This is a genomic window from Georgenia sp. SYP-B2076 (assembly GCF_003991205.1).
GTDB lineage: Bacteria > Actinomycetota > Actinomycetes > Actinomycetales > Actinomycetaceae > Georgenia.
On the sequence record NZ_RXOZ01000034.1, the window covers coordinates 57390 to 169982 of the forward strand.

Annotated in this window: 101 protein-coding genes, 1 tRNA gene and 1 riboswitch (2 of these 103 running past the window's edge); of the genes, 48 read left to right on the forward strand and 54 right to left on the reverse strand. The window is 73.9% G+C overall.

Annotation, left to right across the window (positions count from 1 at the left end; translation table 11 throughout):
• Positions 1 to 1690, reverse strand: the 5' portion of a protein-coding gene (locus tag EJK16_RS15680; protein ID WP_127131263.1) for a penicillin acylase family protein. The gene continues 1100 nt to the left of window position 1, outside the view; 1690 of the gene's 2790 nt are visible here — the first part of the coding sequence; its start codon is at positions 1688 to 1690; the stop codon falls past the left edge of the window.
• 125 nt (positions 1691 to 1815) lie between these two features.
• Between EJK16_RS15680 and EJK16_RS15685 the strand changes: the two genes are divergently transcribed.
• The 3 genes from EJK16_RS15685 to mscL all read left to right on the forward strand — a co-directional run bounded on the left by EJK16_RS15685 (position 1816) and on the right by mscL (position 3464).
• Complete coding sequence (locus EJK16_RS15685; RefSeq protein ID WP_127131002.1) at positions 1816 to 2136, forward strand: FmdB family zinc ribbon protein; 321 nt, start codon at positions 1816 to 1818, stop codon at positions 2134 to 2136.
• Positions 2137 to 2306: 170 nt separating this feature from the next.
• Positions 2307 to 2975 (forward strand): SAF domain-containing protein, encoded by a 669-nt coding sequence (locus tag EJK16_RS15690; RefSeq protein ID WP_127131004.1) that lies wholly within the window; start codon positions 2307 to 2309, stop codon positions 2973 to 2975.
• A gap of 66 nt (positions 2976 to 3041) precedes the next feature.
• A complete protein-coding gene (gene mscL / locus EJK16_RS15695) occupies positions 3042 to 3464 on the forward strand; it encodes a large conductance mechanosensitive channel protein MscL (protein WP_127131006.1) in 423 nt (140 codons plus the stop codon).
• A gap of 127 nt (positions 3465 to 3591) precedes the next feature.
• On the opposite strand, the gene EJK16_RS19920 is transcribed toward mscL, so the two are convergent.
• The 5 genes from EJK16_RS19920 to EJK16_RS15720 form a co-directional block, all read right to left on the reverse strand.
• Positions 3592 to 3957 carry a hypothetical protein gene (locus EJK16_RS19920; RefSeq protein WP_205739799.1) on the reverse strand — a complete coding sequence of 122 codons (366 nt, stop codon included), beginning with the start codon at positions 3955 to 3957 and terminating at the stop codon, positions 3592 to 3594.
• Positions 3954 to 8693 carry a hypothetical protein gene (locus tag EJK16_RS19925; RefSeq protein WP_205739800.1) on the reverse strand — a complete coding sequence of 1580 codons (4740 nt, stop codon included), beginning with the start codon at positions 8691 to 8693 and terminating at the stop codon, positions 3954 to 3956. Before EJK16_RS19925 ends, EJK16_RS19920 begins: the two co-directional genes overlap by 4 nt.
• Before the next feature lie 358 nt (positions 8694 to 9051).
• Positions 9052 to 9978 carry a CHAD domain-containing protein gene (locus tag EJK16_RS15710; RefSeq protein ID WP_164737373.1) on the reverse strand — a complete coding sequence of 309 codons (927 nt, stop codon included), beginning with the start codon at positions 9976 to 9978 and terminating at the stop codon, positions 9052 to 9054.
• A complete protein-coding gene (locus tag EJK16_RS15715) occupies positions 9975 to 11207 on the reverse strand; it encodes a dipeptidase (protein WP_127131009.1) in 1233 nt (410 codons plus the stop codon). The genes EJK16_RS15710 and EJK16_RS15715 overlap by 4 nt, the downstream gene beginning before the upstream one ends.
• A gap of 100 nt (positions 11208 to 11307) precedes the next feature.
• Complete coding sequence (locus tag EJK16_RS15720) at positions 11308 to 11652, reverse strand: helix-turn-helix transcriptional regulator (protein WP_127131011.1); 345 nt, start codon at positions 11650 to 11652, stop codon at positions 11308 to 11310.
• 123 nt (positions 11653 to 11775) lie between these two features.
• Here EJK16_RS15720 and EJK16_RS19930 point away from each other — a divergent pair, with 123 nt between their 5' ends.
• The 6 genes from EJK16_RS19930 (at position 11776) to EJK16_RS15750 (ending at position 17769) form a co-directional block, all read left to right on the forward strand.
• Positions 11776 to 12657, forward strand: coding sequence for a J domain-containing protein (locus EJK16_RS19930; protein WP_205739801.1), 882 nt, complete (start codon positions 11776 to 11778; stop codon positions 12655 to 12657).
• A gap of 21 nt (positions 12658 to 12678) precedes the next feature.
• The gene (locus EJK16_RS15730) at positions 12679 to 13050 is read left to right on the forward strand and encodes a hypothetical protein (RefSeq protein WP_127131013.1); all 372 of its coding nucleotides are present in this window, start codon (positions 12679 to 12681) and stop codon (positions 13048 to 13050) included.
• 71 nt (positions 13051 to 13121) lie between these two features.
• A complete protein-coding gene (locus EJK16_RS15735; RefSeq protein WP_127131015.1) occupies positions 13122 to 13724 on the forward strand; it encodes a TMEM175 family protein in 603 nt (200 codons plus the stop codon).
• 345 nt (positions 13725 to 14069) lie between these two features.
• Positions 14070 to 14489, forward strand: a complete 420-nt coding sequence (locus EJK16_RS15740) for a hypothetical protein (protein WP_127131017.1) — start codon at positions 14070 to 14072, stop codon at positions 14487 to 14489.
• 110 nt (positions 14490 to 14599) lie between these two features.
• On the forward strand, positions 14600 to 15610 hold the full coding sequence (locus tag EJK16_RS15745) for a hypothetical protein (RefSeq protein WP_127131019.1): 1011 nt from the start codon (positions 14600 to 14602) through the stop codon (positions 15608 to 15610).
• Positions 15611 to 16323: 713 nt separating this feature from the next.
• Positions 16324 to 17769, forward strand: a complete 1446-nt coding sequence (locus EJK16_RS15750) for a glycoside-pentoside-hexuronide (GPH):cation symporter (RefSeq protein ID WP_127131021.1) — start codon at positions 16324 to 16326, stop codon at positions 17767 to 17769.
• Positions 17770 to 17772: 3 nt separating this feature from the next.
• Here EJK16_RS15750 and EJK16_RS15755 read toward each other — a convergent pair whose 3' ends face one another.
• From EJK16_RS15755 to EJK16_RS15785, 7 genes are all read right to left on the reverse strand, one after another.
• Positions 17773 to 18405, reverse strand: coding sequence for an AAA family ATPase (locus EJK16_RS15755; protein WP_127131023.1), 633 nt, complete (start codon positions 18403 to 18405; stop codon positions 17773 to 17775).
• 279 nt (positions 18406 to 18684) lie between these two features.
• Positions 18685 to 18760 (reverse strand) — tRNA-Arg (locus EJK16_RS15760).
• Positions 18761 to 18921: 161 nt separating this feature from the next.
• Positions 18922 to 20787, reverse strand: a complete 1866-nt coding sequence (locus tag EJK16_RS15765) for a methyl-accepting chemotaxis protein (RefSeq protein ID WP_370276069.1) — start codon at positions 20785 to 20787, stop codon at positions 18922 to 18924.
• The gene (locus tag EJK16_RS15770; protein WP_127131027.1) at positions 20750 to 21442 is read right to left on the reverse strand and encodes a hypothetical protein; all 693 of its coding nucleotides are present in this window, start codon (positions 21440 to 21442) and stop codon (positions 20750 to 20752) included. Before EJK16_RS15770 ends, EJK16_RS15765 begins: the two co-directional genes overlap by 38 nt.
• Positions 21439 to 24072 carry a MinD/ParA family protein gene (locus EJK16_RS15775; RefSeq protein ID WP_127131029.1) on the reverse strand — a complete coding sequence of 878 codons (2634 nt, stop codon included), beginning with the start codon at positions 24070 to 24072 and terminating at the stop codon, positions 21439 to 21441. Before EJK16_RS15775 ends, EJK16_RS15770 begins: the two co-directional genes overlap by 4 nt.
• An 83-nt stretch (positions 24073 to 24155) precedes the next feature.
• Complete coding sequence (locus EJK16_RS15780; protein ID WP_127131031.1) at positions 24156 to 24362, reverse strand: hypothetical protein; 207 nt, start codon at positions 24360 to 24362, stop codon at positions 24156 to 24158.
• A 47-nt stretch (positions 24363 to 24409) separates the two neighbouring features.
• Positions 24410 to 24595: a hypothetical protein gene (locus EJK16_RS15785; protein WP_127131033.1), complete on the reverse strand. Its 186-nt coding sequence runs from the start codon at positions 24593 to 24595 to the stop codon at positions 24410 to 24412.
• A gap of 297 nt (positions 24596 to 24892) precedes the next feature.
• Between EJK16_RS15785 and EJK16_RS15790 the strand changes: the two genes are divergently transcribed.
• The 3 genes from EJK16_RS15790 (at position 24893) to EJK16_RS15800 (ending at position 28161) form a co-directional block, all read left to right on the forward strand.
• The gene (locus EJK16_RS15790; RefSeq protein ID WP_127131035.1) at positions 24893 to 25666 is read left to right on the forward strand and encodes a BTAD domain-containing putative transcriptional regulator; all 774 of its coding nucleotides are present in this window, start codon (positions 24893 to 24895) and stop codon (positions 25664 to 25666) included.
• Between the two features lie 105 nt (positions 25667 to 25771).
• Positions 25772 to 27562: an ATP-dependent DNA helicase RecQ gene (locus EJK16_RS15795; protein ID WP_240646112.1), complete on the forward strand. Its 1791-nt coding sequence runs from the start codon at positions 25772 to 25774 to the stop codon at positions 27560 to 27562.
• 116 nt (positions 27563 to 27678) lie between these two features.
• Positions 27679 to 28161 (forward strand): DUF4383 domain-containing protein, encoded by a 483-nt coding sequence (locus EJK16_RS15800; RefSeq protein ID WP_127131037.1) that lies wholly within the window; start codon positions 27679 to 27681, stop codon positions 28159 to 28161.
• A gap of 58 nt (positions 28162 to 28219) precedes the next feature.
• Here the strand turns inward: EJK16_RS15800 and EJK16_RS15805 are convergent, their stop codons facing one another.
• The gene (locus tag EJK16_RS15805; RefSeq protein WP_127131039.1) at positions 28220 to 28702 is read right to left on the reverse strand and encodes a pyridoxamine 5'-phosphate oxidase family protein; all 483 of its coding nucleotides are present in this window, start codon (positions 28700 to 28702) and stop codon (positions 28220 to 28222) included.
• Positions 28703 to 28839: 137 nt separating this feature from the next.
• Between EJK16_RS15805 and EJK16_RS15810 the strand changes: the two genes are divergently transcribed.
• A complete protein-coding gene (locus EJK16_RS15810) occupies positions 28840 to 29667 on the forward strand; it encodes an alpha/beta fold hydrolase (RefSeq protein ID WP_127131040.1) in 828 nt (275 codons plus the stop codon).
• A gap of 89 nt (positions 29668 to 29756) precedes the next feature.
• Here EJK16_RS15810 and EJK16_RS15815 read toward each other — a convergent pair whose 3' ends face one another.
• The 6 genes from EJK16_RS15815 to EJK16_RS20345 form a co-directional block, all read right to left on the reverse strand.
• Entirely contained in the window at positions 29757 to 31187 is a 1431-nt protein-coding gene (locus EJK16_RS15815) for a dicarboxylate/amino acid:cation symporter (protein WP_127131041.1), read from the reverse strand.
• 180 nt (positions 31188 to 31367) lie between these two features.
• Entirely contained in the window at positions 31368 to 31520 is a 153-nt protein-coding gene (locus EJK16_RS20665) for a putative leader peptide (protein ID WP_370276076.1), read from the reverse strand.
• Between the two features lie 87 nt (positions 31521 to 31607).
• Positions 31608 to 32837 (reverse strand): ornithine--oxo-acid transaminase, encoded by a 1230-nt coding sequence (gene rocD, locus EJK16_RS15820; RefSeq protein WP_127131042.1) that lies wholly within the window; start codon positions 32835 to 32837, stop codon positions 31608 to 31610.
• Between the two features lie 89 nt (positions 32838 to 32926).
• Complete coding sequence (locus EJK16_RS15825; RefSeq protein WP_127131044.1) at positions 32927 to 33853, reverse strand: universal stress protein; 927 nt, start codon at positions 33851 to 33853, stop codon at positions 32927 to 32929.
• Between the two features lie 209 nt (positions 33854 to 34062).
• Complete coding sequence (locus EJK16_RS20475) at positions 34063 to 34878, reverse strand: C40 family peptidase (protein WP_255411513.1); 816 nt, start codon at positions 34876 to 34878, stop codon at positions 34063 to 34065.
• A gap of 2 nt (positions 34879 to 34880) precedes the next feature.
• Positions 34881 to 35040, reverse strand: a riboswitch (cyclic di-AMP (ydaO/yuaA leader).
• 558 nt (positions 35041 to 35598) lie between these two features.
• Complete coding sequence (locus EJK16_RS20345; protein WP_240646113.1) at positions 35599 to 36441, reverse strand: metal-dependent transcriptional regulator; 843 nt, start codon at positions 36439 to 36441, stop codon at positions 35599 to 35601.
• A 182-nt stretch (positions 36442 to 36623) separates the two neighbouring features.
• On the opposite strand from EJK16_RS20345, the gene EJK16_RS15840 reads away from it, so the two are divergent.
• Together EJK16_RS15840 and serC are read left to right on the forward strand one after the other, a co-directional pair.
• Positions 36624 to 37727 (forward strand): citrate/2-methylcitrate synthase, encoded by a 1104-nt coding sequence (locus EJK16_RS15840; protein WP_127131046.1) that lies wholly within the window; start codon positions 36624 to 36626, stop codon positions 37725 to 37727.
• 87 nt (positions 37728 to 37814) lie between these two features.
• Entirely contained in the window at positions 37815 to 38927 is a 1113-nt protein-coding gene (gene serC, locus EJK16_RS15845) for a phosphoserine transaminase (protein ID WP_127131048.1), read from the forward strand.
• Between the two features lie 52 nt (positions 38928 to 38979).
• Here the strand turns inward: serC and EJK16_RS15850 are convergent, their stop codons facing one another.
• Positions 38980 to 39666, reverse strand: a complete 687-nt coding sequence (locus EJK16_RS15850) for a sugar isomerase domain-containing protein (protein WP_164737374.1) — start codon at positions 39664 to 39666, stop codon at positions 38980 to 38982.
• A 625-nt stretch (positions 39667 to 40291) separates the two neighbouring features.
• On the opposite strand from EJK16_RS15850, the gene EJK16_RS15855 reads away from it, so the two are divergent.
• The 4 genes from EJK16_RS15855 (at position 40292) to EJK16_RS15870 (ending at position 45851) form a co-directional block, all read left to right on the forward strand.
• Complete coding sequence (locus EJK16_RS15855) at positions 40292 to 41230, forward strand: ribonuclease Z (RefSeq protein WP_127131052.1); 939 nt, start codon at positions 40292 to 40294, stop codon at positions 41228 to 41230.
• A complete protein-coding gene (locus tag EJK16_RS15860; protein ID WP_205739802.1) occupies positions 41227 to 41919 on the forward strand; it encodes a GNAT family N-acetyltransferase in 693 nt (230 codons plus the stop codon). Before EJK16_RS15855 ends, EJK16_RS15860 begins: the two co-directional genes overlap by 4 nt.
• A complete protein-coding gene (locus EJK16_RS15865; protein ID WP_127131054.1) occupies positions 41882 to 42067 on the forward strand; it encodes a tautomerase family protein in 186 nt (61 codons plus the stop codon). Before EJK16_RS15860 ends, EJK16_RS15865 begins: the two co-directional genes overlap by 38 nt.
• Before the next feature lie 166 nt (positions 42068 to 42233).
• Positions 42234 to 45851 carry a bifunctional RecB family nuclease/DEAD/DEAH box helicase gene (locus EJK16_RS15870; RefSeq protein ID WP_127131056.1) on the forward strand — a complete coding sequence of 1206 codons (3618 nt, stop codon included), beginning with the start codon at positions 42234 to 42236 and terminating at the stop codon, positions 45849 to 45851.
• Here the strand turns inward: EJK16_RS15870 and EJK16_RS15875 are convergent.
• From EJK16_RS15875 to EJK16_RS15890, 4 genes are all read right to left on the reverse strand, one after another.
• Positions 45806 to 46030, reverse strand: coding sequence for a hypothetical protein (locus EJK16_RS15875; protein ID WP_127131058.1), 225 nt, complete (start codon positions 46028 to 46030; stop codon positions 45806 to 45808). The genes EJK16_RS15870 and EJK16_RS15875 overlap by 46 nt on opposite strands.
• Before the next feature lie 74 nt (positions 46031 to 46104).
• Positions 46105 to 46332: a hypothetical protein gene (locus EJK16_RS15880; protein WP_127131059.1), complete on the reverse strand. Its 228-nt coding sequence runs from the start codon at positions 46330 to 46332 to the stop codon at positions 46105 to 46107.
• Positions 46333 to 46449: 117 nt separating this feature from the next.
• Positions 46450 to 47802: an MFS transporter gene (locus tag EJK16_RS15885; RefSeq protein WP_127131061.1), complete on the reverse strand. Its 1353-nt coding sequence runs from the start codon at positions 47800 to 47802 to the stop codon at positions 46450 to 46452.
• On the reverse strand, positions 47799 to 48260 hold the full coding sequence (locus EJK16_RS15890; protein ID WP_127131063.1) for a MarR family winged helix-turn-helix transcriptional regulator: 462 nt from the start codon (positions 48258 to 48260) through the stop codon (positions 47799 to 47801). Before EJK16_RS15890 ends, EJK16_RS15885 begins: the two co-directional genes overlap by 4 nt.
• 267 nt (positions 48261 to 48527) lie before the next feature.
• Here EJK16_RS15890 and gntP point away from each other — a divergent pair, with 267 nt between their 5' ends.
• Both gntP and EJK16_RS15900 read left to right on the forward strand, forming a co-directional pair.
• Entirely contained in the window at positions 48528 to 49871 is a 1344-nt protein-coding gene (gene gntP / locus EJK16_RS15895) for a gluconate permease GntP (protein ID WP_127131065.1), read from the forward strand.
• 1 nt (position 49872) lies between these two features.
• Positions 49873 to 50823: an NAD(P)-dependent oxidoreductase gene (locus tag EJK16_RS15900; RefSeq protein ID WP_127131067.1), complete on the forward strand. Its 951-nt coding sequence runs from the start codon at positions 49873 to 49875 to the stop codon at positions 50821 to 50823.
• 87 nt (positions 50824 to 50910) lie between these two features.
• On the opposite strand, the gene EJK16_RS15905 is transcribed toward EJK16_RS15900, so the two are convergent.
• Together EJK16_RS15905 and EJK16_RS15910 are read right to left on the reverse strand one after the other, a co-directional pair.
• On the reverse strand, positions 50911 to 51405 hold the full coding sequence (locus tag EJK16_RS15905; RefSeq protein ID WP_127131069.1) for a heme-degrading domain-containing protein: 495 nt from the start codon (positions 51403 to 51405) through the stop codon (positions 50911 to 50913).
• Positions 51406 to 51445: 40 nt separating this feature from the next.
• Positions 51446 to 52891, reverse strand: coding sequence for an NCS2 family permease (locus EJK16_RS15910; protein WP_127131071.1), 1446 nt, complete (start codon positions 52889 to 52891; stop codon positions 51446 to 51448).
• A gap of 142 nt (positions 52892 to 53033) precedes the next feature.
• Between EJK16_RS15910 and EJK16_RS19685 the strand changes: the two genes are divergently transcribed.
• The 3 genes from EJK16_RS19685 (at position 53034) to EJK16_RS15925 (ending at position 55007) form a co-directional block, all read left to right on the forward strand.
• On the forward strand, positions 53034 to 53333 hold the full coding sequence (locus EJK16_RS19685) for a DUF2530 domain-containing protein (protein ID WP_164737375.1): 300 nt from the start codon (positions 53034 to 53036) through the stop codon (positions 53331 to 53333).
• Positions 53330 to 54271, forward strand: a complete 942-nt coding sequence (locus EJK16_RS15920; RefSeq protein ID WP_127131075.1) for a phosphoglycerate dehydrogenase — start codon at positions 53330 to 53332, stop codon at positions 54269 to 54271. The genes EJK16_RS19685 and EJK16_RS15920 overlap by 4 nt, the downstream gene beginning before the upstream one ends.
• A 130-nt stretch (positions 54272 to 54401) precedes the next feature.
• Positions 54402 to 55007 carry a low molecular weight phosphatase family protein gene (locus tag EJK16_RS15925; RefSeq protein WP_240646114.1) on the forward strand — a complete coding sequence of 202 codons (606 nt, stop codon included), beginning with the start codon at positions 54402 to 54404 and terminating at the stop codon, positions 55005 to 55007.
• A gap of 43 nt (positions 55008 to 55050) precedes the next feature.
• Here the strand turns inward: EJK16_RS15925 and EJK16_RS15930 are convergent, their stop codons facing one another.
• The 4 genes from EJK16_RS15930 to EJK16_RS15950 form a co-directional block, all read right to left on the reverse strand.
• Positions 55051 to 55455: a hypothetical protein gene (locus EJK16_RS15930; RefSeq protein ID WP_164737376.1), complete on the reverse strand. Its 405-nt coding sequence runs from the start codon at positions 55453 to 55455 to the stop codon at positions 55051 to 55053.
• A gap of 502 nt (positions 55456 to 55957) precedes the next feature.
• Positions 55958 to 56491 (reverse strand): hypothetical protein, encoded by a 534-nt coding sequence (locus EJK16_RS15940; RefSeq protein ID WP_127131083.1) that lies wholly within the window; start codon positions 56489 to 56491, stop codon positions 55958 to 55960.
• A 126-nt stretch (positions 56492 to 56617) separates the two neighbouring features.
• Positions 56618 to 56908, reverse strand: coding sequence for a hypothetical protein (locus EJK16_RS15945; RefSeq protein WP_127131085.1), 291 nt, complete (start codon positions 56906 to 56908; stop codon positions 56618 to 56620).
• Positions 56909 to 56918: 10 nt separating this feature from the next.
• Positions 56919 to 58241 carry an MFS transporter gene (locus EJK16_RS15950; protein WP_127131087.1) on the reverse strand — a complete coding sequence of 441 codons (1323 nt, stop codon included), beginning with the start codon at positions 58239 to 58241 and terminating at the stop codon, positions 56919 to 56921.
• 178 nt (positions 58242 to 58419) lie between these two features.
• On the opposite strand from EJK16_RS15950, the gene EJK16_RS15955 reads away from it, so the two are divergent.
• Positions 58420 to 59205, forward strand: a complete 786-nt coding sequence (locus EJK16_RS15955) for a response regulator transcription factor (protein WP_127131089.1) — start codon at positions 58420 to 58422, stop codon at positions 59203 to 59205.
• On the opposite strand, the gene EJK16_RS15960 is transcribed toward EJK16_RS15955, so the two are convergent.
• The 8 genes from EJK16_RS15960 to EJK16_RS15995 all read right to left on the reverse strand — a co-directional run bounded on the left by EJK16_RS15960 (position 59189) and on the right by EJK16_RS15995 (position 66226).
• Complete coding sequence (locus EJK16_RS15960; RefSeq protein ID WP_127131091.1) at positions 59189 to 59533, reverse strand: hypothetical protein; 345 nt, start codon at positions 59531 to 59533, stop codon at positions 59189 to 59191. The two genes, EJK16_RS15955 and EJK16_RS15960, sit on opposite strands and share 17 nt — an antisense overlap.
• Positions 59534 to 59715: 182 nt before the next feature.
• Entirely contained in the window at positions 59716 to 60054 is a 339-nt protein-coding gene (locus EJK16_RS15965; RefSeq protein ID WP_127131093.1) for an Hpt domain-containing protein, read from the reverse strand.
• Positions 60051 to 60881: a signal peptidase I gene (locus EJK16_RS15970; protein ID WP_127131095.1), complete on the reverse strand. Its 831-nt coding sequence runs from the start codon at positions 60879 to 60881 to the stop codon at positions 60051 to 60053. The genes EJK16_RS15965 and EJK16_RS15970 overlap by 4 nt, the downstream gene beginning before the upstream one ends.
• Positions 60878 to 61942, reverse strand: a complete 1065-nt coding sequence (locus EJK16_RS15975) for a hypothetical protein (RefSeq protein ID WP_127131097.1) — start codon at positions 61940 to 61942, stop codon at positions 60878 to 60880. Before EJK16_RS15975 ends, EJK16_RS15970 begins: the two co-directional genes overlap by 4 nt.
• The gene (locus EJK16_RS15980) at positions 61939 to 62517 is read right to left on the reverse strand and encodes an alternate-type signal peptide domain-containing protein (protein ID WP_164737377.1); all 579 of its coding nucleotides are present in this window, start codon (positions 62515 to 62517) and stop codon (positions 61939 to 61941) included. The genes EJK16_RS15975 and EJK16_RS15980 overlap by 4 nt, the downstream gene beginning before the upstream one ends.
• An 82-nt stretch (positions 62518 to 62599) precedes the next feature.
• Positions 62600 to 63184 carry an alternate-type signal peptide domain-containing protein gene (locus tag EJK16_RS15985; RefSeq protein WP_127131101.1) on the reverse strand — a complete coding sequence of 195 codons (585 nt, stop codon included), beginning with the start codon at positions 63182 to 63184 and terminating at the stop codon, positions 62600 to 62602.
• 122 nt (positions 63185 to 63306) lie between these two features.
• On the reverse strand, positions 63307 to 64518 hold the full coding sequence (locus tag EJK16_RS15990; protein WP_127131103.1) for a diguanylate cyclase domain-containing protein: 1212 nt from the start codon (positions 64516 to 64518) through the stop codon (positions 63307 to 63309).
• Positions 64508 to 66226: a cell wall metabolism sensor histidine kinase WalK gene (locus EJK16_RS15995; RefSeq protein ID WP_127131105.1), complete on the reverse strand. Its 1719-nt coding sequence runs from the start codon at positions 66224 to 66226 to the stop codon at positions 64508 to 64510. Before EJK16_RS15995 ends, EJK16_RS15990 begins: the two co-directional genes overlap by 11 nt.
• 86 nt (positions 66227 to 66312) lie before the next feature.
• On the opposite strand from EJK16_RS15995, the gene EJK16_RS16000 reads away from it, so the two are divergent.
• Entirely contained in the window at positions 66313 to 67614 is a 1302-nt protein-coding gene (locus tag EJK16_RS16000; RefSeq protein WP_240646115.1) for a DUF1524 domain-containing protein, read from the forward strand.
• A 168-nt stretch (positions 67615 to 67782) separates the two neighbouring features.
• Positions 67783 to 68427, forward strand: coding sequence for a TMEM175 family protein (locus tag EJK16_RS16005; RefSeq protein ID WP_127131107.1), 645 nt, complete (start codon positions 67783 to 67785; stop codon positions 68425 to 68427).
• 91 nt (positions 68428 to 68518) lie between these two features.
• Here EJK16_RS16005 and EJK16_RS16010 read toward each other — a convergent pair whose 3' ends face one another.
• Genes EJK16_RS16010 through EJK16_RS16020 form a run of 3 tightly spaced genes read right to left on the reverse strand, consistent with a single transcriptional unit; the run spans position 68519 to position 73764 of the window.
• Positions 68519 to 71941, reverse strand: coding sequence for a sacsin N-terminal ATP-binding-like domain-containing protein (locus EJK16_RS16010; RefSeq protein WP_127131109.1), 3423 nt, complete (start codon positions 71939 to 71941; stop codon positions 68519 to 68521).
• On the reverse strand, positions 71938 to 73332 hold the full coding sequence (locus EJK16_RS20670) for a DUF3027 domain-containing protein (RefSeq protein WP_205739803.1): 1395 nt from the start codon (positions 73330 to 73332) through the stop codon (positions 71938 to 71940). The genes EJK16_RS16010 and EJK16_RS20670 overlap by 4 nt, the downstream gene beginning before the upstream one ends.
• 54 nt (positions 73333 to 73386) lie before the next feature.
• Entirely contained in the window at positions 73387 to 73764 is a 378-nt protein-coding gene (locus EJK16_RS16020; protein ID WP_127131111.1) for a cold-shock protein, read from the reverse strand.
• Between the two features lie 209 nt (positions 73765 to 73973).
• On the opposite strand from EJK16_RS16020, the gene EJK16_RS16025 reads away from it, so the two are divergent.
• On the forward strand, positions 73974 to 75248 hold the full coding sequence (locus tag EJK16_RS16025; protein WP_164737378.1) for an SseB family protein: 1275 nt from the start codon (positions 73974 to 73976) through the stop codon (positions 75246 to 75248).
• Here the strand turns inward: EJK16_RS16025 and EJK16_RS16030 are convergent.
• A complete protein-coding gene (locus EJK16_RS16030) occupies positions 75163 to 75924 on the reverse strand; it encodes a hypothetical protein (protein WP_127131115.1) in 762 nt (253 codons plus the stop codon). The two genes, EJK16_RS16025 and EJK16_RS16030, sit on opposite strands and share 86 nt — an antisense overlap.
• A 147-nt stretch (positions 75925 to 76071) precedes the next feature.
• On the opposite strand from EJK16_RS16030, the gene EJK16_RS16035 reads away from it, so the two are divergent.
• Positions 76072 to 78567 (forward strand): helicase-associated domain-containing protein, encoded by a 2496-nt coding sequence (locus tag EJK16_RS16035; protein WP_127131117.1) that lies wholly within the window; start codon positions 76072 to 76074, stop codon positions 78565 to 78567.
• A gap of 113 nt (positions 78568 to 78680) precedes the next feature.
• Positions 78681 to 79163, forward strand: a complete 483-nt coding sequence (locus EJK16_RS16040; protein WP_127131119.1) for a DUF4262 domain-containing protein — start codon at positions 78681 to 78683, stop codon at positions 79161 to 79163.
• 33 nt (positions 79164 to 79196) lie between these two features.
• On the opposite strand, the gene EJK16_RS16045 is transcribed toward EJK16_RS16040, so the two are convergent.
• Entirely contained in the window at positions 79197 to 80405 is a 1209-nt protein-coding gene (locus tag EJK16_RS16045) for a pyridoxal phosphate-dependent aminotransferase (RefSeq protein ID WP_127131121.1), read from the reverse strand.
• Between the two features lie 99 nt (positions 80406 to 80504).
• Between EJK16_RS16045 and EJK16_RS16050 the strand changes: the two genes are divergently transcribed.
• The 3 genes from EJK16_RS16050 to EJK16_RS16060 all read left to right on the forward strand — a co-directional run bounded on the left by EJK16_RS16050 (position 80505) and on the right by EJK16_RS16060 (position 83134).
• Positions 80505 to 80894, forward strand: coding sequence for a DUF2237 family protein (locus EJK16_RS16050; protein ID WP_127131123.1), 390 nt, complete (start codon positions 80505 to 80507; stop codon positions 80892 to 80894).
• Positions 80891 to 81325, forward strand: a complete 435-nt coding sequence (locus EJK16_RS16055; protein ID WP_127131125.1) for an HIT family protein — start codon at positions 80891 to 80893, stop codon at positions 81323 to 81325. Before EJK16_RS16050 ends, EJK16_RS16055 begins: the two co-directional genes overlap by 4 nt.
• Positions 81326 to 81490: 165 nt before the next feature.
• Entirely contained in the window at positions 81491 to 83134 is a 1644-nt protein-coding gene (locus EJK16_RS16060) for a DNA repair helicase XPB (protein ID WP_127131127.1), read from the forward strand.
• 405 nt (positions 83135 to 83539) lie between these two features.
• On the opposite strand, the gene EJK16_RS16065 is transcribed toward EJK16_RS16060, so the two are convergent.
• The 3 genes from EJK16_RS16065 to EJK16_RS16075 form a co-directional block, all read right to left on the reverse strand.
• Positions 83540 to 84085: a DUF559 domain-containing protein gene (locus EJK16_RS16065; protein WP_164737379.1), complete on the reverse strand. Its 546-nt coding sequence runs from the start codon at positions 84083 to 84085 to the stop codon at positions 83540 to 83542.
• Positions 84086 to 84098: 13 nt separating this feature from the next.
• Positions 84099 to 84401 (reverse strand): hypothetical protein, encoded by a 303-nt coding sequence (locus EJK16_RS16070; RefSeq protein WP_127131131.1) that lies wholly within the window; start codon positions 84399 to 84401, stop codon positions 84099 to 84101.
• A gap of 248 nt (positions 84402 to 84649) precedes the next feature.
• The gene (locus EJK16_RS16075; protein ID WP_127131133.1) at positions 84650 to 85438 is read right to left on the reverse strand and encodes a type 1 glutamine amidotransferase; all 789 of its coding nucleotides are present in this window, start codon (positions 85436 to 85438) and stop codon (positions 84650 to 84652) included.
• Between the two features lie 203 nt (positions 85439 to 85641).
• Here EJK16_RS16075 and EJK16_RS19690 point away from each other — a divergent pair, with 203 nt between their 5' ends.
• Together EJK16_RS19690 and EJK16_RS16090 are read left to right on the forward strand one after the other, a co-directional pair.
• Positions 85642 to 87657, forward strand: coding sequence for a TPM domain-containing protein (locus EJK16_RS19690; RefSeq protein ID WP_164737380.1), 2016 nt, complete (start codon positions 85642 to 85644; stop codon positions 87655 to 87657).
• Positions 87658 to 87757: 100 nt separating this feature from the next.
• Positions 87758 to 88579 carry a PspA/IM30 family protein gene (locus tag EJK16_RS16090; RefSeq protein ID WP_127131135.1) on the forward strand — a complete coding sequence of 274 codons (822 nt, stop codon included), beginning with the start codon at positions 87758 to 87760 and terminating at the stop codon, positions 88577 to 88579.
• Between the two features lie 300 nt (positions 88580 to 88879).
• On the opposite strand, the gene EJK16_RS16095 is transcribed toward EJK16_RS16090, so the two are convergent.
• Positions 88880 to 90169, reverse strand: a complete 1290-nt coding sequence (locus EJK16_RS16095) for an ROK family protein (protein ID WP_127131137.1) — start codon at positions 90167 to 90169, stop codon at positions 88880 to 88882.
• A 395-nt stretch (positions 90170 to 90564) separates the two neighbouring features.
• On the opposite strand from EJK16_RS16095, the gene EJK16_RS16100 reads away from it, so the two are divergent.
• From EJK16_RS16100 to EJK16_RS16125, 6 genes are read left to right on the forward strand one after another with little or no spacing between them, the layout of a single operon-like run.
• Positions 90565 to 91623: a zinc-dependent alcohol dehydrogenase family protein gene (locus EJK16_RS16100; RefSeq protein ID WP_127131139.1), complete on the forward strand. Its 1059-nt coding sequence runs from the start codon at positions 90565 to 90567 to the stop codon at positions 91621 to 91623.
• Positions 91620 to 92993, forward strand: coding sequence for an extracellular solute-binding protein (locus tag EJK16_RS16105; RefSeq protein WP_127131141.1), 1374 nt, complete (start codon positions 91620 to 91622; stop codon positions 92991 to 92993). The genes EJK16_RS16100 and EJK16_RS16105 overlap by 4 nt, the downstream gene beginning before the upstream one ends.
• Positions 92994 to 93010: 17 nt before the next feature.
• A complete protein-coding gene (locus tag EJK16_RS16110) occupies positions 93011 to 93949 on the forward strand; it encodes a carbohydrate ABC transporter permease (RefSeq protein ID WP_127131143.1) in 939 nt (312 codons plus the stop codon).
• 3 nt (positions 93950 to 93952) lie between these two features.
• Positions 93953 to 94831, forward strand: a complete 879-nt coding sequence (locus EJK16_RS16115; RefSeq protein WP_127131145.1) for a carbohydrate ABC transporter permease — start codon at positions 93953 to 93955, stop codon at positions 94829 to 94831.
• A 53-nt stretch (positions 94832 to 94884) separates the two neighbouring features.
• Positions 94885 to 95748 (forward strand): sugar phosphate isomerase/epimerase family protein, encoded by an 864-nt coding sequence (locus EJK16_RS16120; protein ID WP_127131147.1) that lies wholly within the window; start codon positions 94885 to 94887, stop codon positions 95746 to 95748.
• A gap of 1 nt (position 95749) precedes the next feature.
• A complete protein-coding gene (locus EJK16_RS16125; RefSeq protein WP_127131149.1) occupies positions 95750 to 96625 on the forward strand; it encodes a sugar phosphate isomerase/epimerase in 876 nt (291 codons plus the stop codon).
• Positions 96626 to 96807: 182 nt separating this feature from the next.
• On the opposite strand, the gene EJK16_RS16130 is transcribed toward EJK16_RS16125, so the two are convergent.
• The 5 genes from EJK16_RS16130 to EJK16_RS16150 all read right to left on the reverse strand — a co-directional run bounded on the left by EJK16_RS16130 (position 96808) and on the right by EJK16_RS16150 (position 103027).
• The gene (locus EJK16_RS16130) at positions 96808 to 97812 is read right to left on the reverse strand and encodes a sugar phosphate isomerase/epimerase (protein WP_127131151.1); all 1005 of its coding nucleotides are present in this window, start codon (positions 97810 to 97812) and stop codon (positions 96808 to 96810) included.
• Between the two features lie 10 nt (positions 97813 to 97822).
• Entirely contained in the window at positions 97823 to 99130 is a 1308-nt protein-coding gene (locus EJK16_RS16135; RefSeq protein WP_205739804.1) for a Gfo/Idh/MocA family protein, read from the reverse strand.
• A gap of 87 nt (positions 99131 to 99217) precedes the next feature.
• Positions 99218 to 100276 carry a substrate-binding domain-containing protein gene (locus EJK16_RS16140; protein ID WP_127131153.1) on the reverse strand — a complete coding sequence of 353 codons (1059 nt, stop codon included), beginning with the start codon at positions 100274 to 100276 and terminating at the stop codon, positions 99218 to 99220.
• A gap of 163 nt (positions 100277 to 100439) precedes the next feature.
• A complete protein-coding gene (locus tag EJK16_RS16145) occupies positions 100440 to 101546 on the reverse strand; it encodes an ABC transporter permease (protein ID WP_127131155.1) in 1107 nt (368 codons plus the stop codon).
• Positions 101543 to 103027 carry a sugar ABC transporter ATP-binding protein gene (locus EJK16_RS16150; RefSeq protein WP_205739812.1) on the reverse strand — a complete coding sequence of 495 codons (1485 nt, stop codon included), beginning with the start codon at positions 103025 to 103027 and terminating at the stop codon, positions 101543 to 101545. Before EJK16_RS16150 ends, EJK16_RS16145 begins: the two co-directional genes overlap by 4 nt.
• A 304-nt stretch (positions 103028 to 103331) precedes the next feature.
• On the opposite strand from EJK16_RS16150, the gene EJK16_RS16155 reads away from it, so the two are divergent.
• The 7 genes from EJK16_RS16155 (at position 103332) to EJK16_RS16185 (ending at position 111209) form a co-directional block, all read left to right on the forward strand.
• Positions 103332 to 104519 carry an ROK family protein gene (locus EJK16_RS16155; RefSeq protein ID WP_127131157.1) on the forward strand — a complete coding sequence of 396 codons (1188 nt, stop codon included), beginning with the start codon at positions 103332 to 103334 and terminating at the stop codon, positions 104517 to 104519.
• Between the two features lie 83 nt (positions 104520 to 104602).
• A complete protein-coding gene (locus EJK16_RS16160; protein WP_127131159.1) occupies positions 104603 to 105175 on the forward strand; it encodes an NYN domain-containing protein in 573 nt (190 codons plus the stop codon).
• Between the two features lie 473 nt (positions 105176 to 105648).
• Positions 105649 to 107328, forward strand: coding sequence for an amidohydrolase (locus tag EJK16_RS16165; RefSeq protein WP_240646116.1), 1680 nt, complete (start codon positions 105649 to 105651; stop codon positions 107326 to 107328).
• A gap of 38 nt (positions 107329 to 107366) precedes the next feature.
• The gene (locus tag EJK16_RS16170; RefSeq protein WP_127131161.1) at positions 107367 to 107702 is read left to right on the forward strand and encodes a YnfA family protein; all 336 of its coding nucleotides are present in this window, start codon (positions 107367 to 107369) and stop codon (positions 107700 to 107702) included.
• Between the two features lie 14 nt (positions 107703 to 107716).
• Positions 107717 to 108559, forward strand: a complete 843-nt coding sequence (locus tag EJK16_RS16175; protein ID WP_127131163.1) for a PhzF family phenazine biosynthesis protein — start codon at positions 107717 to 107719, stop codon at positions 108557 to 108559.
• Between the two features lie 152 nt (positions 108560 to 108711).
• Positions 108712 to 109521 (forward strand): response regulator transcription factor, encoded by an 810-nt coding sequence (locus EJK16_RS16180; protein ID WP_127131164.1) that lies wholly within the window; start codon positions 108712 to 108714, stop codon positions 109519 to 109521.
• Positions 109521 to 111209 (forward strand): cell wall metabolism sensor histidine kinase WalK, encoded by a 1689-nt coding sequence (locus tag EJK16_RS16185; RefSeq protein WP_164737381.1) that lies wholly within the window; start codon positions 109521 to 109523, stop codon positions 111207 to 111209. The genes EJK16_RS16180 and EJK16_RS16185 overlap by 1 nt, the downstream gene beginning before the upstream one ends.
• 315 nt (positions 111210 to 111524) lie before the next feature.
• Here EJK16_RS16185 and EJK16_RS16190 read toward each other — a convergent pair whose 3' ends face one another.
• Positions 111525 to 112593, reverse strand: the 3' portion of a protein-coding gene (locus EJK16_RS16190; RefSeq protein WP_240646117.1) for an FAD-binding oxidoreductase. It continues 620 nt past the right edge of the window; 1069 of the gene's 1689 nt are visible here — the last part of the coding sequence; its start codon lies off the right edge, out of view; its stop codon occupies positions 111525 to 111527.

A 112593-nucleotide genomic window follows, 5' to 3' on the forward strand; every position in this document is an offset into this window, starting at 1 on the left:
CCGGGACGCGCCCGGCGGCCTGGTAGCCGATGTCCCCGTCCGCCGTCGCGAAGGTGATGTTCTGCGACGGCACGTCGAGGTCCGCGGCCGCCGCGGCGACGTCCGCGGCGGAGGCCGCCCGGTCGAGCGCGAAGATCGCCGCGCCGGCGCGCCCCGGCGTCAGCGCCGTCCACTGCAGGGCGACAACGTAGCCCGAGAAGCCCGCCGGCGGTGCGCCCTCGGGCACCGGCACTGTGCCCGTCACACCGGTCTCGGGCAGCACGTCCGAGACGATCGGCCCGTGCACCGTGCTGCTGACGGTCACGGTCACCGGGTCGCCGCCGTTGACCTCGATCGTCTCGCGGCGCTGCTCGAGCGGGACGCGCTCGCCGTCGCGCAGGTAGGTGCCGTCGTCGTAGACGCGCTCGAGCGTCAGGTCCATCACGTCCGCGCCCAGGTTGGTCAGGCCCCAGGCGAGGTGGGCGTTCTGGCCGATGATGACGCCGGGCATGCCGGAGAAGCTGAAGCCCGAGACGTCGAAGGTGCACTCCGGGGTCGCCTTCGTGCAGTGCAGGCCCACCTGGTACCAGATGCCGGGGGCGCTCAGACGCAGGTGGGGGTCGTTCGCGAGCATCGGCTTGCCGGTGCTCGTGTGCGCCCCCGCGACGACGAAGGAGTTCGACCCGATGGCCTCGCCCTCACCGATCATGACCGGGACGGCCGAGACTGCCGCGGAGGCGTCGGCCAAAGCGCGCTGGACGGCGTGCCCGCCGGGGACCGCGCCCGCCGCCGGTTCCGGTTCCGGCCCGGCCGCCGGTGCCGGTTCCGGCCCGGCCGCCCGTCCGGCCGGCGCCGCCGGTTCCGGCCCGGCCGCCCGTCCGGCCGGCGCCGCCGGTTCCGACCCCACCGCCGTCGCGGGGTCCGTCGCCGCCGTTGCCGCCCCCACGGTCGCCCCGTCCACACCGGACGGTCCCGCCGGCAGGGATTGCACCGCCGGGGCGGCCGAGGCGGGCGCCATGATCGGGGCGTTCGTGGCGTAGGGGTAGTCCGGGTAGAGCTCCTCCACCCGGGTGACGTTGTCGGCCAACGGTCGCAGCGCGGCCGCGCGGCCGAGCTCCGCCTGGTAGTTGCGGCTGAGCTCCCAGGCCATCGCCTTGAGCCACACGAGCGAGTCGACCGGGGTCCATGGCTCAACGGCCTCGAGCGTGGTGGTCATGCCGAGCACGGTGTACTCCACGCCGAGCCGGGAGGCCTCGCGCCCGTCGAGGTAGGCGTTGACGCCCGCGGCGTAGGCCTCGTACAGGGCGCGCGACGCGTCGTCGAGCTGCTCCCACTCCTGCTCGGCCACCTGGCGCCAGCCGAGCGTGCGCACCACCTGGTCGGCGGCCAGGGCACGCTCGTTCGGTCCGACGAGCTCCGAGAGCCGTCCCGAGGCGACGTGCCGCCGGTAGTCCATCTCGAAGAACCGGTCCTGCGCGTGCACGTAGCCCTCGGCGCGCATGAGGTCGACGTCGGAGCTGGCGTAGATCCGTGGGACGCCCTGGCCGTCGCGCACGACCTGGACCTCCGCCCCGAGCACGTCCAGGGTCTCGGCGCCGGCGTCGTCCGGCAGCGGCCGGCGCACCAGGACGGTGGCGAGGCCGACCGCGACGACGAGCACGACCACGAGGAGCGCGCAGACGGCGATCGCCGCCTTGCGCACCACAGACATACGTTGCACCCGGCGAGCGTAACCGGGGTGGGCAGGCTCACTGGGCCGGCGGCGCCGAGAGAGCGTAGGATTGGCACTCGGTGAGGTGGAGTGCCAACCACTCCCTCAAGTCCTTGGAGGGTCCCGTGCCTACCTATGCGTACCGGTGCACCGTGTGCGGCAACGAGTTCGACGTCAAGCAGTCGTTCAGCGACGACGCCCTGACCGTGTGCCCCACGTGCGGCGGAGGGCTGCGCAAGCTGTTCTCCTCTGTCGGTGTGGTCTTCAAGGGCGCGGGCTTCTACCACAACGACTCCCGGTCGACGACGACCTCCACGACCGCCGGGGCGCCCGCCGCCACCGAGAAGGCCGGCACGACGGCGAGCCCCGCCCCCGCCGGCTCCACGCCGGCGGCCGCCACGAGCTCGTCCTCCAGCACCGGCTCGTCCGCGAGCGCCGCCGGCTGACGCGCCCCCGGTAGCGGCGGCGTCCGTGGGCGCCGCTGCCAGCTCCACAGCCACGCGCGCTGAGCCGCCCGGGCGCGCCGCCGCGTCCACAGCCACGCGCGCTGCCACCGCGTCCACAGCGACCTCTGGCGGCCCGGCCTACCCCAACACGGTCGGCCTACGGTCCGGGGATGCGCCCGCGCCGTCCCCCGCCCCCCTCGCGCTCGGTCGCCGCGCGGCTCCGGCGCACCCTGTGGCGCCGTCGGTACCCCTTTGTCGCGCTGTGCCTGGGCCTCGCCGTCGCGACCGGGCTCGGCGTGCTGCGCCCGCCCGAACCGCCCGGCGAGCCGGCACTCGTCCTCGCCGCGGACGTGGCCGCCGGCACGCCGCTCACCGGCGCCGACCTGGTGGTGCGCACCGTGGTCGCGGGCACCGTTCCGCCGTCGGCGCTCCGCGACGAGCGGGCGGCGCTCGGCCGGCCCCTCGCGGTGGGCCTCCCCGCCGGCACGGTGCTGATGGCGTCCATGCTGACCGGGCCCGGCCTGGCGGACGGCGCACCACCCGGCACCGTGGTGGTGCCCGTCCCCGTGGCCGACGCCGGCTCCGCCCGCCTCGCCCAGCCCGGGCAGCGCATCAACCTCGTCGCGGCGGGCGGCGAGGCCGCCGGTGTCCCGGGCGGCGCGGAGGTGGTCGCCCGCGACGTCGTCGTGCTGGCGGTCCAGGAGTCCGGGGGCGGGAGCCTGCTCGGCTCCGGCGTGGCAGGAGTCACCTTCATCTTCGTGGCTGCCCCCGAGCAGGTCGCTACGGTACTTCTTGGCTCCAGCGCCTGGGCCCCCCTCAGGGCGGTCCTCCGACCGTGACCCGGCGGGCGCGGCGGGGCCGCCATCATCCCGGGGCCCGTGGCCCCCGACATCAAGGATCAGTGCATGCTTCAGGGCTTCAAGGAGTTCATCTCGCGCGGCAACGCCGTCGACCTCGCCGTCGGCGTGGTCATCGGCGCCGCGTTCACCGGCATCGTCAATTCACTCGTGAACAACGTCCTCAACCCGCTCATCGGCGGGCTCTTCGGGACGCCCAACTTCGACCGCACGTGGGTGTGGACGCTCGGTGCGGGCGACGACGTGGCGGAGGTCCTGCCGTTCTCCATGGTGACAGCCGCGGTGAACTTCCTGCTCGTGGCGGCTGCGCTGTACTTCTTCGTGGTGCTGCCCATGAACACGCTGGCAGCGCGACGCAAGATCGAGGTGACCGAGCCCGAGGCACCGGCGGACGACGTGCGGATCCTCACCGAGATCCGGGACCTGCTCGCCGCCGACCGCGCCGACCGTGCCGGCACGAGGAGCTTCTGACCGCTCCGGGGCAGGCCTGCGGGCGGTGAATGCACGGATTGCCCCACGAACGGTGCCGATGTGACGGGTGGTAGGTGTTGCTGCGCCTCATGGGTGCACTCCCGCCCCAGTGGTGGGGCAACCTGCCTCAGATCCTGCCCCAGTGCGGCGGGACGTCACGCCTGAGCCGTTCGTCGTTGGCGTCCCCGCCCTGCCCGGGTGCGGGCCCCGGCGCGGGCCGTACCGGCGGGGCGTCCCCCTGGTGGAGGGCGGCGACCTCGCTGGCGAGCTCCCCGGACGCGAGCCGCTCGCGGTCGACCGCGGACAGGGCCACGACCCGGCGGTGGCGGCGCCGGTGGGCATCGGCCGGGATGGGGTGGCCGGTGGGTTCCTCGCCCGCCGGGCCGGCCGCGCCCGACGACTCCGGTGCGTCGGCCCCCGCCGCCGCGGCCGGCCCCGACGACTCCGGTCCCGCCGCGCCCGGCGCGGCGGCGTGCCCCGGGCCGTCGGTCACCGGGACCGCCGCCGCACGACGTGACCGAGCACGGCCTCCGTCTGGGCGCCGCGCCGGGTCAGGGCCAGCTCGCCCCGCAGCTCCTCGACGAGCGCGTCGTCCTCACGCTCGGCGCCGTCGGAGACGATCCACGCCAGCAGGTCGTCGAGCTGGTCGTCGCTGTAGGCGGCGAGCGGGAGTCCAGGCGCCACGGGCGGGCGGGGACCCCGCTCGCGCAGGGCCACGGGCGGGCGGGGACCCCGCTCGCGCAGGGCCACGGGCGCGCCACCCGTCGGCGCGTCGCCCGCCGTCGTCGCGCTGCCCGTCGGCGCCGCGTCCCCCGCCGTCGCCGCGTCCGCGCCGCCCTGCCCCGCGACCTCACCACCGGCGGTGCCGGGCCCGGCCCCGGCGGCGGCGCCGGGCCGTATCCCACCGTCCGTGCCGGGCTGAGCGCCGGCCGGCCCACCCTCGGCCTGCCCCGTGGCCTCATCACCAGCAATGCCGCCCGGACCGTCGGCACCTGCCGGCGGTGCCACGACCGCCGGCGTGGGCGTGCGCTGCCCGCGCCGCTCCTCGACGACCTCCATCACCTCGGCGAGGATGGCCTGCGCCTCCGCCTGCGGGTCCATGAACACCGCGGTGGAGAATGCGGTGCGCACCCGCCAGCCGCGCGCGGTCAGCCGCTGGACCCAGTGCCGGTCGCGGCGGCGCAGGCTCGGCTCGGCGACGTACTCGGCGTCGTCCGTGAGCACGGCCACGAGCAGCTCGCCCGGCAGGTCGGGGTGCCCGATGGCCAGCGGGATGCGCACCCCGCCCTCGAGGCCGTAGCGCGGCACCACGGTCAGCCCCAGGCGCCAGAGCCGCTCGGCGAGGTCGACGAGGAGCTGGTCGGGGCTCTCCTCGGGCGCGCTCGTGGGGGTCTCGCCCGCGAGGGTGCCGACGGCGGCCTGGTCGAGCAGGTCGGCGAGCAGCTGCGGGCCCGGATGGCGGAGCCGCTCGCGGTCGATCTCGCCCGGGGCGATGCAGCTGACGATGACGAGCTGGTGGCGCACGGCGTCCAGGGCGTCCACCAGGCACGCCAGCCCGTCGGGTCCGTCGATGGCACCGAAGCGGTGCAGCACCCGCCCGTGCGGCGTCTTGCCGTAGCCCAGGGAGAGCACCACGACGTCACGGCGGAGGCCGCCCGCGCCGTCGACCTCGACCACGGTGAAGGCCTCCCGCCTGTCGGGGCGGAAGAACTGGGCGACGGCGGGGCTGTCGGCCACGGCTGCGCCGACGGCCTCGCGGACGCGGTCGGCGTGGCGGGCGTTGAGCGTCACGACCGCGAGCGACTGCTCGGGCGAGGAGAGAGCGTGGTCGATCACGAGGTCGACGACGCGGTCGACCTCGGCCTGCACGCTCTCGATGGCGTCCGAACCCGGGGCGGGCATGCCGTAACCCCCCTCGACCACGTCCAGGCGCATGCGCGCGGTCGACGGCGGCGCGGGCACCGAGCGGATGACCTCGCCGTAGCCGTGCTCGGCGAAGAACGCGGCGATGCCCTCGTCCCGCTCGGCCCGCCCCGTGGGCAGCGTCACCGTCGGGAGCAGGGGCGCGAGCGCCTGGACCAGGCCGTCGCCGCCGCGCCGCGAGTCGCCCACCAGCACGACCTGGCGGGCGCGCGCCAGCACGGCCACGGACTGCTCGACGGGCAGGTGCTGGACGCCGTCGAGCACGAGCAAGTCCACCGACGGCCCCTCGGGCAGCAGCTGGGCGGCCAGCAGGGGCGCCACCAGCCAGGCGGGCCGGACCGCGCCGACGAGGTCGGGGTGGGCGGCCAGGGCCTCCCGCAGGTGGGCGCCGCGCTCGGCCGCCAGGGCGTCGAAAAGCTGCGCGGCCTCCTCGTGCCTGTTTCGCACGGCGGCGACCAGGTTGCTCGCGACCACCCGGCGCACCGGCCCGGCCAGGCTGGCGACCTGGGCGTCGTCGAGCGCGCGGAAGCGCTCGGCCAGGGCGGTCAGCGACGGCCCGTCGAAGCCGGCGAGCGCCCGGTCCGAGCGGAGGATCTGCTCGAGCACCGAGCTCCACCACGCGAGGTCCAGCTCGGCGCCCACGAGGTCGCCCTGCACCCGGCGCTCGATGAGGTCGTCCACGAGCGGGCCGAGGCCCGAGCGGCGCAGCTGCCCCACGAGCGCGGTGCGCTCGGGCAGGACCCGCAGGGCCGGGGCGTCCAGGCCCAGCTCGCGCATCCGGGCCGTGAGCACGTCCAGCGGCACCGTGAACAGGTCGTCCCTCCCGGCGCCCGAGCCGATGACCGGCTGCAGGGCCTCGACGTCGGCGCGCACCTCCCGCTCCGCCGCCTCGATCTCGCCGAGCCCGTCGGGCAGGCGGGGCCAGCCGCCGTTCGGGTTGTACCGACGCCAGATCTCCCGCTGTTCCTGCACCCGCACCAGCTCGGCATGCAGGTCCGCCACGGGGCGCCCCGGCCGGAGCAGGTCGCGGGCCTGCTTGCGCAGCCGCCGGCGCACGGAGCCCTTCATGGACAGCCCGTGCTCGCGGCGCCACGCCCCGGTGGCCGTGGCCACGACCATGTCCGCGGCGGAGCGCTCGAAGACCTGCGGCAGGAAGACGTCGAGGGCCTCGGCGACGCCGTCGAGCATGCCGAGCTGCTCGCGCCACCCGGCCAGGGTGGTGGCCGGCTCCAGGCCGGTCTGCGCGGCCACCCGCTCCGCCTGCGCGGACAGGGCCGGCAGGCTGAGCTCGCCCAGGCGCTGGGTGCGCTCGAGCGCGGCCGACGCGGCCGGCGCCTCGTCGAGGTTCGCCCCGTACCACGGCGTGTCCTCGGGTCGCAGGGTGAAGGCCCCCAGCGCGGCGGCGCGGGCGAGCTGCTCGCGGGCATCCTCGAGCGCGCCGCCGGCGAGCCGGCGCAGCGCCTCGGCGTCCAGGCGCACCCGCGTGCGCGGGCCGGGGCGCGCGGAGGTCAGCCGGGCCAGAGCCTGCAGGGCGTCGTAGGCGGACGCACCCCAGGTCTCGTGGCGGGCGTGGAGCCCGGTGACGTAGTCGCCGAGCTGGGTCCGCACGCTCGCCAGCTCGGCGCGCATGGCGCGGATGCCGTCGTCGTCGACGTGCACCGGCGCTGGGCTCAGGCCGGCGCGCAGGCGCGCCGCGGCGGTGGTGCGCCAGCGCGCGTCGGTGGACAGGTCCAGGATCAGGTCGCCGAGCCCGAGCTCCTCGATCCGGGTGAGCAGCGCGCGGCCGGTGCGCCGCGTGCCGGGCACGTACAGCACGCGCCGCCCGGACGCTGCGGCGTCGGCGATGATGGCGGCGACGGTCCCGGCGACGTCGGCGCCCGGCGGGGTGTCGAGGAACACGTGGCGGCCGGACGCGACGGCGTCGACCGCGTGCTGCTGGTCGACGTCGAGGTCACCCGCCCCGCGCTCGGCCTCGGGGGCGCGGTCGGTGGCCACCCGCTCGGGCAGCGGGGCGTCGACCCGGGCGCGCGCCTGCTCGTCACCCGCCAGGGCCGCGACGACGTCGGAGGCGACGAGGTGCGGGCGCATGGCCGCCAGGTCGTCGGCGAGGACTTGCCCCGGGTGCACGAAGGGCCCGACGACGATCCGCTCGCTCATCTCGAAGCCCGCGAGGTTCTCCCGGCCCAGCTCGGCCAGCCGGTTCAGGGCCGCGCGGGGGGAGAACCCGTGCTCGGTGTACGCCAGGCGGGCGATCGCGGTGACGTCCACGCTGACGCCCGCGGCGCGCAGCGCGCGCACGAGGACCGCGTTGACCTCGATGGCGGACTCAAGGTCGACGTCGAAGTCGGACTCGGCGCCGGCGTGCGCGGTCAGGCGCACGGGCCGCAGCAGCACGGGGGCGTGGACGGTGCGGACCTGGGCGACGCGCGGGTGGGGCGTGGGCCCGGCCGCGGGCGGGGCCGGGAGCAGCGGCTTAGCCGGGGGCGGGGGCGCCGCTGTGGGGCCGGCCGGCACGTCGTCGACCAGCACCTGCGGGCGCGCGGGCGCGTCCGCCGCCGTTCCGTGCGCGCGCTGGCCCTGCGTCCCGTCATCCGCGTGGGCCGCACCAGCGCCGTGGCCGGCGGGCGCGGCAACGGCGTCATGGCCGGGCTGCGGGGCGCCCCCGTCGTCACCGGCGGGCACGGCAACGGCGTCGCGGCCGGGCTGCGGGGCGCCCGCGGCGTGGCCGGCGGACGCGGCGCCCGGGTCGCCGGAGACCTCGAGGTCGACGCTCTGGTGGTCCGCCAGGTCCGGGGCGCCCGGCTCGGGCAGCGCTGTCCAGGTCGCGACGCCGATGGCGAGGTAGGTGGGCGCGACGCCGTAGCGCTGAGCGAGCTCCTCCGCGCGCGCGCGGACCGTCCGGGCGCTGCGGCGGGCGGCGAGCTGCGCGCTGCCCTCGCGCACGAGGTTGCTCAGCCGGGTGGTGCGACCGGCGTAGAGCTGGGCGATCCCGGACGGGTGCGCGGCCGTGAGGTCGATGATCGCGTCGCCCAGGAGCGTCATGTCGGCGAGGGTGCTCGCGCCGCCGAGGCGCGCGAGGGAGCGCTGCCAGCCGGCCGCGGCCCGCTCGACGGTCGCGACACGCTCGGGGGTGATCCCGGCCCGCCGCTGGGCCGCCGGCTCGCTCGTGGGGGCGGGCCCGGGCGTCCCGGCCGCGACGGCGGGCGCAGGGGCGACGGCGTCCGGTTGCGGGGTACGGTCCTGAGCGGCCGGGGCGGTCCGGCGGCGGCCCGCCCCACCTCGGGAGAAGAGCGCAGGAGGTGTCATCCCACCACCGTAGGCAGCCGGGGCCTCACGTGGGGTCTCGGCGCGCCGCAGGGGCGTGCGCGGTACGGGGCTGCGGGCGGGTCCGGCCGCCATCGCGCCGGCCGCGACGGTGCGGGAGCCGGCGAAGACTGGGACGGAGCGCGGCGCGCAGGGGGGGCAGGCGTCGCGCTCCGTCTCGGCACATCATGGCGCGGGCCTGCCCCGCAGCGCAAGCACCTCGCTGGCGCACGTCCGTGCAGGTCACCACGCAGACCGGCGAGCGGAACGTTTACGGACGAAATGCGGCGTCAGGCGCGAGCACCCGCCTCGATCCGCCCGTGGGCCGGGTCCCCGTCGCACGCCCGGGCAGTGGCGCATCTCACTCCAGCCACCGCAGAACCTCCGGGCGCCGGACGGCGGCCCACGCCGGAGCGAACGCGTCCCACGCTGCCGCCGCTCGCGCCTGCTCCGCGGCGAGCAGGCCCGCGAGCAGCCGCCCGCCGTCGCCCTCCCCCGCACCGGGCCTGCCACCGAGGTCCTCGAGCAGGTCGCGGCTGACGACGCTGTCCTGGTGCTCGCCGAGGACGTCCTGGAGCTCCTCCGCGCCGGCCGCAAGTCGTGCGGCGTCGGGGCCGATCACCGTCCGGACGGCGTCGCACGCGTAGCGCACCCGTTTGGCGGCGCGCCGGGCGGCATGCAGCCGGAGGTCACGGTCCTCCTGCGTCGTCGCGCGCCCGGCGGCGTCCACGCGGCGCACGAGCCGGAGCCACTCGCGCCGCACCAGGGCGGGAAGCACCGCGCGTGCCGGCCCGGCGGCGGCCGGCCGCCAGGGCGGGGACGCGTCGAGCCCGCGGAGCGCGTCCTGCACCCGCAGGTAGTGCCGGGAGCCGAGCGCGGCGAGGAGGTCGGCGCGCGCCGCGCGGTGCCGCTCGTCAAGCGCCGTCTCGAGCGCGCGGACGGGTGCCGTGCCGATCCGCTCGAGAACGGCCGGGTCGAGCCCGGAGAGCAGGGCGCGCAGGCGCGCGCGCATGACCTCGGCGTCGCGGGCGTGGCCCAGGGCGTCGGCGAGCCAGACCAGCTGGCGGCGCACGGGGGCGACGTCGTCACGCTCGAGCAGCGGCCGGAAGGTGGCGAGCGCGCTGCGCAGCCGCCGCACCGCCACGCGCATCTGGTGGACCGCATCGGGCTCGTCGCGCCGGACCCGCGGGTCGAGCGCCCCGATCGCCGTGATCTGCTCGTGCAGGTAGGCGTGGATGACCGTGGCGGCGCTCGGCTCGGGCGCCCCGGGCGGGCCGGCGGCCGTCACGCCCGCGCCGCCGGCCAGAGGGAGACCTCGGCCACGTCCTCGGCGTCACGGAGCACCCGCAGGATGTTCCCGCCCGCCAGGGCGGCGAGGTCCCCGCGCGACCAGCCGCGCTCGGCCAGGGCCTGCAGGAGGCGGGGGTAGCCGGAGACGTCCGTCAGGCCGTCGGGCTGCCGGTCGATCCCGTCGTAGTCGCCGCCGAGGCCGATGTGCCGGACGCCGGCGACGTCGCGGGCGTGCTCGATGTGGCGCACGACGTCGCCGATGCCGACGGCGGGCCGGGGATGGCGGGCGAGCCACTCGCGGAACCGTCCTTCCCGGGCGGCGACGTCGGCCGGGTCCTCGAGCCCCTCGAGGGCGGCGCCGGCGTTGGCGACGATTGTCTCGTGCGCGCTCTGCCCCGGCACAGGCGCGCGCGGCCAGGGCTCCTCCCCCGCGCCGCGCGCCTCGTCGGCGGCCTCCGACCACTCGGCGTACGCCGGGGAGAGGAAGGCGGGGACGAAGGTCAGCGCCACCACGCCGCCGTTCGCTGGGAGCCGGCGCAGGACGGCGTCGCTGACGTTGCGGCGGTGGTCGCCCTGCGCCTTCACCGACGAGTGGCTGAAGATCACCGGCGCCCGGGTGGCCTCCAGGGCGGCGCGCTGCGTGGCCTCCGCGGTGTGGGAGAGGTCCACGAGCATGCCGACCCGGTTCAGCTCGGCGACGACCGCGCGGCCGGCGTCGCTGAGGCCTCCCACCCGGCCCGCCTCGGCAGCGGAGTCGGCCCAGGCGGTGTTGTTGTTGTGGGTGAGGGTCAGGTAGCGCACGCCGAGGCGGGCGAGCGCGCGCAGCACCCCGAGGGACCCGGCGATGCTGTGGCCGCCCTCCGCGCCGAGGAGCGCGGCGATCCGGCCGGAGCGGAAGACGGCGAGCAGCTCCGCGGCGGTGCAGGCAAGGCCGAACGTGTCCGGGTAGCGCGCGACCAGGCGGTGCACCGCGTCGATCTGCTCGAGCGTCGCGACGACGGCCTCCGGCTCGGGGAGGGAGGAGGGGACGAAGACGGACCAGAACTGGGCGCCGACGCGCCCGGCGCGTAGCCGTGGGATGTCGGTGTGGAACTCGGCGCGGGGCTCGTCGAGCCCCTCGACGCTGTACCCGGCGCGGGCGCGCAGGACCAACGGCCAGTCGTTGTGGCCGTCGATCAGCGGGGTGGTGCGCAGCACGTCCTCGACCAGCTCGGCTGTTCCTGACATCGCCGTCCTTCTCCGCTCATCACGCGGCACGCGCCTCGCGCCGGGCCGTGCCCGGTCCCACCGGAGGGGCCGCTGCAGCGCGGCGCCCGTCCCGGCGATCCTAGCGGCGGGGCCCGCGACCGGGCCGCGCGCCGGGCACGTTCTCGCGCCGCTCCGCCCGCAGCTGGGTGTTGTCGGCCCGGAGCCGGGCGTTGTCCGCCTCCAGGTCGAGGACCACCGCGACGCCGGCAAGGTTGAGGCCGTCCGCGAGCAACGTCCCGATGCGGCGGAGCCGGTCGAGGTCCCGCTCGCTGTAGCGACGGGTCCCGCCCTCCGTGCGCGCCGGCTCCAGCAGGCCGCGGCGCTCGTACAGGCGCAACGTCTGTGGTCCCATGCCAACCAGGTCGGCGGCCACGGAGATGCCGTACACGCCGCGGGCCGCCCCGGGCCCGGTCGCTCCTGCCATGTCCGCCTCCTCTCGGCCTTGCTCGCGCATGTCAGGGGTGCTATAAGAAACCTATCTCGATCCACACAGATCTGTCTCGGTCGCGCGACGGCGGACGGCACGCCCTCGCGCGGAGGGAGGGTGATGGTGATGGCACCGGCCGACCGGGCGCAGCTCCCGCCGTCCATGCCGACAGGGCGGGACGAGTTCCTCGAGCTGATCTGCTCCGACGCGGAGCTCCTCCGCGCAGAGTTCGACGCCATCGTCGCCGCGGAGTGGCCCGCGAGGACGCCGCCGTCCGCGCCCGCGCCGTCCCGCCGCGGCGTCGGTCGCGGCGGCCGTAGGGGTCGCGGCGCGCCCATGACGACGGCACGCCCACCCGGCACCCGCCCGCACCGTCCCGGCATGAACGGCTGGGCACGGCAGCGGTCACCGCCGCGGGCCGGCAACGACCACCAGCCCGGGGTCCCGGCCCAGCGCCGGGACCCCGGAAAGCACCCGACCCCATCGACGACCATGACGACCCCACGCCCGGACCTCTACGCCGACCTCGGCGTCGCCCCGGGGGCGACGTCGGCCGAGATCGCTCACGCCTACCGGGCGCTGGTGCGTCGTCACCATCCCGACACCCGCGACCGTGCGCGCACCGAGCCGGCGGCGTCGGACGCCACCCTGCGGGACGCGCTCCTGGCCTACGCCGTGCTGCACGATCCGGTCCGCCGGGCCGCGTACGACCGCCAGGTCGCCCGGGCGCGCCACGACGGGTCACCGCCCGCACCTGCTGGGGAACGGGCTGCGCCGCCTCGGCAGCGGGTCCCCGGTTGGGAACCGGCCGGTGTGGGCGTCGGTGATGCGCCGATCCAGGCCGGGCCCGTGTGGTGGCAGCCGGAGGGGGCCGGGGGGCCGGGCCGACCCGTGCTGCGGCCCGGGGCCCCGGGGCCACCGGATCCGTGGCCCGGCCGCTCAGCCCGCCCCGTCCCATGGGGCGACCTCATCGCCGCCCTGCTGCGCGCCGCGCGCGGGTAGACACCTTCACGGACGGTTCTCATGCACCTCTCTGACAACTCTCGCCAGCTCTCGCTCCTGCTCCGCGCCAGCAGCGAGCTCGACATCGTCGGTGACGTGACCGCCACCGTCGACAGCCCGTCCGAGCTGATCGCCTGGGCGCACATCCTGACCGACCCGGTCATCCGCGCGTGGCGGACCCAGTCGGGCAACCGCTTCGTCGACGTCTCGGCGTCCTCCGACCGTGAGCCCGTGCGGGGGGCGGTGACCGCGGTCCTGCCGTGCGAGGACCACCGGGAGTTCTGGGACGAGCTCCCGCCCGCGCGAGACCTCGGCACCGGCGAGGAGGCCCCGCTGACCCTGAAGGACCTGTCGGCCGCGTGGGAGGCGATGCCGCTGACACCGGAGACGTGACCGCTTCGCGGACGCCGGCGCGGACCTTCGACGGCGGGCCCGCGCGGTCCGGCAGCGCATAGCGTCGCTCCATGTCGACGAACCGGATGGAAGCGTTCAGCGACGCGGTGATCGCGATCGCCATCACGGTGATGGTCCTCGAGCTCCCCACGCCGCACGAGACCACGTGGGACGCCTTGCGCGCCGCGTGGCCGGTGCTGCTGTCGTACGTGCTGAGCTTCGTCACCCTGGGCATCTACTGGAACAACCACCACCACATGCTGCAGGTGACCGCACGGGTGAACGGGGGGATCCTCTGGGCGAACCTGCACCTGCTCTTCTGGCTGTCGCTGGTCCCGTTCACCACCGCCTGGATGGGCGAGAACGGGTTTGCACCGGTGCCCACCGCTGCGTACGGCGTCGTCCTGCTGGCCGCCTCCGTGGCCTACTACGTGCTGCAGGGCGCGATCATCCGGGACCAGGGGAGGAAGTCCGTGGTGGCCGCCGCGGTGGGGCGGGACCTGAAGGGCAAGGTCTCGCCGCTGCTCTACATGGCCGGCATCGCCCTCTCGTTCCTCGACAACCGGCTCGCGGTCACCGCCTATGCCGCGGTCGCCCTCGTGTGGCTGGTCCCCGACCGCAGGATCGCGCGGGGGTTGTCCGCGGTCGGCCCCGACGGGCCAACCGATGCCTGACCTCCCCGCTGTTCGAAGCGAAAGCTGGAACTGTTAGCGAACTGTTCGACCGCGCGGGCGCGCCGGACCGTCGGCCTCTTGTGTGCATCTAGACACTGTCGTGAACAACGAGCGGATCGGTCTTCGCTCCAGCTCTGTTCCAGGGCGTAAACACTTGGTGTCAGATACCGTCCGAAAAGGCAGGTCAGCATGACACCCCTCGCCGCAGCGGCCCCGCACAGGGCCTACTCCGAGTCTCCCCGTCTGGGTCGCACCGGCCGTCGCCCTGCCCGTATCACCCGGTCCACCCCGCTGCCGGCTGCGCCTCAGGTGCGGGACCTCCTCGCAGAGACGCTCGCCCGCGACGTGGAGGCCGTGGCGGCGGCGGATCCGCTGCGCACCGCGGGAAGCACCGTGATCGGCGTGTACACCGACGACGAGTACCGCACCGCGGCGATCGTGGCCATGGAGGCGCCGCTGGCCGCGCGGATCGCGGCCGCGTTCGCGTTGATCGCGCCGCGGCGCATCGAGGAACGGATCGCGGGCGGCGCCCTGTGGGTCGACCAGTTCGAGGACGTCTCCGAAGTTCTCAACATCCTGGCCGCCATGCTGAATGCTGACGGCGCACCGCACGTGCGCCTGTCGACCGTCTATGACGCCCTGCGCACCTTCCCACCGATGGACGTCGTCGCATGGCTGAGCAGCTACCTGCCCCGGGTCGACGTGGATGTCACAGTCAAGGGATACGGAAGCGGCACCATGACGGTCATCGTGGCCGGGGCGTGATTCCCGTGCCCCTCGCGCCCGCGCTCCACGTGCCGGGCACCCGGCTGTCGCACCAGCGGCGGCCTCACCTCCGCGCACCGTCGTCCCCGCGCCCCACCACCCGACCCACCGTGGATGTCCGACGTGACCTGCATGCGCACGATCTCGCCCTCTCTATCGAGCAGCAGCTTCTGGCTCTGGTCGATCGCGGAGCCTTCGACGACCGGGTGCGGTTCGGGGACGGGGCCGCGGGGATCGTGTGGGCCCTGGCGCACGTCGGGGCCCAGGTACCTGCCTCGACCGCGGACCACCTTGCCGGGCTCGTCGCCCACGGCCCCTCCAGCGACGTGGGTCTGGTCACCGGGCTGAGCGGGGCGGCCCTCGCGCTCGACGGTGCCGGACGGCACGTGGAAGCGGGCCGAGCCTGGCGCCAGGTGGAGGCCGCACCGATGGGCCGGCTGAACGCCACGGTCGCCGACGGTCTGGCCGGGGTCGGCCTCGCTCTGCTCGAGCGCACCCCGGTCCCCGACGCCGCCGCGCTGCTCGCCCGGATCGATGCCGTCACCCGCGCCCTCGTCCACCGGCTGACAACGCGGACGCACCGGCCCTCACGCCCCGGGATCCTGCACGGGGGCTCCGGCCCGGCGCTGTACCTGCTCCACGCCTACGACCTCACCCATGATCCCTCCCTTCTTCCGGTGATCGAGAGGGCCCTCCGGGACGACCTCCTCCTGCTGGGCTGGTCACCCACCGGACCGGGGAGGCCCCTCCAGCGCCTGCCCCTGGGCGGCATCGCCACCGGCATCTCGGGGATCGCCATGGTGCTGCACGAGGCGGCTCGCTACCTCGACCAGCCCTGGCTCGCCGCAGCCCGGGACGACCTCGCTGACGCCTGCACGAGCCATATCGCAGATGCCGGCGTCACGCGGCGCGCCGTCGCGGCACTCATGGCACTGGAGTACATCCGCCCCGCCGTCGACAGGCGGGGGGACCCTGCGCTCGAGCGTCTGAGAACCGTTCCGCATGCCGCCCCGAACCGAGCCGCGAGTGAATCGGTGCCCGTTATTACAGCGGTCACAGCCCTGCTCGCCTCCCACTATGCGCACTCGAGCGTTCCGGCTCGCGTCGCCTTTTTCTGGTGACCGCGCGTCGAAAACCGTCTCACGGGGCGCGCAATGGACCTGTTGAAAAGGCACCGGACCAAAGCACCGCTCATGCGCATGTTCACGGGCGTCCCGAGATCGAGCGGAAAGGTGATTCTCACCGTCATTGTGCGACATGAACAACGTCACGCTCGCAGACGCTCATTGTCGCCACCGCACCAGGTATCATCGAGACCGTGGGTGCGAGCCCAGTCGAGGTGCCCAAGGGTGTGCTCTTCCGAGATGACCCCTGACACACTCTCGAATGGAGACAACAGATGACCAAGTACTTCGCGTGGATTCTTGAGACCGCCCGCAGCGTCGAGCAGATCGACCGCCTTCCTGAGTTCACCATCAACTGAGCGAACTCGCTCTGGTACGAAAAGCCCCGTCGCGCCGAGCGTAACGGGGCTTTTCTCTCGCCGAGCATCGGAGCACCAGTGCTGAGAGCCTGACGACCCGCAACCCGTGGTCGAGGGCCCCGGGAGCGCGCGGTGCAGTCCTCGCCCGCGACGGGCTCGAGGTGCCGCGCCATGTGTTGCCCGGACCGGACCGCAGGAGTTCTATGGGGACCGCTACCAGCCGGCACTGCGGGCGGGCGCGATGTGGGGCCCAGCGGCAACGGGAGACGACCTACCGCCAGGTGGGAGAACCGAACAGGGTGCGGGCACGGCCGCTAGGCCGTCCTGCCCGCGGGGAGTGGGGACTGCGCCATGACCGAGGCCACCACCACGAGGACGCGCGTCGTCCCCGAGAAGCTCACCTGGAAGAACTACTCCGGCTACGCGGCGGGTGACGCGGCCAACAACTTGGCGTTCTCCATGGCGTCGTCCTTCCTGCTCCTCTACTACACGAACGTCGTGGCGATCGAGGCGGCGGCGATCGGGACCATGTTCCTGGTCATCCGGTTCTGGGACGCGATCGCCGACCTCTTCGCCGGCCGCATGGTGGACGCGAAGAAGCCCGGCAGGCTTGGCAAGTTCCGGCCGTTCATTCTCTGGTTCTCGTTGCCGCTGCTGCTCTCGAGCATGGCGATCTTCTCGGCCAAGACATTCTTCCCGGACATCACGCCGGGCCAGGCGATCGTCTACGCGTACATCTCGTACGCCGTGATGGGGACCCTGTACAGCCTGGTCAACATCCCGTACGGCTCCATCGCCCCGGCGATGACCCAGGTGCCCACCGAGCGGGCGGCCCTGGCGAGCTGGCGCGTGTGGGGCTCGAACATCACGATCCTCATGCTGTCGTTCGTCGTCGCCCCCCAGATCAAGCGGTTCGACGGCGATCCCGAGGGTCTGCAACGGTCGTTGACCATCACGACCGCGATCTTCGTCGTCGTCGGCATGGCGCTGTACCTGTACACGATCGCGAACGTGAGGGAGCAGGTGCAGCGGGACGTCGCCGCTCCGAGCATGCGGGAGAGCTTCGGGACGCTGCTGCACAACAAGCCGCTGCTCTGGCTCTGCGTGGGCAGCCTGCTCTTCCTCACGGGCCTGACCGCGATCGGGACCCTCGGGCCGTACTACGCGATCTACGTCCTCAAGGACCCCCAGTACATCGCCTGGAACGCCGTCGCCCAGGCGGCCGGCACGTTCCTCGTCGCCTCGTTCATTCCCACCATCGTCCGCCGGTTCGGCAAGCGAAACGGCTACATCGGGCTCGGCCTGGTCGGTGTAGTCGCCGGCACCGGGCTCGCGTTCGCCCCGCCCAGCACACCCGTCCTGGCCGTCGTCTCGTTCTTCCTCCTCGGCATCGGCATGGGCGGCGTGAACACCCTCATGTGGGCGCTCGAGGCGGACACCGTCGAGTACGGCGAGTGGAAGACGGGGATCCGCACGGAGGGCACCACGTACGCGCTCTTCTCCTTCACCCGCAAGATGGGCCAGGCCATCGGTGGGGCGGCGGGCGCCTACACCCTCGGGATCGTGGCGTTCAGCTCCCAGCTCGCGGCCGAGGGGACGCCGCAGGCCGCGGAGACGATCACCGGGATCCAGCGGGCGGCCGGCGTGGTCACGGCCGGCTTCATCCTGCTCTCCCTCGTGGTGATGTTCTTCTACCCGCTCACGGACAAGGTCTTCAAGCAGGTGGTCAGCGAGATCACGGCCCGCCGGATCCAGCGCGAGGCGGGCGAGGATCGAGCCGCTGCGGCTCAGGGCTGAACGTCAGCGACTCGTCGTCCGGAGGGCGTTCACGATGGCGTCCGCCGCGGCGTCCACCGTGATCCGGCTGGTGTTGATGACCAGGTCGTACCGGTCGGGAAGGCGGGGGTCCCACCCGTAGAGGACCTCGGACATCTCCGCCCGTACGGCGTCCTCGCGCACCTGGCGCCTGGCGGCGCGCTCGGTCGTGATCCCTGCTTCTCGGGCGGCGCGCTCGATGCGGTCGTTCGTGGAGCCGGTCAGGAGCACGTGGACGGTGTGGGGCCGCTCGGCCAGGATGACGGCACCGTTGCGCCCCACGATCACGCCGCCCTGCTCCGCCATCTCGCGCACCGCCCGGTTGTTGCCCGAGACGAGGTCGTACTTCTGCCGCTGCGTCTCGACGACGTCGCGGCCCTCGAAGCCGCCGTATGCCCCACCCATCGCGGCGTAGACCGTGGCGAGCGTGGCGTTCTGATCGAGCCGGGCGTCGTCGTCGCCGCCCTCGATGTCCTCGGAGGTGAAGGCCTGGGCGTGAAAGGGCAGGCCCAGCCGCTCGGCCACCTTCCTGCCCACGTCGGTGGCGCCCGCTCCGTACTGCTCGAAGATCGTCACAACGGGCTTCGCGGATGTGGCGCCGGCCAGATCTGTGTCCATCGTGCAGGCCTCCTTCGTCGCAGCGTCCGGCGGGACCCGACCGTCCGTGCGGGACGTCCAGCCGCCGTCGGCTGGCCCCAGGATGCCATCCCGCGCCGATCCGTGTGGGCCATGGCTACCGAGAGGTCCGGCTCCCGCCGCCAGGTCCTCGACCGGCTTGCACGGGACCTCGCGCAGCGTGCGGGCGGTCCCGGCACACTGCGGTGGCTATCGACGGCCCGGACGGCGCCGGCGTGTCGACGTCCTCCCACGCCCTCGGCCCCGACGCACAACGGGGCCTGGTGCCCTCGGGCAGATTCGAACTGCCGACACCCGCTTTAGGAGAGCGGTGCTCTATCCCCTGAGCTACGAGGGCGGGGACCACCCAACAGGGTACCGGCCGCCCGTCGCTACGCCGAAACCGCGACGGGCGAGCCCGGCCGGTGGGTCGGCCGGTGTGGGGACGTGCTGCCCGGGAGGAGGAGCGGCGGCGCCCGTCGGGGCGCCGCCACGGTGGCGGTGCTGTCGGTCGTCGCGTCAGGCATACGTGAAGCGGTTGACGCGCCGGCGGAGGTCTTCGGACATGCGGGCGAGCTCGCTGACGGCGCCGCCCATCTGGTTGAAGACAGAGGCGTTCGATGCGGTCGCGGACGCGATGCCGGTGATGTTGCAGGCGATCTCGCCGGAGCCGGTGGCGGCCACGGCGACGCCGCGGGACATCTCGTTGGTGGTGACGGTCTGCTCCTCCACCGCGGAGGCGATGGTTCGCTGGAAGTCGTTGATCGAGGCCACGATCGTGGCGATCTCCCTGATGGCCCCCACGGCACTCGTGGTGTCGACCTGGATGGCCGCGATCCGGCGGGCGATGTCCTCGGCGGCCTTGGCAGATTCCTGGGCGAGCTCCTTGACCTCGGCCGCGACGACGGCGAAGCCCTTGCCGGACTCCCCGGCGCGGGCGGCCTCGATGGCCGCGTTCAGGGCCAGGAGGTTGGTCTGCTCGGCGATGGAGGTGATGACCTTGAGGACGTTGCCGATCTCCCCCGAGCTGACACCGAGCCTCGCCACGGTCTGGTTGGTCGACTCGGCGACCTCGGTGGCCTGCCCGGCGACCCGGGCGGCCTCGTTGGCGTTGTGGGCGATCTCCCGGATCGAGACGCCCATCTGCTCCGCGCCCGCGGCGACGCTCTGGACGTTCTGGGAGACCTGCTCGGCCGCGGCGGCGACCACCCCGGCCTGGACGGAGGTCTCCTCCGACCCGGCGGAGACCTGCGTGGTGGAGGCGGAGAGCTCCTCCGCGGCCGCGGCGACCTGCTGGGACGACGTGGCCGCGCCCGCGACGAGCGCGCGCAGGTTCGCGGTGGCGACGTCCAGCGAGGCCGCCATCTGACCCACCTCGTCGCGCTGGGGAAGGCTGGCCGTGCGGGTCAGGTCCCCGGCGGCCAGCGCGTCGGTGACCTTCTTGACCTCGCGGATGCCCGCCCCGATCCGGCGCGAGACCGCCAGGCCCAGGAGGATCGCCAGGACCGAGCCGACCACGGCCACCACCATCGAGACGATCCGGACCTGCACGGCCGTGGCCGCCGCCAGGTCCCGGCCTGCTCGCGAGTCCGCGTCCTGCAGCGAGACCACCGTGTTGATCGCCCCGTCGATGGACGTGCGCATGGCGATGAGGTCGTCGGCCCGACGGGCCCCCTCCACGACCTGGCCGGCGTCGAACAGCGCGTCGACCTCCGCCATGAGGGTGCGGTAGCCGTCGACGTCCGCGAGGGCCGGCGCGAGGACCGCCTTCTGCTCACCCGACGCGAACTCGGCGATGAATCGCTCCCCCAGGGTGCTGAGCCGCTTGAGCGCGGCGTCCGCCGTCCTCCGGTCCTGGACCTTCACCTCGGGGTGGGGGGTGAGCGCGGCCGTGGCGCCGCTGAGGTTCGCGAGGAGGAGCTGCGCCTTCATCTCCCCGGCGGTCTGGGTGGCACGCAGGTCCTGGGCGTACATGGCATCCGCCGTCGCGGCCAGCCGAGTCACGCCGGTGAGGCCGACCACCACGACGGCGACGGTCACCACCGTCATGAGGATCAGAGCGAACGTGATCTTCGTCGTGACCCTGAGGTCGGAGAAACCGCGACGACGTGCTCGTGCAAGCCTGCGGTACTTGGCCGGAACCGTAGCGATGGCGGAGCTCCTCGAACAGGTGGGAGGACCCACGGGTCGGACACAACGGCGTGCCTGGCTGCGTCGGCCGTGAGTCACCCTCGGGGCGGCCCTGCAGATAACACCGCTCCACATATCGGCAAGAACGTCGCCCCGCGTAGAAGTTGGAGGCGGCAAGCGCCCCCGGGGCCACGACGCTCGCTGCGCGGGGCCAGGATCATCCGCTGACGTCGACGTGGCGCTCGATCTCGACATTCCCCATCTCGTCGCGCAGGACGGCCTCGATGCGGTCGGCGCCCGCCTGGAGCGCGTCCTGCACGGCCAGACCCGCCGGCGCTGGGCCCGCGCCGACGCCGGCCGGCGCGAGGACTCCGACCATCTCGGTCTCGATCTGCGCCACGAGGGCGCGCCCGCGCTCGGACAGGTCCTTCTTCCGGTCCCCGACGAGGACGAACTGGTACGCCGCGGCGCTGGTGGTGCAGCCGGTGCAGTGGTCGTTGACCGCCTCGGCGCGGTTGTCGGGACGGATCGTGCGGGTCCTGGCCACGACCACCTGCACGGACACCGCCGCCGCGCGGCAGTTCTCGCACCGCGCCGTCGCCCGGGCCTCGTTGCGCACCTTCGTCACCTTGGCGCGGTGGACGCTGACGATCTGGAAGGTCACCGCCTCGGCCGCGCAGTCGTCGCAGCGGACCTTCGCGGATGCCTCCGCCTCCGCGCGCACGTGGCGGCCGGCGAGCTTCACCCGCCGCTCGGAGACGTCCCGGTCGATCGGCCGGTCCTCGTCCGGCCGCGCCTCGGACTCCGTCTCCACCGACCGGCCCCCGTGGGCGGACGCGGCGGGTGCGCCGCCGAGGGCGAGCAGCGCCGTCGTGGCGATGAGGACCGCCACCCGCCGCCGGGCGTTCACCGCAGCCCCCTGACCTCGATGAAGCTGTCCGCCACGGCGGCCGCCACCTCGTTCAGCGCGTCTCGCGTCCGGCGTCCGAGGCCGGCCAGGTCCGTCTGTGCGCCCTTCTCCAGCGCCTGGTCCCACGGGAGCTTCCCCACGTGGGCGCACCGCCTGGTGAAGTGGTCCTCGATCTGCTCGAGCGGCGCGCCGACGCCGGGCCGCACACCGTTGACGACCACGACCGCCCGCTCGACGAGGTCGGAGTGCCCGTGCTCGTCGAGCCAGTCGAGCGTGAGCGCTGCGGCCCGCGCCCCGTCGAGCGCGGGGCGGAGCACGAGCACGAGCTGGTCGGCGTCCGCGATGAGGCCCTGGTTCGCGCTGTCGAGAATTCCGGTGCCGGTGTCGAGGAGGATCAGGTTGTAGTAGGCGTCGAGGAGCGTGATGACACAGTGGTAGGAGTCCTGGGCGAGGGCCAGGCTGATCCGGGGGTCGTCGTCCGAGGCGAGCACCTCCAGCCGTGACGCGGGGGCCTGGGAGGTGTACCCCTGCAGGTCGGCGTAGCTGCGGATCGTCTCGAGGTTGCCGAGCACGTCCGTGATGGAACGGCGCGAGGGCTCGACCGGCCCGCGGGCCAGGCGGTACGCGAGGTTCCCGGCATCGGGGTTCGCGTCCACGGCGATGACACGGTCGCCGCGGTGGACGGCGAAGGTGCTCCCGAGGGCCAGCGCCAGCGTGGTCTTCCCGACCCCGCCCTTGCGGCTCATCACGACCACGCGCCGGGAACCGACGATGGGCGCCCGCATGCGGCCGAGCACCTCCAGGTGGCGCCGCTCCCGCGCGCCGGGGCGCGGGCTCACGCGCCCGGAGGTCGCCGCGTGCAGGAACCGCTGCCATCCCTCGGTGGCCGGCTCACGGCGTGGCGCGAACATCGCCGCGTCGGTGAAGGCCGCGGCGCTCAGCGGCGCCGGCGGTGGTGGCATCGGCTCGGGCGGAGGGCCCGCGGACGGCGAGCTGGCGCGGCCCGGCGGCGCACCCGCCGTCGGGCGCGACCCTGGCTCGGGCGGAGCCGGGCGGGCGGTGCCCGCGGCGGCCGGGGCCGGGTGTCCGGCGGGCTCCGCCGTCGGGCGGGACGGTCGCCCGGACGGTGCGGGCAGCGTCGCCGTGCCCACCGGGTCGTCGGTGGACCGGCGTTCGGCCGCGGGCTGGGACGGGTGGACCATGATCGGCCTCCGGAGGGGGACGGGGTGACGGCGTGCCGGGATCGTGGCGGCCGTGCGGCGGTGACGCAGCCGCGCGGCGATCCGGCGCCGGGCGGGTCGCAGCAGGAGCAGCGCGAGACGGCGGAGCACCAGCGCCAGGCCGGCCAGGGGCAGGGCGAGCAGCAGCACCGAGAGGACCGACCCGAGGAACAGCACCGGGGAGCGGGCGGCGAGCGCCTGGCCGGCCGTGCCCACGTGCACCGAGATCGCCGCGAGGGTGGTCGGGACGATGACGGGCAGGTGCCACAGCATCCAGGCGAACGCGGCGAGGAGCGTGGGGACGACGACGAGCACCCACGCCGTCACGATCCGCCTCGCGCCGGGCCGCAGCTCGGTGACTCTCGGGTCCTGTTCCCGCCCGGGGAGCAGGCCGCGCAGCACGGGGCCGACGCGGGCGAAGAGGTCCGGCACGCCCGCGAGGTCGGCGAGCACGAAGTACCCGTCGAAGCGCAGGTTCGGGATGAGCTGCTGCACCATCTCGACGTGCATGAGCAGGGCGGCGAGGAAGAAGACCTCCTGGCCGGTCGCGAGGAAGGCGGACCCGAGGGCGAGCAGGCACCAGACGTTGAAGTACAGACCGCCGAGGTCCGTGCGCAGCCGCCCGGCCCGGCCGAGCCGGTACGCGTCGGTGACGTCGGTGTAGAGGGCGGGGAAGACGACGTAGACGCCGGCGCCGATCACGCCCGGCGACGCGCCGCCGTAGACGCAGGCGGTGGCGTGCCCGATCTCGTGCACGACCGCGCCGACGGTGAGGAGCACGACCAGGACCGCAAGGTCGCCCGGCGTGGCGAGGACCTTCTGGAGGGCGGCGCCGGCGTCCGTCCCGTGGACGAGCGCGACGTCGAGGGCCACCAGGGCGGCGAGCGCGAGGACGACGACCGGGGGCCAGTACAGCGGCGCGAGCGCCGCGGCGAGCCGCCGGGCGCCGCGCGCCGGCACGAGGGTGAACCGCAGGCTCAGGCTCAGCAGGGGGCGGGCACGCGGCATTGCCGACGGCGGGGCCGGGGCCTCGAGGTCGGTGACCAGTCCCAGCGGGAGCAGCTTCGTCCGCGCCAGGTGGTCCAGGCCCTCGACGCCGAGCCGGCGGCCGAACGCGGCACTGACGGCGCCGGCGACCTCGTGCGCGCTCCGGGTGCCGCTGAGCTGCATGAGGACCAGGTGCAGGAGCTCCGAGACCTGCACCACCTGCCCGTCGCCGCGGCGGACGAGGTACGCGCGGTCCTTCAGGCCCGAGTCCTGGACCATGCCGAGTGAGGCCACCCCGGCGGCGCGGGACCAGCGCGCCGCGCCGTCGCCACCGGCGGGCCCGCCGCCCGCACGGTCGCCCCCCACGGCCGGCGCGGGCGGGGCGGCCGCGGCCCGGCCGCCTGGCGGGCGATAGATGCTCACACGACCTCGCCTGGGAGAGGGGAAGACGGGGAGCCCCGTGGGCCGGCCCTGTGCACCGGGCCGGCCCACCGGGCCGTGAGGCGCTAGCCGCCCAGGTTCAGCGAGCCGAGGCCCTGCGCGGCGTAGGCGTTCGCCGAGCTGCCGATGGTCGCGGCATTGATGGCGAAGGCCAGGTTCACCCCGACCACGGGGGCGACGGTGATGTCGAAGAAGAGGGTCTCCCTGGCGGGGAGCATCTCCGCCTCCTGGTGGTCGAGCTCGTTCTGGCTCAGTGTGGCTCCAGGATCCATGTGCACTGCCCTTTCCGCGGGACCGTGGTCCCGGCCTCGGACGTCACTTAAGACTGGACGATCGTCTGGACGGCCGCGCTGTATGCCGCCGAGTCGTACGTCACGGCATTGAGCGCCAGCGACGCGTTCGTGGCATACACGTTGGCGAAGCTGAGGTCGAAGGTCAGGGTCTCCCTCGTCGGCAGCAGCTCGGTGGCCTGGCCGTCGAGCTCGCCAGGTGTGAGGTCACGCATCTTGTTCACCCCCCTTCCGGCGTCGTGCTTGGTCCGGACGTGGCCAGTGAGCGCCCCGGGGCGTTACCCGCGCGTGACGGGCACGTCACACGCGACGGGGCGCCGCCCGTGACCAGGCGCGCACCGACGCCGTGACCTGTGGTGTTGCGCGCGACGCCAGGCGCGCCGCAATTTCACCCTTGACGGGCGTGTGGCTGGTGAGGAAAGTGAGACGTGACGCCGCACTGCGGCGCCACCAGCGCGGAGGCTTTTCTTCCGCGCACCGTCCCGGTGGTCGGGTCAAAGGGGACGAACCACATGGACTCGGAGCCAGTGCCCATCACCGGGAACGGAGCACGCTGGTCGCTCCGCCTCTTCGAGGGCTGGCAGCTCAGGAGCGACGGCACCGCGGTCGTGGTCGCCTACCGCGAACGCAGGTTGCTCAGCCTCCTGGCGCTCCAGGGGGAACGGCCCCGCGCGCACCTGGCGGGCCTCCTGTGGCCCGACAGCGACGAGAGCCGGGCGCACGGCAACCTCCGGGCGGCGGTCTGGCGCGTCCAGCACCTGCTGGTCGGGGTCCTCGAGGAGTCGCAGGGCATGATGCGCCTCGCCCCCGACGTGCGCGTCGACGTCCACGAGCTGCGCGACCTCGCCCACCGGCTGGCCTCGGCGGCGTTGCCCGACGTCGAGCACGCCCTGCACGTGCTCCACCGCGGCACGCTCCTGCCCGGCTGGTACGACGACTGGGTGCTGGAGGAGCGCGAGCAGCTGCACCAGCTGCGCCTCCGGGCGCTGGAGACGCTGGCGGACCGGCTGCTGGCGAGCGGGGACGTCGACGGCGCCCTGCAGGCCGCGATGGGCGCGGTCACCATCGAGCCCCTGCGGGAGAGCGCGCACCGGGCCCTCATCCGGGTGCACCTCATGGACGGCAACCACGTGGAGGCGGTGCGCGTCTACCGGGCGTTCCGCCTGCGGCTGAGCACCGAGCTCGGCATCTCCGTCTCCCCGCAGATCGTCGAGCTCGTCCGGCCGCTGCAGACCAGCCGGCCGATGCACTCCCGGCACCCGCGCCAGCTGCGCCGCGAGATCTGAGCCCGCCGGCGGCCGCCCCGGCCCGCCCCGCGGCGGCCGGTCCGGCCCCCGCTGGCCGTGCGGGTTCCCATTGCCGGTCCGCCCGGCGCGCCGCACAGTGGTCCGGTGACTCCTCATGATCCCGCCGCGGGCCCCGTTGCGTCCGACGGCGCCGCGCGGCTGCGGGGCGTCGCCCGCGAGGCCTTCGGCTGGGACGACCTGCGCCCCGGGCAGCCCGAGGCGATGGAGGCCGCGCTGGGCGGGCGGGACGTGCTGGCGGTGATGCCGACGGGGTACGGCAAGTCGGCCATCTACCAGGTGCCCGCCGTCCTGCTGGACGGCCCGACCATCGTCGTCTCGCCCCTGATCTCGCTGCAGCAGGACCAGGTCGCCGGGCTCGAGGCCGCCGACGGGGCGCCGGACGCGGTGGCGCTGAACTCCGCGCAGGACGCGTCGGAGAACGCGGAGTCCTGGCGAGCGGTCTCGCGGGAGGGCGCCGAGTTCCTCTTCCTCTCCCCCGAGCAGCTCGCCAAGGAGGAGGTGACCGACCGCGTCCGGGCGTTGCGGCCGTCGCTGTTCGTCGTCGACGAGGCGCACTGCGTCTCGTCCTGGGGGCACGACTTCCGCCCCGACTACCTTGCGCTGGGCGCCGTGGTCGAGCGGGTGGGACGCCCGGGGGTCATCGCCCTGACGGCGACGGCGGCCACCCCTGTGCAGGCGGAGATCGTCCAGCGCCTCGGCCTGCGGGACCCGCTCATGGTCAGCCGGGGCTTCGACCGGCCGAACCTGCGCCTGGAGGTCCGGCGCCACACCGACGCGGACGGCAAGCGGCGCGCGGTCCTGGAGCAGGTCGCGTCGCTGCCCGGGCCCGGTCTGCTGTACGTCGCGACCCGCAAGGACACCGAGCGCTACGCCGAGGCGCTGGCGGAGCGCGGGCTGCGGGTGGCGGCCTACCACGGCGGCAGGAGGGCGGACGACCGGGAGGAGGTCCACCGGGCCTTCCTCGAGGATGAGCTCGACGTGGTGGTCGCGACGTCGGCGTTCGGCATGGGGATCGACAAGCCGAACGTCCGCTTCGTCGTCCACGCCGACGCGCCGGACTCCCTGGACAGCTACTACCAGGAGATCGGCCGTGGCGGCCGCGACGGGGAGCCCGCGGTCGCCGTCCTGCACTACCGGCCGGAAGACCTGGGTCTGCGCCGCTTCTTCTCCACCGCGACGGTCGACGAGGACGCCCTGCGCACCGTCCTGACCGCCGTGCGCCGCGCCCGCACGCCGCAGCAGGCGACCGCGCTGCGCGCCGCGACCGGCCTCTCGCCGCGCAAGGTCACCGGCACGGTCAATCTCCTGCAGGAGGTGGGCGCCGTCGACCGCGGGCCGCGCGGCGTCGAGGCCGTGGGCGCCCTGGCCCCCAAGAAGGTCGTCGCACGCGCGGTCGAGGCCGCCGACTCCCGTGAGCGCATCGACAGGTCCCGCATCGAGATGATCCGGGGCTACGCCGAGACGCAGGACTGCCGCCGCCAGTTCCTGCTCGGCTACTTCGGCGAGCCGCACGACGGCGACTGCGGGAGCTGCGACCTCTGCCTCGCCCGGGTCGGGACGCAGGACGACGGGCGCGACGGCCCTCCCGCCGACGCCGCCGGTGCAGGTGGCGACGGCGACGGCGACGGCGAGGGCAACAGCACCGGCGGCGTCGGCGGCGGCCGCGCGACGGGGGGCGCCGGCCGGGACGGGCACACGAACGGGCACGCCGCTGATCCGTTCCCGCTCCAGGCCGTCGTCGAGCACCGGGAGTGGGGCTCCGGCGTGGTGATGCGCCACGAGGACGACCGCATCACCATCTTCTTCGAGCGCGAGGGCTACAAGACGCTCTCGCGGGACCTCATCGAGGAGCACGAGCTGCTGCACCGGGTGTAGGAGGCTCGCGCGAGGACCGGTCGTTGTCGACGGGTCGTGACCGCAGGCGTCGGCGTGCGGCCCGGCCCGGGTGCGCGCACGCTTGACCCGCACGACATCGTGACGTGGAGGTCACCATGGTTACCACCGCCCACGCCCCGACCCGCCGCCGGCGCGGGTTCCACCAGCGCCTCGCCCTCCTGGTCGCGCTCCTGTTCCTCGTGTTCGGGCTAGCGGGCTTCGCCGTCACGGGGCTCGGCGGCGTCACGGAGATCCGCTCGGCGGGGGACCTCCCGTCGCTCGGCGAGGAGGGGAGCCTCCTGCTCGGCTTCGGCATCAACCCGGTGCACAACGTCCTCCACGTCGTCGTCGGGTTGCTGGGCCTCCTGCTGTGGGCCCGGTCCGGGAGCGCGCGCCTGTTCGGCCTGATCCTGCTGGTCGGCTACGGCGCCGTGTACCTCTACGGCCGGCTCGCCCTGGACGGGAGGATGCCGAACTATCTCAGCCTCAACGCGGCGGACAACTGGCTGCACCTGGGCGCCGCCGCCGTCGGCCTCGTGATCATGCTCTGGCCCGCGCGGCGGCGGGTGGATGCACCGTCCCCCGGGCCCCGGCGCTGACCACACCCGGCCGCCGTCCCGCGCGCGGCCGCCGACCCGCGCGCGGCCGCCGACCCGCCTACATCTGGACGGTGCCGGTCTCCCCGCCCTCGTAGCGCTCCCCCGTGACCTTCGACTTCACCATGCTCAGCAGGGTCGTGACCCGCCCGCCCGGCGACTCCCAGTACTGCGCGGAGCCGGCGTGGACCTTGAGGAGCACGACCTCGGGGGTCGTGGGGCCGTCGGGGAACCAGGCCTCGACGACGCTGTTCCAGAGCTCCTCGACCTTGGCGCGGTCGCGCACCACCTCGGCGTCCCCGGACACCGACACCCACGAGGTGCCGGCGCTGAACGAGACGTTCACGCGGGGATCGGCACCGATCTCCGCGACCGTGTCCGAGCGCTCGTCCGCGAAGAACCAGAGGTCGCCGTCGAACTCGACCTCCTGGAGACCCATCGGCCTACTGACCAGGTTGTGCTCGGCGGCGTGGGTGGTGACCATCGCGATGCGCGCGTCTTTCACCAGCTCGGCGACCTTCTTGATGCCCTCGTCCTGGCTCATGCGTCTCCCCCGGTCTGCGGCGCTCCGCCGCGTGGCGAGACCCACGTAACCACGGTGCCTCCCTGTCGGCGAGCGCAGGGACGCCCCCGTCGTCGCCGCGCGTGGCCCGGCCACCGACGCGCGCGTAGCCTCCGGTCATGAGCCGACTCAGGCAGTTCCGGCGCGGCCGCCTGGTTTTCGACGTGCGCGACGAGGGCCCGGTCGACGGCGCCCCCGTCGTCCTGCTGCACGGCTTCCCGCAGGACGGCACGAGCTGGGACCGCGTGGTCCCGTCGCTGCACGGGGCCGGCCTGCGCACGCTCGTGCCGGACCAGCGCGGCTACTCCCCCGGGGCTCGGCCCCTCGAGCGCGCCGCGTACCGCCTCGAGTGGCTCGTGGCCGACGTCCTGGCCTTGCTCGACGCCGTCGGCGCGCCGCGCGCGCACCTGGTGGGGCACGACTGGGGCGGCGGGGTGGCCTGGGCCGCGGCGGCCGCCCATCCCGGCCGCGTCGCCTCCCTGACGGCCCTGTCGACGCCGCACCCCCGGGCGTTCCTGCGCTCCATGGCGGGCTCGACCCAGCTGCTGCGGTCCTGGTACATGGGGTTCTTCCAGCTGCCCCGGCTGCCCGAGGCCGTCGTCGGGCCGCGCCTGGAGGCGTCGCTGCGCGGGAGCGGGCTGCCCGCGGAGGACGCCGCCCGCTACGCCCGCCGGATGGCCGAGCCGGGCGCGCTGACGGCGGGGCTCAACTGGTACCGGGCGATGCCCCTGAGCAGGGCGGCCTTCCCGTCCGCCGTCACCGTCCCGACCACGTACATCTGGGGCCGCGACGACTTCGCCCTGGTCCGGAGGGCCGCCGAGCTCACGGCCGAGCACGTGGAGGGGACCTACCGGTTCGTGGAGATCCCCGCGGGGCACTGGCTGCCCGAGACGGAGCCCGAGGAGCTCGCCGAGCTCATCGTCGAGCAGGCGGGCGAGGCGGCGTAGGCCTCCGCCCCAGAGCGGGGACGACGAACGGGCCCGCGCCGGTCCGACCGGTGCGGGCCCGTTCGTGGTGTGGCGCCGCGGCGCCCGGCTCAGCGGGCGCCGGCGAGCGCCTCGTCGCGAACCGGGGTGTCGCCGGCCGCGTCGGCGACGTCGTGGTCCTCGCTGAAGAGGTCCTCCGCGTCGGCGGAGCTGTACTTCTCGACGTCGAGGATGCCCTCGCGCTTGGCGACGATCACCGGCACGAGCACCTGCCCCGCCACGTTGACGGCGGTGCGACCCATGTCGAGGATCGGGTCGATCGCCAGCAGCAGGCCCACGCCCGCCAGGGGCAGGCCGAGGGTGGAGAGGGTCAGGGTCAGCATGACGATCGCGCCGGTCAGGCCCGCGGTGGCGGCCGAGCCGACCACGGACACGAACGCGATGAGCAGGTAGTCGGTGACCGAGAGGTCGATGCCGAAGAACTGCGCGACGAAGATCGCGGCGATGGCCGGGTAGATGGAGGCGCAGCCGTCCATCTTGGTCGTCGAGCCAAGCGGCACGGCGAAGGAGGTGTAGGAGCGCGGGACGCCGAGGTTGCGCTCGGTCACGCGCTGCGTCACGGGCAGGGTGCCGATCGAGGAGCGTGAGACGAACGCGAGCTGGATGGCGGGCCAGGCGCCGCGGAAGTAGCGCATCACCGGCAGCCCGTGGCTCTTGAGGATGACCGGGTAGACCACGAACAGCACCAGGGCCAGGCCGACATAGATGGCGATCGCGAAGGTGCCCAGGCTGGCGAGGGAGTCCCACCCGTAGGTGGCGATGGCCTTGCCGACCAGGCCGAGCGTGCCGATCGGGGCCAGGCGGATGATCCACCACAGGACCTTCTGGATCACGGCGAGCACCGAGGCGTTGAGGGACAGGAACAGCTCGGCGCTCTTGCCCACGCGCAGCGCGGCGATGCCCACGACCAGGGCGATGACGATGATCTGCAGGACGTTGAAGCTCAGCCCCGTGGTCACGCCGGTGATGGCGCCGTCGTCCCCGATGGTCAGCGACCCGGAGGAGGTCAGGCCCAGGAAGTTGGCCGGGATGATGCCGGTGAGGAAGTCCAGCCAGCTGCCGGTCCGGCCAGGCTCTTCCGCCGCCGCGGCGTCGACGCCGGTGTTGGCGCCCGGCTGCAGCACGAGGCCCAGGCCGATGCCGATGAGGACCGAGACGAGCGCGGTGATGGCGAACCACAGGAGCGTCTGCCCGGCGAGCCGGGCGCCGTTCGCGACGCCGCGCAGGTTCGCGATGGAGGCCACGATTGCCGTGAAGACCAGCGGCGGGACGACGGCCTTGAGCAGGCTGATGAAGGAGGAGCCGATGGTGCTCAGCGTGACGGTCAGCCAGTTGGGCTCCGTCTCGGAGACGGGGCCCATGCTCAGGGCGAGCCAGCCGAGCAGGACGCCGACGACGAGCGCCGCGATGATCTGGACGCTGAAGGACGGCAGCCGCAACCGGCGGGTGGGCGCGCCCTCGGGGCGCGTGGTGGTGGACACGGATGGTGGCCTTTCAGGAGGCCGGGGTGCGTCCGGGCACCCCGGCGGGGGACGACGGCGCGCGCTCGGGCGCCGTCGGGGAGGTAGCCGTGAGAGTCACGGCAGGGAACAGGCACGGGACACCCGAACGGGCGCACGGGTTGGCCCTTGACGACGCGGTGCGTCGGGGCCGGGGGCTCGTCAGCGAGCCGGACAACACCTGCGCGTCGCACACATCGCGCTGGCCTGACGACAAAGGTCGACGGCGCGGCGCGCGGTGAGGTTCCAGGTGTTGACCACGACACTCCAGATCAGGTGAGGGGCCGCGAGACATACCGGCCCAGCGGCAACCATAGCGACGGCCACGGCCCTTTCAGGGGGGCAGCGGCCGGATGTGACCAACGTCCCATCCGGAACCCGGACCCGGACCCGGACCCGGCGTCAGCGTCCGGCCTCGGCCGCCTCCTCGCGCAGCACGGCCGTGAGCGTGTCCAGGGCGAGGTGGAGGTCGTCGCTGCTGATCGTCAGCGGCGGCGCCAGCCTGAGCGTCGAGCCGTGGGTGTCCTTGGTGAGGATCCCGCGCGCGGCGAGCCGCTCGCTGGTGGCGCGCCCGCTCAGCCCGAGGGCCGGCTCGACGTCGAGGCCCGCCCACAGGCCGACGGTGCGCGCCGCGCGCAGGAGGCCCTCGGCGACGAGGGCGTCGGTACGCTCGCGCAGCTCGGCGCCCAGCTCGCGGGCCCGGGCCTGCAGGTCGCCCGGTGTCAGCAGGTCCACGACGGCCAGCGCGACGGCGCACGCGAGCGGGTTGCCGCCGAACGTGGAGCCGTGCGTGCCGGGCGTGAGCACGGAGAGCACGTCCCGGCGGCCGACGACCGCCGAGACGGGCAGGAGTCCGCCGCCCAGCGCCTTGCCAAGCGTGGTCAGGTCCGCGCGCACCCCGACCAGCTCCTGCGCCAGCGTCGTGCCCGTGCGCCCGAGCCCCGACTGGATCTCGTCCAGGACGAGCAGGGTGTTGCTGACCGAGCAGAGGGTGCGCAGGCGCGGGAGGTAGTCGGGCGGCGGGATGATCACGCCGGACTCGCCCTGGATGGGCTCGACGAGGACCGCCACCGTGGTCTCGTCGATCGCCGCGGCCACCGCGTCGGCGTCGGCGTACGGCACGATCCGGAACCCCGGCGTGTACGGGCCGAACCCGTCGCGCATGTCCGGGTCCGAGCTCATCGAGACCGTCGTGGTGGTCCGGCCGTGGAAGGCACCCTCGGCGACGACGATCGTCGCCGCGCCGTCCGGCACGCCCTTGACGTCGTACCCCCACTTGCGGGCGGCCTTCACGGCCGTCTCGACGGCCTCCGCGCCGGTGTTCATCGGCAGCAGCATCTGCGTGCCGGTCAGCCCGGTGACCGCCGTCGCCAGCGGTTCGAGGAGGTCGTGGTCGAACGCGCGGGAGGTGAGCGTGAGCCGGCCGAGCTGCGCCTGCGCGGCCGCCACCAGGGCGGGGTGCCGGTGGCCGAAGTTCAGCGCCGAGTAGCCCGCTAGGCAGTCCAGGTAGCGGCGGCCGCGGACGTCGGTCACCCAGGAGCCCTCGCCGGCGGTCAGGACGACGTCGAGCGGATGGTAGTTCGGGGCGAGGGCGCTCGGCCGGGCCGGGGACACCTCGGCGTGGTCGAGCACGGCGCACCTCCCTCGGCGCTGGTGAGGACGACGCTAGGGCCCGCCGATCGCGTTGGAAAGGGTCGGCGCGGCGGGCGCGCGCCGGGCGCCTAGCCCTTGTTCCAGGGGACGTCGACGGGGCTGAGCCCCTCGTCCTTGCTGCGCGCGGGGACCACCATGACGGGGCAGACGGCGTGGTGGAGCACGGCCTGGCTCGTGGAGCCGAGCAGCAGCCCCGCGAAGCCGCCGCGCCCCCGGGAGCCCACCACGACGAGCTCGACGGCGGTGGAGAACTCGGCCATGAGAGCGGCCGCGTTGCCGTCCAGCGCGTGCTGACGGACCCGCACCTGGCGCTCCCCCACCGCCGATGCCACGGCGACGCCGAGGCCCTCGCGCACGTCGGCGAGGACCTCCTCGCGGTCGACCGCCGCGGGCAGCCACGCCATGGCGCCCGCGCCGGTGGCGATCGGCACCGCGGCGACCGCCGTCAGCTCGGCGTCCCACAGGGCGGCCTCCTCCACGGCGCGGCGCAGCGCCACGCGGGCCGAGTCGGACCCGTCCACGCCGACCACGATGCGCTGCACCGGGGTGAAGCTGCGGCCACCGACCAGGGGGACGACGACGGTGGGGCAGTGTGCGTGCGCGGGCAGCGCCGAGGACACCGTGCCGAGCAGCCGGTCGGTGAAGCCACCGCCGCCGCGCGTGCCGACGACCACCAGGTGCGCCTCGCGCGAGAGATCCACCAGCACCCCGGCGGGGTCGCCGGTCTCCAGGGCGGACGTGACCACGAGACCCGAGCCGTCGCAGCGCGCCACGGCCTCGTCGACGACGGCCTGCGCCCCCTGCTGGATCGCCGTGTCGTCCAGGGCGGCGTACCCGCCGTCCAGGGACGCGGCCGTGAAGGAGGGCAGGGCGTACGCACAGACGATGTGCAGCCGCCAGCCGGTCCGCCGGGCCTCGGCGACCGCCCAGTCCACGGCAACGAGGCTCGCCTCCGAGCCGTCGACCCCGACTACCACGACCTTCTCGTGGGACATGACCGCCCCTTCCTGTGCTTGGCCATCCGTTGACCTCATTGTGCCCTGTCTTGACCCCCGTGTACGGGGACCTCCGGGCCGATCGGCGATCCGTCGCCGGCCGCCGGAGGGACGGGGGGACGACGACGGCGGCCCGTCCCCTCGTGAGGGACGGGCCGCCGTCGTGGTCGAGCCGGTTGGCTCGGAGCACCCGAGGGTTCGGGCGGGACTCAGGCCACCCGGATGAAGACCGGGTTCTTGAGGTAGATCGGGCTCTCGTGGAGGCCGGTGCCCGGGCTGCGGGCGGCGATGTGGTTGCCGTTGCCGGTGTAGATGCCGACGTGGCCGGGACCCCAGACCAGGTCGCCGGGGCGGGCCTGGGCGGCGGACACGACGGTGCCCGCGGCGCGCTGGGCGCTCGAGGTGCGCGGCAGGTTGATCCCGGCCTGCGCGAAGACGTACGCGGTGAACCCGGAGCAGTCGAAGCCGGCCGGGGTGGTGCCGCCGTAGACGTACGGCGTGCCCACGTACTTGCGGGCGATGTTGACGATCTGGCTGGCCGAGGCGGACGCCGGGGCCGCGGCGGCGGGGGCTGCGGCGGGGGCCGCGGCGGTCGCCGGGGCGGCGGTCGCCGCGGTGGCCAGGGCGGCCCGCTCGTTGCTGCGCGAGGCGGCAGGCGCGGGGCGCGTCGCGCGCTCGACGACGGGAGCCGGCTCGGGCTCCGGCGCCGGCGTGGCCTTGGCGGCCACGGGCTCGACGCTCCACTCGATGGTCGCGGGGACCGTGACCGTGGGCGTGGTGACCATGGCGGTCATGGCCTCGGCGGTGACGGAGGAGACGTCGGCCTTCGGCTGCGCCGCGGCCTGGTTGGTCGTGGCGCCGGCGGCCGTGGCCGCCATCGTGAGGACGAGGCCGGAGGAGGCGACGGCGGCGACGCCGCGGCGGACGTTGCTCCCCGCGAGTCGCTGCCCGAAGGTCGTCAGGGGGGTGGAGGGACGTCGCGCCACGCGGTGGCGTGCGCCGGTCATGGTGGTGCTGCTGGTCACTGGATACCTCTCCTGCTCCTGCGGGGTGAGCTGTCGGGTTCGGGCCGGAGAAGCCCGGTGCGCCGGAGATGGCCGCACTTCACCCCAAGGCCCTGGTTGCCCGGGACCGCGAACACTGGTTCCCCCGTCCCTGCCTACGAGGTAGTACGGAGCTCCGGTGCGGCGGCAGGGTTCGGACTCCGCCCGGAGGCTTCACGAAGAAGGGATTCGGAAGCGGTGGAGACGTTACGGGAACGGATCCCCGAATGTCACGGTTAGATCACGGACCGTGGTTCAACTCACATCTCGCCGGCCGGGCGCCCACCGACGGGATATGGCCGCGGACGGACGAATGCGCAGGTGGGGGCGCCGTGCCTCCCGGTATCGGGCGAGCGACGCCGCGAGCGGTGGGGTCACCCCGGTGGGGTGGGAAGCGCCCCGGGTACGTGACGTCGGCGCCAGGGCCGGCCAGCGCGGCGGCCGCGGACCGACGCGGCAGGGTGGCGGCGTCGACGGGGCGGGCCAACGCGGCGGCGGTCGGGGCGGGCCGGCCGGCGCGGGGGCCGCGAGCCGCGACGTCGCACCGGTTGACCACGCGCGCCTGCGCACTGGCCGAAGCTTTCGTACGGATTGTCAGTACGAAGTTTTCGGCGTGATGCGATCTGGCCCGGGCCGCACCGCCCGGGCCAGCGTCACCGCCTCGGCGGCGGCCCGAGGGACGGCGGTGCGAGGGAAACGGGGTCAGCTGGTCACGAAGAGGTGCCGGGTGATGTCCTCCGGGAGGTCGAGCATCATCGGCGAGCCCGGCGCGTGCAGGGTCACGAGGTCCAGGTCGGGCCGCACCAGCACCTCGACGCGGACACCCGGGAGCAGCCCGACCTCCGCCATGCGGCCCAGCAGCTCGACGTCGACCTGCAACGGCTCACCGATGCGGGCCAGCACCACCTCGAACGCGACCTCGCGCTCGCCGGCCACGGCGGGCCCGCTGCCCGGCGTGGTGACGGGCGGGACGGCGTGCGGCACGGCCGAACCGGTCACCGCCGCGTGGGTCACGTGGCTCGCGCCGGCGTGCGAGGAGGCGGCGCCGACGACCCCGGCGGGCGCGCGCTCAGCCGCGATGTCGGCGAGCGAGCGCACCTGCGCCTGCGGGGCCGCCGCGCTGACGTCCCCGAGCTGCTCGAGGCCGGGGATCGGGTTGCCGTACGGGTCGATGTGCGGGTGGTCGAGCAGGTCGAGCAACCGGCGCTCGACGCGCTCGCTCATGACGTGCTCCCACCGGCACGCCTCCTCGTGCACGAACGCCCACTCCAGGCCGACGACGTCGGTGAGCAGACGCTCGGCGAGCCGGTGCTTGCGCATCACCTTGGTGGCCTTCGTCCGGCCCTCGTCGGTGAGCTGGAGCTGGCGGTTGCCGGTGAGCAGGAGAAGGCCGTCGCGCTCCATCCGGGCGACGGTCTGCGAGACGGTGGGACCAGAGTGCCCGAGCCGCTCCGCGATGCGGGCGCGCAGCGGCACCACGCCCTCCTCCTCCAGCTCGTAGACCGTCTTGAGGTACATCTCGGTGGTGTCGATCAGGTCGCTCACGCGTCCCCCGCTCTCTGTGCAGGTCCTGGGGCGTCGGCGCCGCACCGGCGCCGGCCGCAGGCCGTCCAGCTCCCAGGATAGGGAGAACCGGCCAACAAGAGGCCGATCCGCCCACGTCCGAGGACGGAGACGTTTCGGTCGTCTGTTTCTCCTTCTGGTCGACCGCACCTATCCTGCACGTGATGCTGACCACACCCCAGCCCGAGAACGCCCCGGACGGCCCCAACCTGCCGGCGATCTTCGCCGTGAATCCCGACACAGGTGCGCCCGCCTACCGCGGCCGCGACGTCGCCACACTGGCCGGTACGCCGTTCGACGAGGTGTGGGGCCTGCTCGTCGACGGCGCCGGCACGCGGCGGCTCCCACCGGCGGAACCGTTCCGGCTTCCGGCGCGCACGGGTGACGTCCGGGCGGACGTGCTCTCCGCGCTGGCGCAGCTGACGCCGGCGTGGGCGTACCGGCCGCTGCTGGACATCTCCGTCGAGGAGGCGCGCGACAACCTGGCCCGCGCCTCGGTGATGACGATGAGCTTCGTGGCGCAGTCCGCCCGCGGGGAGGACGTCCCTGCCGTGCCCCAGCGCGAGATCGACCTCGCCGACGGCCTCACCGAACGGTTCCTCGTGCGCTGGCGCGGTGAGGCCGACCCCGCCGCCCGTGAGGCGCTGGAGACCTTCTGGCTCGCGATGGCCGAGGACGGGCTCTCGCCCTCGACCCGCACCGCGCGCCTGGCCGCCCAGATGGGGTCCGACGCCGCCTCCTGCCTGGCGGCGGCGGTCGCGGTGGCCGGCGGGCCCTTCGGCGGCGGTGCCGTCGCCCGCGGCCTGGCGCTCGTCGAGGAGGCCGAGCGCACCGGCGACGCGGGCGCCGTCGTGACCGCGCACCTGGCCAGCCACGGCACGCTGCCCGGTTTCGGCGAGCAGATGGTGCCCACGGACTCGCGGGTCGCGATGCTGCGCGACGCCTGCGTGCGGGCGGGCGCGCCCCGGGTGGAGGTGGGCGACGCCGTCGCACGCGCCGGCGAGGAGGCCATGACGGCGCTGGCGGAGAGCGCGGGCTCGCCGGCCCCGAGGTTCCCCCCGCCGGCACTCCCGCCCGCGCTGGCGCTCGCCGAGCTGTCGGGGGCCCAGGCACGGGCGGGCTACCGGCCCAACGCCATGTTCTGGGCCGCCATCCTCCTCGACCACGTCGGCGTCGCCCCGCGCCTGCTCAGCGCGCTGTACATGTGCGGGCGCACCGCGGGCTGGTCGGCCCACGTCCTGGAGGTGCAGCGGGCGCTGCAGGGGTGACCGGCGCCGGGACCGTCCGGGACGCGTCGGCCCGTGATCCTGGACGCGCCGCCGCCCGGTCCGCCGTCGGTGGGATGATCCCCGGTCATGGAGACCCTCACCATCCCCACCAACCTCCTCCCCGCCGACGGGCGCTTCGGCTGCGGCCCGAGCAAGGTCCGGCCCGCGCAGGTCGACATGCTGGCCGCGCTCGGCGGGACGGTGCTGGGCACCTCCCACCGCCAGGAGCCGGTGCGCGCGCTCGTGCGCCGGGTGCGCGAGGGCGTGGCCGCGCTGCTCGGCGCCCCGGAGGGTTACGAGGTCGTCCTGGGCAACGGCGGCTCCACGGCCTTCTGGGACGCCGCGACGTTCTCCCTGGTCCGCGAGCGCGCCCAGCACGCCGACTTCGGCGAGTTCGGCCACAAGTTCGCCACCGGCACGGCCCGCGCCCCCTTCCTGAGGGACTCCGACATCCGCACCGCGCCCGCCGGCGCCCTCGCCCGCTGCGCCCCGGCCGAGGGCATCGACGTCTACGCCTACCCGCACAACGAGACCTCCACCGGCGTCCTCTCCCCCGTCGAGCGTGTGGCGGAGGACGGCGCCCTGACGGTCGTGGACGCGACGTCGGCCGCCGGCGGGGTCGCCGTCGACCTGGCCGAGACGGACGTGTACTACTTCGCCCCGCAGAAGAACTTCGCCTCCGACGGCGGCCTGTGGCTTGCGGTCGCCTCCCCGGCCGCCCTCGAGCGCATCGCGGAGGTCACGGCGAGCCGCTGGGTGCCGGACTTCCTCAACCTTCAGCTCGCGGTCGAGAACTCCCGCAAGGACCAGACGCTCAACACCCCGGCCGTCGCCACGCTGATCCTGCTCGCCGAGCAGGTCGAGTGGATGCTGGAGAACGGCGGCCTCGACTGGGCCGCCGGGCGGACGGCGCGGTCGTCCGGGGCCCTGTACGACTGGGCCGGGTCCCGGGACTTCGCGGCGCCGTTCGTGGCGGAGCCGGCCCACCGCTCCCCGGTGGTCGGGACCATCGACTTCGACGACGCCGTGGACGCGAAGGCGCTGGCCGCGACGCTCCGCGCGAACGGGATCATCGACGTCGAGCCCTACCGCAAGCTCGGCCGCAACCAGCTCCGCGTGGGGATGTTCCCGGCCGTGGACCCGGCGGACGTCGTGGCGCTGACCGCGTGCGTGGACTACCTGGTCGAGCGGTCCGCCTGACCGGCCGCGCCTCGGCGGCCGGGGCTACCGCGGTAGCCCCGGCCGGCCGGGGCTACCCCGGCCGCTGCGCGCTGCCCATGATCTCCGGGACGAGGGCGGAGAAACGGCGCAGGAGCGCGGCGTTGCCGGCATCGCCGCCCGCGGTGTTCGCGCTGCGCCACAGGCCGAGACCCGGCTCCAGCTGCCGGGCGAGGACGAGGACGGCGTCCCACAGCACGGTGTTCGAGACCGAGGACAGCGGTGCGGTCTCGGGCGCCCCGGGCGGCCAGCTGGCATCGCCCGGCGGCACCTCGGTGTCGATGACCACGTCGGCGATCTCCTCGAGCCGCACACCGGCCCGGGCCGGGGCGGCGCGGGACGCGCGCACGGACGTCACGGCGACGACCGCGGCACCGCGTTCGCGGGCGTGCCGGGCCACCTCGACCGGATAGAAGTTGATGCCGGAGCTGGAGAAGATCACGAGCGCGTCGCCCCGGCGGATCGGGGACGCCCCGACGACCGACGGGCCGAGCCCCTCGGTCCGTTCCGCCGCGGTGGACCGCGCCGCGCCGTGCAGGGGCAGCAGGTCGGGGTGCCACAGGGGCCGGACGTGGGCGAGGCCGCCTGCCCGGAAGAAGGTCTCGATGACGCCCGCGATGGAGTGGCCCGCGCCGGCGCTGTACACCAGCCTGTCGTCCTTCCAGGTGGTCACGACGAGCTGGGCCGTCGCGCGGAGCGGTCTCGCAGCGGAATTGGTCACGGTTCTCGCAGCGCGATCTGGCGGCTCAGACCTCAGGCGCGTCGCTCGCTCTGGATCCGTTCCCCTGTCAGGCGTGGGCCCCATCGTCTGGCCGGGTTGAAGAAGTCGGCGCACGGCAGCGCGCGCGAGCAACAACACCAGGACCAGCAGAGTCACCGAAAGGAAGCCGCCGAGGCTGACCCGGTAACCGAAGACGAGGTCGACTGCTCCCAGGACAAGGAACTTGCTACCGAACAGCACTACCCACAGCGCGAGCCCAGCAAGAACCTTCCCGGCCGCGGCGGAGGCTTGGCGAAACCGTCCTTTCACCCGTTTCTTGACTAGAACGACGGCCTCGAGCACGCCCTACAGATTGAGCACGACTACGTACACGAAGTGTCGACGATCGCTGCGGCGACGCCTGGCCGCACAGACGTAGGTGGCTCATCGTCCAGGTCGGACATCTGACCACCCTAGGTTCTTCGGCGGCGGAGGAACGGCGTCTTCGGCGGGAGGGCACTCGGATTGCCCCACAATCGGGGCTCAGGTGACGCCTGATGCGCTCACGCGGCCGCGATCCGCCACTCCAGCATCGCTTGTGGGGCAAATCCGTCCGACCGGGCTCACACCCGGCAGACTCTGCATGATGCGAGAACTCGTCGTACTGGGCACCGCGTCCCAGGTGCCCACGCGGACCCGCAACCACAACGGCTACCTGCTGCGCTGGGACGGGCAGGACCTCCTGTTCGACCCGGGTGAGGGCACGCAGCGCCAGCTGACCCACGCCGGCGTGGCGACCTCGCGGATCACCCGGATCTGCCTCACCCACGTCCACGGCGACCACTGCTTCGGGCTGCCCGGTGTGCTCTCGCGGATGGCCGTCGACGGCGTGGACCACCCCGTGCACCTGCACTACCCGGCGTCGGGCGAGGAGGTGGTGCGCGCGCTGGTCTCCGTGGCCGGTCCGGGGATCGACCTGCGGCTGCGCCCGCACGGCGCGGCCGGCGAGGTCGCGGAGGGGCTCGAGGTGGCCCCGCTGAACCATCGCATCGAGACCTACGGCTACCGTCTCACCGAGCCGGACGGGCGCACGCTGGTGCCCGAGCTGCTGGCCGCCGCCGGCCTCGCCGGCCCCGACGTGGGCCGGCTCCAGCGCGAGGGCGGCGCCGGCGGGGTGCGCCTCGCGGACGTCAGCGTGGCGCGCCCGGGACAGCGCTTCGCCCTCGTGATGGACACCGCCGTGTGCGCGGGCGCCGAGGCCCTCGCCGAGGGCGCGGACCTGCTCGTCACGGAGTGCACATTCGCCGACGAGGCGGCCGACCTGGCGACTGCCTACAAGCACCTCACCGCCGGCCAGGCGGGGGCGCTCGCCGGCACGGGCGGGGCGGGCACGCTCGTGCTCACCCACTTCTCGTCCCGCTACCCCGACGCCGCGCCCCTGGCCGCGCAGGCCGGGGCGCGTGCCGGGGGCGCCAGGGTGCTGGCCGCCGCGGACCTCGACCGCATCGCCATGCCGCCGCGCCGGGAGCTCCCGGGGACACCGCCCGCGGTGCGGATGTCCCGTCACCTCCAGGGGCACCGATGACCAAGCAGCAGCGGCCCGGCCCTACGCCGGTCGGCGTCCACCCGCTCGCGCCCGAGCGCTGGCCGGACCTCCAACGGCTCTTCGCCGGACCGGGCGACCAGTCTCGCTGCTGGTGCGCGTGGTGGCGGCTGCCCGGCAAGGACTTCGACACCGCCCGGGTAGCCGGCCGTCGCGACCTCATGGCCGAGCGTGCCGGCCGGGCGCCGGCGCCCGGGCTCCTCGCCTACGACGGGGACGTGCCGGTCGGCTGGGTCGCCGTCGCGCCACGGCCCGAGTACCCCCGGATCCCGCGCTCCGCCGTTGCCGCGTACGACGAGGGTATCCCCGGGTGCTGGTCGGTGACCTGCTTCTACGTCCCTCTGGGACGCCGCGGGCAGGGGCTGACGACGGTGCTGCTCGCGGCAGCCGTCGGCCACGCGCGGGCCCACGGGGCGCAGTTCCTCGAGGGCTACCCGGTCGACCCCGCGGGCCGCGGATCCTCCAGCGCCATGTACCCCGGTACGCTCGGCGTCTTCCTGCGGGCGGGGTTCGCCGAGGTCGCCCGGCGCCGCGGGCGGCCCACGGTGCGCATGGCCCTCGGCCCGCCCAGCGGCACCGACGTCGCCCGCCCGTCCCCCGTGCCCCCCGAGACCCGCCCCACGAAGGAACCAGATGCCGCTGGTCCAGATCAGCCTCGTCCGCGGGCGTGAGAAGGAGACCGTCCAGGAGTGTGTCCGCGAGGTGGCCCGCACCATCGCCCGCACGCTCGACGCCCCGCTGTCCTCGGTGCGTGTCATCGTCACCGAGGTCGAGCCCGACCACTGGGCCGTCGGGGACAGGTTCACGGACGAGACATGAGCCCCAGCAATCCCCGGCCATCAGCTCCCGCGTGTAGCAGCGCGATCCCGCCGCCGGCTTCGGGGTCAGCGCCGCGCCGCGCCGGCAGATGGTCGGCGATGTCACACCCGGGTGGCAGCCTTGGCGGTGGGGACGGTCCCGCGTCTCCCTCGCTGCGAGGTGGTCCATGTTCCTTCTCGACGACGTCGTGGTCCTCAGCGCCGGGGACGTCACGCTCGGGTCCTCGTGCGAGCTCGCCGTGCTCCACCAGCTCGACCAGCGCCTGGGCCGCGCGGAGCCGGCGCCCACCACGGTGGACGCGATGGCGGCCCGCGTGGCGGAGCTGGGCCAGGCGCACGAGCGGCGGGTGCTGGAGGGGCTGCGCCGGTCCCACGGCCCCGGTGGCGTCCTCGAGCTGGTCCCGCCGGCGTACGAGCGGGCCGCCCTCGAGGCGCACCACGCGCGGACCCTGGAGGCGCTGCGCGCCGGGGTCGACGTGGTCTACCAGGGCAGCTTCTTCGACGGGCGCTTCCACGGGCGCGCCGACTTCCTGGTCCGCGAGCACGCGTCGCGCTACGCCGTCCACGACAGCAAGCTCGCCCGGCACGCGAAGATCCCGGCGCTGCTCCAGCTCGCCGCCTACGCCGACCAGCTGGCCCGCGCCGGCATCCCGGTGAGCGCCGAGGGCCGCCTCCTCCTCGGCGACGGGAGCATCTCCGGCCACGACCTCACCGACATCGTCGCGCTCTACCGCGAGCGCCGGGCCCGGCTCGAGGCGCTCGTGGACGGGCACGCGGCCCAGCCGGACGCCGCCCGGTGGGGTGACGACCGCTACCGCGCGTGCGGGCGGTGCCCCACGTGCGCGCGGGCGGCCGAGGCCCACCGCGACGTGCTGCTGGTGGCGAACCTGCGCCTGTCCCAGCGCGCGAAGCTCCGCGCGGCCGGCATCACGACGGTCGAGGAGCTCGCCGCGTCCACGGGACCGGTCGACGCCATGGCCCGCTCGACCCTGGAGTCGCTGCGCCACCAGGCCCGGCTGCAGAGCGCGCAGGACCGCGCCGGCCCGGGCCCGGACGGGCGCCCCCTCGTGCGCGCGGAGGTCGTCGACGCCGCCGCCATCGCCTCCCTGCCCGCGCCGGACCCGGGCGACGTCTACTTCGACTTCGAGGGCGACCCGCTGTGGGCGCGGGGCGGCTCGGACTGGGGGCTGGAGTACCTCTTCGGGCTCGTGGAGGCGGACACCGGGGAGTTCCGCACCTACTGGGCGCACGACCGGGCGGCGGAGAAGCACGCCCTGGAGGGTTTCCTCGAGTACCTGCGGGACCGCCGCCGCGCCCACCCCGGGATGCACGTCTACCACTACGCCCCATACGAGAAGACGGCGCTGCGGCGCCTGGTGGGCCGGCACGGCGTGGGTGAGGAGGAGCTGGACGAGCTGCTGCGCGACGGCGTCCTGGTGGACCTGTACGCGACGGTCCGCCAGGGCATCCGCGTCTCGCAGCCGTCGTACTCGCTCAAGAAGCTCGAGCCGCTGTACATGGCCGAGGCTCGCTCGGACCAGCTGGACAACGCGGCGGACTCCGTGGCCATGTACGCCGTCGCCTGCGACCTCGCCGACGCCGGCGACGCGGACGGCGCCGCCGCGACGCTGGCCGCCATCGCGGAGTACAACCACTACGACTGCCGCTCCACCCGCGCGCTGCACCGCTGGCTCCTCGAGACGCTGTCCGCGCAGCGCGCCGCGGCAGGGTCGGCGGGCGACGCCGGGCACGGCGGCGGGGGCGGACCCGGCGCCGACGCCGGCGAAGCGGCCGGACGGGGCGCCGACGGCGGGGCGGAGGACGGCGACGACGCCCCCCGCACGAGCGACGCTGACCCGGACGCCGAGCTCCGCGCGGCCCTTCTCGCCCGCGCGGGCGACGGCCCGGCGGAGGCGCGCACGGCGGACGAGCAGGCCTTCGCCATGGTGGCGGCGGCCCTGGGCTACTCCCGCCGTGAGCGCAAGCCCTTCTGGTGGGAGCACTTCGACCGGCTCTCCACGCCGTTGGAGGACTGGGGCGAGCAGCGCGACACCCTGATCCCGGACGCGGTCGCCGTCGAGCGGGACTGGTTCAAGGAGGGGCGCCAGCGCAGCCTCCGCCGGCGTCTCCGGCTCACCGGCACCATGGCCACCGGGTCCACCACGGGCGAGGGCACCGCCGTCTTCCTCCATTATGACCCGCTCTTTCCCGGCGGCCTGACCCCGCCGGCCGGCGGCATCCGCGCCGGCCACCAGCGGGCCGTCGTCCGCGAGCACGCGGACCGCTCGCTCCTGGTGGAGGAGAGGCTGGCGTCCGACGCGGCCCCCTACCCGGACCTACCGGTGGCCCTGAGCCCCGGGCCGCCCCCCGCGACGGCCTCGCAGGAGGCGGCCGTCAGGGCACTCGCCGGGGACGTGGCCGCCGCGGGCCTCTTCCCCCACCCCGGCCTGGACCTCGCCCGCCGGCTCCCGCCCCGGGTGGCCGGCGGCGCCCTGCCCCCGGTCCCGGCGGCCGAGGATGGCCCCGTCACCGCGATCACCGCCGCGGTCCGGGCGCTGGACCGGTCCTACCTCGCGGTGCAGGGCCCGCCGGGCACCGGCAAGACGTATGTGGGCGCGCGGGTGATCGCCCGCCTCGTCGCCGACGGGTGGCGGGTGGGTGTGGTGGCCCAGTCCCACGCCGTCGTCGAGCACCTCCTGGACACCGTGGTCGAGGCGGGCGTCCCGGCCGACCGGGTGGGCAAGAAGGACGCCGACGCGCGACCCCACCCGTGGTCCGTGGTCCCCGACTCGGCGTACGCGGCCTTCCTGGACCGGCACCGCACGCACGGGTGCGTGCTGGGCGGGACGGCGTGGGACTTCACCAACACCGGGCGGGTTCCGCGCGGCCTGCTCGACCTGCTGGTCGTGGACGAGGCCGGGCAGTTCTGCCTGGCCACCACACTGGCCGTCTCGCTCGCCGCCCAGCGCCTGCTGCTGCTCGGGGACCCGCAGCAGCTGCCGCAGGTGAGCCAGGGCGCGCACCCCGAGCCGGTCGACGGCTCGGCGCTGGGGTGGGTCGCGGGCGGGCACGGCGCCCTGCCCGCCGAGCACGGGTACTTCCTGGAGCGGACGTGGCGGATGCATCCCGCGCTCACGGCGCCGGTCTCCCGGCTCTCGTACGAGGGCCGGCTCTCCTCCCAGGAGCGGGTCACCGCGCGGCGCTCGCTCGAGGGGGTCGAGCCTGGGATCCACGTGGTCGTGCTGGACCACCGCGGCAACGCCACCGTCTCGCCGGAGGAGTCGGCCGAGGTGGTCCGCCGGATCCGGGGTCTCGTGGGCCGCGCGTGGTCCGACGGCGTGGCGCCGCCGCGGCCGCTGGGGCCGGGCGACGTCCTCGTCGTCGCCGCCTACAACGCCCAGGTCGCGAGCATCCGGGCCCACCTGGACGCGGCCGGGCTCGGGGAGGCGCGCGTCGGCACGGTCGACAAGCTCCAGGGGCAGGAGGCCCCCGTCGTGATCGTGTCCATGGCGGCTTCGACGCCCGAGGACGTGCCCCGCGGGATGGGGTTCCTGCTCTCGCGCAACCGCATCAACGTGGCCGTCTCCCGAGGCCAGTGGGCCGCGATCCTCATCCGCTCGAGGCAGCTCACCGACTACCTGCCCCCGACGCCGGAGGCCCTCGCCGAGCTCGGCGCCTTCATCCGGCTGTGCGACGACGGGAGGCGAGAACCGCCGGGCCGCTCACCGCGCCGCCACGCTCAGGGCATCGGCGAGCCCGGGCCCGCGATGTCCCCGCCGGGCTGATCCAGCGGGGCCTCTTCCTGCTCGGCGGGGCGCTCGGCCTCGTCGGCGAAGGGGACGTCGGCGTCGGCCGCCTCGTCGATGTCCGCGCCCGTGTCATTCAGGTTCTGCGCGGCCGCATGAGCCGCCGCGCTCGCCCGGTCCGCGGACTCCCGTGCCCTGCCCAACGTCGACTCGCTCATGACATGACCCCTTCCGTCGGCAGCTCTCACCCTCGCCCCACGCCGGGGCGGGCGCAACAGCGGGCCGCCGCGGCTCAGGGTTCGCGGTAACCCGGGCGCCCGGGGCGGCGCCACACCCGCCAGCCCCACAGGGCCACCGCCGCCCACGCCGCGAGGACGGGGAGGTCGCCGGCGTTGAGCCCGTGCGACCCGCTCACCTCCAGGATGACGGGGCCGGCCCAGCGGTGGTGGCCGGCGAGGAGCAGCAGCGCCACGGCCGTCGCGGCGCCCACCACGACGACGGCGACCAGGCGTCTGAGCATGGCGGGGAGTCTAGGCGGGAGCGGCCGTCAGGGCGGCGGACCCACCACCCCTCCCCGGCCACCGCGCCGCCTCCCGCCGTGGCGGGACGGCCCCGAGTCGGCACACCGGGGAGCCGGCTATGCCGTCTCGGTCACGTGCTGCGCCTCGTCCTTGGCGAGGGTGGCCCGGGCCAGGTCCCGCTCGGCCCGCTCGGACGAGCGGACGTAGCGCTCCCGCGGCCCGTCGACCACCAGGTGCGGCCGGTGCGCGAGCTGGTAGTGCACCCGCACGTGCCAGGACCGCTTCACCCAGACCGCGGCGCCCACCGCGACGAGGATGGAGGCGATCGCGCCGACGCCCACGGACCAGCGCGGCCCGAAGGCCTCCGAGATCCAGCCGACGATGGGCGAGCCGATCGGCGTCGCGCCCATGAAGACCATCATGTACAGGCTCATCACCCGGCCGCGCATGGCCGGCTCGGTGGACATCTGCACGGTGGTGTTGGCGGCCGTCATCATCGTCAGGGAGAACAGGCCGACGGGGATGCACAGCAGGGCGTACAGCTCGTAGGTGGGCATGAGGGCCTGGACGCCCATGGTGAGCCCGAACAGCAGCGCCGCCCCGATCACGAGGCGCACCCGCGGGTTCTTGCGTCGGGCGGCCAGCAGCGCGCCGGTGACCGAGCCGATGGCCAGGATCGAGCCGAGGATCCCGTACTCCCCCGCCCCCATGCCGAACTCCTCGCGGGCCATGGTGGCGGAGGTCAGCTGGAAGTTCAGGCCGAAGGCCGAGACGACGCCGACCACCACCATGATCACCAGGATGTCGCTGCGGCGGCGCACGTACTTCACGCCCGCGCGCACCTGCCCCTTGGCGCGGGGGGCGTGCGGCGTCTCGTGGAGCTCCCGCGTGCGCATGAGGGTCAGGGAGAAGATCGTCGCCCCGAAGGAGACCGCGTTGATGAGGAACACCCAGCCCGGGCCCACCACGGCGATGAGCAGGCCGGCGACCCCGGGCCCGATCAGCCGGGCGATGTTGAAGGACGTGGAGTTCAACCCGACGGCGTTGGGCAGGTCCGCGGCGGGCACCATCTCGGCGACGAAGGTCTGGCGCACCGGCCCGTCCAGCGCGGTGACCACGCCGAGGGCCAGGGCGAAGACGTAGACGTGCCACAGCTCGGCGACGCCCGTGAGGACGAGCACCCCCAGCCCGGCGGCCAGGATCCCGAGTCCGCTCTGGGTCGCGATGAGGAGCTTGCGCCTGGGCAGCCGGTCGGCGAGCACCCCGGCGAGCGGGCTCAGCAGCAGGGTGGGCAGGAACTGCAGGGCGGTGACCACGCCGACCGCGAAGCCGGAGTTGTCCGACAGGACGGTCAGGACCAGCCAGTCCTGGGCGACACGCTGCATCCACGTGCCGACGTTTGCGACGAGCGCCCCGAAGAACCAGAGGCGGTAGTTGAAGTACCGCAGCGAGTAGAAGGTCCGGCTCATTCCTCCACCATCCTTCGCAGTATCACGGCGGCCTCCGCCACGACCTCCCGCTCCGCGGGGGTCAGCCTGGCGAGCCCCTTGTTCAGCCAGGCGTTCCGTCGCCGCTTGATCTCCTTGACCAGGTCCCGGCCGGCGTCCGTGGCGGTGACGACCACCTGGCGCCCGTCCTCGGGGTGCGGCGTGCGCGCGACGTACCCGGCGTCCTCCAGGGCCGCGACGGTGCGGGTCATCGACGGGGGCTGGACCCGCTCGCGGTCGGCGAGCTGCTTGGGCGTCAGCGGCCCGTTGTGGACGACGGCGGCGAGCACCGAGTACTGGGCCTCGCTGACCTCCGAGCTGGACTCGTTGCGCAGGCGCCGGGAGAGCCGGAGCGTCGCGATCCGCAGGTTGGTGGCGAGGTCGGGCCGGCGCTCGGGCCTGTGCTGGGCGGGCGCGGGGGACTCGGCGGCGATCGTCATTTCGTTAGCGTAACTCATTACCCTTGCTAACTTTCCCGCAAACGGGGTTATTCCGGGCCGCGCGGCCCGTCGGACGGTCCCCGCTGTGAGCGGTCCCACAGGGACAACAAGTGGCAAGTTCCCGAGAGGCCTAGGTCGGGCAGACGCGGCGGGGGCAGCATGGGTACCAACCCGCCCGGAGAGCTCTCGGCACCGGTGCGCCCTCACCGGGCGCCGCCGGCCGACGCGCCTCCGGGCTACCTCTGACCGCCTCCGGGAGACCCCGTCATGGACTGGCTGCACATCGTCTACGTTGTGCTCGGCATCGGGCTGATGCTGCTGCTCAACATCAAGTGGAAGATCAACGCGATGATCGCGCTGCTGCTCGCGGCGCTGCTCATCGGCTTCCTCGAGGGCTTCGCGCCGCTCGACCTGCTGAACACCATCCAGACCGGCTTCGGCTCGACGCTGGGCTCGCTGGCGATCATCGTCGTGTTCGGTGCCGTCATCGGCAAGCTCATGGTCGACTCCGGTGCCGCGCACCGGATCGCGCGGACCCTGATCGACCGGTTCGGGATCCGGTTCGTCAAGTGGGCGATGGTCATCGCCGGCCTGGTCTTCGGCCTCGCGATGTTCTACGAGGTCGCGTTCATCATCCTGGCGCCGCTGATCATCTCGGTGGCGATCGAGGCCAAGATGCCGTTCCTCAAGATCGCCATCCCGGCGGTCGCCGCCGCGACGACGGCGCACTCGCTGTTCCCGCCGCAGCCGGGCCCGGTCGCCCTGGTCGACGCCTACGCCGCCGACACCGGCATGGTCTACATCTACGGCATCATCATCGCGATCCCGACCGTGATCATCACCGGGTTCGTCCTGCCGCGGTTCCTCGGCAACCTCGACCGCCCCATCCCCAAGCTGCTGCAGTCCTCGGAGCCGATCGAGGAGCGCAACATGCCCTCCTTCGGCATCTCGATCTTCGTGCCCCTCATCCCGGCGATCCTGATGATCGCCGCGACGATCGCCAACATCTGGCTCACCGAGGGCTCGACCGCCCACACCTGGGTCAACTTCTTCGGCTCCTCGATCGTGGCCGTGTCGGTCGCGATGGCCGCCGCGTTCTACTTCTTCGGCATCCGCCCGGGGCGTGGGATCCAGTGGGGCATGGACGGCTTCGGGGAGGCCGTCAAGGGCATCGCCATGGTCGTCCTGATCATCGGCGCCGGCGGCGCGCTCAAGCAGGTCATCATCGACACCGGCATCGGCGACTACATCGGCTCCCTCATGGGCGCCACCTCAATCTCGCCGTACATCATGGCCTGGCTCATCACCGTGCTCATCCGCCTGGCCACCGGCCAGGGCGTGGTCTCGGCCATGACCGCCGCAGGCATCATCGGCGCCGCACTCATGGGCCCCGACGGCACCCTCGTCGGCGTCGACCCGGCCCTGCTCGTGCTCGCCACCGCGGCCGGCTCGAACACCCTCACCCACGTCAACGACGCCTCGTTCTGGCTGTTCAAGGGCTACTTCGACCTCTCCGTCAAGGACACCCTCAAGACGTGGGGCCTGCTCGAGCTCTGCAACTCGGTCGTCGGCCTGGGCATGGTCATGCTCATCAGCGTGTTCGTCGGCTGACATGAGCACCAGGTTCACGGCGCGGCGCATGGTGCTCTCGGGCCCGCTCGCCGCCGCCGTGGCCCGCGCGCTCGGGGAGGTCCCCGGCCTGGCCACCCGCGTGGCCGCGGCCGGGGACGTCTCCGCCGCCGACCTGGCGTGGGCGGACAGCTACGCCGGGTTCACGGTGCCCGGCAACCTCGGCTCCTCGGCCGTGCGGTGGGTGCACGCCATGGCGGCCGGCGTCGACGCGGCCCTGCGGTCCCTCGGCACCTCCCCCGCCGTCGGCGGGCCGGTCCTGACCCGGACCGTCGGGTCGATGCCGCGCGCGATCGGCACGTACGTCCTCGGCCAGGTGCTCGCCGACCATCTGCAGCTTGCCCGCTACCGGGACCAGCAGGCCCGGCACGTCTGGGCGCCGCTCGCCAACCGCGCGCCGGGGAACCGGGGCGTCGTCGTGCTCGGCACCGGCGAGATCGGCGCGGGCATCGCCGGTGTCCTGCGCGGCGGCGGCTTCCGCGTGGTCGGCATGAACACACACGGGCGTGCGCGTGCCCCCTTCGACGAGGTGGTGGCGCTCCGTGACGGGGCCGCCCACCTGGCGGGCTGCGACGTCCTCGTGTGCGCGCTGCCCCTGACCGACGCCACGCGCGGCCTGCTCGGGCACGACCTCTTCGCGCACCTGGACGACGCGCTCGTCGTCAACGTCGGGCGCGGCGCGTGCGTCGTGCCCGCGGGCCTCCGCGCGGCGCTGGCGGACGGGCACGTCCGCCACGCCGTCCTCGACGTCGTCGAGACCGAGCCGCTCCCGGGCGACGACTGGCGCTGGGACCACGAGCGCGTGACACTCACGCCGCACGTGTCCGGACCGACCGAGCCCGCCGACGTCGTCGCGGCGATCCTTCAGTGCCGGGAGGCGCTCGCGCGGGGCGAGCGGCCGGCGCTCGCCGTCGACCTCGCCCGGGGGTACTAGACCGGCGTCACGCTCGCCGTCGCCCGGGGGTGCCGAACGGGCGGCGCTCGCCGTCACGATCGCGGTCGCCGAGCGGGCGGCGGGGGATCACCAGCCCGCCGCCGCTCGGCGCCGCGCGGCCAGGAACTCCCGCAGCTGCCCGACGACGAACGCGTGGTCGTCCCGCTGGGGCAGCCCGGAGACGCCGGCCGCCCCCAGCAGGGTGCCGCCGGCCAGCGCGAGGGGGAAGACCCCGCCGTGGGCGGCGTAGCGGTCCACGTCCAGGCGGCTGTCGCGGTCGAAGTCCTTGCCCTGGACCCGGAACTGCTCCCCCACGCCCAGCGAGCTGTGCCCGTAGCGCAGCACGACGGCGGTCTTGCGCTCCAGCCAGGCGTCGTTGTCGGCGCTCGTCCCCTCGAGCGCGGCGTGGAAGACGCGCTGCCCGCCGAGGACGATGCCGACCGTGACCGGCAGGGCCCGGTCGGCCGCCGCCGCACGCATCCGGGAGCCGAGCTGCCAGGCGTCCTCCCTGTCGAAGGAGGTCACCCGCAGCTCGGCCTCCTCGGCGAGGATCTGTTCGTAGAACTCGGACGAGTAGGTCATGGGCGCCACTGTAGGGCGCCCGCGCGGCGGCCTACCGGGCCTAGATGCCCAGGGCCTGCTGGATCGGGCCGAGCGCGAAGTACACGACGAACAGCGCGGCCACGACCCACATGAGCCAGTGCACCGTGCGCGCCCCGCCCCGGCGGGCGGCGGCGAGGACCACGTAGGCGATGAACCCGGCGCCGATGCCCGCCGTGATGGAGTAGGCGAACGGCATGAGGACGATCGTGAGGAACGCGGGGATCGCGATGCCGGCGTCGCGCCAGCTGATGTCCGTGACCTGCTGCATCATGAGGAACCCGACGATGACCAGCGCCGGGGTCGCCGCCTCGTACGGCACGGCCGCCGCCAGCGGGGCCAGGAAGGTGGCCAGCAGGAAGCAGACGCCGGTGACGATCGAGGCGAAGCCCGTGCGGGCGCCGTCGCCCACGCCGGTGGCGGACTCGATATAGCTGGTGTTGGAGGAGACGCCCGCCGCGCCACCGGCGGCCGCGGCGATGGAGTCGATGACCAGGATGCGGCTGGTGTTCGGGGGGTTGCCGGCCTCGTCGAGCAGGTCGGCCTCGGCGCCGATGGCCACCATGGTGCCCATCGTGTCGAAGAAGTCGGCCAGCATGATCGAGAAGATCAGCAGCAGCGCGGCGATGGGGCCGATCTTCTCGAAGGCCCCGAACAGCGAGAAGTCACCGAGCGTGGAGAACTGCGGGGCCTGGATGACCGGGCCCTCCAGTGCCGGCACGGACAGGCCCCAGCCGCCCGGGTTCTCCGGGCCGAGGACGCCGAGGTGGGCGACAGCCTCGACGACGCCGGCCAGGACCGTGGCGGCCACGATGCCGATGAGGATGGCGCCGCGCACCTTCCGCACCATGAGGACCATGATGAGGAACAGGCCGACGATGAACACGAGCGACGGCCAGCCGGCCAGGGAGCCGTTCACGCCCAGCCCGAGCGGCGTGCCGCCGCCGGTGCGCACGATGCCGGCATTGACGAGGCCGACGAGCGCGATGAACAGGCCGATGCCCACCGAGATGGCGACCTTGAGCTGAGTCGGCACGGCCCTGAAGATGGCCCCGCGCAGCCCGGTGAGCACCAGGACGAGGATGATCAGGCCCTCGAGGACGATCAGGCCCATCGCGTCGCCCCACGTCATGCCGGGCAGCCCGACGATCGTGTAGGCCAGCAGGGCGTTGATGCCCAGCCCCGCCGCGAGGGCGAGCGGGAAGTTCGCGACGGAGCCCATGAGGATCGACATGAGGCCGGCCACCAGGGCGGTGCCCGCGGCGACGGCGGCACGGTTGGGCTCGTCGGTCCCCCCGCCGAGGTACGCGCCCGTGCTGTCCGGGGTGGAGAGGATGAGCGGGTTCAGCACGAGGATGTAGCACATCGCGAAGAACGTCACGATGCCGCCGCGCACCTCCCGGCCGACGGTCGAGCCCCGCTCCGTGATGCGGAAGGTGCTGTCCAGCCAGCCGGGGGACGTCTTCATGGGGGGCGCGCTCGGCGCTGCTGTGCTCACGTTGGCCAATCGTCGCACACCCTCCCATTTCCTGGAATCGGCGTCTCACCGCCGATGTGGCGTGGCTGACACCCCGGCGCACGGCCCCGCCGGGGGCCTCTACCATCGGGCCATGCCCGACATGCACCTCTTCGAGCGGCGCCCCGACCCGCCGACGGCCAAGGTCAACGCCGTCACGCTGGCCGTGACGGGCACCGCGGTGTGGGCGGCCGGCACGGTCGTGGTGGCCGTCCTCATCGCCCAAGGTCGCGTCGGGCACCACCTGCTCGACGTCTGCCTCGCCGGGCTCGGCATGGGCGTCGTCGGAATCGCCTGGGGCTTCGTCCACGAGCGCCGGGCCCGCCGGGTCGCGGCGCCGCCGTCCCCGTCCACCCCGTCACCATCACCCTCAAAGGAGAGCCCCACCCCATGAAGATCCTGCTGCCCACGGGTATCGACCTGCACCCCGCCCTGCCCGACGACGTCGAGGCCGTCCCGTACTCCCCCTCGGAGCCGCTGCCGGCCGAGCACCACGACGCCGAGGCGTTGGTCGTCTGGGGCAACTCGCGGGAGCACCTCGAACAGCTCGCCCGGGACCTCACCGGGCTGACCTGGGTGCAGGCCCTCGCCGCGGGCCCCGACGCCGTCCTCGCGGCCGGCTTCGACGACGGCGCCGTCGTCACCTCGGGGCGCGGCCTGCACGACGCCACCGTGAGCGAGCACGCCCTCGCCCTCTCGCTGGCCCTGATCCGCCGCCTGCCGCAGGCGCGTGAGGCGCAGCGTGAGCACCGGTGGGCCACCGAGATCGGCGGCGTGCAGCCCCTGCGCCCCTCCGGGCAGATCACGACCCTGATCGGCGCGCGCGTGCTCATCTGGGGGTTCGGCTCCATCGGTCAGCGCCTCGCGCCGCTGTACCGCTCCCTCGGCGCCACCGTGACGGGAGTGGCGCGCAGCGCCGGGGAGCGGGCCGGCTTCCCCGTCGTGGCGGAGGAGCAGATCGAAGCCGCGCTCGCCACGACCGACCTGCTCGTCATGGTGCTGCCCTCCTCGCCCGCGACGGACAAGGCCCTGAATGCCGAGCGCCTGGCCGCGCTGCCGGAGGGCGCCCTGCTGGTCAACGTGGGCCGCGGCACCACCGTGGACGAGGACGCGCTGGTCGAGGCGCTGCGCGCCGGCCGCCTCGCCGGGGCGGGGCTCGACGTGACCGCCGTCGAGCCGCTGCCGGCCACCTCGCCGGTGTGGGACGCGCCGAACCTGCTCCTCACCCCGCACGCCGCCGGCGGGCGCCCGGTGGGCGCCGACGAGCTCATCTCGCACAATGTCGCCGCGCTGCTGGCCGGTGAGCCGCTGCGCAACGTCGTCGGGCGCTGAGGGACCACCGCACCGTGCGGACGGGGCCCGCCCGTGGCCAGGTCGACGCACGTCGCCCGTGGGGTCGACGTGGCGCCCAGCAACCAGCTGTGGAGGCGGGCGGGCCGCCTACTGCAGCGGAGGAGCGGAATTGACGGACACGTCTGACGGAAGCTTCTCGGTGTTGGCGGTGTGCACCGGCAACATCTGCCGGTCGCCCGCCGCCGAGCGGCTGCTGCGCTCGGCGATCGGCACCGACCGAGGGATCGCGGTCTCGAGCGCGGGCACGGGCGCGCTGGTCGGCCAGCCCGTGCACGAGCCGATGGCGGAGCTGCTCCACGGGGTCGGCGTGGGCACCGAGGGCTTCGCGGCCCGCCGCGTCACGCAGTCGATGGTGCGCGACGCGGACCTGGTGCTGGCGCTGACCCGCGCGCACCGTGCCGCCGCGGTCGACCTGTGGCCCGCCGCGGTGCGCCGCGCCTTCACACTGCGTGAGTTCGCCCGGCTGGGGAACCGGGTGGACGGCGCCGAGCTCGAGGCCCAGGCAGGGCCGGGGGCCGGCCCGGCCCGCCGGCTCGCCGCGCTGGTGCCCCTGGCGGCGGCGCACCGGGCGCAGGTACCGGCCGAGCTCGACGATGTCGTCGACCCGTACAAGCGGACGCTGCCCGTCTACGAGGCCTCGTTCGACCAGATTCTCGCCGCGGTGCAGACAGTCGCTCGGCTCGTGCTGGGCGCCGAGGGCTCGACCGGGGCCTGACCGCCCACCGCCTCGACCGAGGCGACGTGTCCGGCGGTCCGTGTCAGAGAGGCTCTCCCGGGCCGCCAGGTCCGGGCCCTTCCCCCGTCCGCAGGAGCACGTGGGTGAGCGCCGTCGCCGCCTCCTCGGCGCACGCCTCCAGCTCGGGCAGGTGCGCACGGGCCTGGTCGACGGCGCCGGCGTGGGCGGCGTCCGCCGTCTTCCTCGCCAGGCCGGCGACCGTGTCCGCGCCCACCATGGAGCTCGAGCAGGACAGGCTCAGCGCCGCCACGTGCGCGTGCTCGCCGTCGTCCCCGGCCAGTGCGGCGCGGATGCGCGCCATCCGGCCGTCCAGCATCGCGACGTAACGCTCGGCGAACGCGCGGGCGATGTCCGCGCCCATCTCCTCACTGAGGGTGCGCAGGACGTGCGGTGAGATGGCCGGCTGCCCGGCGTGGCCTGCGGGCACGGTCAGCACCCGGGCCGGGGGCGCCTGCGCCCGCACGGCCCGGGCGCGCGCCGCGGCGTGGGCGCGCGCCGCGGCGTGGCGGTCGCGGTTCCGGGCGGGCGCCGCGGCCCGGCGGTCGCGGTTCCGGGGCCAAGGCCCTGGCGGCCCGTCATGGTTTCGCTCACTGCTCGTCCTCAGGGGCTGCGGAGCGGGCGATCCTCGGTCGCTCCTGGTGCCGCCGGTGGCGGCGACCTCGCGATCCCGGGTGTGCGCTTCACCGTCCGCGCACGTCCGGAACTGACCCGTCAAGCACAGCAGCGAGCAGCCCCGCGCGGGATGCCGTTCCGGATGAAGGCCCTGGTGAAATGCGGCTCTCACCCTGTGTGGTTCTGGGCGATGGCGGCGGCGGGCGCAGGTGAGGCGGGGTGTCGGCGCGGGTGAGGCCCCCGGTTCACGGCGCGTCCGATGCGGGGCACGCGCCGACGCGTCAGCACTCGTCAGTCGGAGCAGGCACCGACGCGGCTCACTCGAAGTCGACGTCGCTCTCGGGGAACCCCAGCTGCCGCCCCCGGTAGGACATGGCGATCTCCACCCAGGGCAGATAGTCCAGGGTCTTCTCCGAGACCCACCACAGGTGGCCGCGGCCGGGGCGGTTCACGACCATCGCGGCGTGGTGGCCGGACGGCGCCGTCACGAGCGGGGTGACGTGCCGGCTGGTCGAGGGGCCGACCCCGGGGATCCACCGCATGCCCGTCCGGGGCGGGTCGAGCAGGAGGTTCGCCGTGGCGATCTCGGCCACGCCGAGCAGCTCGGCCTCGAGGGTGATCCTCCACTGCGGCGCCATGACGGGTTCGCGTGCGAAGAACCCGCCGGCGACGGTGCCGTCGATGTCGCCGCCGACCTGGAGCACGTCTGCGGCCGGCAAGGACGGCACGCGGCCCGTGCTGACGACGAGATCGACGCCGTCACACCAGGCGGACGTCGTGTGCGCGCCGTGGGCGACGATCTCCGCCTCGATCTCGGACGGCACTCGGTTGAGTAATACGGTGGCGGGCATTGCTCGTTTCCCCTCGTCAGCGTGGTCCGGGCTGGATCTGGGTCTGGCTCGAGCATCGACCCGATTGGGGACGCTCGCGACACGAAAAGGTGCCATGTCCGGTTCCTGCCCGAGCGGCGTGGCGTGTCACCGCACCGGCCGCCACCTGCCGCCGGCCCGGCACTCCAGGTTCGGCCGCCCGGGCGTCGCGAGGCCTCGCACCGTCGCCTCGACACGCCGGGCGACGGCGTCGGCGTCGCCGTCGTCGTCCGCGGTGAAGCGCACGCTGATCACGGGCGCACCGCGGACGATGGCGACGTCGCGGGCCTCCACGGTGACCACCTCGGCCGCGGCGTCTGCCGCCGCGGGCAGCAGCCCTTCCGGGGCCACGCCGGGGCGGAGCAGCCCGACGGCCATCCTCACGCGGTAGGACGGCACGCGCGCGCCCTCACGGGATGAGCCCCGCGCGCCGCCGCGTGGTGCGGTTCGCGTGCACGGACCACCGCGGCACCCAGCGCGCCAGGGCACCGGCGGCCGCGACGCCGAGCGCGCCGGTGACCCAGATGCCCACGGCCAGCGAGCCGAGCGCCGCGCCGGCGGAGACCACGAGCGGGCCGAGCGCGCCGCCGCCGTCCTGGAACACCCGCCACATGCCGAGGAACTGCGCGCGCCCCTGCGCCGGGGACACGTCCGAGCCCAGCGTCATGAGGATGCCCGAGCTCATGCCGTTGCCCAGGCCCATGAGGGCGGCCGCGACGGCGACGCCGGCGATCGTGTGGGTGAACGGCAGCATCACCATGGCCGCGCCCATGACCAGCATCGACGGGATCCCGATCCACAGGCGCCCCATGCGGTCCATGACCTTCCCCGCCGGGTAGAACAGCAGCATGTCCACGGCGCCCGCCAGGCCGAAGATCAGCGACGTCGTCGCCGGGTCGAAGTCCAGGTGCTCGCCCCACAGCGGCAGCACCGTCTGGCGGGCGCCGCGCACCGCGCCCACCAGCAGCACGGCCACGCCGAGGGACGTGAAGACGGCGCGGTGCTCGCGCAGGATCTGGACCAGGGACGGGCCGGAGCCCCCGCGCCGAAGCGCGCGCTGCGCGGCGCGGCGCTCGCGCAGGGTGCCCGACGCCGGGACGCCGACGCGCTGCGTGTCGTCCGGCACGAGCAGGAGCGTGACGGTGGCGGCGGCCGCGGCGCCCACGCCGAGCCAGTAGGCGTTGGCGACCGAGCCGCCGCTGATCACCAGCGCGCCGGCGAACGGGCCGAGGAACAGGCCGATGCGGTGGACGCCGGCCAGCGTGGACAGCACCCGGGCGCGACGCAGCGGCGGCGTGATCTCGGTGAGGTACGAGTGCCGGGCCAGGTTGAACACGGCCGACGCCGCGCCGGTGAGGAGGACCGCGACGGCGAGCGTGATGAGGCTCGGGGCCAGGGCGGCCCCGACGAAGGCCGCGGCGGCGACGACGCCCGCGAGGATCATAGCCCGGCGGTCCCCCACGCGGGCGGCGAGCGCCCCCGCCGGGAGGTCGGCGATGATCTGGCCCACCGGCAGCAGCGCCGCCACCACGCCGGCGACGGCGAGGTTGGCCCCCAGCCCCACCGCCGTCGGCGCGATGATCGGCAGCATCGCGCCCACGCCGATCTCGAAGACCAGTGAGGGCACGAAGGCGCCGAGCACGACCGTGCGGAACGGGAACATCGGGGCGTCGTACAGGTCGGGCCCGGGACGGCGCGGAGCCGGGATGCTTGCGGCGGGTTCGTCAGTCATCGTGCCCCCATCATTCCCTGTCCGGCCCTCCCCTCCGCTCGCGGGACCTGCCGCCCGCGGCCGTTCGCGGGGGACGCTCGCGGGGCGTTCCCTGGGCGCTCGCGCGCCGGGCCATGACATCGGACACAATCAGTCCGTTGCGTGGCTGGTATCGGACGATGTTGCTAGGTTCACAAACATGACTGAGGTGTGCGAGACACGCACGGCCGTCGTCGTCGAGGACGACGAGGACATCCGCGCGCTCATCCACGCCGTCCTGACGCAGGCCGGCTTCACCGTCCACGCCGCGGCCACGGGAGCCGAGGGCGTCGAGCTGGTCCGCGAGCACCAGCCCGTCGTCACCACGCTCGACATCTCGCTCCCGGACATCGACGGCTTCGAGGTGGCCCGGCGGTTGCGGTCCATCTCCGACACCTACGTCGTCATGCTCACCGCCCGCGCCGAGGAGATCGACACCCTCCTGGGCCTCGAAGCCGGCGCCGACGACTATCTCACCAAGCCGTTCCGCCCCCGCGAGCTGCGCGCACGCATCGAGGCCATGCTGCGCCGTCCCCGCCATCTCACCCCTGCCGCCGCCGCTCCCGCGCCGGCGCCCGCACCCGCGCCCACGGCAGGCGAGGGCCGGACCCAGCCGGGCGACATCCTTGGTCACAACGGCCTGCGGATGGACCTCGCCGCCCGGCTCGTCCAGCTCGACGGCACCCCGGTCCACCTGACCCGCAGCGAGTTCGACCTCCTCGCCGCACTCCTCACCGCCGCGCACCGCGTGCTCGCCAAGGCCGAGCTCGTCCGCGAGATGTGGGGCGAGGAGTACGCGACGGACGCGATGGTCACGGATGCGGACAAGCGCACCCTCGAGGTGCACATGGCCAACCTGCGCCGCAAGCTCGGTGAGGACACCGCGCACCCCAGGTTCGTCGAGACGGTGCGCGGCGTCGGTTACCGGCTCACGCCGGCGCGCTGACCACCTTGGTCAGCGCCGCGCTCGTGGCCGCGGCCAGCTGCAGGATCTCCGGCAGGGCCTCCCGCGCCGGCCGATAGTTGCCGTGCCGGAGCGTCGGCTCCACCGATGCTGCAACCTCGGCCAGCTCCCACGCCCCCACCGCGACGCTCTCGCTGCGCAGGCCGCGCAGGGCGACCAGCGCCTGAGCGGTGTGGCACGCCGTGAGCGCGACGCGCAGCATGTAGATCCGTTCGTCGAGAGTCGCCACGTAACGCGCAACGTAGGCGCGGGCGCTGTCGGTGCCCACCTCCTCACCCAGCGTGCGCAGCACCGCGAGATCGATGGTCACGTCCGCCCACCCTTCGTCCCGACGGGCGTGACGTGCGCGTCTGACGCATCGTGCCTGGTCCCGACTGTGAGCAAGCACATCAGGACGACGCCGGATGCATTTGTGAACGTCGGGGGAAGGCCGGGTGAAAAGGTCGGACCACCCTGCCCTGTCGGGGGTGAGGCGGGGTGAGCGAGTGTGCGTCAGACCCGGGCGAGTAGGGCCGCGGTGGTCATCGCCGCCACGAGCATCAGCTCGGGCAGCAGCGCGCGCGCCGCGCTGAGAGCCCCGGAGCGCAGGTACGCCGTCAAGGACCTGGCCACCTCCGCGAGGGCGTCCGCGCCCACCATCGTGCTCGAGCTGTGCAGGCTCAGCGCCGCCACGTGGGCGGTGACGGCGTCGTCGTGCTCCACGGCCGTGCGGAGCCGGTCGACCCTGCCCTCGAGCATGGACAGGTACCTCGCCGCGAACCCGTGGGCGACGTCGTCCCCGACATCGTCACCGAGATCCCGCAGGCCGCCGGGGCTGAGGACGGCGCTCATGCGCGTGCGCCCGCCAGGTCCCGCCGCCGGCTGTGGGCGGGGCCACTGCCGCCCCGGTGGCGTGGCCGTGACGCGTGCGGCGCCGGGACGACGGCGGCGTCCGCCGCATCGGGGTGGGTGTCCGCGGTGTCGGTGTCTGCGACGTCGGCGGCGTCGACGGCGTCGGCGTCCGCGTGACCGCGGCCGTGTGCGGCCATGGCAGTGATGGGGTCGGTGCGGCTGGCGGCCGCGGCCGCCGCCACGGAGGTCCGTCGTGCCCGCAGGGCGCCGACGAGCTGGACGGCGCCGTAGGCGAACAGGGCGACGGCCGCGACCGTGACACCGGTGCTCTTCTGGTGGCCGCTCAGCGCGTTCGCCAGGTACCCGGCGTAGGGGACGTGGTACTCCACCACCCCGCGGATCTGCGTGGCGGTGAGCGTCCACGGGTCGGCGGCGTTGTTCGCGTCGCCCTGCGTGGTGAAGGAGACCGCGCCGTCCGAGGACTGCGTGCGCCCGACGATCCGGTGCGTCACCAGGGTCGGGTCGTCCGGGCGGGGCATGAAGGTGATGACGTCACCGATGGCGAGCAGCGCGGCGTCGTCGTCGCCCTCGATTGTCTCGACGACCACCTGGCTGCCGGTGGGGATGGTGGGCTCCATCGAGCCGGTGAGGATGGTCAGCGGCACCCAGCCCATGAGGCGCGGGATGAGGACCATAACGGCGGCGAGCGCGATGATGCCGGCAAGGAGGAGCCAGAGGATCCCGCGGCCGACGCGGCGGAGGTTGAGTGCTGCGGTCACCGTGGGGGCTCCATCCTTGTGGTCGACGTTCGAGCGGTTGGCCCTCATGCGGCGCTCCCGGGCGCTGGCTCGGCAATGGCGTTGGCGGACAGGCAGCTGACCTTGTTCGCCGCGGCCTTCTCCAGGCGGAGAGTGAACACCTGGGTGCTGTCGAGCGACGGGCTCGTGTCGCCCTCGGGGTAGACCCGGACCTTGAGCAGGATGTCCTGCTTGGCCAGCTCGTCCGGGATCTCACGCCCCTGGATGACGGCGCTGCGCGAGGTGGCACTCAGCCCGGACGACGCCGTCGTGAGGGGCGTCCACCCGGCAGGTGTGCGCATGAGGATCTCCCACTTCGCGCCCGACGGGATGGGCGCGACGGGCCAGTCCCACGTGAGCGTCGCTGCCTTGTCGTTCGCGGGGAGGACGGCGCATGTCAGGGCTACCGGGAGCGGACGGACCACGGGCGCTGGGGCGGGGACCGTGAAGGTGGTCACCCAGGTGGTGGCCGGCGAGGTCCACTCGGCGGGGGCGGCCGCGACGGCGCCGAGCGTCGTCGTCAGGGTGAGGGTCTGACCGCCGAGGGCGCTCCGCAGCGCCGGCCCCGCGTCGACGCGCACGCACAGGTTCGCGGACTGCTGCGGGGCGAGGCTGAGCCGCCCGCCGGGGGTGCTCGCGCTCGCCGCGACGGTGAGCGCGGTGCCGGTGGAGCCGGCGGACCAGCTCACGGTCGCGTTGGTGCACGACGTGCCCGCGGGCGCCGCGGCGTAGTCGATGCGCGAACCGACCAGGGCCGGCGCGACGTTGCTGCCGTTCGAGGTGACCGCGAGCCCGCTCGGTGCCCACAGGGTGGTGACCTGGGCGGCGCTGTTGGTGATGGTGGTGGCGACACCCTCTGGCGTCGTCGGCGCGGGGGTGGCGAGCGCGACTGCGTCCGTGGTCACGCCGCTGGTGGCGAAGGTCGCCTCCGAGTGCCAGAGGGCCTCGGAGGTGCCGGAGGGAGCGAGCGCGCTGGCGATGAGACCCACCGCGGCGGCGCCGAGCAGGCCGCGGATGCCGTGACGACGGGCGTGCGGGCGCGTGTGTCGCTCCTGCCATGACGTCGGGGGCGTGGGCTGCTGCGCGGTCATGCCGCTGCTCCGTTCTGCGTGAGCGACCAGGTGATGGCGCCCGGGGTGAGGGTCTGTCCCTGGGTGCCGCCGGAGGTGGGGACTGTCGTCGTGATCGTGGCTGTCACGACCGTGTTGTGCTGCGCGGGCGTGACCGTCCAGGAGCGTGGGGTGCCGGGGACCGGTGTCAGCGCCTGATTGATACGGACCGTCATGCCCCTGACCATCGCGTCGCGCAGGGCGGCGGAGCTGTCGTGGCCCGCGATGGCGCTGGTGTCCAGCGTGAGGGTCGCCGTCAGCGTGTCGCCCTGGACCAGGAGCTTGACCGGGACGGTGAAGGTGAGGGTGTCGCCGCCGATCAGGCGCTGGGCAGCGAGCCCGCCCGTCACGTCCTGGCTGGTGGTCGCTCCGTTGGCCGTCCGTGTCAGCGTGACGGACATCGCCTGCTGCTCGAGCAGGAGCTGGCCGCTGGTCACCGTGGCTCCGCCCATCGTCGCCGTGTCGAACCACTCGGCGTAGCTGCCGCCGCCCCCGCTGAGGAGGGCGAGACCCACCACGCCGGCGACGGCGGCGCGGACGAGGCGAGGTCTGGGCACGGCGGGGGCTCCTGTATCAGGTGGATGGCGGTGTGGTGCGTCCGGGTGCGGGCTCGCGGCCCGCACCCGGTCAACGAGGCGTTCAGGCGTTGCGGGCGGCACCCTGTGTCAGCTGGACCTCGACGTTGCTGAGGTTCACGCGCTGTGCCTGGGCGGTGGCCCCAGCGACCGTGTCGGGGAATGTGACCGTTAGGACGACGTCGAGCTTCTGGTCCGTCGCGCTCTGCTTGATGGTCGCGCTCAGCCTCTCAGAGGGCTTGCCATTGACGAAGAAGGTCGAGGACTGCCCAAGCGCAGCGGCCAGGTCGCTGTCACCGGTGACCGCGGGGGTGGCGATGTTGGTGGTGAGTGCTGCGTTCAGCAGGTCACCCTTCGCCTCGATGGTGACGGACTGCTTGAACGTCAGGACATCACCCGGGACGACCTTGTAGGTCGAAGGTTCCACGGTCGCGCCCACGCTGTTGGTCCACACGCCGGCGGTGGCGTCCTTGAGCTTCAGCGTGCCGCTCGAGATGGCGCTCTCGCTCCGGACCGCCTGGGTGGCGTTCCAGCTGGCGAACGAGCTGCCCCCCGCGGCGAGGAGCGCGATGCCGACCGCACCGGCGGCGATCGCCTTGACGGCCTTGCTGGAGCTCTTGGTGGCGGCGTGACCGGTGCTGCGAGACATGTGGCGTTCCTTCGGTGAGGACTGGCTGGGCCCGGCGGGAGTCGTTCGGGCTATGTCAGTGAGACTGCCCGGCCGACCTCAGCGAACCCCTCAGGCCTCCTTCAGGTCACCTCAAGATCTGCTCAAGGTTCCTTCGACGGCGCCATCGGGGCGGCCCCATCCAGCGCGCGGCCGTCCGTCTCGGCCACGACCACCCGGTTCCCGCCCTGCGCGATGGCCTCGTGCGAGGCGGTGCGGGCGGTCGCGCACAACTCGCCCAAGTCGTACGCGTACTTCCGCGCCCCGGCGACGCCGACGCTGGCGGTGAGGCGCAGCGCCCCGCCCGGAACCGAGAGAGGCGCGTCGATGAGCTCCGTGCGCACCTCGGTGGCCCAGGCGGCCGCGTCCTCCACCGTCCAGGCGGGGATGAGGACCTGGAACGCCTGGCCGTCGGACGCGTCGCGGCCCATCAGCGCCCGGGGCGGAAGCAGCATCTGGGCGATCTCGCCACAGATGGTCAGCGCGCGGTCGGCGTACGGGCGCCCGAACGCGACGGCGATCTCCCGGAGGCTCTCGGGCGCGATCGCGATCATCACCGCCGGGGCGCCCGCCTGCTCGGCCGACCGGAGCTGCGCGAGGGCGCGCGGCTCGAAGGAGTGGTGGGTGCGCGCGCCGGTCATGGGGTCGAAGTTGCGCACCTCGTGCGCGCGCTCGTCGGCGTGCTGGCCGCGCAGCGCGATCATCGTGAAGGCGCCCCCGTTGACGAGCAGCACGCCCACCAGCGTGGTCACCTCGGTGCCGACGTACGTCTGGAACGGCGCGGACTCCGGGCCGGCACCGAGGAAGACCGCCAGCCGCACGAGGTAGTAGCACCCGGCGATGAGCACGATCAGCGCCAGGGCCGACCCCGCCCGGAACGCCCGGAGCGGGCCGCACAGGATCGTGCGCGCGGCCAGAAGCGCCCCCACGGCAGTGGCTGCCAGCATGACCTCCGCGCCCGCCCAGAATCCGCCGTCGGGCCCCGCCACGAGCGTGGTGACGGCCGCGAGGAGGGCGGCCGCGAGGGAGACCTCGACGAGGGAGCGGCGCCCGCCGTAGGCCCGGGCGCCGCTCCACACGGCGAAGGCGGTCAGGACGGCGGCGCCGTTGCCGACGGCGTTGGCCCACCACAGTGCGGCCGACAGCCCGGTGGCGAGGTTGGCCACGGCGGTGATCACGGCGGAGGCGAAGGTCAGGCTCCACAGCCGGTCGACCGTCGCGCCGTCGCGCGCCCAGGCCTCGGCGATGTACATGCCCGAGCTCATGAGCACCACCAGCGCCGAGAGCACCAGCAGCGTCGTCAGGTCAAGATCCATCAGCGCGCTCCTCCTCCGTGGGGTCCGGCAGGGGCAGCCGGATGTCGACGCGGGTGCCCACGCCCGGGGCGCTGGTGAGCGTGATCGTGCCCCCGTGCGCCTCGACGATCGACCGGCTGATGTGCAGCCCCAGGCCCGTGCCCTGGATGGGCCCCTTCCGCACCGCCTCCGCGCGGTAGAAGCGGGAGAAGATGTTCGTCTGGTCCCGCGCCGAGATCCCGATGCCGGTGTCCCGGATGCTCAGACAGACCTCGCCCGGCTCCCGATGGTTCTCGATGACGACCCGGTCCCCCGGCCGGCTGTACTTGATGGCGTTCGAGAGCACGTTGTCGACGACCTGCAGCAGGCGCCCGTGGTCTCCGACCAACGGGCACGGCGTGGTCACGTGGTTGGTGACCTGGACCGTCGAGCGTTCCGCGCGGGGCCCCTGCCCCTGCACGGCCTCGGCGACGACGTCGCGCAGGTCGATCGGGGCGGCGAACAGGTCCAGCCCGCCGGAGCGGGTCTTGCCGGCCGTGAGCAGGTCGGAGATGAGGCGCAACAGCCGCTGGCCGTTCCGCTCGGCGACCGAGAGATGGTTGCGGACGACGCCGGGGGTGCTCTCGTCGTCGATCGCCAGCTCGAGGTAGCCGAGGATCGAGGTCAGCGGGGTGCGGAGCTCGTGCGAGACCGAGGCGACGAAGTCGTCACGCTGGGCCAGCGCGGCCATCTCCGCGGTGAGGTCCTGGTACACCACGACGGCGCCGTCCCGGTCGCCGCGCTCGTCGGTGAGCTGGCTCGAGGAGACGCGGAAGGCGGTCAGCTCTCCCGTGCCGTAGTCCCACCAGGTCAGCTCACGGTCGATGTTCTCGCCCCGGCTGGCCCGCACCAACGGCGACCGCCCGGTCCCGAGGGGGGTCGTGCGGTCGGCGGCATAGCCGTCCACGCCCCCGCGCACGCTGACATGGTCGCCGACCCTGAACCGGCCCCCGAGGACCTCGGCCTGGGCGCGGTTGATCAGCGTGATGTGACCCGCACGGTCGATGGCGATGACGCCGACGTCGATGGTGTTGAGGATGGAGTCGAGCAGCCGTCCCTGCTGACGGGAGCGCTCCAGCGTCTCCTCCACCAGGGCGCTCTGCCGGCCGAGCAGGTTGTGGCGCGCCGCGGCGCGTTGCTCCGCGAAGTGGACATAGAGCCCGACGGCGGCGAAGACGATGGGCAGCAGGATCATGCGCTGGACGTCGCCCGCACCGATGTGGGGGTGCGCGATCCTGGGGCCCCAGGCGGCGGCCGTGCCGGCCACCACCGAGGTGACCACACCGAGCTTCCCGAAGACGGTGGACATCCACAGCGTCGGCAGCACGAGCAGCGTCGTCAGGCGGAACTCGGACTCCACCGTCGGCGCGATGGCCGCCATGTCCATCAGCGGGACGACGATCGACCAGCCCCTCGGGAGCCGGCGCCACGGCACGCTGACGGAGAGCGCGGTGGCGACGAAAGCCACCATGAGCCCGCCGGAGAAGCGGCTGTCCTCGAACATCCGCGGATCGAGGACCAGGACGCCCAGCGCGAGCAGGAAGGTCACGGCGGCGAACGGCAGCTGACGGATGAACACGCTCAGGTGCGAGGTCTGCGCGAGGCGGGCGGTCGGGCGCCGGGTGCCGCTCTCCCCGGGCGCGGGCCGGTCGCGGACGAGCCCGCGCACGCGCTCCGCCGTCCGCCTCATGCTCGAAGCGTATCGGTGACTGTCCACCGGTAATTGACTCCCGCGCGGGTGGGACGATCCGGAGCGGGATAGCCGATAATCGGGCGGTGACCCTTCCCCGCACGACGCCGCCCTCCGCTCCCGCCCGGCGCATCCGCCCGGCGACGATCGCTGGGCTCGTGGGCCTCGCCGTCGTCGCGCTGCTCGGCCTGGCCACGGGGCTCAGCGGCGTGCTGCTCGGCGTCGGGCTCTACCTCTTCGTCACCGCGCTGTGGGCGCTGGTCCGCCGGCACTCCTGGCTCGGCCGCACGAGCCGGGCGGGCGCCGCCGCGCTGCTCGCCGGCAGCCTGGTGGTGGTCGGCATCGGCGGCGCGACGGCGGAACCGGCCGCGGACGACGCGCCCACGGAAGCCGCGACGAGCGCCCGGGCGACCCCCTCGCCCGCGGCGTCCCCGTCGCCGTCGCCGACGGTGGCGAGCCTGGAGGAGCGGGCCGCCGCGCTGCCCGCACCCGAGCCCGCGCCGGCGGCCGACGTCCAGGCGGCGAAGGAGGCCGCCCAGCCGCAGACGGCGCTGGCCACGGCGCTCGCGCTCGAGGTCAAGGGCCGCGCCCCCAAGACGGGCTACGAGCGGGACCTGTTCGGCAGCGGCTGGGTGGACGTGGACCGCAACGGCTGCGACACCCGCAACGACATCCTCGCCCGCGACCTCGAGGGCGAGACGTTCCGGCCAGGGACGCAGAACTGCGTGGTGCTCGCGGGCACGCTGGCGGACCCGTTCTCCGGCTCGTCGATCAGCTTCGTCCGCGGCAACGGCACCTCCAACGCCGTCCAGATCGACCACGTGGTGGCGCTGAGCGATGCGTGGCAGAAGGGCGCCCAGCAGTGGGGCACGGACAAGCGGGTCAGCTTCGCGAACGACCCCATGAACCTCAACGCGGTCGACGGCCCGCTCAACGCCCAGAAGGGCGACGGCGACGCTGCCACCTGGCTGCCCCCGAACAAGGCCTTCCGCTGCGAGTACGTCGCGCAGCAGGTGGGCGTGAAGTACACGTACGGGCTGTGGGTGACGCAGGCCGAGCAGAACGCCATGGTCGGCGTGCTGTCCTCCTGCCCGGAGCAGCCGCTGCCCGCCGGCTCCGCGGTTCCGGTGGCGGCCGCGGCGCCTGCTCCTGCACCGGCTCCTGCACCGGCACCGGCACCGGCTCCTGCGCCAGCTCCTGCACCGGCTCCTGCGCCCGCCCCGGCGCCCGCCCCGGCACCGGCGCCCGCCCCGGCACCTGCGCCCGCAGGCACTGCCTTCAAGAACTGCGCCGCCGCCCGCGCCGCGGGTGCCGCTCCCGTGCACGCCGGCGACCCCGGGTACGGCAAGCACCTGGACCGCGACGGCGACGGCATCGGGTGCGAATAGGCGCGGTGCGCGACCGCCTCCGCCGGCGTCAGCGGTGCGCGACCGCCTCGGTGGGGGCTCAGCAGCGTGGTCGTACCCGTGACGCTCCGGATTGCCCGCCTCTCAGCTCCCCGCTCAGGGCGGCCAGCGGTTCCACCGCTCCACTGGGGTCGGGGATAAACTGCCGAGATGCGGCGGCCGCTGCGGCCCGGACCCACGCTGTCCACCAGGCGCCTCGAGGCGTACACCGACGGCGTCTTCGCCATCGCCGCGACGATTCTTGTCCTAGATCTCACGACCAGCCGAATCCCCGCCGTGACGTCGAACGGGGAGCTGGGTCAGGGTCTCCTCAGCCTCAGCACCACCGCCACCACGTTCGTCATCAGCTTTCTCCTCCTCTGCCTGCTGTGGTCCATCCACGTCAGGCAGTTCGAGTTCATCGTCCGGATGAACCACAGGTTGATGACGCTGAACTCGATCCGGCTTCTCGGTGTGGTGACGATCCCCTTCACGACCGGCCTGGCCTCCGACTACAACGAGTACGTGCTCGGGCGGATCCTGCTGCCCGCCAACTTCTTCTTCATCACCGTGGTCAGCGCCTGCCAGTGGTTCTACGCGACGAGCGAGACCCGCACCTTCGTCCCCAACCTTGACGACCGGCAGCGGAGCGACAGCCGCTCAGACTCCGTCTCTGCCGCCGTGCTCGCCGGGGTGGTCGTCGTCTTTTCCACCGTTGCCGGGTTCTGGGCCTTCTTGGTCTTCCTCCTCGACCCACCACTGTCCCGCCTCGTCCGCAACACCGCCCGACGAAGGTCGGCGGAGGTCGGCAAGTAGGCGCTGCGCCAGCCGGAGTAGCAGGTGGAATCTGGGACCGCCCACGCCCGGCGCCACGCGCAAACATCACACCGCCCACGGCCACGGCGCGTCAGTCGCCCGCCTCCTCGGCGAGCAGCTCGACCAGCCGCGCGGGATGGGCCAGGAGCGCCTCCACGAGGTGCCGCGCCGACCACCGACCAGCGGCGTGGGCCAGCGCCCTCGCCAGGCCCGCCGTGGTCGTCGCCCAGGCCTCGCCGTCGGCCACCCACCAGGTGACCTCCACGCCGTCGACGCTGACCTCATCGCACTCCCACCAGCTCGCCGGCGCGCCCGGAAGCACCGCGAGCACCTCCTCCGCCGTGGCAACGAGGCGCGCACCGTGGCTCACGGGTGTCCGCTCACCGGCGACGTCGAGGTCGAGGAGGTCGGCGACGCCCTCCACCGCCTCGGCTGGCGCCGGCACGACCGCCCTGACCTGCGCCCACATCGGCGCCGCGACCACGGCGTCCTCGGCGGGCACCATGCGCGCGGCGCCGGCGACCAGCGCCGGCACGCCCTCGGGGCCAGCCAGCTCGATCCCCTCCGCGGCCGCCCGGGCGAGCCCTCGCCACAGCGCGAGGGCCTCGGGCATCGTCAGCTCACCTGCCGAGGGCCACGCCTCGGCGTAGGCCTCCCAGGCCGTGGCATCAAGCTCGGCCAGGTCGCCGACGGCGCCCAGCGCGGTCAGCACGGCGTCGTCGAGGCGCCCGAGGCCCTCCGGAGTCGGGAACAGGAACGGCACCTGTGCGCCGTCGCCCGCCCGGGGATGGGCGAAGGGCGCGCCGAGCTCCTCGCGCAACCACCATGAGGTGTACGACGGCGACGTCAGCCCGGCGCCGCGGGCCCCCGACGCCGCACGGACCGGGGTGAGCAGCGCCGCCCGGGCGTGCGGGTCCTCCGCCAGCCGCGCGAGCACCGCTCCCCACGCGTCGTCGGCGACGGCGTCGAGGTCCGCGACGACGGAGACGTCGCCGATGTACGCGCCCCGGCCGAGCACCTCCGCGAGATGGGCGAGGTAGTCGCGCCAGCCCTCGACCACCTCCTCCTCCCCGGCCGGCTCCGCGACGACGTCACGCACGGTGCGGGTGACCAGGTCCCCCCGCACGCCCACCGCCTGCAGCGTCGCCGCACCCCAACGCTCGACGACGGCGGGGTCGAGGCCGGTCAGGGCGTCGAAGACGGTGGCCGCCCAGCTGCCGGGCAGGACGAGCTCCGCGGCGGGGAGCGTCTCTCCGTCCGCGCCGGGAAGCGGCAGCCCGGCCAGCCACCCGGGCAGCGGGGCGTCGGGCCCCCGCTCGGCCACGGCCGCGCGGGCCAGGTCGAGCACGGCGGCGACGACGGCCGGCACGGGACCCGCGGCGGCACCGTGCCCGGTCGGGTCCGCGACGGCACTGTGCCCGGCCTCCGGCTCAGACGATCCGGCGAGGGGATCGTGCACGTCGACGGCGGCGCGCACCGCGGGCTGCTCGAGGACCGTGACTGCGTCGGCCTCGACGGCCCCCAGCAAGGTGAGCATGGGATGAGCGGCACGGGGGTCGACGACCCGCAGACCGGGGAGCGGCCACGCCATGGATGCGCCGATGCCGCCGGCCGCGCCAGCGGGGGCGGGCGTCCCCGACCGTGCGTGATCGCCCCAGACCGCGGCCAGGTCCGCCGTCGGCAGGAGGACGCCGCGTGCGCCGCGCACGATGCGGCCGTCCGCCAGCGGGACCGGCAGCCCGGCGAGCGCCTCGCGCTGCGAGGCGGCGTGCGGCGCGAGGGCCGCGTAGAGGGCGTGCCACTGCTCGGGCGGGCGGGTCGTCGGCAAGGACTCGACGAGGTCACCGAGCTCGCGCAGGGCCACCCCGAGCACGCGCGCCTGCGCATGCCGGTCGGCCGGGACCTGGATGAGGCCACCGATCATCGCGGCCAGCGCCGCGAGCGCGGCCTCGTCCTGACCGACGGGCCCGGCGACCGCCTGCGCGGTCCGGGCCGTGAGCAGCTCGCCCGTCCCGATCTCCCGCAGGAGGGGTGTGCGCCGCAGCGCGTCCAGGGCGGCCGCGTGCAGGGCGGCGTCGAGCCCGCCGGCGGGCAGACCGGTGGGGACGAGGGCCAAGGGGTTGACCGTCGCGCGCGCACCCGCGGCGGCGTGCCCGGGCGGCCGACCGGCGGCGTCGTCGGTGGCCGGGTCCGTCACGTGGGCCTCGCCGCGGGCCGTGTCCGTCACGTCGGCGTCCGCGGGGCCCGGGTCTGTCAGCGCGGAGCCGCCGCCGACGAGGCGATGCGCCAGCGCCGCGTAGAGGTCGCCGGCGCGAGCGACGATGGCGTCGGTCAAGGGCCCCGCGGCCACGTGCCGGCGCGAGGGGTCCAGCGGGAGGCTCGCAATCAGCAGGGCCGGGAGCGTGCAGGACTCATCCGTCGGCGTGGGCGCGTGCACCACATGCCGGGCGCGACGGTTCGCCGGCACAGCGACGGCGTCCGGCCACTCTGGTCCTGCGTGCGGCCACGTGAGCTCGGCAAGCGGCCACGCGGGTTCGGTAGCCGCCGGCCGTGTCTGCTCGGCCGGCCGTGCTGAGCCGCGGTTGGTTCCGTCGACGGCGCGCGCCCGAGGCAGCGCCCAGGTGATGCTCCAGCCGGCGCGCTCGCGCTCCTCCACCGGACGGTCCGCGAGCAGCGCCGCCTCAAGGCGGCCGGCCGCGTGCGCGGTGTACCAGCGGGACGCGACGTCTGCGACGCGCCGCGGCTCCTCGCCGGGGACCTCGACGAGCACCTCGCTCAACGCGGGCAGCGCGAGGAGGAGCGCGTCGTCGACCTCGGCAAGCGAACGTCGCACGGCGTCCACCTCCGCGGCGCCACGCAGGCGGAGCCGGACGGCGGTGACGTAGCTGGCGGGGATGGGCGCCTCGCCGGTGAAGGGCAGGCGCAGGACGGGCAGGTCGCCGCGACGCCGGGCGACCTCGGCCGCCAGCGCCGGGGAGCCGGCGGCGGCCTCGGTGAGGAGTGCGCCGGCGCGCTCGAGGGAGAAGGTGACGCCGGTCCCGGGCACGTCGGCGCCTGCTCGCGGGCTGGTGGGGGCGTCGGCACCCCGTCCGGCGTCGACCGGCGTGCGGGTGGCGACGGTGATCTCGTCACTGACCGAGCGCACGGCGGCGAAGCCGACCCCGAAGCGGCCCACCATGCCGTCGGCCTTCTTGGCGCTCGCACGCATGCTCGCCAGCGCTGCGACGCCGTCGGCGGTCAGGGGCGCGCCGGTGTTGGCCGCGACGAGCTCCGCGCCGCCGTCATCGGTGCGCAGGCGCAGCAGCAGCCGGCCCGGTCCGCCCGCCGCCGCGGCGGCGTCGGCGGCGTTCTGCGCGAGCTCGATCACCACGCGGTCGCGGTAGTACCCGCGGGCGTGGTCCTCCTCGAGGTTGGCGTCCTGGCGCAGCCGGGAGGGGGCCGTCAGCCAGGTCGACAGCGCGGCCTCGCGCAGGACGGCGGCGCCGAACGGGTCAGCGCCGGCCGCCCCGGTCATGCCTGGTCCGGCGCTCCGGTCTCGCCATGGGGCGCCTGCAGGTCCGCGGCTTCTGGCTCGGGCGCCGCGTCCGGCTCGGGCGCCTCAGCCGCGGGCGCCGCATCCGGCTCGGGCGCGTCCGACGCGGAGGCGTCCGTCTCTGGGGTGGCTTCCGTCTCGGCCGCGTCATCGGTGCCGCCGTCGAAGTCCGGGACGGCGTCGGCAGCCGTCTCGGCCGCCTCCTCCACGGCGATCTCGGTTGGGATGTCGCGCTGGGTGACTGGAGTCTCGGCGGGAGCCTCGGCCGCGGGCGTCTCGGCGGGAGCATCCGCCGCGGGCGTCTCGGCGGGAGCCTCCGCCGCGGGCGTCTCGGCGGGAGCCTCGGTCGCTGGCGTCTCGGCGGGAGCCTCGGTCGCGGGCGTCTCGGTCGGAACGTTGGACTCGGACGACTCGGCCGGGACCTCGGCGGCCGGAGCCTCCACCGCAGGCTCCGCCTCGACGGCAGGAGACCCGGACGACTCGGCCGGAACCTCAACGGCTGTACTCTCCTGCGCGCCAGCGTCGGGGAACTCGGCGGGCTCGACAACCTCGGACGGCTCGACGGCCTCAGCCGACTCCACGACCTCAGGCCGCAGCGGGTGGATGGTGAGGACCTCGAGGTTGCGCTCGTCGATGACCATCTCGGAGGGGTGCCACAGCGGCGCCGGCTCGGGGGCGTGCGTCTCGGAGTGCGCTCCGCACCCGTGGTCCATGGAGACGACGCGGCCGTCGTCGGGCGACCACTCGTTGGCGCACACGCCGAAGACGGTGCGCGGCGAGCCGGCGAGCTTCATCAGGAAGCCGCAGGTCGAGCACGGCGCCGCGGCGGCCTTGGCGCTGGGAGCGCCCGGGCCGTGGTCGCCCTCGTACCACCGGGTCGTCGCCTGGGCGCGGCCCTCGGGTGAGAGCACACGGTGTCGGCCGAGGCCGAGCTCGTAGATCGCGAGCTCGTCGGCGTCCTCACCGGTGGCCTCGTAGCCCTGCTCGAGACGCTCGTCGTCGGCCATGTAGGGCAGGACGTCGGTCGGGCCGACGTCGCCGGGCTCCAGACGCTCGGACCACGGCACCCACGCGGGCGCGAGGAGCGCGCCGTCGCCGGGCAGGAGCTCGACCTCGCACACCGTCGCGGCGCGCCCGCGCGGCGGACGCGCCACGGTCACGGCCCAGTGCCAGCCCCGGTAACCGGGGACGAGGGACTCGAAGGTGTGGGTCAGCAGGCGCTCGCCCTCGACGACGACACCCGTGTGCTCGCCCACCTGACCCGGCAGGGCGACCTCCTCGGCCGCCTGGCGTGCGAGGTCGACAGCACTGGCGAGCACGATCTCCTTGGCCGGACGGGTGGCGGCGCGGGGCGTCTTGGTAACGGGTGGCACGGTCACAGTCTAGGTCGTGGGCGATAGGCCGATGACGACGGCGTCAGCACCGGCTCAGGCGTCGAACTGGTCGGCGACGGCGCGGAGAAGCTGGGCGATCTTCTTCGCCTCCTTCTCCGGGTAGCGGCCGCGGCGCAGCGCGTTGGAGGAGCCGTCGAGCAGCTTGATGAGGTCCTCGACGATCGGGACCATGTCTTCGGCCGGCTTGCGGTGCGCGCGCACCACCGACGGCGGTTCCTCCAGGACGGTCACCGACAGCGCCTGCGGGCCGCGTCGCCCATCGGCCACACCGAAGTCGAGCTTCGTGCCGGGCTTGGGCACGACCCCCGCCGGGAGCGCGGAGGCGTGCAGGAAGACCTCACCGCCGTCGTCGGCGGCGATGAAACCGAAGCCCTTGGCGGCGTCGTACCACTTGACCTTGCCGGTAGGCACGGGGGCGACCTCTTCCTTCACGCAACGAAGGCGCCAGCGTTGCCGGCGCCACTTCCGGACCTCCAGGGTAACGGGCGCGGGCCGCGCGCCGTGGACCTTTATGCCCCCGGCGCAGGCCCATGTGCCTTCCCGTGCACCTCCCGACTCGCACGCGGACGGCTCCTGAGCGAGCCTGGACTCCCGTCGCGGACCCACGCCAGGGAGGCCCCATGACGCTCACGCCGCACCCCGGTGCGCCGTCCCCCGACACCGGGCCGCCGGCGCAGGTGCTCGTCCGCGTGGACGCGGACACCATCGCGCGACCCGACGGCGGCCGGCCCCACCGCCGCGACCTCGTCGTAAACGGGCGGATCACGTTGCACGACCTCCTCGGGCTCGTCGACGTGCCGCTCCGGTTCACCGACGAGCACGGCGTGTGGGTCGCCGTCCACGGCACGAGCGGCGCCGACGGCGGCGAGCACGTGCTCGGCGTGGTCGTGCAGGCAGCCACAGGCGGCCCGGGCGCCACGGGCGCGGCGACCGCCACGGGCGCCGCACGCCAGGTGCCCCCGACGGTCCACGTGACGTCCGACGTCGCCCCCGGGCAGCTACTGGACGCGGACGGCACGATCGACCTGTACTTCCGCTCCGCCCCCGGACCGGTGGACGAGGTGGTCGCGGCGGCCGAGCTGGGCGAGGTCTACACCCCGCCGCGCCCGCACGGCATCCCGCCGGACAACATGCCCGTCCATGCCGCCCTCGCCGAGTACGCGGAGGCGCAGACCGCCACGAACGCGCTCAACGTGCTGCGCCAGGCGCTCGGCGGCCAGCTGGTCCTGGACGCCACCGGCTCGCGGCTCGCGGGGACGCCGGAGCACCCGCGCGAGCGGCGGGTCGTCATCAACTTCATCCGGGCGCCCGACGGGTCCAAGGCCCTGCCCGCGTTCACCCACCACACTGAGCTGGTCCGCTTCCGGGAGGACGACGACGGCGGGCCCCAGTCGATCGTCCAGCCAGCGGCCGGCGTGCTCGAGTTCTTCGTCGGCGATCCCGACGCGGAGTGGCTCTACATCAACCCGGCCGGGCCGCCGCTGGGCATCCGCCGTGACCAGGTTGCGTTCGCCCTGCGGGCCGGGCACAACGCCGCCGTCAAGGACGCGCTGACCCGCTCGCCGCTGCGGATGCAGGTCCTCTTCGACGCGCTGCGCCACGACGACGGCGTGCTGTTCGTCGGTGACCGCGGGACGAACGGCGCCCCCACGCCGCTGACCGTGCGGGACGGCGCCGGCAACCGTGTGCTGCTCGCCTTCACCTCCGCCGTCGAGGCCGCGGCGTGGGACCAGTCGATGCGGTTCCGGCGCCTGGCGGTGGCCACGGTGCTCGAGCTGGTCCTGGAGACGCGGGCGGCCGCGCTGCTGATCAACCCCGGCGGCCCCAGCGCGACCGTGCCGGCGAACCAGGTTTGGCAGTTCTTGGGACGGACGCCGCAGGATCGGGACCAGTAGACGGGACGGCCGACCCGGTCCCGCGCATCGCGGCCCCGGCGTTCCTCGCGGCCGGGCCTGTCCGCGCGGCCCGCACGGCCAGCGCGGCGGCCAGGACCGCCATCCACAGCATCCCTGCGACGGCGCCGAGCCCGGGCGTGATCCATGCCAGGGCGACGGCGGCCGCGCCGAATCCCACCAGGCCCAGTGCACGCGGCAGCCACTGCTCGCGCATGATGACGAGGCTGGTCGCCGTCACCAGGGCTGCGACGGGTGCGGCGTAGACGAACGCGAAGTTGTACGCCACGGCGAACACCATGCGGGCGATCGGTCCACCGCTTCCTGCGGCCACCGTGGACGCCGCCAGCGAGAACATGATCTGGAGCATGACGCCCGCGCTGAAGAGCACACCGCCGACCAGGGCGACGGTGGCGTATATCCGGCTGTTCGCCACGCGGCGGAGCTCCCCGTGCAGGTAGGCGAGGAACCACACGAACAGGAAGAGAGCGAGCAGGGAGCCGTAGGCGCCCCGGTAGAACAACGGCTCCCACGCGGTGAACTGGCCGGAGAGCACCGAGTCGGACGAGTCCAGCGCGACCGTGCAGGCCATGCATGGGGCGCTGGGGATGGCGAGGAGCAGCACCATGGCAATGACCCCGGCCACCCCGGCGAGAATTCCGCCTATGCGTCCTTGCATGCCGGAACGGTACCGGTTCGTCGGACGTGCCAGCCGGGCATTGGGTCACACCGACGTGGGCGGTGGGCGGGCCAGGGGGCCCGGCGGGCCAGGGGCCCCTGGCGGTGCGGTTCAACCGGTGTCTCCGGTCGCCGTAAAGTTGGACGGATGGCTGAGGACGGCGCGCCGCGGGCGGCGACGGTGAGGGGAGAGGCCCTGTTGGCCGAGCTCGCCCGCCGCAAGGACGGCGATCTCACCGCCCTTCTCCTCGCGCGCCCCGACCTCGCCGCGCCAGCCCCGTCCTCGTTGATGGCCCTGGCTGCCCGCGCCGAGTCGCGACCCAGCGTCGAACGCGCCCTGACCGGCCTCGACTCCGTCGAGCTGGCCGTCGCCGAGGCCGCCGTCGCGCTCGCCCCACTCCGGCGCCCGACGGCGGCGGCCCTCACCAGGGCCGTCGGTCTCGACGCCGGCCCCGCACGCGCACGACTCCACGAGCTCGCGCTCCTGGTCAAGGACCTGCCTGTCCCCGCCCTCGCCGAGGCGCTCGGCCTACACCCGGCCGGGCTCGGCCCCACCCTCGCAGAGCTCACGCACACAGCTAAGTCGGCGCCCGGCGCGAGAGGTTCGGGCGCACAGACACGGGGAACGGCGCCGGGCGCGACGGATCCGGCGGCCACCACGCCCAACGTCACACTCGGTGTCGATGTCACGCCCGCTGTCGACGTCGCACCGGGTGGCGGCGTCCCGCCCACGACGCCCGCCGCCCTACGAGCCGTGCTCAGGGACGCCCCCGCGAGCGCCACCAAGACCCTGGACGCCCTCACCTGGGGGCCGCCGGTCGGGACCGTGGGAGCCGACACCCTCCCCGAGGGCGCCGCCTGGCTGCTCGCCCGCGGCATCCTCGTCCGCATCTCCCCAACCCAGCTCGTCCTGCCCCGCGAGGTCGCCCTGGCCGGGCGTGATGGCCGGACCCATGCCGCACCGCCGTCGCCGCCGGCCGTCGACGACCTGCGGCGCCTGCCGGGTGCGGTCGTCGAGGCCGAGGGCGCCCGCGCCGCGGAGGAGATCGTCCGGCTCGTGGGCCGGCTGCTGGAGACCTGGCACGCGTCCCCGGCCACGGTGCTGCGCACCGGCGGGATCGGCGTGCGCGAGCTGCGCCGGGCGGCCACGGCTCTCGAGCTCGCGGAGACCGACGCCGGCCTCGTCATCGAGCTCGCCGCCATGGCCGGCCTGCTCTCGCAGGACGGTGACGAGACCGTGTCCTGGTCGCCCTCCCGGGCCGCGCTGGACTGGCGCGAGGACCCCCTGCCCGTGCGCTGGGCCCACCTGGTCCGGGCCTGGCTCACCTCGGCCCGCACCCCCTGGCTCATCGGGGTCCGCTCCGAGCAGGGCACGCTCCGCGCCGCGCTCGAGCCCACGCTCGAGCGGGGATGGGCGGCAGACCTGCGCGGCCGGGCGCTGCAGGCCCTGGCCGAGCTGCCCGAAGGCACCGGCGCCGGCGCCCAGCAGGTCCACGCCACGCTGGCCTGGCGCCGCCCGCGGGCCACCGTCCCGGCGCGCACCGTCGGAGCCGTCCTGGCGGAGGCGGAGCGTCTCGGGTTGACCGGCGCAGGCGCGCTGACACCGGCCGGTCGCGCGGTCCTGGAGGGGCGGGGACCCGACGACGTCGCCCGGGCGCTCGAGGCCGCGCTCCCCGAGCCCGTCGGTGACCTGCTCGTCCAGGGCGACCTCACCGCCGTCGTGCCGGGCCGGCCGCTGCCCGCCCTCGCCGACCTGCTGATGCTGTGCGCCGAGGTGGAGTCCCGGGGCGCCGCGCTGACGGTGCGGTTCGGCCAGGAGTCCGTGCGTCGCGCGCTCGACGCCGGACTGGGCGCGACCGAGCTGCTGGACGCCCTCGCCTCCTACTCGCGCACGCCGCTCCCGCAGCCGCTGGAGTACCTCGTGCGCGACACCGCACGCCGGCACGGGCAGGTTCGGGTGGGTGCCGCCGCGGCCTACCTGCGCATGGACGACCCGGCCGCCGCCACGACACTCGTGGGGCACCCGGCGCTAACGGACCTCGCCCTGCGCGCCATCGCGCCGACGGTCCTGGTCAGCCCCGTCCCCCCGGGCGAGGTGCTCGAAACCCTGCGCTCCGCCGGGCTCGCACCCGTGCTCGAGGGACCCGACGGCGTCATTGTGCTCGGCGGCCTCGACGGCCTCGGCGCGGGCCTGGCGGCCCGTCCGGGCGCGAACGGTCACGGCCATTCGACCTCGCGGGTGCGCGCCGTCGGCGTCCGGGGCCGGCGCGGGATGAGCCGCGGGCTGCCGACCTATCCGGGGGCGGGGGCGAGCACGTACACCCGTCGGCTCGACGAGGAGGACCTGGCCGTCATCGTCGCACGCATGCGCGCCGGGGAGCGCCAGGCCAGGCGCGACGCCGGCCGCCGGGCCGACGGCGCGCCGGCCGCGACCGACCCCGTCCATGCGCTCGCGCTGCTGCGCGAGGCCGCGAGCGCCGGCACACCCGTGGAGATCGTGGTGGTCGGGGCCATGGGCCGGCCCGAGCGCCGCCGCGTCCAGCCGGTGCACATCGACGGTGGCCGGGTGCGCGTGACGGACCTGGACCGCGACACGGACATGACCGTGGCGATCCACCGCATCTCCGCCGTCGCCACCGTGTAGTTGAGGCGGCGTCAGGCCGTGCACAACGGGGTGTCCACAGCGCCATCCGGAGTGTCAGTACCCCGCCGTAGCGTCGGCAGTGTCGATGATGACGCCGACGGAGGGAAGAGGTCATGTGCCTGATGTGCCAGGGCTGGACCCGGGAGCAGGTGCTGGAGCTGTACGTCGAGAAGATCAGGAACGACGGGTGGACGATCGTGACGGTCGAGGGTGACCGTGCCCGTCCACCCCTGTCGTACACCGTGGGGCTGACCCGTTTCCACGATCATCCCGAGCTGGTGATGAGCGGCCTGACCGCCGAGCATGCCAGCAAGGAGCTGGACGAGCTCGCGAGGCATGTGGAAGACGGGCACCGGTACAGCGCCGGGGACGTCATCATGAGCTTCAGTCCACACCGGTACTCGCTGCTGCGGGTGAACGATCCACGCCGGCTCACGATCGCCCAGGAGGTCTACGGTCTGGGCGGGGCCAAGATCGTGCCCGCGCTGCAGGTGGTGTGGAGCAACCACGACGGGCAGTGGCCGTGGGACCGAGCCTGGCACGGCGGGCTCAAGGTGCAGCAGGTCTTCGGGCGGCCCCGGCCGTCGCCGGTGTGACCGGACGCCGGGCCCGGCGCGATGGTGCGGTTGTCACGCGTGGTCGGACTGGAACGCGAGGATCCGTTCGACGGCCTCCGCGACGGCGTCGGCACCGGCGGCGAAGGAGAGCCGTACGAAGCGGCCACCGTTGACGGCGTCGAAATCCCCGCCGGGCACGACGGCGACGCCGGCGTCCTCGAGCAGGGAGCGGCACCAGTGCGCGGAGTCGGCGAACGGGCCCAGGCGCGCGCCCAGGTCGGCGTAGAGGTAGAACGCGCCGTCCGCGGGCGCGACCGGTCCCCACCCGAGGCGGTCGAGCTGGCCAAGCAGCACCGAGCGCGTCCGGGCGAAGCCCGCGACGCGGTCGTCGGCCTGGGCGTAGGACTCGGGCGTGAACGCGCCGACGGCCGCCAGCTGTGCCGGCGCGGGCGGGCACAGCGCCACGTTCCCGGCCAGCGCGTCGATGGCGGCCGCGAGGTCGGCGGGCATCAGCGCCCACCCGAGCCGCCACCCCGTCATGCCCCAGTACTTGGAGAAGGAGGAGATGACGACGGCGCCGCGGTCCAGCTCCCACGCGCACACGCCGCGCGCGTCCGCGGCGGCGGGGTCCGCCGGGTAGGTGATGCCGTGGTAGATCTCGTCGCTGACCAGCCGCACGCCGTTGTCCGCGCACCAGTCGCTCAGCGCGGCGAGCTCGTCGCGGGTGACCATCGTGCCGGTTGGGTTCGCGGGCGAGGCGAGGATGAGCCCGGCGAGGGGCCCGTGCGCAGCGACGGCGGCGTCCAGGGCGTCGGGCGTGGGCTGGAAACGGTCGTCCGGCCCGCAGGCCATCTCGACGACCTCGCAGCCCAGGGCCGCGAGGATGTTCCGGTACGCCGGGTAGCCGGGGCGGGCGAGGGCCACCCGGTCCCCGGGGTCGAAGGCCGCGAGGAAGGCCAGGACGAAGGCGCCCGAGGACCCCGTGGTGATCGCGACCTGCTCCGCCGCGACGTCGAGGTCGTACCAGCGCCGGTAGTGCCCGGCGACGGCCTCACGCAGGTCCCGGGTGCCCAGCGCGCTGGTGTACCCGAGGTCGAGGCGCGCGCCGTGCGCGTCGGCAGCGAGGCGGTGGACGTCGTCGGGCGCCCCGCCGGAGGGCTCGCCCGCGCACAGGGAGATGACGTCACGGCCGGCGCCGCGCAGCTGCGCCACGCGGTCCAGGATGGTCATCACCTGGAAGGGCGGCACCGACGCGCGCCCGGCGACCTTCAGGGGACTCATCGCGGCTCCCGTTCCTCGATGCCGACAGGCTCCCACACCATGGTCGACGCGCTGCGCGACTGCCACGCCGCACCGGCGCCGGGCTGCCATGATCGGTCCATGGCGGAACGCAACGTCCTCGGCTCAGAGCTGACCGAGTGCGGGATGGACCCGGTCACGGGCTACTACCGGACCGGGCGGTGCAGCGCGGACGAGTCGGACCTCGGCAACCACAGCGTCTGCGCGGTCATGACCGCGGAGTTCCTCCAGCACCAGCAGAAGGTCGGCAATGACCTGGTGACGCCGCGGCCCGAGTGGCGGTTCCCGGGGCTGCGGCCCGGGGACCGCTGGTGCGTGGTCGCCGTGCGGTGGTTGCAGGCCTACGACGACGGCTGCGCCGCGCCGGTCGTGCTCGCCTCGACCCACGAGCGGGCGTTGGAGGCCGTCCCCCTGGAGCTCCTTCAGCAGCACGCCGTCGACGTCCCCGACGACGCAGGGTCGCTCGGATGAACAGCGCGGCCGCGTCCTGCACGTTCTGCCGGATCGTCCGCGGGGAGATCCCGGCGCACGTCGTGCTCGAGACCGCGGAGACGATGGCCTTCCTCGACGCCCGGCCGGTGTTCAAGGGCCACACCCTGCTCGTCCCCCGCGACCACGTCGAGACCCTGCCCGACCTGCCCGCGCCGCTGCTGGCGCCCTACCTGGGCGCCGCCCAACGCTTGGCCACGGCGATGACCGAGGGCCTCGGCGCCCAGGGGTCGTTCGTGGCGACCAACAACGTCGTCAGCCAGAGCGTGCCGCACCTGCACGTCCACGTGGTCCCGCGCACGAAGGGCGACGGGCTGCGCGGCTTCTTCTGGCCCCGCACGAAGTACGCGGACGACGCCGAGGCGCACGGGTACGCCGAGCGGCTGCGGGCGGCGCTCTCGCCCGGCGGTTGAGGCGCGCCCCCGGGCGGGTGCGACAGGCCCCCGACGCGTGACGCGCGCCGTCGGGCGGGTACCGCACGGTGCTCGGTGCCGCGGCCGCGTCGGCGCGGACGAGCCGCGGGCGTCTGTGACCAGGTTCGCACGCGCCCCGCCCGGTCCAGCGTGGACAATGGCCAGATGCCCGACGGCCCCCTGATCGTCCAGTCCGACAAGTCGCTCCTGCTCGAGGTCGACCACCCGCGCGCCACGGAGGCGCGCCGGGCGATCGCGCCCTTCGCCGAGCTCGAGCGCGCCCCGGAGCACGTGCACACCTACCGCCTGACGCCGCTGGGGCTGTGGAACGCGCGCGCCGCGGGGCACGACGCCGAGCAGGTGGTGGCCGCGCTCATCGAGTACTCCCGCTACCCGGTCCCCCACGCCCTGCTCATTGACATCGCCGAGACGATGGACCGCTACGGGCGCCTCCAGCTGATCAAGCACCCCACGCACGGCCTGGTGCTGCACGCCCTGGACAAGCCGGTGCTCGAGGAGGTCCTGCGCTCCAAGCGGGTCAAGGGCCTGCTCGGCGAGCGCGTCGACGCCGAGGACGTGATCATCCATCCCTCCGAGCGCGGCCACCTCAAGCAGGTCCTCCTCAAGCTCGGCTGGCCCGCGGAGGACCTGGCGGGCTACGTCGACGGCGAGGCACACCCGATCGCGCTGGAGGAGACCGGCTGGCACCTGCGCCCCTACCAGCAGGAGGCGGTGGACACGTTCTGGTTCGGCGGCTCCGGCGTCGTCGTCCTGCCCTGCGGCGCCGGCAAGACCATCGTGGGCGCCGGCGCCATGGCCAAGTCGCAGACCACCACCCTGATCCTGGTCACGAACACGGTCTCGGCCCGCCAGTGGCGCGAGGAGCTCCTGAGGCGCACCACCCTGACCGCGGACGAGATCGGGGAGTACTCCGGCTCCCGCAAGGAGGTCCGGCCCGTCACCATCGCGACCTACCAGGTGCTCACCACCAAGCGGAAGGGCGTCTACACGCACCTCGAGCTCCTCGACGCCCACGACTGGGGACTGATCCTCTACGACGAGGTCCACCTCCTGCCCGCCCCGATCTTCCGCATGACGGCGGACCTGCAGGCGCGCCGCCGCCTCGGCCTGACCGCCACGCTGGTGCGGGAGGACGGGCGCGAGGACGAGGTCTTCTCCCTCATCGGCCCGAAGCGCTACGACGCGCCGTGGAAGGACATCGAGGCCCAGGGCTACATCGCCCCGGCCGAGTGCGTCGAGGTGCGCCTGACGATGCCCGACCACGACCGCATGGTCTACGCCACCGCCGAGCCCGAGGATCGCTACCGCCTCGCCTCGAGCGCCCCGGGCAAGGTGCGCGTGGTCGAGCAGATCCTCGCCAGGCACGCGGGCGAGCAGACGCTGGTGATCGGCCAGTACCTCGACCAGCTCGAGGAGCTCGCCGAGGACCTGGACGCCCCGCTGATCACCGGGAAGACGACGGTGACGGAGCGGCAGCGCCTCTTCGACGCCTTCCGCTCCGGGGAGATCCAGGTCCTCGTGGTCTCCAAGGTCGCGAACTTCTCCATCGACCTGCCCGAGGCGTCGGTGGCGGTGCAGGTCTCCGGGTCCTTCGGGTCACGGCAGGAGGAGGCGCAGCGGCTGGGCCGGCTGATGCGGCCCAAGGCCGACGGCAAGACCGCGCACTTCTACGCCGTCATCGCCCGGGACACCGTCGACCAGGAGTTCGCCGCGCACCGCCAGCGGTTCCTCGCCGAGCAGGGCTACGCGTACACGATCATCGACGCCGAGGACCTCGCCGCCGCCTGAGGCCGACTGCCGCGCCGCCCTTGGCGTGACCGGACAACCAAGTCACCGGTCACCCTGGCCGCCAGTCATGCCGGAGCACCGGGGGCGCCCGGCCCCGCCCGGGCACGCCAGTTGCCCCATGACCGGTGCTGGAGTCAACGATGGAGGCGCATTCCAGCTCCTGGATCGCCTCACGTGCACCATTCATGGGGCAATGACCGATGACGCGCGCATCGACAGCCATCAGCGCCCCTTCGGACGAGCGGTGCGGGCGCGCTCGCTCAGGTGAGGGCGGGCGCGCTCGCTCAGGTGAGGGCGGGCGCGCTCGCTCAGGTGAGTGCGGCCGGGGCCGGGCGCGCTCCCTCAGGTGCGGCCGGGCGGGCGCGGGTGCGTTCAGGCAGGGCGAGCGTTGCGGACACAGGCTGCTCACGCACGGCGAGCGTTGCGCACCTGGGCGAGCGCCCGAGCAACCGCGTCGACCAGCCGACCGCAGTCACCCGTGATGTCCTCCCAGGTGAAACGGAGCACGACGTACCCGAGCGCGACCAGCTCCCGGTCGCGCCTGCGGTCCTCGCGGTACTCCCGCCTCCCCGAGTGATACGAGAACCCGTCGCACTCGACGACCACGCAGTCCTCGACGAGCAGGTCGACCTCGCCTACCCCGTCGATCACCACTCCTGCGCGAACCGTGAACCCGGCACCGCGGAGCACGAGCCTCGCGCGGGTCTCGGTCGCGGATCGGCTCCTCCCGCTGCACCGGCCGAGCGTGGAACGCGCCTCGACGCTTCCTGGGCCCACCAGCGCCCGGTCGAGCTCCTCGGCCGTGACGAGACGGCGGTTCAACGCCGAGTCGACCATCACGATCGCCTGCTCGGGCGGCTGGCACCGCAGCACTCGGGCGAGGGCATCCGCGATGGGGGCGAGCGGTAGCACCGGGTTCGCGGGCCGTGTCCAGGCAGGCTCCCGATGCACGACGACCCCTGCCTCAAGACGAGACGGCATGCGTCGCCCGCCGCGGTCTTGCGGAACCGCTGGGTGCACCTCGGAAGGCCGGTGCAGCCACACCAAGCCGTAGAAGGCCCTCACGCTCACGCAGGTGATCGTTGCGTTGAGCCGACGGGCCGATGGAAGGATCCGCGTCGGCAAGTGCGAACCACCCGTTCCCTTGGTAGCGCACCAGCCCGGTGTGCACCGCCTCAGCCAGCTGCCGCCGCTGCGCCGCCGTGCGGCTGAGGTCGGCGCGCTTGGCCATACCCCCGAGTTGCTTCAGCTCGTCGTAGATCTCCATCCAACGACGATGGCGCGGGTGTGGTCCGTGTACCGGAGGGCTCCGGCGCACCTGTGAGCCCGCTGGCCACATCGCGCACTGTGGATCTGGGCGTTGGCGACCAGGCCACGGCACGATCGCCCCACGAGTGGTGCTGGAGTGACGTTCTGGGCGCCCAGCGGCGCCTCACTGACCCCATCTGCACCGCTCGTGGGGCAAACCCGAGTACAGCCGCCGCTTCGTCCAACGGGGCCAAGCGGCAACCGGCGCTAGGCCGCCAGCGCCGACGTCCCGCCGGCCTGCGCATACTCGCGCACCTGCGCGGCGAAGGCCTGGGCGATGGCCCGGCTCACCGGCGCCGTCTCGGCCTCGCGGGCCCGGGCGTCGGCGACGATCGTGGCCGCGTCGTCGCCGTCCTGCTCGGCCCACCGGCCCAGGAGCTCGGGCGAGGCCTCCGGGTGGAACTGCACACCCACGGCCGAGCCGACCCGCATGGCCTGGAACGGGTACATGTCCGAGTGGGCGAGCCACACCGCGCCCGGCGGGAGGTCGACGACGGCGTCGGCGTGCATGCTCGGCTGGCGCACCGCGGACGCGGCCGACGCCCCGTCGGCGCGGACGGCCGCCTCGCCGGCGTGCACTGCCGCCCCGAGCACCGGGTCTTGACCGGCGTCCGGGCGCCAGGTGATGGGCGCCATCCCGGCCTCACGCCCGGGGGGCGCCGCGACCTCGACACGGCCGCCGAGCGCCACGGCCAGCAGCTGGTGCCCGAGGCAGATACCGAGCACGGGCACGGCGCGCGCGACGGCGTCGGCCAGGAGCCGTCGCGTCGCGGGCAGCCAGGGGGCCCTGGCGTCGTCGTAGGCGTTCATCGCCCCGCCGAGCACGAGCAGGCCGTCCCCGACCTCGTCGACGGCGGGGACGGCGTCGCCCTCCCAGGCGCGGATCACGCGGAGCTCGACCCCGGCGAGCCAGTCCGAAAAGCGGTCGAGGGGGACGTCCGTGTCGTGCTGGAGGACCGTCAGGATCGGCATGTGGCCGGTCGTCGTCTGGTTCATGCGGATACGGTAAAGCACCTTGTCGCCGCGAGACAGAGACGGTCGACACCCGTCGATCAGAGCCGCCGCGGCGCCCGGTGGCGGCTCACCCTCGGCCCCGGCGCAGCCAGAACGCGCTGACCTGGGAGGTTCCCGTTATCCACCCTCGGCGAACGTGCCGTTTCGCCGTTGCGCCGTCCTCCCGCGCCAGAGAGGATCACGGTGTGAGACTCCTCGCTGTCGTCCGGTCCCTGGCCGTCGCGGCCCTCGTCGCCCTGCCCGCCGTCGCGGTGGCCGGGCCGGCCGCCGCCGAGCCGCCCCAGCAGCTCACGAGCCAGGTCACGGACTCGGCCGGGGTCCTCGGCGGGGACGCCGACCAGGTGCAGCAGGTCATCGAGCAGGTCCAGGCGGACACCGGGCAGCTCGTCTACGTCACCTTCGTCAAGGACTTCGGCGGCGAGACCTCGACGCAGTGGGCCCAGGACACGGCCACGAAGTCCAACCTCGGCCCCAACAACGTCCTCCTCGCGGTGGGGGTGGACGTCAGCTCCTATGGCTTCGCCCGCCACAGCGACTCCCCGATCGGCAAGGAAGAGCTGCAGGGCTTCATCGACTCCGACGTCACACCCAAGCTCAGGCAGGGCGACTGGGCCGGCGCCGCGACCACCTTCGCCCAGGGTGTCGGGGACCTCGCCCAGGGCGGGAACGGCACCGGCGGCGGCGGAGGCGGCGGCTTCGGGACGGTGCTCGTCGTCGGGCTGATCGCGATCATCGCCGTCGGCGCATTCCTGATCTTCCGGCGCAAGCGGACGACCGGGGAGCGGACCGAACCGGCTCGCGCCCTGCCGCCGAACCACCCTCTGAACCTGCCGACCGACCAGCTCGCCAAGCGCGCCGGCGCCGCCCTCGTCGCCGCGGACGACGCCGTCCGCTCCTCCGAGGCGGAGCTCGGCTTCGCCAAGGCCCAGTTCGGCCTCCAGGCCACCGACGCCTTCACCCGCGCCCTCGCCGAGGCCAAGACGAAGGCCCAGCGGGCCTTCACCGTGCGCCAGGAGCTCGACGACGACATCCCGGAGACCGAGCCGCAGCAGCGTCAGATGTACGCGGAGATCCTCCAGCTCACCGGAGAGATCGAGAAGACCTTGAGCGCGCAGGCCGAGCAGTTCACCAAGCTGCGCAACATGCAGGCCCGCGCCCCGCAGGTCCTCGACGAGCTCGAGCAGCGTGCCGGGGAGGTGGCCCGTCAGGTGGAGGACGCGCGCATCGAGCTCGCGCAGCTCGCCAACAGGTATCCGGCGGCCGCGCTCGCCTCGATCTCCCAGAACCCCGACCAGGCCAAGGCCCTGCTCGCCTCGGCCCGCCAGTCCGTCGAGGAGGGACGCGCGAAGGTCGCGCAGCAGGACCGCGCCACCGCAGTCACGCACGCGCGGGTGGCCGAGGAGGCCATCGCCCAGGCGGACACCCTCCTGAACAACGTCCACGGCGCCGGCGCGGCCCTCGCGGAGGCGGGCAGCAGGCTCGACGCGGCCATCGCGTCCATCACCGCGGACGTGCGTGACGCCAACCGCCTCGCGCCCCGCGACCCCAACGTGGTGGCCCGCCGGCAGGAGGCCGAGGCGGCCATCGCGCAGGGGTACCAGGCCCGGCAGGGCGGGGACCCGCTGGCCGCCATCCAGCGCCTCACGGCGGCCGAGACCGCGATCGACGCCGCCCTCGCCGGCGCCCGCGAGGACGACGAGAACAACCGCCGCGCCGCCGCCCAGCTCTACGACCGGCTCGGCCGGCTCAACTCCCAGATCCGCGCCGTCTCCGACTACATCGCCACCCGGCGCGGCACCGTCGGCACCGAGGCCCGCACGCGGCTGTCGGAGGCCAGCCGCCTGGCGAGCGAGGCCAACGCCCTCGCCAACACCCAGCCGTTCGTGGCCCTGCAGAAGGTGGCGCAGGGCGAGCAGATGGCCATGGACGCCCAGCAGCTCGCCGAGCGCGACGCCGACCGGTTCGACGGCGGCTTCGGAGGCGGCTTCGGCGGCGGCGGGTACGGCGGCGGGCGGCGCGGCGGCCTCGACGTCGGGTCCCTCATCCTCGGCGGCATCCTCCTCGGCGGCGGCGGTCACGGCGGCGGCTGGGGCGGCGGCTTCGGCGGCGGCGGCTTCGGCGGCGGGGGCGGCTTCGGTGGTGGCGGTGGCGGCTTCGGCGGCGGGGGCGGCGGCTTCGACGGCGGCGGGGGCGGCTTCTGAGCCGCGCGGCCACCCGGGCCCCTCCCCGCAGGGGCCGCTCCGGCGCGCCCCGCCGGCAGCACCGACATCTTCGCGAGACCCAACCAAGAAGGGCATCACCATGGCAGAGAAGCAGAGCATCCTGGGCCGCATCGCCCAGCTCACCAAGGCCAACATCAACTCGATCCTGGACCGCGCCGAGGACCCGCAGAAGATGCTGGACCAGCTCGTGCGCGACTACACCTCCTCGATCGCCGAGGCGGAGGACGCCGTGGCGGTCACCATCGGTAACCTGCGCCTGGCCGAGCAGGACCACGCCGCCGACATCTCCGACGCCCGCGACTGGGGCCAGAAGGCGCTCGCCGCCTCCTCGAAGGCGGAGCAGCTGCGCGGCGCCGGCGACGCGGGCGAGGCCGCCCGCTTCGACAACCTCGCCAAGATCGCCATCGGCAAGCAGATCAGCGCCGAGAACGAGGCCCGGGCCGCCGAGCCGATGATCGCGTCCCAGAACGAGGTCGTCGAGAAGCTCAAGGTCGGCCTGCAGCAGATGCGGGGCAAGCTCGACGACCTCAAGGGCCGACGGGACCAGCTCGTCGCCCGCGCCAAGATGGCCGACGCGCAGGGCAGGGTGCAGGGCGCCATCGCCTCCATCAACGTCATGGACCCCACGAGCGAGATCGCCCGCTACGAGGAGCAGGTGCGCCGCGAGGAGGCCCGCGTGGCCGGTCACGCCGAGCTCCAGGGCGCCACGCTCGAGGCGCAGTTCGCCGAGCTCGAGGACTACGGCAAGGACGCCGAGGTCGAGGCGCGGCTCGCGGCGCTGAAGGGCGGCGCGGCCCCGCAGCAGATCGGCGCCTCGGTCGGCGCGGACGAGGATGCCGCCGTGGGCACCGACGAGGGGTCGGCGAACCTCGCGGCGGAGGAGGACAAGACGCGGTACTGAGCCTCGGCCCCAGCACCGCCCCAGTCCCGGCACCGAGGAGGCCCTGCCGCACTCTCCGTATCAGGAGAGTGCGGCAGGGCCTTCGTCGTGCGGGAACGCGTGGCGGGCAATGCGGGACGTGTGAGCCGAGCCCTGGCCGGGCGCGTCCAGCGGGCGTCCACGCGCCGGGCGCAATGGGGTGGCGGGATCGAACACGACGCCGCGCTCGCTCGAGGAGCCACCGTCCGCGCGAGCGCGTGGCCGGCCCTGCGGGGCGCCGGCGCCACCGGCGTGCCTGCCGGCCCCTCGCGTAGAGCCGCGCTACTCCAGGACACCGCTCAGGACGACGTCCGGGCGACCGGTGGGCGCGCCCGCGTCGATCCAGCGTGCCAGGCATTCCGGCTCGAACAGCTCGTCGATCGCCATGAACGCCGCCCCCGTGAGCCCTGCGTTGTTGCTCAAGGGCGAGTGGGCGATGCGTAGCTCGCGCGTGGCGAGGGGCAACGAGCGCCCGTAGATCGTCTGCCGGATGGCGGCGAGGACGAGGTCTCCCGCGGTACCTCCCGTGACAGCCCCCCCGACGATGATCAGCGAGGGGTTGAAGAAGTTCACCAGTGCCGCGAGCATCCGGCCGATCTGCTGGCCGGCACGGGTCAGGAGCTCGACGCTCACCGGATCACCGTGCTCCGCGGCGACGGCGACGTCCGCGACCGAGAGACGTCCGCCGGGCTGCGCCAGCCGCGCCAGGATCGGGCTGCGCCCCTCGTGCGCCGCCGCGGTCGCATCCCGGACGAGCGCGAACCCGCCAGCGAGGGCCTCGAGGCAGCCCACGTTGCCGCAGCGGCAGATGACCGAGGCGTCGTCCGTCATGGCGACGTGCCCCACGTCGCCGGCGCTGCCCTGCGCCCCACGGTGCAACCTGCCACCGGAGATCAGACCCGCGCCGATGCCGGTGCCGACCTTCAGGAAGACGATGTCACGCTCGGAGTCGGCGAGCCCGCCGCGGAACTCGCCGAGGGCCATGAGGTTGACGTCGTTGTCCACCCACACCGGCACGTCGTAGCGGGCGGCAAGCCTGTCACGCACCGCGTAACCGTCCCACCCGGGCATGATCGGCGGCGCGACAGGACGTCCGGTGGCGAACTCGACCGGTCCGGGAAGGCCGATGCCGATGCCCCAGACGGGCGGTGCGTCCGACGGCCGTGCGGCGATCATGTCGTCGAACACCCCCTCGACGTGGGCGAGCGTGGCGTCGGGCCCGTCCGAGACGTCGATCTGTTCCTGACGCTGAGCGAGCAGTCGCCCCTCGAGATCACTGAGACCGATGTTGAGTGTGGTCGCCCCCAGCTCCGCGACGAGGAGATTGCCCGCGTGTGACCGGAACCGCAGCTCGCGCGGGGCCCGGCCCCCCGTGGAGGCACCCAGGGGGCCCTCCTCGATGAGTCGGGCCTCGATCAGCTGGGTGAGTCGCTGCGTCGTGGCCGTCCGCCCGAGGCCTGACAGCCGTGCAACTCCCGGCCGCGTGCTGGCACGGCCGTCGCGGATCAGGTCGAGGACCGCCGTCAACGTGTTGAGCTTCTCCGGGACCACCGCCGGTGCCAGTACCGCCATGGTCATCCCTCCCGGGGTATAGGCGTCCCTCCGATTCGGCCTCATCCTAGGTGTTGACCTTCTGTACGCGGTAGACGTAACGTCTGTCGTGTTGCACATAAGTGGCCTCCGATCCCCCCAACGGTGTGAGGTCGAGATGAGTCCCCGGTTGCGCTCCAGCACCCTCGCCGGCTCCATGGCTGCGGTCCACGCGCCGGCCATGCCGGCCGGTCACCCACCAAGCGGCCCGCCCACCTTCTCCGACGGCCCGCGCGCCGCCGCTCTCGCCGACGCCGTTCTCGCCCCTGCCCGGCACGGCTCGCGCGCCGAAGTCGCCGCACCGGCGACCCCACGCTCCCCAGCTACGGGTTCCGGGCACCACACCCGTACATCCCCCCGCTGACGCAAGGAAAACCATGGTTGAGATGATGACGGCCATCCGGTTGCACGCCCCGGGCGACCTGCGCGTGGACGAGGTGCCTGTGCCGGATCCCGGCCCTGCGGAAGTTCTCGTCAGGGTCCATCGGTGCGGCATCTGCGGCACGGACCTGCACATCGCGAAGGGCAACTTCCCGGCACCGAATCTCCCGCTGACCCTCGGGCACGAGTTCTCCGGCACCGTCGCGGCGCTGGGGAACCAGGTGCGTGACATCGAGATCGGCGACCCCGTCGTCGTCGACATCAACACCTCCTGCGGACACTGCTACTTCTGCACACGCGGGCAGAAGCTGTTCTGCAAACGGGTCGCGCAGCTGGGCGTGCACACCGCGGGGGGCCTCGCCGAGTACGTCCTCGCACCGGCGAGCAACCTCCACAAGCTGCCCGGGACCGTCTCGCTCGACCAGGCGGCCTACGTCGAGCCTCTCGCATGCGCCGTCCACGGGCAGGACCGCATCGGCATCCGCTCGGGTGACCGGGTCCTCATCATCGGCGGCGGCCCGATGGGCCTCGCCCACACCACGCTCTCCCGGCTGCAGGGCGCCTCCGAGGTCATCGTCTCCGAGCCCGACCCGGCACGGCGCGAACGTGCCACGCGCCTGGGCGCCGACCACGTCATCGACCCGTTCGCCGCATCCCTCACCGAGACGCTCGCCGAGCTCACGGAAGACATCGGCCCCGACGTCGTCATCGAGGCGGTGGGCAGCATCCCCACCTACGAGACCGCGGTCTCGGCCGTACGCCGCGGCGGGAAGATCCTCGCCTACGGCGCGGCCCCGCAGGACGCCCAGATGTCCCTGCGGCCCTTCGACGTCTACTCCAAGGAGCTCACGCTCGTCGGCTCCTACGCCGGCACGTACGACACCTGGCCCCGGGCCATCGCGCTGCTCGCCGGCGGACGCTTCGACCCCTCCCTCATCGTCGACTCGCTCCGACCGCTGAGCGAGGCGGCCGACGCCATCCGGGCGCTCGAGCACGACCGCTCCACCGTCAAGGTCCACATCCAGGTCACACCCGCGAAGGGAAGCCCGTCATGACCCGCACCTCCCGCCCCTCGCTGCGCCGTCGGCTGGCCGCCGCGACGGCCTCGCTCCTCGCCGGATCCCTCGCACTGGCCGGCTGCGCGGCCGGCGGCGGTGGCGGCGGGGACCAGAACTCCGGCGGGAAGGGCACGCTCCACGCCATCTTCCTGCCGGCCGACTGGGGCACCATCGTCAAGAACGACCTCGCCCCGCAGTACGAGAAGGAGACCGGCGTCAAGGTGGACGTCCAGCTGATCGGCCGCGATGCCATCCACGAGAAGATGGCCACGCTCTTCGCCGCCGGTGACTCCAGCTTCGACATATTCAACGTCGACTACAACTGGATACCCGAGTTCGGTCGGGCGGGTCACCTCGTGCCGCTCGACGACGTCCTGACCGCCGAGGACAAGGCGGACTTCCTTCCCCTCGCGCTGCAGGTCGGGACGTGGGACGGACAGCTGCTCGGTGTCCCGCAGACCATTCACCCCGCCCTGCTGTGGTACCGCGCCGACCTCTACAACGACCCTCAGACGCAGGCCGACTACCAGGCCGCCACCGGCAAGCAGCTGACACCGCCTGCGACGATGGACGACTGGCAGCAGCAGGTCCAGTTCTTCAACGGCCGCACCTTCAAGGGCACGAAGCTGTCCGGCTGGGCGGCGCAGGCCGCGAAGGGCTTCGGAAACGTGCACACCTGGCTCAGCTTCTGCTACACGTACCAGTGCCAGCCGTTCAACAAGGACTTCACCCAGTCCACGTTGTCCACCCCCGAAGGCATCGCCGCCACCCAGCGCTGGGCCGACATGATGAAGTTCATGCCGGAGGGCGCCAACCAGTTCACCTACGACAACGTCACCGCGGCCGCACAGCAGGGCACCATCGCGACGGCGATCCAGTGGTCCTGGGGCGCGTTCGCCGTTGACGACGCGAAGTCCTCCAAGACCGTGGGCGACTGGGAGTTCACCACCATCCCGACGGGCCCGACGGGGACCAGCAGCTCCCACCTGGCGGAGTGGACCATCACGGTCTCGAAGTACTCCAAGCACGCCGACGCGGCGAAGAAGTTCGTCGCGTGGCTCGAGACCAAGAAGAACGACGTGTACCAGGCCGACCACGGTGGCGGGGACCCGGTCCGGCAGTCCAGCTACCAGGACCCGCAGCTGACGGAGCAGAAGCTCCCGAACTCCGACGTGCTCCGCTTCCGTCGCCTGCCCGTGGTCCTCGAGGCCATGAAGACCGCTCAGCCGCGCCCGTTCTTCCCGCTGGAGGAGCAGTGGGAGACGACCCTGAGCACCCAGCTCAGCGCCATCTCCACGGGCCAGGTCTCGGTCCAGGACGGCCTGAAGACCGCCGACCAGGGCGTCGCCCAGATCCTCCAGCAGTGACGGCGAGGAAGCCCACCATGTCCGACACCTCCGTGAGCCTTCGCGCGCCGGCGTCCACCACGACGCCGGCGGCCCGGGCGCAACGCCCCCGGGGCCGCCTCGGGCCGCGCTGGGCCATGATCCCCGGCCTCGTCGTCCTCGCCGCCCTGTCCATCTATCCCGCGCTCTACTCGATCTACATCTCGTTGTTCCGGTGGAACCTGCAGGACCCCACGAACCGGCCCTTCGTCGGGCTGCGGAACTACGCGTCCCTGCTCACCGACGCCTCCTTCTGGCACGCCCTGCAGGTCACCGCCGTCTTCGTCGTGTGCTCGGTGGCGCTCGAGTTCGTGCTCGCCTTCGGGCTCGCCCTGGTGTTCTTCCGCGGCCTGCCGGGCGAGAAGCTCATGCGCGGCCTGATCCTGCTGCCGATGCTGTGCGCCCCGGTCGTCATGGGCCTCCTGGCCAAGTTCACCCTCGACCCGTCGTTCGGCATCGTGAACCAGATTCTCGGGGCCGTGGGCATCCCTCACGTCGACTTCCTCGGCAGCACCTCCCTCGCCCTGCCCACGATCATCGCGATCGACGTGTGGCAGTGGACGCCGTTCCTGTTCCTCATCTTCCTGGCGGGCATGCAGGGTCTGCCCGAGGAGGTCATCGAGGCCTCCAAGCTCGACGGCGCCTCCTGGCCGCGCATCGTCTGGCACCAGTTCTTCCCGCTCCTGCGCTACCCGATACTCGTCGGCCTGGCCCTGCGCCTCATCGACACGTTCCGGGTGTACGACGTGATCTTCATGACCACCCGCGGCGGCCCGGTGGACGCGACCTCGACGATGTCGTGGCAGATCTACGACGTCGGGTTCCGCTCGTTCAACCTGTCCTACGCGGCGGCCTTCTCGTGGCTGCTGCTCATCATCGTTCTCGTCTGCGTCAGCGCCATGATCCGCCGCATCGTCAATCACGAGTCCGGAGCCTGAGCCATGACCACCGCCCCGACCGTCACCGCCGCCACCACACCAGCGCCGGCAGCCCGGGCGCGCCGCAAGCGGTCGCGCTCCACCGCGGTGCGCATGGTGATCGCCGTCGCGGCGACCTTCTTCTTCGTCGCCCCGATCTACTGGATGGTCGCGACGGCGTTCAAGACGGGGAACCAGGCGTTCGCCGCGCATCCGGTGCTGATCTTCACCCCCACGCTGGAGAACTTCCGCGGGGTCCTCGCCGGCAGCGCGTTCGGCTACGCGGTCATCAACAGCATCCAGGTCTCGGTCCTGTCGTCGTTGTTCGCCGTGATGCTCGGTTCCGGGATCGCCTACCCGCTGGCCCGGTTCCCGTTCCGGGGGGACAAGCACGTCAGGACCTGGATCATCTCGCTGCGCATCGTGCCGCCCGTGGTCACGATCATCCCGCTGTTCCTCATGATGCGGGCGGTCGGCCTCACCGGGACCCTGACGTCGATCATCATCCTGCACACCTTCATGAACCTGCCCCTGGCGGTGTGGCTGCTCCAGGGCTTCTACGCCGACGTGCCCAAGGAGATCGAGGAGGCGGCCCACATCGACGGCCTGGGCCCCCTGGGCGGGTTCCTGCGCATCGTGCTTCCCCTGGCGATGCCGGGTGTCGCATCAACGTTGCTGCTCAGCTTCGTCTTCTCCTGGAACGAGTTCCTCTTCGCGAACATCCTCTCCGGCGCGAACACCCGCACCGCCACCGTCGCGCTGACCGAGTTCACCACCCCTGTCGGCACCGACTGGGTGCGCATCATGGCGGCCGGCGTCGTCGTCGCCGTCCCCGTGTGGCTCGCCGCGCTCGCCGCGCAGAAGTACCTGGTCCGCGGGCTCAGCTTCGGCGCTGTGAAATGACGCCGCCACCCCCGCACACATCCACCCCCGCAACACCCACCCGCGAGGAAGCCATGGCCGACGACCGGTTCCGTTACTCCTACAACTCACTGGTCTACTACGAGGAGGACACGGCGACGTCCGTGGACCGCGTGGCACGGTTCGGCTACGACGCGATCGAGATCGTCGGCGAGCCCAGCAGGATCGACGCCAAGCAGGTCGCCAGGCTGACGAAGGGCGCGGGCATCGGCGTGAGCAGCATCTGCTCCATCTACACCGCCGATCGTGACCTCGTCCACCCCGACCCCGACTCGCGCCGGGCCGCGATCCGGTACGTCAAGGACCTCGTCGACTTCGCCGCGACCATGGAGTGCCCCACCGTCGTGCTCCATCCCACCGCCAACGGCAAGACGCAGCCGCTCGCCGACCCCGCCGAGGAGTGGAAGTGGGCCGTCGAGAGCATCCGCACCGTGGGCGAGTACGCCGCGGGGCGTGGCGTCAGCTTCTCCCTCGAGGCCTGGAACCGCTACGAGACCTACTTCGTGAACCGCCTCGAGCAGGCACGCCGGCTGTGGAAGGAGACCGAGCTGACCAACGGCGGCGTGCAGGGCGACACCTTCCACATGAACATCGAGGAGGTCTCGATCCCCGACGCGTTCCGCGCGAGCGAGGGCGTCCTGCAGCACGTCCACCTCGCCGACGCCGACCGGACCGCCCCGGGCGGCGCGCACATCGACTTCGAGCCCATCCTCGAGGCGCTGCTGGACATCGGCTACGACAAGTACGTGGCCTTCGAGCTCCTTCCCGCCATGGCGGACCCGTTCGCCTCCGGGCGCCACGAGGAGTTCTTCGACCGCTACACCGAGCGCGCGATCCGGTACCTGCGCGCCGTCGAGGACCAGGTCCGTACGCGCCGCGAGCTGGCCGGGAGGGCATGAGATGGGCGCGGAACGCACCATCCCGCTCGGACTGAGCACCTTCGTCCTCGCCTCGCCCTTCTCCGACACGGACGTCGGCCTGTTCGAGAAGGTCCGGGGCTTCGGGTACGACCAGGTCGAGGTCTGCATCGAGGACCCCGCCGTCCTCACCGCCCGCACGGTCCAGCGGGCCGCGGCCGACCAGGGCCTGGGCGTGCTGGTCTGCGGGGCCTTCGGGCCGGACCGGGACGTCTCCAGCGACGACCCGGCGCGCCGCCGGGGCGGCCTGGACTACCTCCGCCAGTGCGTCGACTTCGCCGCCGAGGTGGGCAGCCCATGGGTGAGCGGCCCGATGTATGCCACGACCGGGCAGGCGCGCATGCTGGAACCGGCGGAGCGCCGGGCGCAGTGGGACCGTGCGGTCGAGAGCCTGCGGGAGGTCGGCGGGCTCGCCCGTGGGTCGGGGGTCGGCCTCGCGATCGAACCGCTGAATCGCTTCGAGACGGACCTGGTCAACACGGTGGAGCAGGGGGTGCGGCTCTGCCGCGACATCGGTCGGGACAACGTGGGCCTCATGCTCGACACGTTTCACATGAACATCGAGGAGCGGCACCTTCCCGACGCCATCCGAGCGGCGGCCCCGCACGTCTTCCACTTCCAGGCCTCCGAGAACGACCGGGGCACCCCCGGCTCGGGACACACCGACTGGGACGGCGTGGTCCGGGCGCTCCGGGACATCGACTACGCCGGCAGCGTCGTGGTGGAGTCGTTCCTCCCCACGGTCAAGGAGATTGCGCGCGCCGTGTCCCTGTGGCGACCGGTCGCGGAGTCCATGGACGCTCTGGCCGAGGACTCGGTGACGTTCCTGCAGCCCCTGCTTCGCGCCGGCGGCTCCTGAGGGGGAACGGGTTCGGCCCCCGACCGCCGCCGTCGCACGCGGCCGGCGCGGCGCCGCCGGACGCATGATCGCCTCCCCTCCCTTGCCGCCGAGAGGTCAAGTACTCGCCACGAGAGACCGTCTCCTCACGCTGCGAGTACTTGACCTCTCGGCGAGGTGGGGGAAGAGGCTGCGCGGTCCGTTCAGCGGGCGCTGAACGCGGCGTCGAAGGCCGACGTCGGCTGCTCGAACGCCATCCGCCGGATGAACGCCAGCGCCTCCGGGGCGCCGACCAGCCGGTCCATCCCGGCGTCCTCCCACTCCACGGAGATCGGGCCGTCGTAGTCGATGGTGTTGAGCATGCGGAAGGAGTCCTCCCAGGGCACGTCCCCGCGCCCGGTGGAGACGAAGTCCCAGCCGCGGCGGGGGTCCCCCCAGGGCAGGTGGGAGCCGAGGCGCCCGTTGCGCCCGTTGCCCACGCGGCGCTTCGCGTCCTTGCAGTCCACGTGGTAGATCCGGTCCTTGAAGTCCCACATGAAGCCGACCGTGTCGAGGTCCTGCCACACGAAGTGGCTGGGGTCCCAGTTCAGGCCGAAGGCCTCGCGGTGCCCGATGGCCTCGAGCGTGCGCACCGTGGTCCAGTAGTCGTAGGCGATCTCGGAGGGGTGGACCTCGTGGGCGAAACGCACGCCCACCTCGTCGAAGACGTCGAGGATCGGGTTCCACCGGTCGGCGAAGTCCTGGTAGCCGGCGTCGATCCACTCCGCCTTCACCGGCGGGAACATCGCCACGTACTTCCAGATCGACGAGCCGGTGAACCCGACAACCGTCTTGACGCCGAGCCTCGCCGCGGTGCGCGCGGTCAGCTTCATCTCCTCCGCGGCGCGCCGGCGGACCCCCTCGGGGTCGCCGTCGCCCCACACCACGTCCGGGAGCATGTCGCGGTGGCGCGCGTCGATCGGGTCGTCGCACACCGCCTGGCCCTTGAGGTGGTTCGAGATCGCGTAGACCTTCAGGCCGTGGCGGTCGAGCAGGTCCAGCTTGCCCTGGATGTAGTCGTCGTCCTCCGCGCCCCGCCAGGGGTCCAGGTGGTCGCCCCAGCAGGCGATCTCGAGCCCGTCGTAGCCCCACCCGGAGGCCAGCCGGGCCACCTCCTCCAGTGGCAGGTCCGCCCACTGACCGGTGAACAACGTGACGGGTCGTGCCATGGCTGTCTCCTCATTGGGTGAGGTCGGGTTCGGCTGCGTCGCCGGACCCGACGGCGGTTCCACCGGCGGTCGCCGATCCACTGACACTCCCGGCGGCGGCCCGGGCGGCGGTGGACCCCGCGGGGGTGCCCGCGTCGTCGTCCGCACGGACCTGGGTGAACACGCTGGACGCGGCGGCGGAGCGTTCGACGGCGTCGAGGACCCGCTGCACGGCCAGCCCGTCCTCGAAGGACGGCGTGGGCTGCTCCCCCGCGGCGAGCGCCCCCACGAGGTCGACCACCTGGTGCGTGAAGGCGTGCTCGTACCCGAGGCCGTGGCCGGCGGGCCACCACGCCCCGACATAGGGGTGGACCGGCTCGGTGACGACGATGCGCCGGAAGCCGGCCGTCAGGTCCTCGTCCACGGCGTCGAAGTACTGCAGGACGTTCATGTCCTCGAAGTCGAACGCGACGGCGCCCAGTGAGCCGGTCACCTCGATCCGCATGGCGTTCTTGCGACCCCACGCGAACCGGGTGGCCTCGAAGACGGCCGGGGCGCCGCCGCTGAGCCGGGCGAGGAATGAGGCGGCGTCGTCGACGGTGACGGGCCCCCGCTCGGTGCCGGCGGTGCCGTGCAGGCCGTCGGAGCTCTCGGCCACCGGCCGCTCGTGGACGAAGGTGTCGAGCATCGCGGAGACACCCACCACCCGCTGCCCGGTGATGAACTGCGCGAGGTCGACGATGTGGGCGCCGATGTCCCCCAGCGCCCCCGAGCCCGCCTGCTCCTTGTCGAGGCGCCAGGAGAGCGGGGCGTCGGGGTCCGCGAGCCAGTCCTGCAGGTACTGGGCGCGGACCTGGCGGATCGTGCCGAGGCGCCCGTCGGCGACCAGCTGCCGGGCCAGCGCCACCGCCGGCACCCGGCGGTAGCTGAAGCCCACCATGGCGCGGACGCCCGACGGCGCCGCCGCCCGGGCCGCCGCGGCCATCGCCTCCGCCTCGGCGAGGGTGTTGGCCATGGGCTTCTCGACAAGCACGTGCTTGCCGGCCTCCAGCGCGGCGACGGCGATCTCGGCGTGCGTGCTGCCGGGTGAGCAGATGTCCACCAGGCCGACGTCGTCGCGCTCGAGGACCCGGCGCCAGTCGGTCTCGGCGTCGGCCCAGCCCAGCCGGGCCGCGGCCGCCGCCGCCCGGGCGCCGTCCCGCCCGACCAGGACGGTCATCTCCGGCGTCATGGGCAGGTCGAAGAAGCGGGGGGCCACCCGCCACGCCTGGGAGTGGGCGCGCCCCATGAAGGCGTACCCGATCATCGCCACCCCGAGCCTGCGTCGTTCCTCGCTCATCGGACCACTCCTCGTTCGTTGTTCCGGCGGGCCGGCCGGCAGGCGCGGGCCCGGCCCGCGGGGCCGCGGCGCGCCGTCTGGCCCGGGTCAGGACTCGAAGGCCGCCGGCAGGTACGTGTCGACGTTGTCCTTGGTCACGACGGGCGCGTACAGCTGGACCTTGCGCGGGACCTCGACCTCGACCAGGTCGCCCAGCGCCTTGCCCTGGACCAGCAGGCGGGCCAGCCGGATGCCGTCGGCCGCCTGGGTGGCCGGGTAGATGACCGTGGCCTCGACGACGGAGTCACCGGACTGGATCTCGCGCATCATGTTGGCCGAGCCGGCGCCGCCGACCATGAAGAACTCGTCCCGCCCGGCGTTCTCGATGGCGGCCAGGACGCCCACGCCCTGGTCGTCGTCGTGGTTCCAGATCGCGTCGATCTTCGGCGCGGCCTGGAGCAGGTTCGCCGCGGCGGACTCGCCGCCCTGGACGGTGAAGTCCGCGGCGACCCGGTTGGAGACGTCGAGCCCGCAGTCGGACAGCGCGTCGGCGAAGCCCTTGCTGCGGTCCTGGGTCAGCGGCAGGTTGTCGATGCCGGCGATCTCGGCGACGACGGCGTCGGGCTTGTCCTTCAGCCGGTCGCAGATGTAGGTGCCGGCGCTCACGCCCATGCCGTAGTTGTCGCCGAGCACGGTGGTGCGGGCGGCGAAGGGGCTGGTGAACTCGCGGTCGACGTTGACCACGGTGATGCCGGCGTCCATGGCCTTGGTGGCCACCTCGGTCAGCGCCGCGCCGTCGAAGGGCAGGAGCACGATGGCGTCGACCTTGTCGTTGATGAACGTCTCGATCTGGCTGATCTGGAGGTTGACGTCGTTGGTGCCCTCGGCGACCCGGAGGTCGACGTCGCCGTACTTGTCCGCCTCGGCCTGCGCCGCAGAGGTGATGGCGCCCATCCAGCCGTGGTCGGCGGCCGGTGCCGAGAAGCCGATGGTGACGGTCTTGCCGGTCTCGTCGTTGCCGCCGGCGGGCGCCGAGGCCGCGGCGCCGCCGTTGCTGGTGGGGCTCGCGGCGGGTTCGTTCGAGGTGCAGCCGGCGACCACGACGGCGGCCGCGGCGGCGAGCCCGGCGGTGGCCACGAGGCGACGGCGGAACTGGGGTGCGGACATGACGCTCCTCCTTGAGCGGGCGCCCCGGCGGGTGCCGGTGCGGGGGTGGACGGCGGTGGTGCCGGTGGTGCCGGTGCGGGGGTGGACGGCGGTGGTGCCGGTGGTGCCGGTGCGGGGGTACGGCGGCGCTGGGGCTGGGCGGCGGACAGCAGGTGGGGCGGGGTCAGGTGGCGCGGGCGCGCGTGGCGAAGCGCTGCTGGAGCAGCACCGCGGCGACGATGATCACGCCCTTCGCGACGGACTGCGCGGAGATGGACAGGTTGTTCTGCGTGAAGACGTTGGTGAGCGTGGAGAAGATCAGGACGCCGAAGACGGTGCCGACGATGGTGCCGCGGCCGCCGATGAGGAGCGTCCCGCCGACCACGACGGCGGCGATGGCGTCGAGCTCGTAGAGCTGGCCGTTGGTGGAGGACCCGGCCGTGGTGCGGGCCAGCATCATGACGGCGCCGATGCCGGCAGACAGGCCCGCGAGGGCGTAGAGGTACATGGTGTGGCGCTGGACCTTGATCCCGGCCAGGCGGGCCGCCTCCGGGTTGCCGCCCACGGCCACGGTGCGCCGGCCGAACGTGGTCCGGCCCAGCAGCACCCACCCCGCCACGGCGACCACGACGAAGATCCAGACGAGCACCGGGATGCCGAGCAGGTCCGCGCGGAAAAAGTCCAGGAATGGTCGCACGGTGACGATCTGCGTGCGCCGGTTGGAGATGATCTCGGCGACGCCGCGGGCGGCGACCATCATCGCGAGGGTGGCGATGAACGCCACGACCCTGCCGTACGCAATCAGCACCCCGTTGACCAGCCCTGCCGCCGTGCCCACGATCAGCGCGGTGACCACCATGACGAGCCAGTGGACCTCGGCGGCGTAGGTCTGGGTGGCCAGCGTCGAGGCCCACACCGTCGCCAGGCCCATGACCGAGCCGATCGACAGGTCGATCCCGCCGCCGGTAATCACGAAGGTCATGCCCACGCTCAGCACCCCGATGACGGCGGCCAGGCGCAGGATCGTCATGACGTTGTCGAGGCTGGCGAAGCGCTCCCCGGCGGTGACCACGCCGACCACGCAGAGCAGGACCAGGGCGATGACGAGGCCGAGGTTGCGGCCGAGCCCGAGCCCGCGCCCCCTCGCGCCGCCGCGGGTGGCGCCGGCGCCGCCCGCTGCCCCGCCGGCCGGGGATGCGGTGGCTCCCGGCGCCACCTCGGCGCCCGGCGGGAGCCAGTCGCGGTTGCCGGGCGGCAGGCCGGAGGGCGGCCCGGTGTTCTGCTCGGTCATGAGGGAGCTCCTTCCATGACGAGGTCGAGCACGCCGTGCTCGTCGATCTCGTCGGCCGGGCCGTGGTGGACCACCCGGCCGTCGGAGATGACGAGGACCTGGTCGGCGAGGCCCAGGACCTCCTCGATCTCGCTGGAGACGACCACGACGGCGGCGCCGCGGCGTGCGAGCTCGCGGACGAGCCCGTAGATCTCGGCGCGGGCGCCGACGTCGACGCCGCGCGTGGGCTCGTCCAGCAGCAGGACGGAGCAGCCGTGCACCAGCCACCGCGCCAGCATCGCCTTCTGCTGGTTGCCGCCGGAGAGGGTGCGGGTGCGCCGGTCGGCGTCGCGCGGGGCCACCTCCAGCGCGCGGATCTGCTCCTCGGCGGCGGAGCGCTCGGCCGCCTCGTCGAGGAAGCCGCCGCGGGCGAAGCGCGCGAAGGAGGAGAGCGTGATGTTGCGGTAGACGGGCTCGTCGAGCAGGAGTCCCTGGCTCTTGCGCTCCTCGGGCGCCAGGCCGATCCCGTTCGCCACCGCGTCGGGCACCGAGCCCGGCCGCAGGCCGTGCCCGCGCACCTTCACGCCGCCCGACGTCGCCCGCCGGGCGCCGTAGACCGTCTCGAGGATCTCCGAACGCCCGGCCCCCACGAGGCCGGCGAGCCCGACCACCTCGCCGGCCCGCACGGAGAAGCTCACGTTCGCGAACACACCGGCGAGGCCGAGGTTCTCCACCTCGAGGACGGTCGGCGCGCCGTCGAGGTCCGGGCGCTCCCCGCCGAGGACGCCCTCGAGGGTGCGGCCGGTCATGAGCCGGATCAGCTCCCTGGTGGGGGTGTCGGCCACCGCGAGCCCGGCGGCGACGGTGCGGCCGTCCTTGAGGACCGTGATCCGGTCACCGATCTCGCGGATCTCCTCCAGCCGGTGCGAGATGTAGATGACGGCCACGCCGGCGTCCGCGAGAGAGCGCACCACCCGGAAGAGGTTCTCCACCTCCTCGGGGTCCAGCACGGCGGACGGCTCGTCCATGACGATGACCTTCGCGTCGTGGGACAGCGCCCGTGCCATGGAGACGATCTGCTTCCCGGCCGCGGAGAGCCGCCCGACCTCACGCCCCGGCGGGATCTCGGTGTGCCCGAGGCGGGCGAGCAGCTCGCGGGTGCGCGCATGGGCGTCCCGGCGGCGCAGCAGGCCGCCGGAGGCCAGCTCGTGGCCGAGGTAGATGTTCTCCGCCACGGTGAGCCCGTCGACGACGTCGAGCTCCTGGTACATCGTCGCGATGCCGAGGTGCAGCGCCGCCACGGGCGTCGGGATGGTCACCGGTTCCCCGCGCCAGCGGATCTGGCCGGTGTCGGGCTGGTGCGCGCCGGAGAGGATCTTGATGAGCGTGGACTTCCCGGCGCCGTTCTGGCCGAGCAGGCAGTGCACCTCCCCGGCGCGGATGTCCAGGTCGACGCCGTCGAGCGCGCGGGCGCCGGGGAACGTCTTGACGATCCCGCGCATCTGCAGCAGCGACGCGTCTCCCGTGCGGTCGCCGTTGCGGCGGCCGCCGGTGTCGTTCGCGGCGCGTCCAGCGCCGTCGGCGGGGCCGTCCGCGACGCGTCCAGCGCCGTCCACGACCGCGCGGGCGCCCACGGACTCGCCGGCGCCCGCGACCTCACCGGCGCCCGCGACGTCAAAAGCGCCGGTGGAGCCCTCGTTGGCCATGTGACGAACGTAACAGAGTTACGTCGAGGGTCAAGCAAAAGATGCGTTCTGCACGCCGGACTAAGAGTAGATCCGGCACCGAAGGTGGTTGACTGTGCTCATGAGCGACGCCGCCCCCGCCGCCGCACCGCCGCGTCTGACCGGTGCCGGGGACCTGTTCCAGCTCCTGCGCGACGGCCGGGCGTGGACGCGGTCGCAGATCGCCGCGGACACCGGGCAGGCCCGCTCCACGATCGCCGCGCGCGTCGAGCTGCTGCGTTCCATCGGCCTGGTGGAGCCGGCGGGCGAGGCCACCTCTACCGGGGGGCGTCCCCCGGCGACCTTCCGCTTCAACCCCGCGGTGCGCATGGTCCTCGCGGTGGACCTCGGCGCCGTCCACGCGCGCCTGGCGGTGACGGACCTCGCCGGCACGGTGCTCGCCGAGGTCGACGAGCCGCTCACCATCGCGGCCGGGCCCGAGCACGTCCTGGGCTGGGTGGTCGCGGCCGGGCGGCGCCTGGTCGCGTCCACGGGCCGGCCGGTCGACGAGGTCGTCGCCGTCGGCGTCGGGCTGCCCGGCCCGGTCGAGCACTCCACCGGACGGCCGATCAACCCCCCGATCATGCCGGGCTGGCACGGCTACGACGTCGTGGGGCGCCTGCGCGAGGCGTTCGACGCCCCCGTCCTGGTGGACAACGACGTCAACCTCATGGCGCTCGGCGAGCACACCGCCGTGCTGCCCGACGTCGACGACCTGCTCTTCGTCAAGGTCGCCACGGGGATCGGCGCGGGCATCATCAGCGACGGCGAGCTGCGCCGCGGCGCCCAGGGCGCCGCCGGGGACCTCGGGCACATCAAGGTGCGCGAGGGCCGCCGGCTGCCCTGCCGGTGCGGGAACACCGGGTGCCTGGAAGCCGTCGCGAGCGGCGCCGCCATCGCCGCCGCGCTGCGCGAGGAGGGCCTCGACGCCGCCACCTCCCGGGACGTCGTCGCGCTCGTGCACGCGGGCGACGTCGTCGCCTCGCGTGCGGTGCGCCAGGGCGGCCGCGTGATCGGCGGGGTGCTCGCGGGGTGCGTCAACCTGCTCAACCCCTCCGTCATCGTCATCGGCGGCAACCTGGCCGCCGCCGGCGAGCAGCTCATCGCCGGGATCCGCGAGGTCGTCTACCAGGACTCCCTGCCGCTGGCCACGCAGCACCTGCGCGTCGTCGTCTCGCGCACGCAGGGCCGTGCCGCCGTGCTCGGCGCGAGCGCGATGGCCACCGCCCATGTCCTCAGCCCCGCGGCGATCGACGCCGTCGTCGGCTGAGCGACCATGTCGCGCCCGCTTTTCGGACACGGTCGCGGCCAAGCCGCCCCCGTCGGCGGCATGGCGCCGTCTACGCTGAGCCCATGCCAGATTCCGACGCCCGCCCCACATACCTCCTCGTCGACGGGGAGAACATCGACGCCACCCTCGGCATGAGCGTCCTCGGGCGTCGCCCCGAGCCGGCCGAGCGCCCCCGGTGGGACCGCATCCTGCACTTCACCGAGGAGGTGTGGCACAAGGATGCGCGCGGCCTGTTCTTCCTGAACGCCACCAGCGGCCAGATGCCCATGAGCTTCGTGCAGGCGCTCCTGGCGATGAACTTCAACCCCATCCCGCTGGCGGGGTCGGGCACAGAGAAGGTCGTCGACATCGGCATCCAGCGCACGATGGACGCCATCCTCGCCCAGGGCACCGGCGACGTCATCCTCGCCTCCCACGACGGCGACTACATCCCGCAGGTCGAGAGCCTGCTCGACGACGGCCGCCGCGTGGGCGTCCTGTGCTTCCGCGAGTTCCTCAACTCCGAGCTCGCCGGCCTGACGGAGCGCGGCCTGCAGATCTACGACCTGGAGGACGACCTCGGCGCCTTCAACGCCGTCCTGCCGCGCGTGCGGATCATCCCGCTCACGTCCTTCGACCCCACGCGCTACCTCTAGGCCGCGACAGGTACGGGCCGCCCCATGGTGGCGACAGACCCTCGGGTGGCAACACGCCCACCTTGGGTGGCGAGCGGTCAAGTCCTGACGGGCCACCGCGCGGTCGCGACCGCCAAAACTCTCATGGCGACAGGTCAAGTACTCACGGGCCAGCCCCTCATGGCGACCGGTCAAGCGCTCACGGGCCGCTCACGCCTGTGCTCACTGGCCTGCGCGGGGCGGCGAGCGGTCGGCCCGGGGCAGCGCGCGGATCGCGCCACAAACGCCGCCTGTCAAGGGACCGCCGGTGCTGCTGTGACGCGTGAGGTGCCGCGGCGGTGGCCGGCCGGCCCCGCCCGCGACCTTTGTGGCGCGATCAGCACGGTCGGCGCGACGCGCGCGCCACAGCCGCGCGCGCACCGCCGGAACGTCGGCCGGCGGCCCCGGCCCGCCGCCGCGATGAGCCACGCTGCCGCACCTCCGGAAGCCGCCTCGTGAGCCCGACGCCCAAACCCGTGCTCCCGACGCACACGCGGCGCCCCGCCGGCGACCTCCCCCGGTCTCTGCTGGTCCGGCGCGCCCGCCTCGTCCCCGTCGGCGTCTCGGCGAGGACCACCGGCGCGCCCATGGACGTGCGGATCGTCGACGGAGTCGTCACCGACGTCGGGGCGCGTCTCGATCGTCTCCCGGTCGAGGACGTCCTCGAGGCGGAGGGCCGCTGGGCGATCCCGGGCCTGTGGGACCACCACGTGCACCTCGGCCAGTGGGCGTCGACCTTCAGCCGCCTCGACCTCGGCACCGCCGCGAGCGCGGCGGAGGCGCTGGAGCTCGTGCGCGCCCGGCTCGAGGCCGAGCCGCCGGCGCGGGACGACATCCTCGTCGGCTTCGGGTTCCGCGACGCCCTGTGGCCCGACGCGCCCTCGCTGGCGGCGCTGGACGCCGTGGCGGGTGACGTACCGGTGACCCTGCTCTCCGGTGACGTGCACTGCGGCTGGTTGAGCAGCCGCGCCCGCGAGCTTCTCGGCGCGGCGCCGGGCGGCGCACGCGACGGCGGTGCGCACGACGGCGGCGCGTGCGACGGCGGCGCGCGCGGCGGCGGCCCGCCCGACGACGGGCTCATCCGGGAGGCGCCCTGGTTCGAGGTCCTCCAACGCCTGCGCGAACGGCCCGGTCCCGACCCCGCCGCCGCGTACCGCCGGGCGCTCGGCGATGCGGCCGCGCGCGGCGTCGTGGGCGTGACGGAGCTGGAGTGGGCGCCCAACCACCGGGAGTGGCCGGACCGCGTCGCCGAGGGCCTGGACCTCGTCCGCGTGCGCGCCGGGTTCTATGCGGAGCACCTCGACGATGTCCTCGCCACCGGCCGGCGCACCGGCGACGCGCTGCCCGGCGGCCGTGGCCTCGTGACCATGGGCGCTCTGAAGATCATCTCCGACGGCTCGCTGAACACCCGTACCGCGCACTGCCTCGCGCCCTACGCCGACCCGCCAGACCCCGAGCACCCCCACGGCGTGCAGACCGTGGACCCGCAGACGCTCGAGGAGCTGCTGCGCCGGGCCCGGGCGGGTGGGCTCGACGTTGCCGTCCACGCGATCGGCGACGCGGCGGCCGGCATCGCCCTGGACGCCTTCGCCGCCGCGGGCGCCCGCGGGTCGATCGAGCACGCCCAGCTCCTGGCCCCCGAGCACGCGGAGCGGCTGGCGCGCCTGGGCGTGGTGGCCAGCGTGCAGCCAGCGCAGCTGCTGGACGACCGCGACGTGACCGAGCGGGTCTGGCCCGGCCGCGCCGACCGGTCCTTCCCGCTCCGCGCCCTCCTCGACGCCGGGGCCACGCTGGCGTTCGGGTCCGACGCACCGGTGGCCCCGCTGGACCCGTGGCTCGCGATGGCGGCCGCCGTGCACCGCAGCGCCGACGAGCGCCCGCCCTGGCATCCCGAGCAGCAGATCACCGCGGCCGAGGCCCTGGCGGCCAGCACGGATGGGCAGCGCACGCTGGCGCCGGGCGGCCGCGGCGACGTCGTCCTGCTCGACGCCGACCCGCTCGCCGCAGGGACTGCGGCCCGCACCGGCGAGACGGTGGCCCGCACCGGTGACACGGCGGACGCCGCCGCGCGCCTGCGCACGATGCGCGTGGCCGCCACCGTCGTCGCCGGCCGCATCACGCACCGCGCCCTCTGAGCCCGGTCCAACGCCCCACGCTCGCCGATGATGGGGGCATGACGGTTCTCCGATCGATGATCCTGTTCGTCCTCGCCGCCGGCGCCGAGATCGGCGGTGCCTGGCTCGTGTGGCAGGCCGTCCGGGAGGGGCGCGCGTGGTGGTGGGCGGGCCTGGGCGTCATGGCGCTGGGCCTCTACGGCTTCGTCGCGACCCTGCAGCCCGAGGCGCACTTCGGGCGCATCCTGGCCGCCTACGGCGGCGTCTTCGTCGCCGGGTCGCTGCTGTGGGGCGTGCTGGTCGACGGCTTCCGACCCGACCGCTGGGACCTCGCCGGTGCGGCGATCTGCCTGCTCGGCGTGGTGGTCATCATGTTCGCGCCCCGCCCGGCGTGAGTACCGTGGCGGTCATGAGCTCCCGCGCCTTCGCCCAGGTCGATGTCTTCTCCGCGGAGCCGTACCGGGGCAACCCGGTCGCCGTCGTCGTCGACGCCGAGGGCCTGGGCGAGACGGACATGCAGCTCTTCGCCCGCTGGACGAACCTGTCCGAGACCACCTTCCTCCTGCCCGCCACTGACCCAGCCGCCGACTACCGCGTGCGCATCTTCACCACCGAGGAGGAGCTGCCGTTCGCCGGGCACCCCACCCTGGGATCGGCCCACGCCTGGCTCGAGGCCGGCCACGCGCCGCGCACCCCCGGCCGGCTGGTCCAGCAGTGCGGCGTCGGGCTCGTCGAGCTGCGCGAGGACGACGGGCGGTGGGCGTTCGCGGGCCCCGCGCTGACCCGGTACGAGCCCGTCGACACCGAGACGCTCGCCCAGGTCGCCGCCGGGCTGCGGCTGGACCCCGCCGACCTCCTCGACAGCTCGTGGCTGGTGAACGGCCCGACCTGGATCGGTGTGCGCCTCGCCACGGCCGCGCAGGTCCTGGCGCTGCGCCCGGACTACGCCGCGCTGGGCGACCTGTTCGTCGGCGTGGTCGGCCCGCACACCGGTGACGCGGCGGGCGCCGGCGGCCCCGCGTTCGAGGTCCGCGCGCTCATGGGCACCGGCGTCGAGGACCCGGTCACCGGCTCCTTCAACGCGGGCGCGGCCCGCTGGCTGATGGACACCGGGCAGGCGCCGTCCTCCTACGTCGCCGCGCAGGGCACCGTCATCGGCCGCGCCGGGCGGGTCTACGTGCGCGCGGCCGACGGCGAGGTGTGGGTCGGCGGGGACGCCACGACGGCGATCGCGGGGTCGGTCCGGCTCTGACGACGGACCCCGCCGGGCGGGACGCCGCGGGGGGGGCCGAGGCAGACGCCACGGACGGACGCCGGGCAGGACGGCGACGGCGACGGCGACGGCCAGCCTCGCCCCAGCCTGCTCCCAGGAAACCCTCAGACCGGCGGGGCACACTGGGTGTCATGGAAGCGCGAACCGCCCCGCAGCCCGCCTCGAACACCACGCGGCCGCACGAGGGCGCGCGCGGGCAGGACCGGCCCCCGGAGGCCCGGCTCCTGGTCGTGGACGACGAGCCCAGCATCCGGGAGCTGCTCTCCGCGTCCCTGCGCTTCGCCGGGTTCGAGGTGGTCACCGCCGAGGACGGCAACGCCGCGCTCCGCGCCGCGGCCGACCACCAGCCCGACCTGGTGGTCCTCGACGTCATGCTCCCGGACATGGACGGCTTCACCGTCCTGCGGCGCCTGCGCGCGCACGGCGACCCCATCCCCGTCCTCTTCCTCACCGCCCGCGACGACATGACCGACAAGGTCCAGGGCCTCACCGTCGGCGGTGACGACTACGTCACCAAGCCCTTCAGCCTCGAGGAGGTCGTGGCCCGCATCCGCGCGGTGCTCCGCCGCACGCACCCCGAGGCGGAGGACGATGGCGCCGTGCTCCGCTACGCCGACCTCGAGCTCGACGAGGACGCCCACGAGGTCCGCCGCGCCGGGCGTCAGGTCGAGCTCTCCCCCACCGAGTTCAAGCTGCTGCGGTACCTCATGATCAACGCCGAGCGCGTCGTCTCCAAGGCGCAGATCCTCGACCACGTCTGGGACTACGACTTCGCCGGTGACGCCGCCATCGTCGAGTCCTACATCTCCTACCTGCGGCGCAAGGTCGACTCCGCGTCGGCGCTGGGCCTCGAGGGCACCCCGGAGGGTGAGGCGCTGAGCCCGCTGATCCACACCCGCCGCGGCGTCGGGTACGTGCTCCGGCAGCTTCCCACGCGCTGATGCTGACACGGCTGCGACGGCGCTGGGGCGCGTTCCCCCTCAGCGTCCAGCTCGTCGCGATCCTCGCCGCGCTGCTGCTGCTTGGCCTGGCCACGGCGGGGACCACCACGCTGACCGTGCTGCGCGCGCACCTGGTCCACCAGCTCGACGACGAGCTGACCTCCAGCGCCCGCTCGCTCGGGCAGAACACCGTCGACCAGCTCATGGCCGGGCGCAACGAGCAACCGGTGCTCCCGTCGGACTACTACGTCCGGGTCGAGGTCGACGGCAAGGTCGACCAGATCATCAACCACCAGGCCGAGGAGCGGTTCGGGGTCCCCCGCGTCCCACGGCTCGACCTCGACGACCTCGACGACGAGCTCGAGCCGGTCACGCTCGACGGCGCGGGCAGCGCCGTGGACTGGCGCGCCGTGACGCTGCCCGTCAGCGCCGTCCGCGGCGGCCCGACGGTCGGCGCGGTCACGGTGGCCCTGCCGCTCGCCTCGGTCGACCTGACGATCGCGCGCACCGGCCGGCTCCTCGTCCTCTCCGGTGCGGCCATCGCGGGCGTTGGCGCTTTGGCGGCGTGGTTCGCGGTGCGCCGGTCGCTACGCCCGCTCCGCGAGATCGAGGCGACTGCGGGCGCGATCGCCGCCGGCGACCTCTCCCGCCGCGTCCCCACGCCCCCGCCGACGACGGAGGTCGGCTCCCTGGCCCGGTCGCTCAACGTCATGCTCGCCCAGATCGAGCAGTCCTTCGCCGCCCAGCAAGCCTCCGAGCAGCGCATGCGCCGCTTCGTCTCCGACGCCTCCCACGAGCTGCGCACCCCGCTGGCCACCATCCGCGGGTACGGCGAGCTCTACCGCATGGGCGGCGTCGAGCCCGACGGCGTGGGGCACGCCATGAGCCGCATCGAGTCCGAGGCCAAGCGCATGGGCACGCTCGTGGAGGACCTCCTCCAGCTCGCCCGGCTCGACGAGGGACGCCCCCTGGACCTGCGCCCCGTCGACCTCACCGCGGTGGCCGCCGACGCCGTCGCCGACCTCCGCGCCGTGGCCCCGGGCCGTCCCGCGACCGTGGTGCCGCTCGCGGCCACCGGTGACGCCGGCGCCGACGCGACGGTCCCACCCGTGGTGGTCACGGCCGACGGGGACAAGATCCGCCAGGTGGTCGCCAACCTGGTGGGCAACGTCCTGCAGCACACCCCCGCAGGCACGCCGGTGGAGATCGCCGTCGGGCAGCCCGAACCGGAGTGGGCGCTGATCGAGGTCCGCGACCACGGTCCCGGGATCGCCGAGGATGACGCCCCGCGGGTCTTCGAGCGCTTCTTCCGAGTGGATCCCTCCCGCACTCGCAGCTCCGGCGGCTCGGGGCTGGGCCTGGCGATCGTCGCGGCCATCATGGGCGCCCACCATGGCGGCGTGCGGGTGCTCCCCACGCCCGGCGGCGGCACGACGGTGCAGGTCGCCGCGCCGGTGGCCGGGCCGCCGCCCGCACCCGTGCCGGCGGGCGAGGGCGACGAGGCGCAGCCGGCGCCCGCCCACGACGGCGACGAGGCGCAGCCGGCGCCCGCGAGCACCACGCCGCGGGGCCGCTCCCCGCACGCGTCCCCGGCGGCGCACCCCAAAGGCGCCACCGCCGCCACGGCGGAGCAGGCTCCGCCCGCCGCCGAGCAGGCACCCCCCGCGGGCGTCGCTGACCGCCGCTGACCGCCGCCGACGCCGCTGACCGCCACTGAAAGCCACTGAAGGCCGCCGTACCCCGCGCCCCATCGCCCCCGTGAGCGCGGCTGAACGCGGCCTCGACCCGCCGGAACCGCGTTTGCCCCACGACTGGGGCGGATGGCTACCAACGAGGCACGATCGGGGGCCCCATCGGTCACACCTGCCCCAGTCGTGGGGCAATCGGCTCATTCCGTGCGTGCGACCGGGGCAGTCGCTCGATGCGCCAGTAGCGGCCCCCGGCGACAGACCGCGGGCGGGCGTGCGACCGGAGCCTGTGCCGGAGCCGCTACCGGTGCGCGCTCACCACTCCCGGTGCGCCGGCAGCAGCGTCCCGGGGTTGAGGTTCCGCCCGGGGTCGACCGAGCGCAGCAGCCCGACCATGACGTCGGCGCCGGCGGCGGAGATGTCCTCCTCGAGCCAGCGGGCGTGGTCGGTGCCCACGCCGTGGTGGTGGGAGATCGTCGCGCCGGTGTCCATGAACGACTGCTGGACCGCGTTCTTGACCGCCCAGTAGTTCTCCAGCTGCGCATCCACGTCCGCGGTCCCGGGCGCGAACGCGAAGGTGAAGTACAGGCACGCGCCCGAGTGGTAGCTGTGCGAGAGGTGGCACATGACGAAGCCCTTGACCCCGAGCCGGGCGAACGCGTCCTGCGCGGCGCGGACCGTGCCGGTGTAGACGTCCATCAGCTTCGACCACGGCGCCGCGGTCTCGGAGACGTCGGCGAGGCCACCGATGTCGAGGAGGAAGTCGCGGATGTAGGGCGTGTCGAACTTCTTCTGGTCGTACAGCGTGCCGGGGCCCTTGCCGAGCTTGATGCCGCCGTGCTTCTTGGCGATCTTGGCGACGATGGCCTTGTTGCGCCCCACGTGCTCGGCCCCGCCCTCGTACCCGATGTAGGACAGGCACGCCGCGTCCAGGTCCCAGCCGCGGCGCCGCAGGACGTCGAAGAGCACCTTGGAGACCTTCCCAGAGATGCCCTTGCTCTTCTTCTGGGTGGACAGGGAGAACGCGGTCTCGTTGGCATCGGAGACCCGGGTGACGCTCGGCGCGGCGTCGGAGGTGGAGATCTCCTGCATGGCAGCCAGGCCGGCGGACCAGGTCGGGTAGAGGTAGGCGATGATCTCGCGGTGCTCCGGCAGGCGGTGCACGTTGACCCAGGCCTCGGTGACCACGCCCATGCGCCCCTCGGAGCCGAGGATCATCTCGCGCACGCTGGGCCCCGAGGACGTCGACGGCAGCGGCCGCAGGACGACGACCTTGCCGGGCTGGACGACGCGCAACCCGCGGGTGATGTCCGCGATGTCGCCGTACTTGTCCGACTGCATGCCCGAGGACCGGGTGGCGATCCACCCGCCGAGGGTGGAGTGA

Coding starts and splice junctions, on each gene's coding strand:
- EJK16_RS16070 (WP_127131131.1), bottom strand. CDS start 84,401: ATGGAGATCTACGACGAGCTGAAGCAACTCGGGGGTATGGCCAAGCGC.
- EJK16_RS19925 (WP_205739800.1), bottom strand. CDS start 8,693: ATGACACCTCCTGCGCTCTTCTCCCGAGGTGGGGCGGGCCGCCGCCGG.
- EJK16_RS15735 (WP_127131015.1), top strand. CDS start 13,122: ATGTCGACGAACCGGATGGAAGCGTTCAGCGACGCGGTGATCGCGATC.
- EJK16_RS15905 (WP_127131069.1), bottom strand. CDS start 51,405: ATGACCTACTCGTCCGAGTTCTACGAACAGATCCTCGCCGAGGAGGCC.
- EJK16_RS15825 (WP_127131044.1), bottom strand. CDS start 33,853: ATGTCCCACGAGAAGGTCGTGGTAGTCGGGGTCGACGGCTCGGAGGCG.
- EJK16_RS16160 (WP_127131159.1), top strand. CDS start 104,603: ATGCCAGATTCCGACGCCCGCCCCACATACCTCCTCGTCGACGGGGAG.
- EJK16_RS16030 (WP_127131115.1), bottom strand. CDS start 75,924: ATGCAAGGACGCATAGGCGGAATTCTCGCCGGGGTGGCCGGGGTCATT.
- EJK16_RS16025 (WP_164737378.1), top strand. CDS start 73,974: ATGACGCTCACGCCGCACCCCGGTGCGCCGTCCCCCGACACCGGGCCG.
- EJK16_RS16115 (WP_127131145.1), top strand. CDS start 93,953: ATGACCACCGCCCCGACCGTCACCGCCGCCACCACACCAGCGCCGGCA.
- EJK16_RS16100 (WP_127131139.1), top strand. CDS start 90,565: ATGGTTGAGATGATGACGGCCATCCGGTTGCACGCCCCGGGCGACCTG.
- EJK16_RS15855 (WP_127131052.1), top strand. CDS start 40,292: ATGCGAGAACTCGTCGTACTGGGCACCGCGTCCCAGGTGCCCACGCGG.
- EJK16_RS15885 (WP_127131061.1), bottom strand. CDS start 47,802: ATGAGCCGGACCTTCTACTCGCTGCGGTACTTCAACTACCGCCTCTGG.
- EJK16_RS15755 (WP_127131023.1), bottom strand. CDS start 18,405: ATGGACACAGATCTGGCCGGCGCCACATCCGCGAAGCCCGTTGTGACG.
- EJK16_RS16055 (WP_127131125.1), top strand. CDS start 80,891: ATGAACAGCGCGGCCGCGTCCTGCACGTTCTGCCGGATCGTCCGCGGG.
- EJK16_RS16180 (WP_127131164.1), top strand. CDS start 108,712: ATGGAAGCGCGAACCGCCCCGCAGCCCGCCTCGAACACCACGCGGCCG.
- EJK16_RS16005 (WP_127131107.1), top strand. CDS start 67,783: ATGCGGCGGCCGCTGCGGCCCGGACCCACGCTGTCCACCAGGCGCCTC.
- EJK16_RS20665 (WP_370276076.1), bottom strand. CDS start 31,520: ATGGTTGCCGCTGGGCCGGTATGTCTCGCGGCCCCTCACCTGATCTGG.
- EJK16_RS15875 (WP_127131058.1), bottom strand. CDS start 46,030: ATGAGCGAGTCGACGTTGGGCAGGGCACGGGAGTCCGCGGACCGGGCG.
- EJK16_RS15920 (WP_127131075.1), top strand. CDS start 53,330: ATGAAGATCCTGCTGCCCACGGGTATCGACCTGCACCCCGCCCTGCCC.
- EJK16_RS15975 (WP_127131097.1), bottom strand. CDS start 61,942: ATGACCGCGCAGCAGCCCACGCCCCCGACGTCATGGCAGGAGCGACAC.
- EJK16_RS15970 (WP_127131095.1), bottom strand. CDS start 60,881: ATGAGGGCCAACCGCTCGAACGTCGACCACAAGGATGGAGCCCCCACG.
- gntP (WP_127131065.1), top strand. CDS start 48,528: ATGGACTGGCTGCACATCGTCTACGTTGTGCTCGGCATCGGGCTGATG.
- EJK16_RS15955 (WP_127131089.1), top strand. CDS start 58,420: ATGACTGAGGTGTGCGAGACACGCACGGCCGTCGTCGTCGAGGACGAC.
- EJK16_RS16060 (WP_127131127.1), top strand. CDS start 81,491: ATGCCCGACGGCCCCCTGATCGTCCAGTCCGACAAGTCGCTCCTGCTC.
- EJK16_RS16010 (WP_127131109.1), bottom strand. CDS start 71,941: ATGACCGGGGCGGCCGGCGCTGACCCGTTCGGCGCCGCCGTCCTGCGC.
- EJK16_RS15965 (WP_127131093.1), bottom strand. CDS start 60,054: ATGAGCGCCGTCCTCAGCCCCGGCGGCCTGCGGGATCTCGGTGACGAT.
- EJK16_RS15985 (WP_127131101.1), bottom strand. CDS start 63,184: ATGTCTCGCAGCACCGGTCACGCCGCCACCAAGAGCTCCAGCAAGGCC.
- mscL (WP_127131006.1), top strand. CDS start 3,042: ATGCTTCAGGGCTTCAAGGAGTTCATCTCGCGCGGCAACGCCGTCGAC.
- EJK16_RS15870 (WP_127131056.1), top strand. CDS start 42,234: ATGTTCCTTCTCGACGACGTCGTGGTCCTCAGCGCCGGGGACGTCACG.
- EJK16_RS16175 (WP_127131163.1), top strand. CDS start 107,717: ATGAGCTCCCGCGCCTTCGCCCAGGTCGATGTCTTCTCCGCGGAGCCG.
- EJK16_RS16185 (WP_164737381.1), top strand. CDS start 109,521: ATGCTGACACGGCTGCGACGGCGCTGGGGCGCGTTCCCCCTCAGCGTC.
- EJK16_RS16135 (WP_205739804.1), bottom strand. CDS start 99,130: ATGAGCGAGGAACGACGCAGGCTCGGGGTGGCGATGATCGGGTACGCC.
- EJK16_RS15805 (WP_127131039.1), bottom strand. CDS start 28,702: ATGAGCCAGGACGAGGGCATCAAGAAGGTCGCCGAGCTGGTGAAAGAC.
- serC (WP_127131048.1), top strand. CDS start 37,815: ATGGAGACCCTCACCATCCCCACCAACCTCCTCCCCGCCGACGGGCGC.
- EJK16_RS15860 (WP_205739802.1), top strand. CDS start 41,227: ATGACCAAGCAGCAGCGGCCCGGCCCTACGCCGGTCGGCGTCCACCCG.
- EJK16_RS19685 (WP_164737375.1), top strand. CDS start 53,034: ATGCCCGACATGCACCTCTTCGAGCGGCGCCCCGACCCGCCGACGGCC.
- EJK16_RS15950 (WP_127131087.1), bottom strand. CDS start 58,241: ATGACTGACGAACCCGCCGCAAGCATCCCGGCTCCGCGCCGTCCCGGG.
- EJK16_RS16050 (WP_127131123.1), top strand. CDS start 80,505: ATGGCGGAACGCAACGTCCTCGGCTCAGAGCTGACCGAGTGCGGGATG.
- EJK16_RS16095 (WP_127131137.1), bottom strand. CDS start 90,169: ATGGCGGTACTGGCACCGGCGGTGGTCCCGGAGAAGCTCAACACGTTG.
- EJK16_RS16125 (WP_127131149.1), top strand. CDS start 95,750: ATGGGCGCGGAACGCACCATCCCGCTCGGACTGAGCACCTTCGTCCTC.
- EJK16_RS15790 (WP_127131035.1), top strand. CDS start 24,893: ATGGACTCGGAGCCAGTGCCCATCACCGGGAACGGAGCACGCTGGTCG.
- EJK16_RS15690 (WP_127131004.1), top strand. CDS start 2,307: ATGCGCCCGCGCCGTCCCCCGCCCCCCTCGCGCTCGGTCGCCGCGCGG.
- EJK16_RS16145 (WP_127131155.1), bottom strand. CDS start 101,546: ATGACCGAGCAGAACACCGGGCCGCCCTCCGGCCTGCCGCCCGGCAAC.
- EJK16_RS15995 (WP_127131105.1), bottom strand. CDS start 66,226: ATGAGGCGGACGGCGGAGCGCGTGCGCGGGCTCGTCCGCGACCGGCCC.
- EJK16_RS16105 (WP_127131141.1), top strand. CDS start 91,620: ATGACCCGCACCTCCCGCCCCTCGCTGCGCCGTCGGCTGGCCGCCGCG.
- EJK16_RS16155 (WP_127131157.1), top strand. CDS start 103,332: ATGAGCGACGCCGCCCCCGCCGCCGCACCGCCGCGTCTGACCGGTGCC.
- EJK16_RS15880 (WP_127131059.1), bottom strand. CDS start 46,332: ATGCTCAGACGCCTGGTCGCCGTCGTCGTGGTGGGCGCCGCGACGGCC.
- EJK16_RS16045 (WP_127131121.1), bottom strand. CDS start 80,405: ATGAGTCCCCTGAAGGTCGCCGGGCGCGCGTCGGTGCCGCCCTTCCAG.
- EJK16_RS16090 (WP_127131135.1), top strand. CDS start 87,758: ATGGCAGAGAAGCAGAGCATCCTGGGCCGCATCGCCCAGCTCACCAAG.
- EJK16_RS15910 (WP_127131071.1), bottom strand. CDS start 52,891: ATGAAGACGTCCCCCGGCTGGCTGGACAGCACCTTCCGCATCACGGAG.
- EJK16_RS16110 (WP_127131143.1), top strand. CDS start 93,011: ATGTCCGACACCTCCGTGAGCCTTCGCGCGCCGGCGTCCACCACGACG.
- EJK16_RS15765 (WP_370276069.1), bottom strand. CDS start 20,787: ATGTCGAGATCGAGCGCCACGTCGACGTCAGCGGATGATCCTGGCCCC.
- EJK16_RS16140 (WP_127131153.1), bottom strand. CDS start 100,276: ATGTCCGCACCCCAGTTCCGCCGTCGCCTCGTGGCCACCGCCGGGCTC.
- EJK16_RS15780 (WP_127131031.1), bottom strand. CDS start 24,362: ATGGATCCTGGAGCCACACTGAGCCAGAACGAGCTCGACCACCAGGAG.
- EJK16_RS16040 (WP_127131119.1), top strand. CDS start 78,681: ATGTGCCTGATGTGCCAGGGCTGGACCCGGGAGCAGGTGCTGGAGCTG.
- EJK16_RS15800 (WP_127131037.1), top strand. CDS start 27,679: ATGGTTACCACCGCCCACGCCCCGACCCGCCGCCGGCGCGGGTTCCAC.
- EJK16_RS16130 (WP_127131151.1), bottom strand. CDS start 97,812: ATGGCACGACCCGTCACGTTGTTCACCGGTCAGTGGGCGGACCTGCCA.
- EJK16_RS15720 (WP_127131011.1), bottom strand. CDS start 11,652: ATGGCAGGAGCGACCGGGCCCGGGGCGGCCCGCGGCGTGTACGGCATC.
- EJK16_RS15940 (WP_127131083.1), bottom strand. CDS start 56,491: ATGCCCGCCACCGTATTACTCAACCGAGTGCCGTCCGAGATCGAGGCG.
- EJK16_RS15785 (WP_127131033.1), bottom strand. CDS start 24,595: ATGCGTGACCTCACACCTGGCGAGCTCGACGGCCAGGCCACCGAGCTG.
- EJK16_RS16075 (WP_127131133.1), bottom strand. CDS start 85,438: ATGAACCAGACGACGACCGGCCACATGCCGATCCTGACGGTCCTCCAG.
- EJK16_RS15730 (WP_127131013.1), top strand. CDS start 12,679: ATGCACCTCTCTGACAACTCTCGCCAGCTCTCGCTCCTGCTCCGCGCC.
- EJK16_RS16120 (WP_127131147.1), top strand. CDS start 94,885: ATGGCCGACGACCGGTTCCGTTACTCCTACAACTCACTGGTCTACTAC.
- EJK16_RS16150 (WP_205739812.1), bottom strand. CDS start 103,027: ATGCGCGGGATCGTCAAGACGTTCCCCGGCGCCCGCGCGCTCGACGGC.
- EJK16_RS15750 (WP_127131021.1), top strand. CDS start 16,324: ATGACCGAGGCCACCACCACGAGGACGCGCGTCGTCCCCGAGAAGCTC.
- EJK16_RS15990 (WP_127131103.1), bottom strand. CDS start 64,518: ATGGATCTTGACCTGACGACGCTGCTGGTGCTCTCGGCGCTGGTGGTG.
- EJK16_RS15900 (WP_127131067.1), top strand. CDS start 49,873: ATGAGCACCAGGTTCACGGCGCGGCGCATGGTGCTCTCGGGCCCGCTC.
- EJK16_RS16170 (WP_127131161.1), top strand. CDS start 107,367: ATGACGGTTCTCCGATCGATGATCCTGTTCGTCCTCGCCGCCGGCGCC.
- EJK16_RS15890 (WP_127131063.1), bottom strand. CDS start 48,260: ATGACGATCGCCGCCGAGTCCCCCGCGCCCGCCCAGCACAGGCCCGAG.
- EJK16_RS15810 (WP_127131040.1), top strand. CDS start 28,840: ATGAGCCGACTCAGGCAGTTCCGGCGCGGCCGCCTGGTTTTCGACGTG.
- EJK16_RS15840 (WP_127131046.1), top strand. CDS start 36,624: ATGCTGACCACACCCCAGCCCGAGAACGCCCCGGACGGCCCCAACCTG.
- EJK16_RS16035 (WP_127131117.1), top strand. CDS start 76,072: ATGGCTGAGGACGGCGCGCCGCGGGCGGCGACGGTGAGGGGAGAGGCC.
- EJK16_RS15715 (WP_127131009.1), bottom strand. CDS start 11,207: ATGTCAGGAACAGCCGAGCTGGTCGAGGACGTGCTGCGCACCACCCCG.
- EJK16_RS19930 (WP_205739801.1), top strand. CDS start 11,776: ATGGTGATGGCACCGGCCGACCGGGCGCAGCTCCCGCCGTCCATGCCG.
- EJK16_RS15865 (WP_127131054.1), top strand. CDS start 41,882: ATGCCGCTGGTCCAGATCAGCCTCGTCCGCGGGCGTGAGAAGGAGACC.